The organism is Allobosea sp. 2KB_26, assembly GCF_052115715.1.
Taxonomy (GTDB): domain Bacteria; phylum Pseudomonadota; class Alphaproteobacteria; order Rhizobiales; family Beijerinckiaceae; genus Allobosea.
This window is the reverse complement of the sequence record NZ_JBFRHE010000007.1, coordinates 230,687-331,199: the sequence shown is the minus strand read 5'-3', so window position 1 is coordinate 331,199 and position 100,513 is coordinate 230,687. Positions and strand designations below refer to the sequence as shown.

Annotated in this window: 100 protein-coding genes, 2 tRNA genes and 2 pseudogenes (1 of these 104 only partly in view); 53 read left to right on the top strand and 51 right to left on the bottom strand. The window is 65.1% G+C overall.

Annotated elements, in window-relative coordinates; all coding sequences use genetic code 11:
- On the bottom strand, positions 1-290 hold a 290-nt coding region (locus AB4099_RS20670), incomplete at its 3' end, for a transporter substrate-binding domain-containing protein (protein WP_441479430.1).
- A 211-nt stretch (positions 291-501) separates the two neighbouring features.
- Here AB4099_RS20670 and AB4099_RS20665 point away from each other — a divergent pair.
- Together AB4099_RS20665 and AB4099_RS20660 are read left to right on the top strand one after the other, a co-directional pair.
- Positions 502-1,194, top strand: a complete 693-nt coding sequence (locus AB4099_RS20665) for a GntR family transcriptional regulator (protein WP_441479429.1) — start codon at positions 502-504, stop codon at positions 1,192-1,194.
- A gap of 171 nt (positions 1,195-1,365) precedes the next feature.
- Entirely contained in the window at positions 1,366-2,742 is a 1,377-nt protein-coding gene (locus AB4099_RS20660; RefSeq protein ID WP_441479428.1) for a M20/M25/M40 family metallo-hydrolase, read from the top strand.
- Between the two features lie 164 nt (positions 2,743-2,906).
- Here AB4099_RS20660 and AB4099_RS20655 read toward each other — a convergent pair whose 3' ends face one another.
- Together AB4099_RS20655 and AB4099_RS20650 are read right to left on the bottom strand one after the other, a co-directional pair.
- On the bottom strand, positions 2,907-4,406 hold the full coding sequence (locus AB4099_RS20655; protein WP_441479427.1) for a tripartite tricarboxylate transporter permease: 1,500 nt from the start codon (positions 4,404-4,406) through the stop codon (positions 2,907-2,909).
- Positions 4,407-4,416: 10 nt separating this feature from the next.
- Positions 4,417-4,872 (bottom strand): tripartite tricarboxylate transporter TctB family protein, encoded by a 456-nt coding sequence (locus AB4099_RS20650; RefSeq protein ID WP_441479426.1) that lies wholly within the window; start codon positions 4,870-4,872, stop codon positions 4,417-4,419.
- 180 nt (positions 4,873-5,052) lie between these two features.
- Between AB4099_RS20650 and AB4099_RS20645 the strand changes: the two genes are divergently transcribed.
- The 5 genes from AB4099_RS20645 to AB4099_RS20625 all read left to right on the top strand — a co-directional run bounded on the left by AB4099_RS20645 (position 5,053) and on the right by AB4099_RS20625 (position 10,409).
- A complete protein-coding gene (locus AB4099_RS20645) occupies positions 5,053-6,240 on the top strand; it encodes a CaiB/BaiF CoA transferase family protein (RefSeq protein ID WP_441479425.1) in 1,188 nt (395 codons plus the stop codon).
- 93 nt (positions 6,241-6,333) lie between these two features.
- Positions 6,334-7,068 carry a FadR/GntR family transcriptional regulator gene (locus AB4099_RS20640; RefSeq protein ID WP_441479424.1) on the top strand — a complete coding sequence of 245 codons (735 nt, stop codon included), beginning with the start codon at positions 6,334-6,336 and terminating at the stop codon, positions 7,066-7,068.
- Entirely contained in the window at positions 7,065-7,898 is an 834-nt protein-coding gene (locus AB4099_RS20635) for an enoyl-CoA hydratase (protein WP_441479423.1), read from the top strand. The genes AB4099_RS20640 and AB4099_RS20635 overlap by 4 nt, the downstream gene beginning before the upstream one ends.
- Before the next feature lie 27 nt (positions 7,899-7,925).
- Positions 7,926-8,903, top strand: a complete 978-nt coding sequence (locus tag AB4099_RS20630; RefSeq protein WP_441479422.1) for a Bug family tripartite tricarboxylate transporter substrate binding protein — start codon at positions 7,926-7,928, stop codon at positions 8,901-8,903.
- Between the two features lie 90 nt (positions 8,904-8,993).
- Positions 8,994-10,409 carry an FAD-binding oxidoreductase gene (locus AB4099_RS20625; RefSeq protein WP_441479421.1) on the top strand — a complete coding sequence of 472 codons (1,416 nt, stop codon included), beginning with the start codon at positions 8,994-8,996 and terminating at the stop codon, positions 10,407-10,409.
- A gap of 131 nt (positions 10,410-10,540) precedes the next feature.
- On the opposite strand, the gene ampC is transcribed toward AB4099_RS20625, so the two are convergent.
- Positions 10,541-11,662 carry a class C beta-lactamase gene (gene ampC / locus AB4099_RS20620; protein WP_441479440.1) on the bottom strand — a complete coding sequence of 374 codons (1,122 nt, stop codon included), beginning with the start codon at positions 11,660-11,662 and terminating at the stop codon, positions 10,541-10,543.
- Positions 11,663-11,812: 150 nt separating this feature from the next.
- On the opposite strand from ampC, the gene AB4099_RS20615 reads away from it, so the two are divergent.
- Complete coding sequence (locus AB4099_RS20615) at positions 11,813-12,700, top strand: LysR family transcriptional regulator (protein WP_441479420.1); 888 nt, start codon at positions 11,813-11,815, stop codon at positions 12,698-12,700.
- Between the two features lie 253 nt (positions 12,701-12,953).
- Here AB4099_RS20615 and AB4099_RS20610 read toward each other — a convergent pair whose 3' ends face one another.
- A complete protein-coding gene (locus AB4099_RS20610; RefSeq protein WP_441479419.1) occupies positions 12,954-13,136 on the bottom strand; it encodes a hypothetical protein in 183 nt (60 codons plus the stop codon).
- Positions 13,137-13,270: 134 nt separating this feature from the next.
- On the opposite strand from AB4099_RS20610, the pseudogene AB4099_RS20605 reads away from it, so the two are divergent.
- The 9 genes and pseudogenes from AB4099_RS20605 to AB4099_RS20565 all read left to right on the top strand — a co-directional run.
- Positions 13,271-13,636 (top strand): annotated as a pseudogene (locus tag AB4099_RS20605) (S8 family serine peptidase); the annotation flags it as partial.
- An 8-nt stretch (positions 13,637-13,644) separates the two neighbouring features.
- A pseudogene (locus AB4099_RS20600) lies at positions 13,645-14,478 on the top strand (S8 family serine peptidase); the annotation flags it as partial.
- 539 nt (positions 14,479-15,017) lie between these two features.
- Entirely contained in the window at positions 15,018-16,115 is a 1,098-nt protein-coding gene (locus AB4099_RS20595; RefSeq protein ID WP_441479418.1) for an autotransporter outer membrane beta-barrel domain-containing protein, read from the top strand.
- A gap of 90 nt (positions 16,116-16,205) precedes the next feature.
- On the top strand, positions 16,206-17,186 hold the full coding sequence (locus AB4099_RS20590; protein ID WP_441479417.1) for a Gfo/Idh/MocA family protein: 981 nt from the start codon (positions 16,206-16,208) through the stop codon (positions 17,184-17,186).
- A gap of 154 nt (positions 17,187-17,340) precedes the next feature.
- On the top strand, positions 17,341-18,552 hold the full coding sequence (locus AB4099_RS20585; RefSeq protein WP_441479416.1) for a GGDEF domain-containing protein: 1,212 nt from the start codon (positions 17,341-17,343) through the stop codon (positions 18,550-18,552).
- Positions 18,553-18,636: 84 nt separating this feature from the next.
- Entirely contained in the window at positions 18,637-18,936 is a 300-nt protein-coding gene (locus AB4099_RS20580) for a hypothetical protein (RefSeq protein ID WP_113519096.1), read from the top strand.
- A gap of 80 nt (positions 18,937-19,016) precedes the next feature.
- Positions 19,017-19,532, top strand: coding sequence for an ImmA/IrrE family metallo-endopeptidase (locus AB4099_RS20575; protein ID WP_113519097.1), 516 nt, complete (start codon positions 19,017-19,019; stop codon positions 19,530-19,532).
- 68 nt (positions 19,533-19,600) lie between these two features.
- Positions 19,601-19,876, top strand: coding sequence for a YARHG domain-containing protein (locus tag AB4099_RS20570; RefSeq protein ID WP_441479415.1), 276 nt, complete (start codon positions 19,601-19,603; stop codon positions 19,874-19,876).
- 116 nt (positions 19,877-19,992) lie between these two features.
- Positions 19,993-21,507 carry a helicase HerA domain-containing protein gene (locus tag AB4099_RS20565; protein WP_441479414.1) on the top strand — a complete coding sequence of 505 codons (1,515 nt, stop codon included), beginning with the start codon at positions 19,993-19,995 and terminating at the stop codon, positions 21,505-21,507.
- Positions 21,508-21,515: 8 nt separating this feature from the next.
- Here the strand turns inward: AB4099_RS20565 and AB4099_RS20560 are convergent, their stop codons facing one another.
- Complete coding sequence (locus AB4099_RS20560; protein WP_113519099.1) at positions 21,516-22,082, bottom strand: TIGR00645 family protein; 567 nt, start codon at positions 22,080-22,082, stop codon at positions 21,516-21,518.
- Between the two features lie 268 nt (positions 22,083-22,350).
- Between AB4099_RS20560 and AB4099_RS20555 the strand changes: the two genes are divergently transcribed.
- Together AB4099_RS20555 and xth are read left to right on the top strand one after the other, a co-directional pair.
- Entirely contained in the window at positions 22,351-22,800 is a 450-nt protein-coding gene (locus AB4099_RS20555) for a BA14K family protein (RefSeq protein WP_113519100.1), read from the top strand.
- 188 nt (positions 22,801-22,988) lie between these two features.
- Positions 22,989-23,774, top strand: coding sequence for an exodeoxyribonuclease III (gene xth, locus AB4099_RS20550; RefSeq protein ID WP_113519101.1), 786 nt, complete (start codon positions 22,989-22,991; stop codon positions 23,772-23,774).
- Between the two features lie 64 nt (positions 23,775-23,838).
- Here the strand turns inward: xth and AB4099_RS20545 are convergent, their stop codons facing one another.
- From AB4099_RS20545 to dps, 7 genes are all read right to left on the bottom strand, one after another.
- A complete protein-coding gene (locus tag AB4099_RS20545; protein WP_113519102.1) occupies positions 23,839-24,288 on the bottom strand; it encodes a hypothetical protein in 450 nt (149 codons plus the stop codon).
- A gap of 384 nt (positions 24,289-24,672) precedes the next feature.
- Positions 24,673-25,626 carry a tetratricopeptide repeat protein gene (locus AB4099_RS20540; protein WP_441479413.1) on the bottom strand — a complete coding sequence of 318 codons (954 nt, stop codon included), beginning with the start codon at positions 25,624-25,626 and terminating at the stop codon, positions 24,673-24,675.
- Positions 25,613-27,343: a dihydroxy-acid dehydratase gene (gene ilvD, locus AB4099_RS20535; RefSeq protein ID WP_113519104.1), complete on the bottom strand. Its 1,731-nt coding sequence runs from the start codon at positions 27,341-27,343 to the stop codon at positions 25,613-25,615. The genes AB4099_RS20540 and ilvD overlap by 14 nt, the downstream gene beginning before the upstream one ends.
- Before the next feature lie 279 nt (positions 27,344-27,622).
- Positions 27,623-28,204 carry a YqaA family protein gene (locus AB4099_RS20530; RefSeq protein WP_113519105.1) on the bottom strand — a complete coding sequence of 194 codons (582 nt, stop codon included), beginning with the start codon at positions 28,202-28,204 and terminating at the stop codon, positions 27,623-27,625.
- A 160-nt stretch (positions 28,205-28,364) separates the two neighbouring features.
- A complete protein-coding gene (locus tag AB4099_RS20525) occupies positions 28,365-29,993 on the bottom strand; it encodes an alkaline phosphatase D family protein (RefSeq protein WP_441479412.1) in 1,629 nt (542 codons plus the stop codon).
- A 71-nt stretch (positions 29,994-30,064) separates the two neighbouring features.
- Entirely contained in the window at positions 30,065-32,884 is a 2,820-nt protein-coding gene (locus AB4099_RS20520; protein ID WP_441479411.1) for a valine--tRNA ligase, read from the bottom strand.
- A gap of 119 nt (positions 32,885-33,003) precedes the next feature.
- Complete coding sequence (gene dps, locus AB4099_RS20515; protein ID WP_441479410.1) at positions 33,004-33,486, bottom strand: DNA starvation/stationary phase protection protein Dps; 483 nt, start codon at positions 33,484-33,486, stop codon at positions 33,004-33,006.
- A 210-nt stretch (positions 33,487-33,696) separates the two neighbouring features.
- On the opposite strand from dps, the gene AB4099_RS20510 reads away from it, so the two are divergent.
- Positions 33,697-33,924, top strand: a complete 228-nt coding sequence (locus tag AB4099_RS20510) for a hypothetical protein (RefSeq protein WP_113519109.1) — start codon at positions 33,697-33,699, stop codon at positions 33,922-33,924.
- A 126-nt stretch (positions 33,925-34,050) separates the two neighbouring features.
- Here AB4099_RS20510 and AB4099_RS20505 read toward each other — a convergent pair whose 3' ends face one another.
- The 4 genes from AB4099_RS20505 to AB4099_RS20490 form a co-directional block, all read right to left on the bottom strand.
- The gene (locus AB4099_RS20505; RefSeq protein WP_441479409.1) at positions 34,051-34,659 is read right to left on the bottom strand and encodes a PopZ family protein; all 609 of its coding nucleotides are present in this window, start codon (positions 34,657-34,659) and stop codon (positions 34,051-34,053) included.
- A 243-nt stretch (positions 34,660-34,902) separates the two neighbouring features.
- Positions 34,903-36,303, bottom strand: a complete 1,401-nt coding sequence (locus AB4099_RS20500; protein ID WP_441479408.1) for a TolC family outer membrane protein — start codon at positions 36,301-36,303, stop codon at positions 34,903-34,905.
- A 159-nt stretch (positions 36,304-36,462) separates the two neighbouring features.
- Positions 36,463-37,104: a protein-L-isoaspartate O-methyltransferase family protein gene (locus AB4099_RS20495; protein WP_441479407.1), complete on the bottom strand. Its 642-nt coding sequence runs from the start codon at positions 37,102-37,104 to the stop codon at positions 36,463-36,465.
- Positions 37,105-37,818: 714 nt separating this feature from the next.
- Positions 37,819-37,893: transfer RNA gene (locus AB4099_RS20490), tRNA-Asn, on the bottom strand.
- 193 nt (positions 37,894-38,086) lie between these two features.
- On the opposite strand from AB4099_RS20490, the gene AB4099_RS20485 reads away from it, so the two are divergent.
- The 3 genes from AB4099_RS20485 (at position 38,087) to AB4099_RS20475 (ending at position 40,191) form a co-directional block, all read left to right on the top strand.
- A tRNA-Cys gene (locus AB4099_RS20485) sits at positions 38,087-38,160 on the top strand.
- 155 nt (positions 38,161-38,315) lie between these two features.
- Positions 38,316-38,609: a hypothetical protein gene (locus AB4099_RS20480; protein WP_441479406.1), complete on the top strand. Its 294-nt coding sequence runs from the start codon at positions 38,316-38,318 to the stop codon at positions 38,607-38,609.
- A 127-nt stretch (positions 38,610-38,736) separates the two neighbouring features.
- The gene (locus AB4099_RS20475) at positions 38,737-40,191 is read left to right on the top strand and encodes a cryptochrome/photolyase family protein (protein WP_441479405.1); all 1,455 of its coding nucleotides are present in this window, start codon (positions 38,737-38,739) and stop codon (positions 40,189-40,191) included.
- A gap of 223 nt (positions 40,192-40,414) precedes the next feature.
- On the opposite strand, the gene AB4099_RS20470 is transcribed toward AB4099_RS20475, so the two are convergent.
- Both AB4099_RS20470 and AB4099_RS20465 read right to left on the bottom strand, forming a co-directional pair.
- On the bottom strand, positions 40,415-41,422 hold the full coding sequence (locus AB4099_RS20470; protein WP_441479404.1) for a DUF2891 domain-containing protein: 1,008 nt from the start codon (positions 41,420-41,422) through the stop codon (positions 40,415-40,417).
- Positions 41,409-42,386, bottom strand: coding sequence for a hypothetical protein (locus AB4099_RS20465; RefSeq protein ID WP_441479403.1), 978 nt, complete (start codon positions 42,384-42,386; stop codon positions 41,409-41,411). The genes AB4099_RS20470 and AB4099_RS20465 overlap by 14 nt, the downstream gene beginning before the upstream one ends.
- Before the next feature lie 89 nt (positions 42,387-42,475).
- Here AB4099_RS20465 and AB4099_RS20460 point away from each other — a divergent pair, with 89 nt between their 5' ends.
- On the top strand, positions 42,476-43,390 hold the full coding sequence (locus tag AB4099_RS20460) for a LysR family transcriptional regulator (RefSeq protein WP_441479402.1): 915 nt from the start codon (positions 42,476-42,478) through the stop codon (positions 43,388-43,390).
- 58 nt (positions 43,391-43,448) lie between these two features.
- The gene (aac(3), locus tag AB4099_RS20455) at positions 43,449-44,297 is read left to right on the top strand and encodes an aminoglycoside 3-N-acetyltransferase (RefSeq protein WP_441479401.1); all 849 of its coding nucleotides are present in this window, start codon (positions 43,449-43,451) and stop codon (positions 44,295-44,297) included.
- Here aac(3) and AB4099_RS20450 read toward each other — a convergent pair.
- Positions 44,266-45,063 (bottom strand): SDR family NAD(P)-dependent oxidoreductase, encoded by a 798-nt coding sequence (locus AB4099_RS20450; protein WP_441479400.1) that lies wholly within the window; start codon positions 45,061-45,063, stop codon positions 44,266-44,268. The two genes, aac(3) and AB4099_RS20450, sit on opposite strands and share 32 nt — an antisense overlap.
- Positions 45,064-45,262: 199 nt before the next feature.
- Between AB4099_RS20450 and AB4099_RS20445 the strand changes: the two genes are divergently transcribed.
- On the top strand, positions 45,263-45,979 hold the full coding sequence (locus AB4099_RS20445; protein WP_441479399.1) for an alanyl-tRNA editing protein: 717 nt from the start codon (positions 45,263-45,265) through the stop codon (positions 45,977-45,979).
- A gap of 39 nt (positions 45,980-46,018) precedes the next feature.
- Positions 46,019-46,876 (top strand): 3-mercaptopyruvate sulfurtransferase, encoded by an 858-nt coding sequence (gene sseA / locus AB4099_RS20440; protein WP_113519118.1) that lies wholly within the window; start codon positions 46,019-46,021, stop codon positions 46,874-46,876.
- Between the two features lie 121 nt (positions 46,877-46,997).
- Here sseA and AB4099_RS20435 read toward each other — a convergent pair whose 3' ends face one another.
- Both AB4099_RS20435 and AB4099_RS20430 read right to left on the bottom strand, forming a co-directional pair.
- A complete protein-coding gene (locus tag AB4099_RS20435; protein WP_113519119.1) occupies positions 46,998-47,777 on the bottom strand; it encodes an SDR family NAD(P)-dependent oxidoreductase in 780 nt (259 codons plus the stop codon).
- Entirely contained in the window at positions 47,777-48,475 is a 699-nt protein-coding gene (locus tag AB4099_RS20430) for a hypothetical protein (RefSeq protein ID WP_113519141.1), read from the bottom strand. Before AB4099_RS20430 ends, AB4099_RS20435 begins: the two co-directional genes overlap by 1 nt.
- 117 nt (positions 48,476-48,592) lie before the next feature.
- Here AB4099_RS20430 and AB4099_RS20425 point away from each other — a divergent pair, with 117 nt between their 5' ends.
- From AB4099_RS20425 to AB4099_RS20405, 5 genes are all read left to right on the top strand, one after another.
- Positions 48,593-49,444, top strand: a complete 852-nt coding sequence (locus AB4099_RS20425) for an IclR family transcriptional regulator (protein WP_441479398.1) — start codon at positions 48,593-48,595, stop codon at positions 49,442-49,444.
- Positions 49,441-50,265 carry an ABC transporter permease gene (locus AB4099_RS20420; RefSeq protein ID WP_084651665.1) on the top strand — a complete coding sequence of 275 codons (825 nt, stop codon included), beginning with the start codon at positions 49,441-49,443 and terminating at the stop codon, positions 50,263-50,265. Before AB4099_RS20425 ends, AB4099_RS20420 begins: the two co-directional genes overlap by 4 nt.
- Positions 50,266-50,333: 68 nt before the next feature.
- A complete protein-coding gene (locus AB4099_RS20415) occupies positions 50,334-51,326 on the top strand; it encodes an ABC transporter substrate-binding protein (RefSeq protein WP_069882686.1) in 993 nt (330 codons plus the stop codon).
- Between the two features lie 7 nt (positions 51,327-51,333).
- Positions 51,334-52,125: an ABC transporter ATP-binding protein gene (locus AB4099_RS20410; protein WP_441479397.1), complete on the top strand. Its 792-nt coding sequence runs from the start codon at positions 51,334-51,336 to the stop codon at positions 52,123-52,125.
- Between the two features lie 53 nt (positions 52,126-52,178).
- Entirely contained in the window at positions 52,179-52,697 is a 519-nt protein-coding gene (locus AB4099_RS20405; RefSeq protein WP_441479396.1) for a cupin domain-containing protein, read from the top strand.
- Here the strand turns inward: AB4099_RS20405 and tsaA are convergent.
- Both tsaA and AB4099_RS20395 read right to left on the bottom strand, forming a co-directional pair.
- The gene (tsaA, locus tag AB4099_RS20400; RefSeq protein ID WP_441479395.1) at positions 52,694-53,167 is read right to left on the bottom strand and encodes a tRNA (N6-threonylcarbamoyladenosine(37)-N6)-methyltransferase TrmO; all 474 of its coding nucleotides are present in this window, start codon (positions 53,165-53,167) and stop codon (positions 52,694-52,696) included. The two genes, AB4099_RS20405 and tsaA, sit on opposite strands and share 4 nt — an antisense overlap.
- Before the next feature lie 5 nt (positions 53,168-53,172).
- Positions 53,173-53,379 carry a TOBE domain-containing protein gene (locus AB4099_RS20395; RefSeq protein WP_441479394.1) on the bottom strand — a complete coding sequence of 69 codons (207 nt, stop codon included), beginning with the start codon at positions 53,377-53,379 and terminating at the stop codon, positions 53,173-53,175.
- Between the two features lie 128 nt (positions 53,380-53,507).
- Between AB4099_RS20395 and modA the strand changes: the two genes are divergently transcribed.
- The 4 genes from modA to AB4099_RS20375 all read left to right on the top strand — a co-directional run bounded on the left by modA (position 53,508) and on the right by AB4099_RS20375 (position 56,608).
- Positions 53,508-54,311 carry a molybdate ABC transporter substrate-binding protein gene (gene modA, locus AB4099_RS20390; protein WP_441479393.1) on the top strand — a complete coding sequence of 268 codons (804 nt, stop codon included), beginning with the start codon at positions 53,508-53,510 and terminating at the stop codon, positions 54,309-54,311.
- On the top strand, positions 54,308-55,006 hold the full coding sequence (modB, locus tag AB4099_RS20385; RefSeq protein WP_441479392.1) for a molybdate ABC transporter permease subunit: 699 nt from the start codon (positions 54,308-54,310) through the stop codon (positions 55,004-55,006). Before modA ends, modB begins: the two co-directional genes overlap by 4 nt.
- Positions 55,003-56,097 carry a molybdenum ABC transporter ATP-binding protein gene (gene modC, locus AB4099_RS20380; protein ID WP_441479391.1) on the top strand — a complete coding sequence of 365 codons (1,095 nt, stop codon included), beginning with the start codon at positions 55,003-55,005 and terminating at the stop codon, positions 56,095-56,097. The genes modB and modC overlap by 4 nt, the downstream gene beginning before the upstream one ends.
- A 133-nt stretch (positions 56,098-56,230) precedes the next feature.
- Positions 56,231-56,608, top strand: a complete 378-nt coding sequence (locus tag AB4099_RS20375; protein ID WP_441479390.1) for a winged helix-turn-helix domain-containing protein — start codon at positions 56,231-56,233, stop codon at positions 56,606-56,608.
- 57 nt (positions 56,609-56,665) lie between these two features.
- On the opposite strand, the gene AB4099_RS20370 is transcribed toward AB4099_RS20375, so the two are convergent.
- The 7 genes from AB4099_RS20370 to AB4099_RS20340 are packed head-to-tail and all read right to left on the bottom strand — an operon-like array spanning position 56,666 to position 63,324.
- Positions 56,666-57,718, bottom strand: a complete 1,053-nt coding sequence (locus AB4099_RS20370) for an ABC transporter substrate-binding protein (protein WP_441479389.1) — start codon at positions 57,716-57,718, stop codon at positions 56,666-56,668.
- The gene (locus tag AB4099_RS20365) at positions 57,715-58,911 is read right to left on the bottom strand and encodes an NAD(P)/FAD-dependent oxidoreductase (RefSeq protein ID WP_113519129.1); all 1,197 of its coding nucleotides are present in this window, start codon (positions 58,909-58,911) and stop codon (positions 57,715-57,717) included. The genes AB4099_RS20370 and AB4099_RS20365 overlap by 4 nt, the downstream gene beginning before the upstream one ends.
- The gene (locus AB4099_RS20360; protein ID WP_441479388.1) at positions 58,908-60,299 is read right to left on the bottom strand and encodes an FAD/NAD(P)-dependent oxidoreductase; all 1,392 of its coding nucleotides are present in this window, start codon (positions 60,297-60,299) and stop codon (positions 58,908-58,910) included. The genes AB4099_RS20365 and AB4099_RS20360 overlap by 4 nt, the downstream gene beginning before the upstream one ends.
- Complete coding sequence (locus AB4099_RS20355) at positions 60,296-60,586, bottom strand: (2Fe-2S)-binding protein (RefSeq protein WP_113519131.1); 291 nt, start codon at positions 60,584-60,586, stop codon at positions 60,296-60,298. The genes AB4099_RS20360 and AB4099_RS20355 overlap by 4 nt, the downstream gene beginning before the upstream one ends.
- Before the next feature lie 10 nt (positions 60,587-60,596).
- Positions 60,597-61,391: an ABC transporter permease gene (locus tag AB4099_RS20350; RefSeq protein ID WP_113519132.1), complete on the bottom strand. Its 795-nt coding sequence runs from the start codon at positions 61,389-61,391 to the stop codon at positions 60,597-60,599.
- 5 nt (positions 61,392-61,396) lie between these two features.
- On the bottom strand, positions 61,397-62,254 hold the full coding sequence (locus AB4099_RS20345) for an ABC transporter permease (protein WP_441479387.1): 858 nt from the start codon (positions 62,252-62,254) through the stop codon (positions 61,397-61,399).
- Positions 62,251-63,324 (bottom strand): ABC transporter ATP-binding protein, encoded by a 1,074-nt coding sequence (locus AB4099_RS20340; RefSeq protein WP_113519134.1) that lies wholly within the window; start codon positions 63,322-63,324, stop codon positions 62,251-62,253. The genes AB4099_RS20345 and AB4099_RS20340 overlap by 4 nt, the downstream gene beginning before the upstream one ends.
- Positions 63,325-63,507: 183 nt before the next feature.
- On the opposite strand from AB4099_RS20340, the gene AB4099_RS20335 reads away from it, so the two are divergent.
- The gene (locus AB4099_RS20335; protein WP_113519135.1) at positions 63,508-64,335 is read left to right on the top strand and encodes an IclR family transcriptional regulator; all 828 of its coding nucleotides are present in this window, start codon (positions 63,508-63,510) and stop codon (positions 64,333-64,335) included.
- Positions 64,336-64,360: 25 nt separating this feature from the next.
- On the opposite strand, the gene AB4099_RS20330 is transcribed toward AB4099_RS20335, so the two are convergent.
- The 6 genes from AB4099_RS20330 to AB4099_RS20305 are packed head-to-tail and all read right to left on the bottom strand — an operon-like array spanning position 64,361 to position 70,199.
- Positions 64,361-65,347, bottom strand: coding sequence for a TRAP transporter substrate-binding protein (locus AB4099_RS20330; protein WP_441479386.1), 987 nt, complete (start codon positions 65,345-65,347; stop codon positions 64,361-64,363).
- The gene (locus AB4099_RS20325) at positions 65,347-67,215 is read right to left on the bottom strand and encodes a TRAP transporter large permease (protein ID WP_441479385.1); all 1,869 of its coding nucleotides are present in this window, start codon (positions 67,213-67,215) and stop codon (positions 65,347-65,349) included. The genes AB4099_RS20330 and AB4099_RS20325 overlap by 1 nt, the downstream gene beginning before the upstream one ends.
- A gap of 18 nt (positions 67,216-67,233) precedes the next feature.
- On the bottom strand, positions 67,234-67,548 hold the full coding sequence (locus AB4099_RS20320) for an NIPSNAP family protein (RefSeq protein ID WP_113515931.1): 315 nt from the start codon (positions 67,546-67,548) through the stop codon (positions 67,234-67,236).
- A 3-nt stretch (positions 67,549-67,551) separates the two neighbouring features.
- Entirely contained in the window at positions 67,552-68,682 is a 1,131-nt protein-coding gene (locus AB4099_RS20315) for an LLM class flavin-dependent oxidoreductase (protein WP_441479384.1), read from the bottom strand.
- A 29-nt stretch (positions 68,683-68,711) separates the two neighbouring features.
- Positions 68,712-69,587 carry an ABC transporter substrate-binding protein gene (locus AB4099_RS20310; RefSeq protein ID WP_441479383.1) on the bottom strand — a complete coding sequence of 292 codons (876 nt, stop codon included), beginning with the start codon at positions 69,585-69,587 and terminating at the stop codon, positions 68,712-68,714.
- 9 nt (positions 69,588-69,596) lie between these two features.
- The gene (locus tag AB4099_RS20305) at positions 69,597-70,199 is read right to left on the bottom strand and encodes a nitroreductase family protein (RefSeq protein ID WP_441479382.1); all 603 of its coding nucleotides are present in this window, start codon (positions 70,197-70,199) and stop codon (positions 69,597-69,599) included.
- 490 nt (positions 70,200-70,689) lie between these two features.
- On the opposite strand from AB4099_RS20305, the gene AB4099_RS20300 reads away from it, so the two are divergent.
- The 5 genes from AB4099_RS20300 to AB4099_RS20280 all read left to right on the top strand — a co-directional run bounded on the left by AB4099_RS20300 (position 70,690) and on the right by AB4099_RS20280 (position 76,323).
- Positions 70,690-70,851: a hypothetical protein gene (locus AB4099_RS20300; protein ID WP_441479381.1), complete on the top strand. Its 162-nt coding sequence runs from the start codon at positions 70,690-70,692 to the stop codon at positions 70,849-70,851.
- A gap of 200 nt (positions 70,852-71,051) precedes the next feature.
- A complete protein-coding gene (locus AB4099_RS20295; protein ID WP_441479380.1) occupies positions 71,052-71,372 on the top strand; it encodes a hypothetical protein in 321 nt (106 codons plus the stop codon).
- Between the two features lie 94 nt (positions 71,373-71,466).
- Positions 71,467-71,958 (top strand): MarR family winged helix-turn-helix transcriptional regulator, encoded by a 492-nt coding sequence (locus AB4099_RS20290; protein WP_441479379.1) that lies wholly within the window; start codon positions 71,467-71,469, stop codon positions 71,956-71,958.
- A 19-nt stretch (positions 71,959-71,977) separates the two neighbouring features.
- Positions 71,978-73,186 carry an efflux RND transporter periplasmic adaptor subunit gene (locus AB4099_RS20285; RefSeq protein WP_441479378.1) on the top strand — a complete coding sequence of 403 codons (1,209 nt, stop codon included), beginning with the start codon at positions 71,978-71,980 and terminating at the stop codon, positions 73,184-73,186.
- Complete coding sequence (locus AB4099_RS20280; RefSeq protein WP_441479377.1) at positions 73,183-76,323, top strand: efflux RND transporter permease subunit; 3,141 nt, start codon at positions 73,183-73,185, stop codon at positions 76,321-76,323. The genes AB4099_RS20285 and AB4099_RS20280 overlap by 4 nt, the downstream gene beginning before the upstream one ends.
- Here the strand turns inward: AB4099_RS20280 and AB4099_RS20275 are convergent.
- The 12 genes from AB4099_RS20275 to AB4099_RS20220 form a co-directional block, all read right to left on the bottom strand.
- Positions 76,289-76,684, bottom strand: a complete 396-nt coding sequence (locus tag AB4099_RS20275) for a methylglyoxal synthase (protein ID WP_113515922.1) — start codon at positions 76,682-76,684, stop codon at positions 76,289-76,291. The genes AB4099_RS20280 and AB4099_RS20275 overlap by 35 nt on opposite strands.
- A 32-nt stretch (positions 76,685-76,716) precedes the next feature.
- Positions 76,717-77,682 carry a 2-hydroxyacid dehydrogenase gene (locus AB4099_RS20270; protein ID WP_441479376.1) on the bottom strand — a complete coding sequence of 322 codons (966 nt, stop codon included), beginning with the start codon at positions 77,680-77,682 and terminating at the stop codon, positions 76,717-76,719.
- 28 nt (positions 77,683-77,710) lie between these two features.
- Entirely contained in the window at positions 77,711-79,390 is a 1,680-nt protein-coding gene (gene ggt / locus AB4099_RS20265; RefSeq protein ID WP_441479375.1) for a gamma-glutamyltransferase, read from the bottom strand.
- 11 nt (positions 79,391-79,401) lie between these two features.
- Positions 79,402-80,079, bottom strand: coding sequence for an RraA family protein (locus AB4099_RS20260; RefSeq protein ID WP_113515920.1), 678 nt, complete (start codon positions 80,077-80,079; stop codon positions 79,402-79,404).
- 9 nt (positions 80,080-80,088) lie between these two features.
- Positions 80,089-80,877 carry an ABC transporter permease gene (locus tag AB4099_RS20255; RefSeq protein ID WP_113515919.1) on the bottom strand — a complete coding sequence of 263 codons (789 nt, stop codon included), beginning with the start codon at positions 80,875-80,877 and terminating at the stop codon, positions 80,089-80,091.
- Positions 80,874-81,716, bottom strand: a complete 843-nt coding sequence (locus tag AB4099_RS20250; RefSeq protein ID WP_113515918.1) for an ABC transporter permease — start codon at positions 81,714-81,716, stop codon at positions 80,874-80,876. The genes AB4099_RS20255 and AB4099_RS20250 overlap by 4 nt, the downstream gene beginning before the upstream one ends.
- On the bottom strand, positions 81,713-82,768 hold the full coding sequence (locus tag AB4099_RS20245) for an ABC transporter ATP-binding protein (protein ID WP_113515917.1): 1,056 nt from the start codon (positions 82,766-82,768) through the stop codon (positions 81,713-81,715). Before AB4099_RS20245 ends, AB4099_RS20250 begins: the two co-directional genes overlap by 4 nt.
- A gap of 19 nt (positions 82,769-82,787) precedes the next feature.
- Complete coding sequence (locus AB4099_RS20240) at positions 82,788-83,849, bottom strand: extracellular solute-binding protein (protein WP_069880399.1); 1,062 nt, start codon at positions 83,847-83,849, stop codon at positions 82,788-82,790.
- Positions 83,850-83,978: 129 nt separating this feature from the next.
- The gene (locus AB4099_RS20235; protein ID WP_113515915.1) at positions 83,979-84,803 is read right to left on the bottom strand and encodes a creatininase family protein; all 825 of its coding nucleotides are present in this window, start codon (positions 84,801-84,803) and stop codon (positions 83,979-83,981) included.
- Between the two features lie 63 nt (positions 84,804-84,866).
- Positions 84,867-85,670 carry an ABC transporter permease gene (locus AB4099_RS20230; protein WP_113515914.1) on the bottom strand — a complete coding sequence of 268 codons (804 nt, stop codon included), beginning with the start codon at positions 85,668-85,670 and terminating at the stop codon, positions 84,867-84,869.
- Positions 85,667-86,623, bottom strand: a complete 957-nt coding sequence (locus AB4099_RS20225) for an ABC transporter permease (protein WP_113515913.1) — start codon at positions 86,621-86,623, stop codon at positions 85,667-85,669. Before AB4099_RS20225 ends, AB4099_RS20230 begins: the two co-directional genes overlap by 4 nt.
- Entirely contained in the window at positions 86,620-88,137 is a 1,518-nt protein-coding gene (locus tag AB4099_RS20220; protein ID WP_441479374.1) for an ABC transporter substrate-binding protein, read from the bottom strand. Before AB4099_RS20220 ends, AB4099_RS20225 begins: the two co-directional genes overlap by 4 nt.
- A gap of 229 nt (positions 88,138-88,366) precedes the next feature.
- Here AB4099_RS20220 and AB4099_RS20215 point away from each other — a divergent pair, with 229 nt between their 5' ends.
- From AB4099_RS20215 to AB4099_RS20165, 11 genes are all read left to right on the top strand, one after another.
- A complete protein-coding gene (locus AB4099_RS20215) occupies positions 88,367-89,083 on the top strand; it encodes a FadR/GntR family transcriptional regulator (RefSeq protein ID WP_162768178.1) in 717 nt (238 codons plus the stop codon).
- A gap of 119 nt (positions 89,084-89,202) precedes the next feature.
- On the top strand, positions 89,203-90,189 hold the full coding sequence (locus AB4099_RS20210) for a LysR family transcriptional regulator (protein WP_113515910.1): 987 nt from the start codon (positions 89,203-89,205) through the stop codon (positions 90,187-90,189).
- Positions 90,186-91,655: an NAD(P)-binding domain-containing protein gene (locus AB4099_RS20205; protein ID WP_441479373.1), complete on the top strand. Its 1,470-nt coding sequence runs from the start codon at positions 90,186-90,188 to the stop codon at positions 91,653-91,655. The genes AB4099_RS20210 and AB4099_RS20205 overlap by 4 nt, the downstream gene beginning before the upstream one ends.
- On the top strand, positions 91,642-92,274 hold the full coding sequence (locus AB4099_RS20200; RefSeq protein WP_113515908.1) for a 2-hydroxychromene-2-carboxylate isomerase: 633 nt from the start codon (positions 91,642-91,644) through the stop codon (positions 92,272-92,274). Before AB4099_RS20205 ends, AB4099_RS20200 begins: the two co-directional genes overlap by 14 nt.
- Before the next feature lie 11 nt (positions 92,275-92,285).
- Entirely contained in the window at positions 92,286-93,254 is a 969-nt protein-coding gene (locus tag AB4099_RS20195; RefSeq protein WP_113515907.1) for a tripartite tricarboxylate transporter substrate binding protein, read from the top strand.
- Positions 93,245-93,742: a tripartite tricarboxylate transporter TctB family protein gene (locus AB4099_RS20190; protein ID WP_113515906.1), complete on the top strand. Its 498-nt coding sequence runs from the start codon at positions 93,245-93,247 to the stop codon at positions 93,740-93,742. Before AB4099_RS20195 ends, AB4099_RS20190 begins: the two co-directional genes overlap by 10 nt.
- Positions 93,739-95,256: a tripartite tricarboxylate transporter permease gene (locus AB4099_RS20185; RefSeq protein WP_441479372.1), complete on the top strand. Its 1,518-nt coding sequence runs from the start codon at positions 93,739-93,741 to the stop codon at positions 95,254-95,256. Before AB4099_RS20190 ends, AB4099_RS20185 begins: the two co-directional genes overlap by 4 nt.
- A 268-nt stretch (positions 95,257-95,524) precedes the next feature.
- Positions 95,525-96,013, top strand: a complete 489-nt coding sequence (lspA, locus tag AB4099_RS20180) for a signal peptidase II (protein WP_113515904.1) — start codon at positions 95,525-95,527, stop codon at positions 96,011-96,013.
- Positions 96,014-96,113: 100 nt separating this feature from the next.
- The gene (locus AB4099_RS20175) at positions 96,114-97,172 is read left to right on the top strand and encodes a L,D-transpeptidase family protein (RefSeq protein WP_441479371.1); all 1,059 of its coding nucleotides are present in this window, start codon (positions 96,114-96,116) and stop codon (positions 97,170-97,172) included.
- Between the two features lie 47 nt (positions 97,173-97,219).
- Positions 97,220-97,840 carry an SCO family protein gene (locus AB4099_RS20170; protein ID WP_441479370.1) on the top strand — a complete coding sequence of 207 codons (621 nt, stop codon included), beginning with the start codon at positions 97,220-97,222 and terminating at the stop codon, positions 97,838-97,840.
- A gap of 124 nt (positions 97,841-97,964) precedes the next feature.
- Complete coding sequence (locus AB4099_RS20165; RefSeq protein ID WP_441479369.1) at positions 97,965-98,687, top strand: GntR family transcriptional regulator; 723 nt, start codon at positions 97,965-97,967, stop codon at positions 98,685-98,687.
- A gap of 3 nt (positions 98,688-98,690) precedes the next feature.
- Here the strand turns inward: AB4099_RS20165 and AB4099_RS20160 are convergent, their stop codons facing one another.
- Together AB4099_RS20160 and AB4099_RS20155 are read right to left on the bottom strand one after the other, a co-directional pair.
- Complete coding sequence (locus tag AB4099_RS20160) at positions 98,691-100,205, bottom strand: tripartite tricarboxylate transporter permease (protein WP_441479368.1); 1,515 nt, start codon at positions 100,203-100,205, stop codon at positions 98,691-98,693.
- Positions 100,206-100,209: 4 nt separating this feature from the next.
- Positions 100,210-100,513: the 3' portion of a tripartite tricarboxylate transporter TctB family protein gene (locus tag AB4099_RS20155; protein ID WP_441479367.1), read on the bottom strand. Its footprint extends 191 nt past the window's final position; only the last 304 of its 495 coding nucleotides appear in the window; its start codon lies beyond the right edge, outside the window; it ends in the stop codon at positions 100,210-100,212.

Genomic DNA, 100,513 nt, shown 5'->3' with positions numbered 1-100,513 from the left:
GTCAGGGCGGGAATGCGGTTATTGACCTCGAGCGGAACGAACTCGACGGGGACCCCGAGCTCCTGGCCGAACAGCGCCGCGATATCGGCATCCAGCCCATCCTGCTTGCCGGCGCTGGTGACGAAACCCCAGGGCGGATTGTCGCCCTGAATGCCCACGACCAGCTTGCCTTTCGCCTTGATCTCCGCCGGCGTCACCGCCAGCGCAGGCCGCAGCAGCAGACTCGGCGCCGCAAGGCCGACCGCGCCTGCCAACAGAGCCTGACGGCGGTTCAATTTCGACTTGATCATTCTCGTTCCTCCCCGGGATGGCCGTTACGGCTCTGCCGCTATTGGGCGCCTCTCCGGCGACCTCGCGAGCACATTACATCTAGCGAAGCCATCATCAACTGATAATATAATAATCATCCGATGATATTGATTTCAGCCGTCACTCATTGTTTCTGGCGCGGAGGCTGCACGCGTCGTAGGACGGCCCTCTCGAAAAAGGTGCGCGCAGGCCATGGCAGACATCGTGACGGACTTTGCAGGCGACGACGTCGCGCCGATCTCGACCGGCGAACAAGCCTATGAGCGCATCCGCACGGACATTGTTTTCGGGCGTCTGCGCCCAGGCCAACGTCTGCCTTTGGAGAAATTGCGGACGGCCTATGGCGTCGGGATCGGCACCTTGCGCGAGATCTTCAGTCGGCTCACCCCGGAAGGGCTGGTCACGGCGGAGGGACAACGCGGTTTCCAGGTTGCGCCGTGCTCGGCCGAGGATCTGAAGGAGATCGCAGCGCTTCGGCTGCTCATCGAGAGGAGCGCCCTGGCGCAGTCATTCCAGTCCGGCGACATGGAATGGGAAGGCCGTGTCGTCGCCGCCCATCACAAGCTGGCACGGATGGAGGCGAGCCTGCTCGCGGGCGACCGCACGCAAGCAGAGCAATGGAAGCGCTACGACTGGGAATTCCACCAGGCCCTGGTCTCGGCCTGCGGCTCGAAGGCTCTGCTGAATGTCCATTCCGGCGTCTATGATCGCTATCTTCGGTACCAGATGGTGTTCGTGATCTTCCGCGGCTCCGTTGCAGCAGAAGAACACAAGGCGCTGCTGGGCTGCGCGCTGAGGCGGGACGCGGCGGAGGCTCAGGCCATTCTCGAGCAGCACATCCAGGGCTGCCTCGACTTCGCCTTCCACAATCGACTGATCACCTGATCCACCGCACGCCGTCACCTCGGCCGTCACAAGGCTGCAGGAGCGACGGCACCGGCATCCAGCGTCCAGAGATGGCGCGCATTCATGTCGCGCATGGACGGATTTACCGCGGCCATCGTAACCAGAATGGGTGCGACTTTGGCTCCCCTATCTCTGGCAGGTGCAAGACTTATGGCTTCCTCCGACTCGTTGGCCGCGGTTTTCGAGCATATCGAGGCGAACCGCGCGCCTTTCCTTGATCGTCTGATCGATTATCTGCGCCACCCGAGCATCAGCGCCGAGAATATCGGAATCGCCGAAGTCGGCGAACTGCTGGTCAAGATGCTGACGGATATCGGGCTCGAGACCCACTTGGTGCCCACCGAAGGGCATCCGATGGTCATCGCGCGCTGGGAAAAGGCGCCAGGCAAACCCACCGTGCTGCTCTACGGCCATTACGACGTGCAGCCGCCCGATCCGCTCGACAAATGGCTCTCGCCGCCCTTCGAGCCGACGATCCGCGACGGCCGGCTCTATGCGCGCGGGGTCGGCGACAACAAAGGCCAGCATTTCGCCCAGATGATGGCGATCGAATCGCATCTCAAGGTGCATGGCACGCTTCCCTGCAACGTCATTCTGCTGCTGGAAGGCGAAGAAGAGATCGGCAGCCCGCATATCGCCGACTTCGTACGAGCCAACAAGGACAAGCTGAAGGCCGATCTCGCCGTCACGGCCGATGGTCCGCGCCATGCCAGCGGAGCCGCTGCGATCAAGTTCGGCTCACGCGGCGTGATCTCCTTCGACCTGCGCTGTCGCCACGCCAATCGGGATGTGCATTCCGGCAATTTCGGTGGCGTAGTGCCCAATCCGATCTGGACGCTGGTGCACCTGCTGGGCACGATGAAGAATGCTGCGGGCGAGATTACCATCGCGGGCCTCCACGACGATATCGAGCCACCGACACCGGAGGAGCTTGCGGCGATCGAGCGCCTTCCCCGCGCCGCCGAAGCGGTGAAAGAGAGCCTGGGACTGGACCGTCTGGACGCGCCGGCCGACCGCCCCTTCTACGAGCGGCTCTGCTTCCGTCCGACGCTGACCATCAACGGCTTCCACGGGGGCTATGGCGGGCCCGGCACCAAGACCGTGCTGCCGAACGAAGCCTTCGTGAAATGCGATATCCGCCTGGTCGAGGCTCAGGACCCGGAGGACATTCTGCGCAAGGTCGCGGACCATGTGGCCAAGCATGCTCCGGAGGTCGAGTTCATCGCGCAGGACAGGGGCATGCAGCCCTCGAAGACGCCCATTGCCTCGCCCTATACGGCACCGTTGCGCCAGGCCTTCGTCAAGGCCCAGGGCGAGGAGCCGCTGCTGATCCCCGCAGGGTTCGGCAGCCTGCCGGGCTATGTCTTCACCAAGATCCTCGGCATTCCCGCCTTCGTGACGCCCTACGCGAACCCCGACGAGGCGAACCATGCGCCGAACGAGAACCTGACGCTCGACTGCTTCTACAGCGGAGTTCGGACCGGCGCGGCGCTCCTGCACGAACTCGGTGAGTTGCAGGCGCCCTGAAGAAGCCGGCGGGGCGGGCCATAGCCCGCCCCGCCCTCACCGGTGCCCCGCCGTAGCCGTCATTCGCCCTGGGCCCAAACCCAAGGGGCCGCGACGGAAACGGCAATGCCGGGCGCGATGCCTTCCCAAGGTGGCTTCTGGCCCTCGGCAACGGGCGTAACGAGCTATTCCTGGAAGATCTCCTCGCGCTTCCGCTTCAAGGCCGGCAGGGCGACCACGATGAGAAGGAAGACGGCCACCGCCAGCAAGGACGCCGAGACAGGACGGGTCAAAAACGTCGCTGCATCACCGCGCGCAAGCGACATGGCGCGCCGCAGGTTCTCCTCCATCATCGGGCCGAGAATGAAACCGAGGAGCAGCGGTGCTGGCTCGCAACCTAGCTTCATCAGCAGGAAGCCCAGAAGCCCGAAGGCGGCCGTCATCACGATATCGAAGGTTGACCCGTTCACCGAATAGATGCCGATCGCCGAGAACATCATGATCGCCGGAAACATGAAGCGGTACGGCGCCTTGAGCAGCTTGATCCAGATGCCGACGAGCGGCAGGTTCATGATCACGAGCATGACGTTGCCGATCCACATCGACACGATCAGCCCCCAGAACAGCTCCGGATTCTTGGTCATCACCTCCGGGCCCGGCTGGATGTTATGGATCGTCATCGCTCCGATCATCAGCGCCATGACGGCATTCGACGGGATGCCGAGCGTCAGCATCGGAATGAAGGACGTCTGGGAAGCTGCGTTGTTGGCCGCCTCCGGGGACGCAACGCCCTCGATCGCCCCCTTGCCGAAGCGCTCAGGATAATCCGCGATCTTCTTCTCCAGCGAATAGGCAGAGAAGGAAGCAAGCGACGTGCCCCCTCCGGGCAGAAGCCCCAGAACGGAGCCGAGAATCGTTCCGCGTAATGACGCCGGCAGCAGCCGGCGCCAGTCTTCGCGGGTCGGAAACAGGCTCGGCACGCCGTCCGTATAAACTTCGCGACGCTCTACACGCTGCAGGTTGCCGATGATCTCGGCCATGGCGATGATGCCCATGGCTATGATGATGAAGCCGATGCCATCGGCCAGTTGTGGAAAGCCGAGCGTGAAGCGCGCAACGCCAGAGTTAACGTCCGCACCGACCAGGCCGAGAATGAGCCCGAGCACGATCATGGCGATCGCCTTCAGGACCGAGCCGTGCGCCAGAACGACCGCACCGACGAGGCCGACGACCATCAGCGCGAAATACTCCCAGGGACCGAAGCGCAGCGCAACTTCGGCAAGCGGTGGCGCGAAGCCCGCAATGACGACGGTTGCCAGACAGCCGGCGATGAAGGAACTGACCGCGGCCGCAGTCAGCGCCGGCCCCGCGCGTCCACGGCGCGCCATCTGATATCCGTCGATCATGGTCACGACCGAGGACGATTCTCCTGGCAGGTTGACCAGGATGGCCGTGGTCGAGCCACCGTATTGGGCGCCGTAATAGATGCCGGCAAGCATGATCAGCGCCGTGACGGGTTCGAGCGCATAGGTTACGGGCAGCAGCAATGCGATTGTTGCGATCGGCCCGATGCCCGGCAACACACCGATCAGCGTTCCCAGCACCGTCCCCAGCAGGCAATAGGCCAGGGTCTTGAGGGTGAACGCAGCCTCAAAGCCGAGAGCGAGGTTGTTGAGCAGTTCCACGGTGACCGTCCTAGAGTCCGAGAATGGCGGGCCAGAGCGGGATCTGCAGCTTGAGCCCGACAATGAAGACAAGGGCCGCCATCACGGTCAGCGCGAGCGAGAGGACGAGTGTTTCGTGCCAGCGGAACTCGCGGCCCGCATAACTGGTGACGCCGATGAACAGGATATTGGCGAGCACGAAACCGAGCTCGGTCAGTGTCAGGCCGAAGAAGGCGAGCCCACCGAGCACAAAGGCCAGCGGCCGAATGCTGCCCCACTCGATCGGCGTGCCCACCCTGCCCCGTCGCCAGGCCTGTACGACCAACGCCACCCCGATGCCCGTCAGCAACAGGCCGAGCACCAGCGGGAAATATCCCGGCCCCATCCGGCGCATTGTCCCCAATGCGTAGCCCAGCGCCGAAAGGCTGGTGGCCGCTCCGATCAACATGAACAGGCCACCTGCCAATACATCCTGGTGTTTTGTCATTCTCAATTCCCCCCAATCCTCGCTGCCCCCCGCCCTTCCAGACGGCTCAAGGCGCTGCCCCCTCCTAGGACATTGTTGCCGCGCCTGAACGTCCCAACGTCGGAGGGCTTCCCAAGCTAACTCAGTTGATATAGGTTGTCCAACAACCAACATCATACTTCATTGGCGTAAGGCAGATTCATGACCGGCGCGACCTCCCGCCCCCTCGAACGGTTCACCGTCCTCGACATGACCCATGTGCGTTCGGGGCCAGCCGCCGTCCGGCAGCTCGCCGACTGGGGGGCTCGCGTCATCAAGATCGAGATGCCGATATCAACGAATGACGATCGGCCGGGCGGCCCGGCCCAGGTGGCCGATTACCAGAATACGCATCGCAGCAAGCGCAGCCTGACCTTGAACCTCAAGGAGCCGCGCGGCCTCGATGCGTTCATGGAGCTGGTACGCCAGGCCGACGTGGTCGTGGAAAACTACCGCCCTGACGTGAAATTCCGGCTTGGCATCGACTATGAGCGGCTGGCGACGGTGAACCCAGGTATCGTCTATGCCAGCATCTCCGGCTTCGGGCAGGACGGCCCCTATGCGATGCGTCCCGGTCTGGACCAGATCGCGCAGGGCATCAGCGGCCTGATGCAGGTCACCGGCGAGAAGGGCCGCGGCCCGATGCGCGCCGGCATTCCGATTGCCGATCTCAGCGCTGGCCTGTTCTGCGCAAATGGAATCCTGACGGCCCTGCTCGAGCGCGAAACATCAGGCCGTGGGCAGTGGGTGCAGACATCCCTGCTCCAGGCCCAGATCTACATGATGGACTTCCAGGCCATGCGCTGGCTCATGAATGCTGAAGTGCCGAACCAAAGCGGCAACGATCATCCGACCAGCAGTCCGACCGGCGTATTCGAAACGCGCGACAGCTACATGAACATCGCCGCCATGGGCAATACTCTGTTCGCCAAGCTGTGCGAGACCATCGGCGCTCCCGAACTCATTGGTGACCCGCGCTTCCAGAGTGTGCCTGATCGGGCAGCGAATCGCCCGGCCCTCAACGCAGCGATCAACACGTGCACGCGCACTCGCGATACTCTGGACTGGATCGCATGTCTCAACGACGCAGGCGTGCCCTGCGGGCCGATCCTCACCCTCGACCAGACTTTTGCCGACCCGCAAGTGCAGCATCTCGAGGCGGTGTGGGACCTGGAGCATCCGCAGCTTGGCATGATTTCGGTCCTGGGCCAGCCCTTCAAGCTGAGCAGAACACCCCCGGCTTCGCCGACGCCTGCTCCGGCCCGTGGCCAGCACAGCCGTGAAATCTTGAGTGAATTCGGGTTCTCTTCCACGGAGATCGCCGCATTGGCGAGCGCGGCTATCATCTGACAGCCGCCAACACCTCCGAAAGGCTTCGCAATGGCCAAGACGCCTCAGACGACCGCACCGCCGACCGGCACCGCCCCGATTGTGCAAGCAAGCTTGTTTCGCTCCATCGGCCGGTCGAAGACGCTCTCGGATGAGATCGCCTTCACTCTGCGCGAAAAAATTCGCTCGGGAGAGCTCCCTCCCGGCGCGCAATTTCCGACCGAGATGGTCATGGCAGAGGCATTCGGTGTCAGTCGAAATGTCATTCGTGAAGCCATCGCCCGCCTGAAGCTGGCGGGTTTCATCGAAACGACGCAGGGCGTTGGCAGTTTCGTCGCACAGGATGTCTCGCAACTCGTCTTCACGATCGAGGAGAGCGACCTTCTCGATCCGGTTCAGCTGCAACTCGTCTTCGCCTTGCGCATCGAGATCGAAACCGCAGCGGCCGGGCTTGCCGCGGCGAACCGCACCGAAGCCGACCTCGCGGTCCTGCGAGCCGCGCTGGCCGAAGCCAATCGCCGTGCGGCCGATCTGGACGCGGGCACTGCCGCCGCCATTGATTTCCACAGCGCCATCGGCAGCGCGACGAACAACCCCTATTTCGTCGATCTTATGCGCTATCTGCAGGGTCGGCTGCACGGCTCCATCCGCACCACGCGCCGCTCGGTCATCACCTCGCCGGCACTCCTGCAGGCCATCGAAGACGAGCACTGCGCCATCTACGAGGCGATCAGCCGGAGCGATGTCGAGCGCGCGCGATCAGCCATGCGTGACCATCTCAATGGCGTCATGCGGCGGCAGGGCCTTGCCGCGAAAGACGCTTCAATCTCGGAGCGGGAAGGGACATGAGTTTGAGCGAGGAAGTCGGGATCGTGCGCCTTCTGGAAGGTGCCATTACCAACAAGATTATCGCCGAGAAGCGCGGCAATGTCGGCTGGCTCACCTTCAACCAGCCAGAGAAGCGCAATGCCGTCTCGGTCGATATGTGGGAGGCGGTTCCTGTTGTCCTCGACGCCTTCGAGGGCGACCCCGATATCCGTGTGATCGCTCTCAAGGGCGCGGGAGAGCAGGCCTTTGTCAGCGGCGCCGACATCTCGCAGTTTGATCAGCATCGCGCCGAGCGCGGGGCCGTGAACTATTACGAGGAGATCGCCGAAGGCGCGCAGCTGCGCATCTACGCCTGTGACAAACCCACCATCGCAATGATCCGCGGCTATTGCCTCGGCGGCGGCGTCAACATCGCCCTGAGTTGCGATCTGCGCATCTCCGGCAGCAGCGGTCGCTTCGGCATCCCGGCCGCGCGCGTCGGGCTCGGCTATCGGCTGAGCGCAATGACGAATCTGGTCAACACCGTCGGCCACGCCAAGGCGCGCGAGATGTTCTTCACCGCACGCCAAATGCCCGCCGAAGCAGCATTGGACGCCAATCTCGTCCATGCCGTCGTACCGGACGCTGACCTTGCCGCTGCAGTTGCAGACCTTTGCGACACCATTGCCGCCAATGCGCCGCTCACGATCGCCGCCGGCAAGCGGATGATGCGCGAACTGCTGAAGCCCGGTGCAGAGGTCGATGTTGCGGCAAGCAAATCCTGGCTGCGCAGCTGCTTCGACAGCGAGGACTACATCGAGGGCCGTCGTGCCTTCATGGAGAAACGCAAGCCAGTCTTTCGAGGCCGGTAAGCCCACAATAACATCGAGGAAACGTCCATGATAACGAAACGCCATCTGCTGATTGGCGCGGCGTCGCTGACGCTTGTTGCCATCAGCCAGCCTCATGCCCAGGCCGACACTTATCCATCAAAACCCATCAAGCTCATGGTCGGTTACGCACCCGGCGGAACGACCGATATCCTCGCCCGCGCAGTCGCGCACAAACTGTCGGAGAAGCTGGGCCAGCCGGTCGTCGTCGATAATCGGCCGGGCGCCGCCGGCGGCATCGGTTCGGAGATAGCAGCAAGGTCAGCGCCCGACGGCTATACGCTGCTGATGGCGACCGCCAGCAGCCATGGCATCAACCCGGCAGTCTACAGCAAGCTCACCTACGATCCGGTAGCGGATTTCCAGCCGGTCGCCTTCATTGCCTCCGTGCCGCTCGTGCTCGCGGTCAATCCATCCGTTGGGGCTTCCGATACCAGGAAGCTGATCGAACTGATCAAAAGCAAGCCCGCAGCCATGGACTATGCGTCCAGCGGCAATGGCTCGCCGGGTCACCTTGCCGGCGAGATGTTCCGCCATATGGGGGGACTGAAAGTTCAGCATATTCCCTATCGCGGCGGAGCACCGTCGCTGACCGGTGTCATCGCCGGGGAGACCCAGTATACATTCGGAACGCTGCCCGCGACGCTGCCGCATGTGAAATCCGGCAAGCTCGTTGCGTTGGCTGTAACCACCGGCAAGCGCTCCTCGGTGCTTCCGGATACGCCGACCGTCGCCGAGACGCTTCCCGGTTACGAGGTCAACACCTGGAACGGCATCCTCGCGCCCAAGGGAACTCCGGCAGCGATCGTGATGAAGCTCAACGAAGCCGTCGCCGAGGTCATGAAGGCCGATGAGACGAAGGCTGCCTTCGCACGCGAGGGCGCCGAGCCGCAATCGATGACCCCCGCGCAGTTCGGGACCTATATCTCGAACGGGCTGGCAGGCTGGGCCCAACTGGTCAAGGAAACCGGAACGAAGATCGACTAGGCTCGACGAACATGATTGAACCGCCGCCTGCTTCATACGGGCGGCGGTTGCGTGCTCACGTTCACGCTCGCGGCCTTCCAGGAGAACGCAATGTCCACGCCCCCCCTGAACGAGCTCGAGCAGATCGTTGGAGCCGACCATGTCCTGACCGACGCTGCCGCCATCGCGCCGTTCTGCGAGGACTGGCGCGGCCGGCGGCACGGTCTTGCCCGCGCAGTGGTCCGGCCGGCCGACGTCCGGCAAGTCGCCGAGATCGCCGCCTGGAGCCAGCGCCACCGCGTGCCGCTGGTTCCGCAGGGCGGGAATACCGGCCTCGTCTTCGGCGGCATTCCCGATGACACCGGACAAGCGGTCGTCGTCCAGCTCGGGCGCATGAATCGGATCCGCGAGATCGATACCGTCAACGCCGTCGCTATCGTAGAGTCAGGCGTCATCCTGCAGACCTTGCAACAGCGAGCCCTTGACGCCGGCCTGTTCTTTCCCGTCAGCCTTGCCGCCGAGGGCAGTTGCCAGATTGGCGGCACGATCGCCACCAATGCTGGCGGAACGGCAGTTCTGCGCTACGGCAACATGCGCGACCAGGTGCTCGGGCTGGAAGTCGTGCTTTCCGACGGGCGGGTGTGGAATGGCCTGCGCGCGCTGCGCAAGGATAATACCGGTTATGATCTGAAGCATCTCTTCATCGGCTCGGAAGGAACGCTCGGCATCGTCACCGCCGCCGCGCTCAAATTGCACGCCGCCCCACAGGCGCGCGCGACGGCGCTGGCCAGCGTCCCGGATTTCGCGGCGGCCTTGCGCCTGTTCCAGCTTGCCCGTTCGCGCGCTGCCGATGTGTTGTCAGGCTGCGAGTGCTTTACCGAAGACTGCCGCGCCCTGGTCGAAACCCATGCTCCACATGTCGCCCAGCCGGCACTGCGCGGTGGCGTCTATGTGCTGCTGCAGCTCGATGCGGCGACGCCAGAAATTCCGCTCGAAGCGATCCTGGAGGGCGTTCTCTCCGAAGGTTTCGAGCAGGAGATCGTCGAAGACGCCGTCATCGCCCGCTCCTTGGCGCAGGCTGAGCAGCTCTGGGCGCTCCGCGAGAACATCACGGAAGCGCAGAAGCGCGCAGGCCCCAGCTTCAGCCACGACGTTTCCACGCCAATCAGCGCCATCCCGGCCTTTGTCGACCGCTGCCTGACGGCGTTGAATGCAATCGACGCCCGCCTGCGCCCGATCGTTTTCGGCCATATCGGCGACGGCAATCTGCATTTCAATCTGTTGGCGCCGCCCGGAGCCGACGCCACGGAACGCCAAAGCCTGCACAAAAAGGTCGAGACGGCGCTCTATGATCTCGTCGAGGCTTTCGACGGCAGCATCAGCGCCGAGCATGGCCTGGGCGAACTCAAGCGCGACCTCATCGAAATCTACAAGTCGCCATTCGACCTGGAACTGATGCGAGGCGTCAAGCGCCAGTTCGACCCCTCCAACCTGATGAATCCTGGCAAGGCGGTGCGGCTGGTCTGACGCGGCCATTCGCTTCGTACCCGCACATTACGTCATCACGGCACAATCGGAGCGGTAGCCGCAGGGCGCGTGGTCCCTGCACCGCAGCCTGCTCCGATTATCCGTCGTCAGGCGAATGCAACCAGCCAGACTTACTCGGCAAGCCGCGACAACACCTGATGCGCAGCCTTCACCCGCGCATCATTGGGGTAGTTCTTGTTTGCGAGCATGACGATCCCGATCTTCTTCGCGGGGACATAGGCGACATAGCCGCCAAAGCCGTTGGTCGACCCGGTCTTGTTGAGGATCACGTCGCTCCGCGGCGCCATCGGCGGCTCGATCGCGACCGCCGGGATGCCGTTCAGGATCATCTTGGCCGAGTTGCCAGCGACGAGTTTGTCCAGCTCGACCGGATAGGGATATTGCTCCCAGATCAGATCCTGGATGAGCTCGCCCGCGCGGAAATACCCGGTATGGGTCGCCCTCGCAGCGATGGCCGCCTTCCCCTGCGTGGTGCCGATGCCCATGTTCACCTCGAGGAAGCGGATCATGTCGACGGCGTTGGATTTGATTCCGTAGGCTTCGGTCGCGAGCGGGCCCGGGGAGACCCGGATCGGCTTATCCTCTCGATTATAGCCCCACGCGTACGACTTCATCTCGGCCGCAGGGACGGTGATATAGGTCCGTCGTAACCCGAGGTCCGGGAACAACCGCCGCTCCATCAGCGTCTCGAAGCTTGCTCCCATCGCCTTCGCGGTGACGACGCCGAGAAGCCCGATGCTCGGGTTCGCGTAATTGCGGTATGTGCCGGGAGTGAACCGCGGCTTCCAGGCGCGATAATAGGCCATGAGCTGCTTCTGATCCTTGACGTCGTCAGGAACCTGAAGCGGAAAGCCGCCAGCCGTATGCGTGCCGAGATCCAGCAATCGCACATCGTCCAGGGCACTGCCCTTCAACTCGGGCATGTGTTGGCTGACGCTGTCGTTCAGCGACAGCTTACCCTCGATTTCGGCAAAGGTCGCAAGCGTCGCCGTAAAGGTCTTGCTGATCGACCCCAGCTCGAAGAGCGTGTCACGCGTGACCGGAACCCTGGGTTCCTTCGAGGCCAGGCCGTACTCGATGAAGTAGCGTTTTCCGTCGATCGTCACGGCAACAGCCAGGCCCGGGATCCCGTGCTGCTCGATCACCGGCTTCATCGCTTCGTCGACGGCCTGGCGCACGCGGGCGTCCTGGTCGGGGCCTGCGCCGTGGGCGCTGGACAGGCTGCCCAGCATGCCGGCGAGAACGCTGGCTGCCAGACCGGTATAAAGTCGTTTGGACAAGAGCATCTCCTTCCAATTCGGAATGAACGCCGTTTATGACCCCTTCGAACTCCGGGCAAACGATGATAAGTCGGATCAGCCATAAGTTAAATTTGGGCATCCATGGTTCGACCCTTTCTGCCACTCAACGCGCTGCGGGCCTTCGAGGCATCGGCCCGGCATCTCAGCTTCACGCGGGCCGGCATCGAACTCGCCGTGACGCAAGCCGCCGTGAGCCAGCAGGTTCGCTCTCTCGAGCAGAGATTGAGCGTTCAGTTGTTCCGCAGGCTCCCGCGCGGCCTCAGGATCACGGCAGAAGGCGAAGCCCTCCTCCCCACCGTGAGCGATGCGTTCGATCGCCTGGCCACGACGCTCGACAGGGTTGGGTCGGGAAAGGTCCGAGAGCTGCTTGTGGTCGGAGCGGTGGGCACCTTCGCGGTCGGCTGGCTGTTGCCCCGGCTCGAAGACTTCAGGCGCGCCCATCCCTTTGTCGAGCTGAGGCTCTCCACGAACAACAATCGCGTCGATCTGGCCGCCGAAGGGTTGGACTTCTCCATTCGTTTCGGCAACGGCGCCTGGCATGGGCTCGATGCGACGGAGCTGTTCGAGGCGCCCCTGACGCCGCTTTGCACGCCCGAATTGGCCGCCGCGCTCCATACGCCGCAGGACCTGGGCGCACTCACTCTGTTGCGCAGCTACCGCATGGACGAGTGGAGCCGTTGGTTTGCTGCCACTGGAGCGGACATGCCGCCCAATATTGCAGGCGCCATCGTCTTCGACTCATCGCTCGCGATGATGGACGCCGCCGAACAAGGGGTTGGAGTTGCCCTGGCCCCGGCCCTCATGTTCTCGCGCCAATTGCGCAACGGTTCGATCCGGCGCCCGTTCCCAGCCTCGATTTCGCTCGGAAGTTATTGGCTGACCAAGCTCAAATCGCGGAAGCCGACGGCTGCGATGCGGGCATTCGCTGACTGGATCGCGGCCCAGGAGCCGGATTCTCGGAACGAGTAGTTTGGCAATATGCGCCGGCAGCATTCTGGCCGCGGCGCGTATGTCGAGTGCGATATTCAGAGGTGCGGGCGGAGACCGGGCCATCGCACATCGCTCTGGAATGCGATACGCAAATGGCGATCGGCCAGGCGGGCAGGACGGGCGAGATCGCCCATTGCGGACACCAGACCTCGAGCCGACCGCAGGCCCTCGTCCTGGGTTTTGAGGCCCAGGACGAAGCCGGGAAAATGCAGCGCGAACCTGGCGTCCGCGCTCAGTAGGGATGCCGATCCTGCTTCTTCATCCGGGCCTCGTAGGCCTTGAGATCGGTTTCGCGCTCGAAATTCTCGGTCACCGCTATGCGGCGCGCAGTCCAGGGCTTGGCGAAATCCTCGTACTGGAAGGCGTCGTCAAAGCCGATCGCGCTGGCATCCTTGGATACATCCCAGCCAATCACCCCGACTGTCCGAACCCGTTTGCCCCACCTTCACCATACGAAATCTGCCGTATTGACGATGGCGAGATGCACCGGCAAGCCCTTGGGTCGACGACATCAACCCGGACCACCTGATTCCTGCCTTTGAGGCCTGCGTGACGTCCTTGCCTAAAATTGCCGCCGCTACGCTCCTGCTGACGACGGCCCTGACGGGCGCAGCTTCAGCGCAGTCGGGCGGCCTCGTCACCGATCCCAATACGTGGCGAACTCCGGAGTACAAGGCCCAGTGGGGGCTCGATTACATCAATGCCGCAAACGCCTATGCGCGAGGCGTCGACGGAAGGGGCATCCTGGTCGGCGTCGTGGATAGCGGATTGTTCACCGGACATTCCGAGTTCGTGGGCCGCTTTGGAGGTGGTTACGACCATATCGCGAACACACCGTTTGTGACCGATCCTCAAGGTCACGGCACTGGCGTTGCTTCCGTGATCGCAGCCAACCGCGACGGCATGGGCATGCATGGCGTGGCGTGGCGCCGGGAGCCACGATCGTCGCGGCGCGTGTCTTTGATCAGGATGGAGTGCCGGGGGGTACTCCCACTTTCATGGCAGCTATTGACGGGCTTGTTGCACGCGGGGTCCGCATCATCAACAACAGTTGGGGCAGCATCGACCCCATTACCGCATGGACGCCGAGCGGGCCCGTACAAGCGCCGGGGCTCCCGGCTTACCGACGCGCGGTCGCCAGCGGCGCTCTCTTGATCTGGAATGCCGGTAATGAAGGGCAAATCCAGCCGAGCATTGAAGCCGGCCTGCCCTATCATTTCCCCGAACTGGAACGCGGCTGGCTGGCCGTGGTAGCCTACGGACCTGGCTACGAGCCGTTGTACACGAACCGCTGTGGCGTGGCCAAAAACTGGTGCCTGACGGCGCCCGGCGGCGGGGATTGGTGGGGCGAATTCCCGGACGACCCCATCGTCGTCGCCGACAAGAACGGCGGCTACACCAAGGTCCACGGTACCTCCTTCGCCGCCCCCCATGTCTCCGGCGCAGCCGCGCTCGTCTGGCAGATGTTCCCATTCTTCACAGCCGACCAGGTGCGCCAGACGCTGCTCGGCACGGCCCGGGACATTGGCGCTCCCGGCGTCGACGACATATTCGGCTACGGCCTGCTCGATGTCGGCAAGGCGGTGCTCGGACCCGGCCGTTTCGATTGGGGCGATTTCGTCGTCGAGCAGCCCGGCGGCCTCGCCGTCTTCGGGAACGACATCGTCGGCGCCGGCGGCCTCGTCAAGCGTGGCGCCGGCGAACTCGTGCTCCCGGGCCACAGTTCCTATGCGGGTGCGACGCGCGTCGATGGCGGCTTCCTCTCGATCATGGGCAGCATCGCCTCGCTGACCAGCATCGGTACGGCGGGCACGCTCGCCGGCACCGGCCTGATCACCGGCTCCGTCACCAACGCTGGCACACTCTGGGCCGGCGACAGCCGCGGCATCGGCACGCTGACCATCAGCGGCAATTACGTGCAGCAGGCCGGTGGCGTTCTGGTTCAGCAGGTCAGCCCAATCGGTGGGCTGAACCACCTTGCCGTCACCGGCACCGCCAGCCTTTCCGGCCTCGTCGCCATGGCAGGCCGGGCGCAACTCCTGCCGCGCTTCCTGACCATGCCGGTGCTCAGCGCTGGACAGGGCCTCATTGGCCGCTTCGACGGCATCGAGGGCCGACGGGCAACGGTTCGGCGCCCTTCATCGAGGCGAGCCTGCGCTACCAGCCGAGCTCGGCGCATCTCGATATCCGCACCCTGCCCTTCGATACCCCAGGCGTCTGCGCTTCGGCCAACCAATGCGCCGCCGGCGCCGCGCTCGAACGCGGCCTTGCCGGCGCGGATCAGGATCTGCGCGACATGGCCGGATTGCTGCAGGCCGCCGGCACGCGGGATGGCGCACGGCAGGCCCTTGCCGGCCTCTCCGGCGAGGCGCATGCCAGCCTTGGTACTCTCGCCCTCGGCGGCTTTGCTCCCTTCGGCATCATGATCTCCCAACGCCTCGGCGATCTGCGCTCCGGCCAGGACGAGCCCACCACAGGTGGCGCAATGGCCTATACCTCGAGTGCCCAGACGAACCCGACCGCGGCTCTGCCGACGCGCCTGCCGTCCGAACCGGCGGCGGCCGGGAACAATGCCTGGGCGCGCGGCTATGGCCTCATCGGCAGGCTCGGCGGCGATGCCAATGCCGGCGGGGTCGATTATCGCGGCGGCGGTATGATCGGCGGTTTTGACCGGCAAGTCACTCCCGATTTTCTGGCCGGGTTCAGTGCTGGCTACTCCAGCACCGACGCCGAATTCCGCAACTTCTCCGGCAAGGGCAGCATCAAGGCCTATGATGGCGCGCTCTATGGCAGCTACACCCGCGGCCCGCTGCGTCTTGACGGCACTCTCGGTTATACCCGTCTCGACTTCGAATCTGAGCGCAGCATCAGCTTCGGTGGCCTCTCCCGCCAGGCAAGGGCCGATTACGGTGGCGATCGCTTCACCGGCGCGTTCGAAGCCGGCTACGCCATTGAACTCGGCTGGTCGAAGCTCGAGCCGCTGGCGGCGCTGCGCTACACCTATCTGCAGCAGGACGGCTTCAGTGAGACCGGCGCTGGCAGCGTTGGCCTGACAGCCGGCGGGCAATCCGCAGAGAGCCTCCTTGGCAGCCTGGGCCTGCGCCTGGCGAAGGATTTCGATCTCGCCTCCAGCCGCGTCGCTGTCGAGCTGCGTGGCCGCTGGCAGCACGAGTTCCTCGATGATGCGATCGTGCTCGATACCGCCTTCATCGGCGCGCCGACGGCAGCCTTCCCGGTCCAGGGCGCGAGGGTGGCGCGCGACAGTGCCATTCTCGGCCTTGGCCTGTCGGCACGCGCCGGCCGCTACGCCACACTGTTCGCCGGCTATGATGTCCGGCTCAATGCCGACGCCACCGCCCATGCGTTCACTGCGGGGTTGCGCGCCACGTGGTAGGGCGGCCCAATTGCGGCCACTCGCCCGCTCGTGGGGCTTACGGAATCCTGCTATCGCGCTTCTCGGCTCAGAGCAGGGATTCTCAAGGCGATGCAGAACGGCACTCTCTCGATCGGGATCATTGGCGCAGGTATCATGGGCGAGCGGCTGCTGCGCGCCATTCTCGACCAGTCGCGGGAACTGGTGAAGGTCAGCGGCATCTGGGATCCGGCGCCCTCGGCAATGGAGCGGATGGCCACAACCTTCCCGCACGTTCCACGGCTCGCCGATGCGGCTGCGATCGTCGCCGCCAGCGACTGCGTCTATATCGCCTCTCCTCCAGCCTCCCATCTCGCGCACGCCCGCGCCGCCATCAGCGCGGGCAAAAGCGTCTTTTGCGAGAAACCGCTGGCGGTCGACGTCGCCGATGCGCGCGCCTTTGTTGCCGAAGCCGGCGACAGAGGCGCGGTCAATTTCCCCTTCGCGTCCTCGCTTGCCGTGGCGACATTGATGGACTGGATCGCGCAGGGCGCGGTCGGCACAGTGTCCCGCGTCTCGATCGAAGTCGCCTTCGCGACCTGGCCGCGCCCCTGGCAGGCCGATGCCGCGGCCTGGCTGGACAGAACAGAACAGGGCGGTTTCACCCGCGAGGTCGTGTCGCATTTCCTCTTTCTGAGCCGCAGGCTGGTCGGCCCCCTGCATGGGCTCACGGCGAGCGCAGCGTTCCCGGAAGCGGGCAAATCCGAGCGCCGGATCGAGGCCAGGCTGCTGGCCGGTGACATCCCCGTCGCGCTCAAGGGCAGTGTCGGCACCACTGCCAAGGACGACCACAATATCTGGATGCTCGAAGGCGATAAGGGCGCGGTCCGGCTTTGCGACTGGTCGATCGCCGAACGTCGCCTGCCCGATGGCAGCTGGGAACGCGCTGCCGACGCGTTGTCTCAAGCGGATGCACGTCCCGTCGCGCTCACGCGCCAGCTCGAGGGTGTCGTCCGTCTCACGCAGGGCGAGCCGCATCATCTCGCGACGCTGCCTGAAGCCTTGAACGTTCAGGAGATCGTCGAGGCGATCCTGGCCAGCGAGCATAGCTAGGGGTGGCGCCACCGCGGGGGCCGCCCGGCTTCCCTCGCATTCTCATCACCGGCGCAAGGCTTCCGAAACCGTCCCCGCGCACACCGGCAGCGATTGCGACGCAGTGCCCCTCTCCCCAACGGAGTGTTAGGCACTCCGCTCGCAGGCTTGTGCGGTGAGTGCTTTGGAACAGGTCATAGACGCCGCGGAAAACGCGCCCCCGGCGCCTGCGCGCGACAGTTCCTATGCTGGGCAGCGCGCGCGCGGCTTTAAGCGCCTGCGCTTCGTCTTGGGGCTGGAGGACGAATACCGCCGCTATATGCGCGTCGAACAGCGCATGAGCACGCTGGTCTGCGCGCTGACCGCACTCGGCATCTGGTTGGTCTTCATCGCGCTCGACATCTCACGGCTCGACCCGCTGACGGAGTATCGGGCCCAGCGCTACGACGCCCTGGCCGCAACCGCTCTGCGCTGGATCACGCTCGCCGTCTTGCTTTTCCTGATCTCCGTCCTCGTCGGCAAGCGCCTGCCCAGAGCCTATAACCGGCTGAGCTTCCTGGTCCTCGTCCTGATCGGAACGACGAGCTCGGTCAGTGCCAATGTCTTCAAGCTGCGCGACCTCGCCCAGGCGGACCTGGCCGGCTTCGTCATCATCATGGCGGTGTTCCTGCCGGTCGGCCTGACCTTCCATCAAAGCGTCGCTGCGGCGATTCTGATTGCTGTCCTGAATGCGCTGCTCGGGTTCGTGATGCTCGATCCCGGCCATATCCATGAGCATATCCGGATCTCGATCCTGATGTTCTTTGCCGTCTTCGTCGGCGCGGTCGGCGCCTATCTGCGCGAATACACCCAGCGCGATCACTTCCTGCTGCGTCGGATGCTGCACAACCGTGCCATGTCCGACGCACTGACCGGCATCGGCAATCGGCGCTTATTCGAGGAGCACGCCGCAACGGCATTGCGTCAGGCCAGACGCGAGCGCACCGGTCTCGTCTTCGCCATTCTCGATGTCGATCACTTCAAGAAGTACAACGACCGCTACGGACATCAGGCCGGCGATCTGGCACTGCGCAGCCTGGCCCGCGCGCTCGAAGCGAGATTGCGGCGGCCGATGGACATGGTAGGGCGTCTGGGAGGCGAGGAATTTGGCCTGATCCTCTATGGGGTCAGGCCTGATACGGCACGCACGATGCTTGAGAATCTCGTCCACGCGGTCTCCTCGCTCGACATTCCCCATGACGCTTCGGACACCGCCCCTCACCTGACTGTCAGCGCCGGCGCGGCCCTCTTCGACGGCCTTGAAACTCTGGAGCAAATCTACAGGCGCGCGGACGGCTTGCTTTACGAAAGCAAGGCGAAGGGCCGAAACCGGTTTACGCTTGGCTAGCGGCTGTGCAGGCGACGCGCTATGCTGGATCAGGCCCGGTTTGAACGCGCAGGACGCGCGGGGCGACCTTTCGGAGGTTACGCCATGATCAGCGCAGCCCTTCTCTCACTTTCACTATCAACCGGCCTCTTCTTTCCCGTTGCCGACGGGCCGCCGCGCTTCGATGTCGTCAACACCTGCCGCGATGTCGGCCGCTCCAGCATGGGGGTCGGGCGCACATCCCAGGCCTGCCAGGACGATGAAAACCAGGCGCGCGCGACGTTAGAAAAGCGCTGGTCGGCTTATCCGGCGCAGAGCCGCAACACCTGCGTCGAGAGTGCACAACTCGGCGGCCCGCCCAGCTATGTCCAGGTTCTGACCTGCCTCGAGATGGCCCCGCGCTAGCTGCGCAGGCCTGATGATCCTGGATTGAGCATTGGCAAAGAGCGCGCTAGGCTGCCCCCGCTCCGTCACGGGAGGCTGTCATGAAGCCCGCATTCCTGACCGATGCCCAGATCGATGCCCGCGCCCTGAGCCATCGCCGCGAACTCGGCTTCCGGGACGAGCAAGGCATTGATTTCATGATCCTGATGGCGCGGCTGAAGGCTCGCTATCCCAATTTTGCCTATGAGCGTGTACCGGACGGCCAACTCGCCGACACCGAAGCGCAATGGGATTCCGAGACCAAGCGCCTTCGGATCCCGGAACTGGTGTTTCTCGCGGCCCTGCGCGGCGAAAGCCGGGCGCTGATGACCATTGCCCATGAGGTCGGTCATGCTCTGCTCGGCCATGAAGGAATCCTGCATCGCGCCCCCGCCGGCTCGCAGGCCGAGCGTCTCTCGGCCAAGGTCCGGGCCATGGAGTATCAGGCCCGGCGCTATGCCGCCGCCTTGCTGATCCCGAATATCGAGGCGATCCGCCACATGAGTGCGGGCGAGATGAGCGAACATTTCGGAGTCAGCATGAGCGCTGCCATGCTGCGCAAGAGCGAGTTGAAATAACCCCGCTTGCCCGGGTTTGCCCGGCGGCCCAATCTTGCATCGAACCGACTCGATTCAAGAAATGAGCCATGCCGCACAAGACATTGATGATCATGGCATTCCTGATTTTGACAGGAATGCCTGTGCCGGCTCTCGCGCGGCAAACCTGCGATGAGCTCTGGTATGCCCGCAACGAGATCTACAAGGCGCAGGGCTACTGCTTCCGCACCCAGCGCGGTATCGCGGCCTTTGGCAATGCCGGGTGCCAACACGACAATGCCGAGGATCTGCCGCTGTCGAACACCCAGCGCCGTATGATCGCCGATATCCAGCGTGAAGAACGCGCGCGGCGCTGCCCGCGCTGATCTGCCGGGGCCGATAGTTGTGGAAGGCCGGCCCATATCCGGCCATCGGTCAGCTCCAGTGTGTTAGAAGCGCCGGTCCGGGAACAGGGCGGCAGACGGAGCAGCAAGACCAGAGCATGACGACGGGCATCGACATGGGCTTGACCCAGGGTGGACAACCCGCGCTGCTTGATCTCGCCGAATTGCTGGCGACGCGCCTGCTGGTCCAAGGCAATTCCGGCTCCGGAAAGTCGCATCTGCTGCGCCGGCTGCTGGAGCAGAGCGCACCGCTGGTCCAGCAGGCCGTGATTGATCCGGAGGGCGATTTCGTCTCGCTGGCCGGTCAGTTCGGCCATGTCGTGGTCGATGCCGCCTGCGGCGAGGCCGAGTTGCAGCGTATCGCCGTCCGCGTCCGTCAGCATCGTGTCTCGATCGTGCTCAATCTCGAAAATCTCGATGCCGACGAGCAGTTGCGCGCGACGGCCGCCTTCCTCGGCGGGCTGTTCGACGTCGATCGCAGCATGTGGTTTCCGATCCTGGTCGTCGTCGACGAGGCGCAACTCTTCGCCCCTGTCATGGCCGGCGAAGCGTCAGACGAAGCGCGTCGCCTTTCGCTCGGCGCCATGACCAATCTGATGTGCCGCGGCCGCAAGCGCGGCCTCGCCGGCGTGATCGCGACCCAGCGTCTCGCCAAGCTTGCCAAGAACGTCGCGGCCGAGGCCTCGAACTTCCTGATGGGCCGCACCTTCCTCGATATCGACATGCAGCGCGCCTCCGATCTGCTCGGCATGGATCGGCGCCAGGCCGAAATGTTCCGCGACCTCGAGCGTGGCCAGTTCGTCGCATTGGGCCCCGCCTTGTCGAAACGCCCCTTGCCGCTCAGGATCGGCGCCGTGTCCTCGGTCGATCGCGGCAGTGCGCCCGGCCTGATGCCCTTGCCCGAACAGGCCCCGGAGGATGCGAGCAAGCTGATCTTCGAAGCGGGCGAGAACGAACCTCCCGTCACCACCTGGGTCCCGCGTCCCACTCCACGGCCGCGCCCGGCGGCCAATGAAGTGCTCCGCCAGATCGAGAGCTATCGCCCTGCCCCCGCCGTCGAGCCGGAGCCCGAGATTCCGATGGAGCCGGAAGAGCGCGAGGCGATCATGACCGAGATCCTGCGCGATCTGATGGAGGATCCGGAAACGCGAAGCCGCCAGGTCGCCGTGGTCTATCAGGACTTTACGGTGCGCTGCCGCATGCGCCGCGTCGGTCAATCATCGCTCAGCCTCGATGACTTCCGCCGGCGGCTCGCCGTAGCGCGCGCAGGGGCGAGTGAGGACATCACGGCGTCCCATGCCTGGCAGGTCTCGCTCGACGCCGCAGCTACCCTGCCGGACGACCTCCAGAGCCTGTTTCTCTACATTGCCCGTACCGCGATCGAGGGCGCTCCCGCTCCGACCGATGCCGAGCTCGCCGAGGTCTATGGCAGCCATTCGCCGGGCCGCGCGCGCCGTGTTCTGGGTTATATCGAGGAGCGTGGGCTCCTCGTCTGCCATGTCGATTTTCGCGGCCAACGCACGCTGGCGTTGCCGACGATCGGCGTCGAGACTGCGCCGGGCCTGGCACAGCCGCGCAGCACCAAGGGGATGCCGCGCGGCCTCAGGGCCTGACCCGTGGCTTAGTGGCCCTTACCGGCCGGCAGTGTGATCTTGTCGACCCAGGCGATGCCCATGGCCGAGAAGATGAAGACGACATGGATCACCGTCTGCAGGATGACTCCAGTCTCGGTGTAGTTCGTCACCCGGCCCGTATTGCCGATATTGCCGGCCTCGATGAAGGTCCTGAGCAGGTGGATCGACGAGATGCCGATGATCGCCATCGCGAGCTTGATCTTCAGGACGCTTGCGTTGACATGGCTCAGCCATTCCGGCTGATCGGGGTGGCCATGGAGCTTCAGGCGCGAAACGAATGTCTCGTAGCCGCCGACGATCACCATGATCAGCAGGTTGGAGATCATTACCACGTCGATCAGCCCGAGCACGACCAGCATGATCTGCTGCTCGCCGAACTCCGTCGCATGCGTGACGAGGTGGACCAGTTCCTTCAGGAACAGGAAGACATAGACGCACTGCGCGACGATAAGGCCGAGATAGAGCGGCACCTGCAGCCAGCGCGAGCCGAAAATGATCCTCGGCAACGGCTTCATCGCCTCGGCAGGGGGCGGCGTCGGATTCTGATGCAGCATAGAGTGGTTCCGGATGCGGGAAGGGATCGTGTTGCGAAGCAACATCACGCCGTCGCTAGATGGTGCGGAAGCGCCTGCGAGACAAGCGCTAATCCTGAGTCGAACTTCGCATCGATATGCTGAAATGCGATGACGAAGCGCCGCAAGGATGAAATTTCACGGATCTTGACGGCCGGGGCTTTCACGCCGTTGCCTTGCACTATAAAATTGCCACGGATTGGAGGAACACTCGCGTTCCTCTCATGTTGGAGAGGAAAGGAGTTTCGTCATGATCAAGACCCTCGCCATCGCCGCCGCTGTGTTAGGAGGCGTCGTTTTGGCTGTCCCGGCGAGTGCCGCGCCGCTGAGCGCGACGACTGGCTCAGCCGGGGCCGTAGCTGAATCCGGCAAGGATCTGGTTCAGAACGTGCAGTATCGGAGATATTATGGCCCCGGCTACGGCTACCGCGGCGGCTATTATCGCGGCGGACGCGGTGCGGCCGTCGGTGCCGGCATTGCAGCGGGCGCCATCGGCGCGCTGGCAGCCGGCGCATTGCTTGCGCCCGGTCCGGTCTACGCCGCTCCGGCCCCTGTCTATGGCGGCCCCGTCTATGGTGGGCCGGTTTATGCCTCGCCTGATGCCGATGCGGTCGCCTATTGCGCGCGCCGGTTCCGCAGCTACGACCCCGAGACCGGGACCTATATCGGCGCGGGCGGCGTAGTGCGCGCCTGTCCCTGACCGCTGACGCGAATTCAGCGCCGCGATATCGGCCTCTCCATGGCGACATGGGGAGGTTTTTTGATGGGGAGATGTGCAGCGCAGGCACGCGTGCTGACGCCATTTGGCATGACTGGCACGACTGCAGGGTTGTCAGCGGACGATCTCTGACGCTTATTCAGCCCTCGATCTGACTCGGAGCCAGCCCGTTGCGCATTGCCACCTGGAACGTCAATTCGGTCCGCCAGCGGCTTGGCCATCTGCTCGACTTCCTCAGGGAATCGGAGCCCGACGCCCTATGCCTGCAGGAGCTGAAATGCGTCGACGGGGATTTCCCGCGGCGCGAAATCGAGGAGGCCGGCTGGCAGGTCGAGACCCATGGCCAGAAGACCTTCAACGGCGTCGCGATTCTCAGCCGCGCCAAACTCGAGGATGTTCGCCGCGGCCTGCCCGGCGACGATGCCGACGAGCAGGCGCGCTATCTCGAAGGCGTGCTGCCCTATGCCGACGGCGTGGTCCGCATCGCCTCGATCTACCTGCCGAATGGCAACCCGCCCAATACCGAAAAATATCCCTATAAGCTCGGCTGGATGCGCCGCCTGACCGCCCATGCGCAAATGCTGCTCGCCCAGGAAGAACCGCTCGTGCTGGCCGGCGATTACAACGTCATCCCCGAGCCGCGTGATGCGCGCGACCCCGCGGCCTGGGTCGATGATGCGCTGTTCCTCCCGCAGACCCGGGGCGCCTTCCGCGGGCTCGTCAATCTCGGCTTCACCGAAGCGCTGCGCTCGACCACGGATTCCGGCGGGCTTTACACCTTCTGGGATTATCAGGCTGGCGCCTGGCAGCGGAACAACGGCATCCGGATCGACCATCTGCTGCTCTCCCCGCACGCTGCAGACAGGCTTGCCGCTGTCTCGATCGCCAAACATGTCCGCGGCTGGGACAAGCCGTCGGATCATGTGCCGGTCATCGTGGAGTTGATGGCAGCGTGATCACTGCGTCCTTGCGCGGCTATTGCCCAGACCACGCGTCGTCCGCGTCGCATGGAACGGCTTGTCAGTAACAGACCAAGACGCGGCGAGCGACAGCGTAACCCCACTGGTCGTAGTGCTGCTGCCACGCATAGTAGCAGCCGTCATTGTAATAGGTGTTGTAGTAATAGGGCGCGCCGACGGCGAATGCGAAGGCCGGGCCGACGAAGAACCGGTTATGGTTGAACCGCTGTTGGTGGAAGAAAACCGGTCGACCGGCAAAGGCTGGGTGGGCAAAACCGGGATGGGCGAAACCGCCGCCTCCGAAGCCACCCATTCGGGCGCCACCGCCGTGGAAGGCCATGCCGCCACTGTGGAAGCCTCCGCCACCGCCATGGAAGCCTCCACCACCCTGGAAGCCGCCGCCGCCGCCGAACCGCGCCTCGGCTGGCGCCGACCATGCGATGACACCGACTGCCATGACCGCGGCGAAGGCAGCGGCAGTCGTCTTGGTGATGCTGAGCATTGAGGTCATGACGAATCTCCCATCAAGTGAGCCTCGCCTTACAATGAATGTCCGCCTTACTGCATGAACATACGATGAACATTGACCCGTGTTCAGGCCTCGAACAAGCCGGCGCCATCACATCTCGGTGTGCGCCCGTTTCGCACCGGCGTGGCCCGCTTCCAGGGTTGTGCGGCCGCCGACGAGCAGACGGCGCGTGCCAGAAAATCGGCGCGTTTCGCGGCAGTTCCGACCGGCAACATCAGGAGCCGAAACGCGAGCAATGATTTTTCCTCGCAATGACAAGGCGAGGATGCATGCAGGGCTGAAGGAGAGAACGATGCGGTGGGGACGACAGGGCGACCTTGCCTACACCGCCTCGTGGGGCGGTGGTCAGAGACGTCGGTGTGGCTTTCAGCGTTCGCTGGAGCGGCCTGCAACCTGCTGGCGCTCAACCAGCGATAGCGCCGCGTTGCGGTCACTCACGGAAGCCGCAGCGAAGGCCGCGTCATAGCGCTCGAAGATCCAGGCTTCACGCGCCGGATCGGCGGCATCGCGTGCCAGAGCCAGCCACATCAGCCCCTGTGAGACCTGACGCGGAACGCCGTCGCTGCCACGAACCAGCATGTCGCCAAAAACGGCACGCGCCGGCACATGCCCCTTCTCGGCTGCGAGCTTCATCCAGCGCGCCGCCTGCCGCTGGTCGCGGCCGGTGCCCTGCCCGTTCATGTAGAGCCGGGCAAGATTGTACTGCCCGTCGGGATCGCCGAAATAGGATGCGGCATAGTGGAACATATCGAAGGCCCGGTCGATATTGGCCTTCACATAGGAGCCCTTGATGCCGTCCATGAAATAGCTGCCGAGCGCCACGAAGGCGCTGCCGACGATACGCCCGTCGGCTGTGCCGGGAATCGCATCGGCATTCTCGTCCGCAATCTTCGAGAAATACTCGAAGGCCTTCAGATCATTGCTGGGAACGCCTTCGCCACCGGCATACATCCGGCCGAGCTTGTACTGGGCCGTGAGGTGGCCGTGAGCCGCGGCGTATTCGAGCGCGCGCACGGCGCCGGCCTGATCACCAGCCGTGGAATCGCGCATCCAGGCTTTCAGCGCATCGCGCGCGCTGGCGAAGGGTGCCAGCGGCAGCGCAGCATGCGCTGCCGGAGCATTCGGCGCAGGCGCCAGCACGCGGCCGTTGGGCAGAGCCTGCAGGCCCGCGGGAGGCGGCCCTTCGGGCTCCGGCAGCGGAGCGCCCGGAATCGAGCGCGGCGGGATCGGCGCCCGGCCCATGACATCCTGCGACCAGGCTACCGACTGGCAGCCCAGGATCAGGAATGTTCCAGCTATGATGGCCTCAGATATCCGCATAGCAATGGGTTTCTGCCGCCCCTCCTGGGTGGGTCACGGCCCCGCCCTTGGCGGAGCCGACCGTTTGCGCGTATTTCCACAGCGCGCCCGAATTGTAGTCGGTCTTGCGCGGTTTCCAGACCTTACGACGCTCCTCAAGTTCGGCATCAGAAAGGCGGCACGCGAGCTTTCCTGTGATGGCATCGAGCTCGATAATGTCACCATCGCGGATGAGGCCAATCGGCCCGCCCACAGCGGCTTCGGGCCCCACATGGCCAACGCAGAAACCGCGCGTCGCGCCGGAGAATCGCCCGTCCGTGATCAGCGCGACCTTGTCGCCCATGCCCTGGCCGTAGAGGGCCGCGGTCGTCGACAGCATCTCGCGCATGCCGGGGCCGCCTTTGGGGCCCTCGTAGCGGATGACCAGCACGTCGCCGACCTTGTACTCACGATTGGTGACGGCCCTGAAGGCGTCCTCCTCGCAGTCGAAGCAGCGGGCCGGCCCGGTGAAGACCAGGCTCTCGGCCGGCATGCCCGCGATCTTCACGATCGCGCCCTCAGGGGCGAGATTGCCCTGCAAACCGACGACGCCGCCATTGTCGGACAGCGGCTTGTTGGCGGGGCGGATCACGTCCTGCTCATCGTTCCATTTCACCGAAGCGAGGTTTTCCGCAATCGTACGGCCCGTCACAGTCATGCAGTCGCCATGCAGGTAGCCATGGTCGAGCAGGGTCTTCATCAGCAGCGGAATACCGCCGACTTCGAACATGTCCTTGGCGACGTATTTCCCACCTGGCTTCAGGTCGGCGATGTAGGGGGTCTTCTTGAAGATCTCGGCGACGGCGAAGAGATCGAAATCGATGCCGCATTCATGTGCGATCGCCGGCAGGTGCAGCGCGCCATTGGTCGAGCCGCCCGAGGCCGCCACGACCATGGCCGCATTCTCCAACGCCTTGCGGGTGACGATGTCGCGCGGGCGGATGTTCCTGGCGATCAGCTCCATCACCATCTCACCGGCGGTGTAGCAGAAGGTGTCGCGCACATCGTAGGGCGCGGGCGCGCCACAGGAATAGGGCAGCGCAAGACCGATCGCCTCGGCAACCGTCGCCATGGTGTTGGCGGTGAACTGGGCGCCACAGGAGCCCGAGGACGGGCAGGCCGCCTCCTCTAGTTCCTTCAGGTCCTCGTCCGACATGGCGCCGACGGAATGTTTGCCGACGGCCTCGAATACGTCCTGGACGGTGACCGGCTTGCCCTTGAAGGTGCCAGGCAGGATCGAACCGCCATAGATGAAGATCGACGGCACGTTCAGGCGAACCATCGCCATCATCATGCCCGGAAGCGACTTGTCGCAGCCGGCAAGGCCGACCAGCGCGTCATAGCAATGGCCGCGCATGGTGAGCTCGACCGAGTCGGCGATGCACTCGCGCGAGGCCAACGACGACTTCATGCCCTGGTGGCCCATGGCGATGCCGTCGGTCACCGTGATGGTGCAGAACTCGCGTGGCGTGCCCGCGGCCGAAGCAACGCCCTTCTTGACGGCCTGGGCCTGGCGCATCAGCGAAATGTTGCAGGGAGCCGCCTCGTTCCAGCAGGACGCAACACCGACGAAGGGCTGCGCGATCTGCTTCGAGGTCATCCCCATCGCGTAGTAGTAGGAGCGATGCGGAGCGCGCGCCGGCCCGACGCTGACATGCCGGCTGGGTAGCTTCGACTTATCGAAAACGCGCGCGTCCATTCTACCTGTCCTCGTTCCACCCTGCGCTTGCAGTGCGCGGCAGATGTGCCACGCAGCCCGCGCCAGGCGCAACGTTCAGTCTCTTTACAGGCCCGGGAAGGACATAATCTTCCAACCGGACAAACCCGACTTTAAATCATCTAAATCTCAGTGACTTAACGTCCCTCTTTGCTGGGGGCGCTTTGTGGCGGCATCGCGGCATCTGATCCAGCTCAGGGACAGCGCGCATGCGATGCCTCAGCGGTGTGGCCACGATGTCACAATTCGAGGAGCCGCAGCTCAGAGAACCATGGGCAGGACGAAGAACCCGCCAACGACCACCACGAGCAGAAGCGTCACGCTGAGCGGCAGGTGCTTCTCGATGAAGATACGGATGTTGTCGCCGTAGAAGCGTAGCGCGAGCGCAATCATGGCGAAGAAGGTGACCCGTGAAATCACCATGCCGATGGTGAACTTCCAGATGTCGAAATGCAGAAAGCCCGACATGATCGTGACGATCTTGAACGGGATCGGCGTCAGCCCCTTGGTGACGAGCACCCAGAACCAGAAATCCTGCGAGCTCGAGATCAGATGGGCAGCCTTGTCCTGAAGCCCGTAGATGCTGATCAGCCAGACGCCGACGGATTCATACAGGAAGGCGCCGATCGCATAGCCGAGATAGCCCCCCGTCACCGCGCCGAGCGAGCAGATCCCGGCATAGAACCAGGCCCGATCCGGCCGCGCGATGCACATCGGCAGCAGCAGCGGAATCGGAGGCAACGGGCTGACCGAGCTCTCGACAAAAGTCAGGGCGAAGAGCAGCCACGGCGCGGCGGGGTGGGATGCGTAGGAAACGCACCAATCATAAGCTCGCTTGAGCATGCGTCGGTTCAGTGTCTCGTGCAGTGGATCGAACGGCGCATGGCAGACTTGCACCCCGCGCGCATCTAATCGTGTCCCCGGGAATATGCCAGAGGTCTCTTAGTTCAAGGTCAATTTGGCGACCGATTCATGTCCTGACGCGGGCAGCGCAGACAGCGGTTCATTTCGGCGACATCCCCGGTTTTCCGGCCTCGACGACGAAGCTGGCGCGGGTGGAGACCGCGGCCCCGGCAGTGGTAACCCGCTCCAGCACGCGGTAATCGGCCTGCCAGCCGCCTTGCGAAAGGGTATGGCGCATGTAGCCGCGCTGATTGTTGAAGAACCCGATATACGGGTTCTTCTGCAGGATCACCTGCCCTGCCCTGGTCGTATCGGCTCCGTCGCCGCCCGAGGTGATCGAGGTCGCGACGAACTCGACACCAAGTGTCCTCGACTTGGGATCGTCGAAATTGGCCTTGAGTTCGCCCGCCCAGTTCTGGTGGATGTCTCCGGTCAGCACGATGGCGTTGCTCGTGCGGGCGCTCTCCAGCGTGTCGAACAGTCGCTGGCGTGCCGCGACGGCACCGTCCCATTTGTCCATGCTGTAGCTGGTCTTCTTGGGATCAGGATCGCGATCATGACGCATCACCATGACCTGCTGAGCCAGCACGTTCCATCGCGCGCTTGAACTGCGCAGGCCATCGGCGAGCCAGGCCTCCTGCTTCTCGCCAAGCATCGTGTTTTCGGGCTTCAGGGCGTCAGCGCAGGCCGCATGCGCACCATCCCCACAAGGCTGGTCGGAGCGAAACTGACGAGTGTCGAGCACATCGATCTGGGCCAGATCGCCATAGAGGAAGCGCCGATAGGCCTGGATAGACGGACCATTCGGGATCGACGTGCGACGCAGCGGCATATGCTCATACCAGGCCTGGAATCCGGCAGCGCGGCGCAGCGCGAAGATCTCCGGCGGAATATTCTGCTCGGAGACCAGGCCTGCAAAATTGTTGTCGACCTCATGATCGTCGAACGAGACCAGCCACGGTGCCGAGGCATGGGCCAGTTGCAGGTCGGGATCGGATTTGTAGATCGCATAACGATGCCGATAATCGGCGAGCGAATAGATCTCGTCGGGATCTCCTGGCATGACGCGCGCGACGGGCAATGGCCGCTCGTTCGGCCGCACCATGCGATACTCGTAGATGTAATCGCCATAGTGGTAGATGAAATCGAAGTGCTCATCCGCCACATGGCGAAAAGCGGTGAAATAGCCGTCCTCGTAGCGTTGGCAGCCGAGCACACCGAAATGGGCCCGCTCGATCGACGCATTCGCCATGGGGAAGGTACGGGCGCGGCCGGTCATGGAGCGCTCGCCGCCGCAGGAGAAGCGGTAGAAATAGTCGCGGTGGGACTCCAGTCCGGAAACTTCGACATGGACGGCATGGCCGAGCTCGGGCCGGGCCAGGGCCGAGCCGCGCTGCACGACCTGGCGCATATTCGCCTCGGTACCGATTTCGTAGGTGACCTCGACTGCCTTCATGGGCATGCCGCCATTGCGCGCAAGCGGCAGGGGCGCGAGCTTGGTCCAGATCACGAAGCCATCGGCGGACGGATCGCCCGAAGCGATACCGAGCCCGAAAGGATAGGCGGCGAAGACCGGATTGGCCCAGACCCGCTGGTCGAGCACGCCGCCGCCGGTCAGCAACAGGCCCGAGGCTGCAAGCCCCTGCAGGAAGCGCCGACGCGAGGGCGTGCCCGCTTCGGTCAGGAACTCATCGAGAATGAACCGACCGAAGACATCGCGGCGAAACATGGCAGGGCTCCTGCAAGCATGTTTGGAACCCTACCAGTCTTTGCATAACGCAGGAGTGACGCGCTACCGGGCTATTGTAGCCGCAGCAGCGCTTCCCCGATCTTGACCTTCCGTGCCTCCGCTTGCGTCTTGCGCTCGCGATTTTCCTCGACGACCTCTTCCGGCGCACGAGCGACGAAATCCGGATTGCCGAGCTTGCGCTCGACCGCGAGAATATCCTGGTCGAGCTTGCCGAGCTCCTTGGTCAGGCGCGCCCGTTCGGCGTCCAGATCGATGATGCCGGCGAGCGGCAGCGCCGCCACTTCGCCGCGCACGATGATCTGGGCGGATTGCGGCGGGGCGACCTCGGCGAAGCTGATCGCGGAGACACGCGCGAGCCGCTCGATCATCGGCGCCCAGGCTTCGATTGTCGCCCTGGTTGCAGCACTCGCCTTGACCAGGACCAGAGGCGCTTGCGCGCCGGCCGGCACATTGGTCTCGGAGCGGACCGAACGGATATCGGAGATCAGATCGACGACGAAGCCGATCTCTGCCTCGGCCGCCTCATTCGCCAGGCCGGCAAGCTCGGGCCAGCGCGTCAGGCAGACCAGCGCGGCATCGCCCTTGGCAAGCTTGCGCGGAGCCCCCTCTCCCGCCTTCACGGCCCAGAGTTCCTCGGTGAGGAACGGCATGAAGGGGTGGAGAAGCTGGCAGATCAGGTCGATGACATGGGCAACGGTCGCCTGTGTCTCAGCCCGCTCCTCTGTGGTGGCGCCGTCTCCCTGCAGAACGGGTTTCGCTAGCTCGAGATACCAGTCGCAGAACTCGTTCCAGACGAAGCGATAGGCGGCGCCTGCCGCTTCGTTGAACTTGAAACTGGCAATGCCGGCCGCGATCTCGTCGGCGGCGCGAGCCGCCTCGCTGAGGATCCAGCGATTGAGCTGCTGCTTGACCAGGGCGGGATCAAAACCCTGGAGGCGCTGGCAGCCATTCATCTCGGCAAAGCGCGAGGCGTTCCAGATCTTCGTCGCGAAGTTGCGATAACCCTCGACACGCGAGGTCGCGAGCTTGATGTCACGCCCCTGCGCCGCCATGGCAGAGAGCGTGAAGCGCAGGGCATCGGCACCATACTTGTCGACGAGCGTCAGCGGATCGATGACGTTGCCCTTCGACTTCGACATCTTCGCGCCCTTCTCGTCGCGAACGATGGCGTGGATATAGACGTCCTTGAATGGCACCTCGTCCATGAAGTTGAGGCCCATCATCATCATCCGGGCGACCCAGAAGAAGATGATGTCGAAGGCTGTGACGAGCGTCGCCGTCGGGTAATAGCGCTTGAGCTCCGGCGTATCCTCCGGCCAGCCCAGCGTCGAGAACGGCCAGAGCGCCGACGAGAACCAGGTGTCGAGCACGTCCTCGTCGCGCGTCAGCGCAACCGGGCCGCCGTAATGGCCGACCGCCAGCGCCTGCGCAGCGGTCTCGGATTCGGCGACGAAGCACTCGCCATCCGGTCCGTACCAGGCCGGAATCTGGTGCCCCCACCACAACTGGCGCGAGACGCACCAGGGCTCGATGTTCTCGAGCCAGTCATTATAGGTCTTGGTCCAGCTATCGGGCGTGATCTTGGTGCGCCCGTCCTTCACGGCCTTGAGCGCGCGTTCCGCCAGCGGCTTGACGTCGACATACCACTGATCGGTCAGCCAGGGTTCGATCACGACATCGGAGCGATCGCCATGCGGCACGGTATGCGCATGCGGTTCGATCTTCACGAGCAAGCCGCGCTCGGCCATCAGCGCGACGACGAGACGGCGGGCAGCGAAGCGGTCGAGGCCGTGCAGAGCCTGCACCGCCCGCTCAGGCTTGGCGCCGGCCAGGAAGTCCTCGTTCCCTTCGAGAAGCATGCGCGCTTCGCCGTCGAGGATATTGATGACCGCAAGCTTGTGGCGCTTGCCGACCTCGAAATCGTTGAAGTCATGCGCTGGCGTGATCTTGACCGCGCCTGTGCCCTTCTCGGGGTCGGCATAGTCGTCGCCAAAGATCGGGATGACGCGCGCAACCAGCGGCAGGATCGCGTTCCTGCCGATCAGGCCCTTCAGCCGCTCGTTCTCGGGGTGCACGGCGACGCCGGTATCGCCCAGCATGGTTTCCGGCCGGGTCGTCGCAACCGTAATGAAGGTCGAAGCGTCGTCGGGGTCGTAGACCACGCCTTCGAGCGGATAGTTGAAATAATAGAGATGCCCGCTCGGATCGCGGTTCAGCGCCTTGTCGAGCTTGGCAGAGTCGAATTCCTCCTCCCCGCCGCGCTGCCATTTGTACGAGCCGGTCTTCTCGACCTGCAGGACCTCGAGGTCGGAAATGGCGGTCTGGAATTTCGGATCCCAGTTCACGAGCCGCTTGGCGCGGTAGATCAGCCCCTGCTTGTGCAGGGAGACGAAGACCTTGAGCACGGCTGCGCTCAGCCCCTCGTCCATGGTGAAGCGCTCGCGCGACCAGTCGCAGGAGGCGCCGAGCCGCTTCAGCTGGTTGACGATGGTGCCGCCGGACTCCGCCTTCCAGCGCCAGACCTCCTCGAGGAAGGCCTCGCGGCCCATGGTCCTGCGGTTGGTCTTGTTCTCGGCTGCAAGCTTGCGCTCGACCACCATCTGGGTCGCGATGCCGGCATGGTCGGTGCCCGGCTGCCAGAGCACGTCCTTGCCGCGCATACGTTCGAAGCGGCAGAGCACATCCTGCAGCGTGTTGTTGAGCGCATGGCCCATATGCAGGGAGCCGGTCACGTTCGGCGGCGGAATGACGATGCAATAGGGCTCAGCGCCCGGCTCGGCGCCACGCCCCGCCCGGAAGGCCTCGGCCTCTTCCCAGGCCTTGCTGATGCGCGCCTCGACGGTGGCGGGCTCGAATGTCTTGTCCATCATTGCTTCGCTCGAACGCAAAATGGCCGGGGGAAAGCCCCGGCCGAAGGTCAGGCCAAAAGGTCGTTGGTCTTAAGAGCCCATGCGTGGGCGTCCCGTCAACGCTTTCGACAATGCGGAAGTCAGGCCGCCGCGCTCGACTCCAGGAACCAGAGTGCCTTGTCGAGCGCCCGGGAATAGCCGGTCAGGATATCGGCCGTGTCGGCATCACCAGCCTCAGCCGCGGTGTCGATCGCGGTGCGGACGGTCTTGGCGGTCTCGGCATAGCGCTCGATCAGCTCCGCCAGGTGATCCTTCACTGCGACGATCTCTGTCGGATAGGGCTTCAGCGTTGTGCCGGATGCGACATTCTGGGTTGTGCCCAGCGCAATCCCGCCAAGCTGTGCCACGCGCTCTGCGACCGTATCGACATGGGTGTCGAGCTCGGCGCGGAAGCCATCGAGCATCTCGTGGATAGCGATGAATCCCGGCCCCTTCAGGTTCCAATGGGCCTGCTTGGTGACCAGCGCAAGATCGATGCCGTCCGCCAGGCGGGCATTGAGCAGGCTGATCATTGCAATCTTGGTGTTGGACTTCAGATCGATGCGTGACGTGGGCTTCTTCATGGTCAGTCCTCGCGTTGAGATCGCTGAAGGTGGCGTTGGGCTCGCGAAACAGTCTGCCCCCGGGGACGGCTTCGCACTCCTTCGGACACGAATCAGGCACGCCACGGCGCAGTCGTCAAACGACGGGGATAGGGAACCGCATCCTGTCTTGGTGGTTAGGCTTTCATCGAACAGATTGTCCCCGTCCCTCAAGCACAGCAGGATGACCGGATGAAGCTCCTCGTTCATAGTCTCGGAGCATGGCTCGCCGTCGAAGCGGCTTCGGGACGTTTTTCACGCCCTGTTGCGGTCGGCCTCGCGATGCTGGTCTCACGACTGGGCGGGCCAACCGCCGCCTTGACCCTCGCCGGCTTCGCCATCAAGCAGTTGCACGATGCCGGCGCGTTTGATGACATCAGAGTGCCACAACGGGCCCAGCGACGGCTGCGCGGGCGCTAGACTATCGGACCGGATGTCGTCTCCGATCGGATGAACCAAGTTTCTGTGGCCGCAGCGAAACCGCAATTCACCTTTCGGGCCGATACCTCAGCCGGGCCGATTTCGTCCTGGCGAACCGGAAATGCCTCAGTGCCGGTTGCCGCGGGCGACGCGTTCGATCTCGGCGCGCACCAGACGTTCCACCATGGTCGGTAGATTGTCATCGAGCCAGGTCTTGAGCATCGGCTTCAGCATATCCTTGACCAGATCCTCGAGCGTTCTAGCGTTGTTGGTCAGGACCGTGTGGGCGAGCGCACCGAAGGCGTTGTTCACGGCGGAGCCGGCCTGCTCGGAGATCAGAGCGGCCATATCGAGAGATGGCGGCGCGGACTGAGCCGGAACGAAGGCTGGCGGCACGAACATCTGCGCTGGCAGCTCCGGCTGCGGCTCCGGCTTGAACTCGGGCTCGGCCGCTTCGATGAAATCGACATCCAGGCTGGGCTGCATCGCCACTGCCGAAGGCTCGGGCTCAGCCATCGCAGGTGATGCGACCAGGCTCGCCTCGGCTCCGAGATCGAGCACGTCGTCATCGATCTCCTCGACGAGCTGCAACTGGGGTGCCGCGGGAGGCGGTTCGGGCGCCGGCGCAGGTGCGCTCGCCTCGGCGGGCTTGACCTCGTCATCCGCGATGATCCGGCGGATGGAGGCGAGAATCTCCTCCATCGACGGTTCGTTGGGCTTGGGTTGCGCGCTCATGCTGGGTCCGACCACTCGACACCGGGCGCGCGAATCGAATCAAACGCAGCCCCAACGGTGAGTATTCCACGCAAAGAGCGCCAAGCAAGGCAGGTGCCAGCCCACCCACAGGAGAAATCCGGGCTGTTGCCGGAATGTCTCCCACCGATCAAAGGGCAGCCGGGCCGCGCGGTAGCGCGGTAGCGCGGGCAATCCAAACAGAAACGGGGGCCTCAGCCCCCGTCGTCAATCTTCAAAGCGGTCTCAGCGACCGTCAGGAACCTGGGTGCCCCAGAGCAGACCCTTGACCTGATCGTAATGCTTGCGGGAGTCGTAGACCGCAGTCTTGAGCTTCAGCGTCTCAGCTGAAAGCCGGCCGACGGCCGAGAGCACGGCATAGGATGCGACGACCCGGTCGCGCTGCGCCGTCACCAGCGTCGAGCGGGCAATCACCAGTTCCTGCTGCGCATTGAGCACGTCGAGCGTGGTACGCTGACCGACCTTGGCTTCCTCGCGGACGCCTGCAAGCGCGGTTTCAGCCGCCTGAACCTGTGCTTGAGCCGCAATGATCTGCGCCTTGGCCGCATCAAGGGCGCCCCAGGCTGAGACGACGGCAGCACGCACGGTGTCGCGCTGCGTGTCGACGTCGATCCGGCGCTGGCCGGCCGTCTCCTTGGCCTGCCGGGTCCGCGAATAGACCTGGCCGCCTTCGTAGATCGGGATCGTCAGCGTCGCCACAGCGCTCGCCGAGAAGCGATTGTCACCAAAAAGCTGGCTGTCATAGCGCTGCGCAACCAAGCCGCGCACACCCACAGTCGGATAGAGATCCGCTTCCGTGACCTTCACCTGCAACTCCGCCGCATCGACGCCGTGCAGAGCCGCGATGACCGCAGGATGCCCGACTAACGCGACATCAAGCGCGGCCGGCAGCGACTTCGGCAGCAGGTTCTCGATGGGCCGTCCGGGCGCGAGCTGCTTTGGTTCCACGCCGACATTCTGGCGAAAGCGCGCGATGCTGGTCTTGAGGTTCGATTCCGCCAGAATCTCCGCGGATTGCGCCTGCGACAGCCGGGCTTCCGCCTGCGCCACGTCGGTCCGGGTTACTTCGCCGACCTGAAATCGGTCACGCGTCTGACGCAGCTGCTCCTCGAGAACCTCGACGTTGTTGCGGTTCAGATTGAGAATCGCCGTGTCGCGCAGCACGTTCATGTAGGACGTCGCGGCATCGAGCAGCACGTTCTGCTCGGTATTGCGCAGGGTCGCCCGCGCACCCAGCACCTGCGATTCCGCCTGGCTGACGGAGCTGCGGGTCTTGCCGCCGTCGAAGATGTTCTGGTCGATCTGGACGCCTGCGCCACGCGGCGCCAGGCGGGACGTGCTGTTGCCCTGTCCGGGCTGATTGGCGTCAAGCAGGCTCGCGCCGATATCCGCCGAGGCGGTGATACGCGGCCGGTAGCCGGACAGTGCCTGGGGCACATTCTCGTTGGTCGCACGCACCGCAGCACGCTGCGAATTCAGCGTCGGGTTACCATTATAGGCCCGCGCCAGCGATGCATCCATCGTCTGCGCAGAAGCCGTCGTGATCTGGCTGGCGGCCAAAACGGTGGCCAGAACCGCAGCGAGACCGTATCCGGCCGACTTCCGCCTAATTTCTTTTTCGTTCACGTGGACGCCTCTTGTGCGGACTCAAGTCTCGCCCAGGCATCGCCCCAGCCTCGGCATAGTGCAGTGATTCATACCCGGAGCCGAGGCCCGCGCCAATCTCACCGAGGCGCCAACAATCGTTTCCATGGCGCAGTGCCGCATAAATGCGACACTCCCGAATCAAAATACAAAACTCGGAACGCGGCGAAATTCTTCCAGAACAGGCGCGGCAGCATCAAAAACCGGCCTCGCCGACATGGTTTGCGCGCTCCTTTGATAAAGCTGCACCCGTGCGGCTCGCCCCTGCCCCTCGACCAGGATCAGCCGGCCGTTATCGTTGACGAGACCAAAAAGACTCTCCGGAACGATCTCACAGGCGCCGCTGACGAGAATCGCATCGAAATGAGATTCGGCAGGCCGCGTTGCGCTGAGCGTGACGCCAACAGCACCAGCCAGCGCAAGCGCACCACGGGCCTGATCGAGGGCGCCAGCGTCAGGCTCCCAAAGCGTGGCGACCGCGCCCATATCCGCCATCAACGCAGCGCCGTATCCCGTGCCGCCGCCATATTCGAGCACACGCTCGCCAGGTTGAACGCCTAGCGCCTGGATCATCCGCACGATCACCATCGGCGTCATCAGGGCCCGACTCGTGCCCGGCAGCGCAACAGATTGGTCGAGATAGGCAAGATGGGAGAGTTCGGCGGGAACAAAAGCTTCGCGCGGAACGCGGTCGGCAGCCGTGAGAACCGCACGGTCCGTCACGTCATAGGTCCGCAACTGGCAATCGACCATCATCCGGCGCAGCTCGGTGAAGCTGTCCATATCCTCAATCTCCGTCTGCGCGGCGCGTGTTCGCCGTCCTCAGCTTTTGTTCGAGGCGGTCGCAAAAGGCAAGATGGCGGCAGCAGGGCGCCGGTTCAGTTGCAGCGCGCTCTTGCCTCTGAGGAGCAAATGCGCGGCAGATCGACAGACGGCCTCATGACGTCGTCGCAATGCAATCCGGCCAAGATTCGACCGGCACGATTCCGCGGGCCCCATCTCGATCGATCTGCGATCGCTGCTTCTGAATCAGGTCGATCTGGACACGAGCATTCCATCCGGCAGCGACCCCGCCATCCCCGCTCCTCGCCATGACGGGGAGCTGGCCCTCCTGCCCTCTCCAGGCCGTTGCGCACCTGAGGCAGGTGGCGTGTTCGACAACTTGGCGCACCAACCGATCTCGCGACGCAGCCGCCAGAACCTGCCGGGTCAAGGCCTCGCTGTCATCGTGCCCCTGATTGCAGCGGTATGATCGGCGATCGCGCGGGGACCTGCGGCGTTGACCGTCCCCGTGACCGCGCGCCTGATCCGGCGGCGTCGCAACCGAAGCTGGCCTCGGCGGATTGTGGTGAAGTGATCGCGCAATGGCGGACACACAGCCCCTCGCGGAACTCAGTTCAGCAAGTGCGCGTAAGATTCTGAAATCGCAAGCCAACATCCGGCCGCCCCTCGTTGAGGGCGGAACGCAGGCATCAATTTCATGGATGTAAGAAGTGTTGGCTCCCGGAGCAGGATTCGAACCTGCGACCAATCGATTAACAGTCGATTGCTCTACCGCTGAGCTATCCGGGACCGATGGCCGGGGTAATAGCGACGCCTTTGTCCGGGCGCAAGCCCCTTGCGACACTTCGAGGGCAGGAATCCTGTTCATCCACAGATGACCATAGGTCATCACGGGGATTGCTGCTGTTCCCGGTTGCGGCCCGGCGCGCCATGTGGTTATAGGCGGCCCTAGGACATCACCGCAGCGTGACTGTCCCCGGATGGCCTCGTGGCGGAGTGGTTACGCAGAGGACTGCAAATCCTTGCACCCCGGTTCGATTCCGGGCGAGGCCTCCACCTCCTTCAATCAATACCCAGACTGCCCTGACCTTCGCGAATGCGGGGGCATCAGTGCTTTGCGCGACATGAACGGTTCCGGACAATCCCGTTCATCAGGGGTTCCAGCCCGATCGGCTTCCATGCCGTCGATCCGATTCACCTGGAGACGAATCATGCGAAACTTTTTCCTCGCCTCGGCTGTGATGCTGGGCCTGACGGGTGCCCAGCCCGCAGCCGCGCTCGCAGCGCCGCCGACCACAGCTGCCGACCAGCTGAGCGGGACGTCCGACATTCAGCAGGTTCAGTATCGCGACTGGCGCCATGGCCGCGGACACTATTCCCCCGGTTATCGCTACGGCCCTCCGCGTGGCTATTACGGCCGACGCCATTACGGCCCGCCGCCCTATGGCTATGCGCGCGGGCACTGGCGCCATCGCCAGTATTACGGCCGGCCCTATTACCGCTGATAGCGCCGCATTCCGGCCCGGAGGTCGATTCTCCCGCCCGGAAGCAATGCCAGGATCGGCGCCTTGACGGCGCCGATTTCGCGCGAGCCGCTGGTGCAGGCTACCGGGAGGCACGCTATCACGAGGGATGAGCGCCTCCTCCCTGTTCTGGTTTCGCGACGATCTGCGCCTCGCCGACAATCCGGCTCTTTGCGCAGCTGCGGCGCATGGCCCCGTCCTTTGCCTCTACATCCTCGACGAATCGCCGGAACGGCGCGTCCTGGGCGGCGCAGCGCGCTGGTGGCTGTCACGCTCGCTTGCCGCGCTCGCTGAAGACCTGGGCGCGCGCGGCTGCAGGCTCATCCTGATGCGGGGAGACCCTGCCGCGCTGATTCCCATGGTCGTGGCCGCGACAGGCGTCGACCTCGTCACCTGGAATCGTCGCTATGAGGCCGCCGCCATTGCGCTTGATTCGGAGCTGAAGCGTGAACTGACCCAGGCTGGCACCGCTGTCGCGAGCTACAATGCAAGCCTGCTCAACGAGCCCTGGCAGGTCTCAACGGGCTCCGGCACGCCCTTCAAGGTCTTCACGCCCTATTGGCGCGCAGTCCGGGCCCGCGGCGAACCGGCAGCTCCAGCGCTAGCCCCCACTCAGCTGAGACCGCTGCCTCTCCCCGAATCGCTGAAAGCGCTTGCCCTCGATCATGAGAGGCTGATGCTGGAACCGACCGCCCCCGATTGGGCTGGAGACATGCGCAAGGCATGGATACCGGGCGAGCCCGGTGCCAGGGACGCCCTCACCTCGTTCCTCGGCGAAGCGATCGCCGGGTATGGCGAGGGGCGCAACCGCCCCGACAAGATCTCGACCTCGCGTCTCTCTCCGTATCTGCGCTTCGGTGAAATCGGGCCCCGCCAGATCTGGCACGCGACGCTGGCAGCCCGGCATGCAGGAGAAATCCCGGGCAGCCCCGACGATGTAGAAAAATTTCTCTCGGAGATCGGCTGGCGTGAATTCTCCTACCACCTGCTCTTCCATCACCCCGACCTGGCGACGCAGAACTTCAACTCCCGCTTCGACGCCTTTCCATGGCGACAGGACGACGCCGCGCTGCACGCATGGCAACGCGGGCTGACAGGCTATCCGATCGTCGATGCCGGCATGCGCGAACTCTGGACGACCGGCTGGATGCATAACCGCGTGCGGATGATCGTCGCGTCCTTCCTGATCAAGCACCTGCTCATCGACTGGCGCGAGGGCGAGCGCTGGTTCTGGGACACTCTCGTTGACGCCGACCCCGCCAATAATCCCGCGAGTTGGCAATGGATTGCGGGATCGGGCGCCGATGCCGCTCCCTATTTCCGCATCTTCAACCCAGTGACGCAGGGCGAGAAATTCGACCCCCGCGGCGCCTATGTCCGACGCTGGATCCCGGAGCTCGGTCAGCTTCAGGACTCGGAGATCCATAGCCCCTGGACGGTTCCGACCGGTAAGCTCGCAGCCGTTGGCGTCCGGCTCGGAGAAACCTATCCGCACCCGATCGTCGATCTCGGTTTTGGTCGGCAACGGGCGCTCGCCGCCCTTGCGTCGTTGGGGCGCGAATAAACGTGCGGCATGAGCGCTGGCGTTGCGACCACCGCATTTCCGGGTGGCAGCTGGAGCTGATCGTCGCCAGTATGCGAGCCTTGCGCCCGCTGCGTCGATGCTCGCTTCCGCGTCCGCAGCGACCTCCGCACCGATTCTATGGAGATGTGTCAGATCGCGTTTGCGAAAACCACCGGACGGCGCCGGCGGAAGCAGCCGGCGCGAGCCTGAGTGATGCGGGCCCTCACCCTTCGAGCGCGAGCACAGCAAAACTCGCGAGCCAGTGCTCGCCCATATAGTCGCCGGCGATATGGGGAAGCCCGGCCGTCAGGTGCCGTGCGGCGGCGTCCTCTACCAAGGCCCGGCGCGAATCGCCGGGCGGCAGCGCCGCGGAGAGCGAGCGCCAGCACCATGCCCGGCTGAGGTTCAGACCATCGAGATGGGCGATCTTGCCATCCGTGCGATCGCTGACAGTCGCCGGCCGGAACAGGGTTTCCGGTGCGCTGTCGGCAAGCCTGGGCAGAAAGCGGTCGAACCAGGGCAGGAACTCATCCCCCGACAGGAGGCGCCTCATGCATTCCGCCTCGATCAGCGCGGAGGACAGGAAGTCGTCGCCGCTCGGCTCGCCCCAGGCCGGGCAATCCGTATCCCCGCCGTACCAGCGTCTGCCGGTGTCGCGCAGCAGCGCCATCAAGGCGTCGTCCCGCGTCACCGCGGCATAGTCAGCCGCCATCCTGAGGCCGAAGGCCGTATTGAAATGCGTGCCCACGCGGACCGGATAGGTCGCAAGCGGGAGGAAGTCGCGGAAGCGCTGAGCGAAAGCGTCCGCCAGTGGCGTGAGCACCTGCGACCGGCGCTGGTCGTCATGCAGGTGCAGTTCTTCGGCCAGTTTCAGAAGCCATGCCCAGCCATAGGGCCGCTTGAAGCCGCGCGCCCTCGGTGAGGCAAGATAGGCGCACTCGACCGCGATCTTGTCGGCGACGAACTGCTCGTCGAACAGCGCGCGAATATCCGCGGCATGCGGAAGGCTCGGGAAGCGGCGCAGCAGGCGTGCCAGCATCCAGTAGCTGTGAACGCAGGAATGCCAGTCATAGCTGCCGTAGAAGACCGGATGGAGATCACGCGGCGTCCGGGCGTCCTCGGGACCGGCCAGGACATGGTCAGGCTTGTTGGGATATTCGCGCCGGACGTGCCCCAGCGCAATGGCGGCAAAACGTGCAGCCAGTTCAGGCGTAAGATCAGATCGTGTCATCGGCATTCCCTTCGATTGTCACGGCGCGGCCGGAGACACCGGTGACCGGACGATCCTTGCGTGATCGTGCGAGCAGCGCCTCGAGCAGGCGCGGCATGATGTAGATCGGCAGCTGAACCGCCGCGAAGTAAAGCGCCATCCGCGGGGTTGCTGCCGCACCGAGCGCCGACCAGACCAGACCGACATTGCGGTTTCCGAGAATCAGGCCGACGGCCAGACGTTCGCGCAGGCCCCCCGGCAGCACCAGGGCCCCGCCGAGCTGCATGCCGAGATTGCAGGCGAAGGCAAGCGCCAGGCAGATGATGGCCACCTGCGGATCACTCTCGATCTGGCTGCGCATGCCGGCCATGGTCGCCAGAGCGAAGACCAGCAACGCTGCGACAGTGATGCCGTCCACCACGGCGCCATGGACCGCCAGCGCGGCCGCGGCGTACCGCCTCAGGATGAGCGCGACGCCTTCAGCCCCTCCGATCAGCAGCGCAAGCCTCAGCGCGAGGTCGAGAGGCGCGACGGAGAGTCCGCCGAACCAGCTTGCCAGCAGTGGTATGGTGATAGGCGCCAACGCCATGGACAGGAGAGTGACGACCAGCGGCACCGCCCCATCCAGCCCCAGCATTCTCGCGACCGCCGCGGTGCCGCTCGACGGTGGCGCGGATACGGCCAGAACCAGCGCCAATGCCAGTTCCGGGGCAAGGCCGGTCAGGTGCGCGGCGATGCCGGCGAGGATCGGGCATGCGATCATCACGACGCAGGGCAGGAAGACCGACAGCGAGGGACGTCGGATCACGGCGAACACTGCGATCATGTCGATCCGCAGCAGCGTCCCGAGCACGATCAGGAAGATCGCCGCCGGCATCAGCGGGCGCGCCAGCTCGGCCAGCGCGGGAAAGATCAGCCCGAGCATGACGCCCAGCGCCAGCAATGTCGGCCCGCGCGGGATCAGGCGCGGAAGATTGGATGGCATGAGGCACGCCCGTTTGCTTTGGACGCAAACGATAAGCAAGCCCATACCCATCTTGGAAATCGATTATTGCCATGACCATAATCGCCACCATGAATTTAGCTTCGATCGATCTCAATCTCCTCGTCGCCTTCGAGGCTCTGATGGAGGAGCGCCATGTGACCCGTGCCGGGCAGCGCATCGGGTTGGCGCAGCCCTCGATGAGCAGCGCGTTAGCCCGCCTGCGGGCCCTGTTCGCCGATGACCTGCTCGTTCGGACGGCCGAAGGCATGCAGCCGACGGCCAGGGCGCTTGCCCTGGCCAGGCCGATCGGTGAGGCGCTGGAACAGATTCGCCGAACGCTGGATTCCGGGCCGGGCTTCGATCCACGCTCGGCGAGGCGGCATTTCACCATCGCGGTGACGGATTACGGCGACCTCGTCATCGTGCCGGCCCTTGTCGAAGCACTGCGGCGCGACGCGCCGGGGGTCGATCTCACCGTGCGTCCGATCACCGATGCAGTCGAAAGCCTGGCGCGGCTGGAACGCGGCGAGGTCGATGCCCTGATCGGCGGCCATCTGCCCGTCTCCTCCCGCACAACCCGGCAGTTCCTGCTGATGGAGCGCTTCACCTGCGTTCGCGATGCATCCCGCGCCGCTCCCGGCATCTCGCTCGACCGTGCTGATTTCGTGCGCCTGCCCCATGTCCTGTTCTCGTCGACGGGAGGCGATGGCTCACCGAGTGCCGTCGATGCCATTCTGTCGGAACATGGACACAAGCGCAGGGTCGCGGTCACGCTTCCGCATGTCGTGGCGGTGCCCTTTGTACTGGCAGGGACTGATCTCGTGGCGACCATGGCGGAGCGAATCGCCCGGCGCTTTGCCGACGTGGCAGGCGTGGCGATCCTTCCCCTTCCCTACGAGGTTCCGGCTTTCGCGATCGATCTCGTGCATGGACTGCGCGCGACTTCGAATCCGGCGATGCAATGGTTCGTCGATCTTATCGTCAAAACCTGCCGGACGATCTGAAACGCGCCACAATCCTCGGCCACGGCCATGACGTTGAGTCAGCGCCGGATCATTTCGCATGTCGGATACATTCCCCGCCCTCCTCACCCGCACAGCCCTGCGGGCGGACCTCGAGCGCCTCGGCCTGCAGCCCGGCGACAGCGTGATGGTCCATGCCGCGATGAGCCGCGTCGGGCAATTGCTGAACGGTCCCGATGCCTTGATCGGCGCCCTGCTCGACACAATCGGCGCTCAGGGGACGCTGCTGGCCTATACCGACTGGGACGGCGCCTATGACGACCTGCTCGACGATGAGGGCCGCGTTCCCGAAACCTGGCGCGCGCATCTCCCGCCCTTCGATCCGGCTTCGTCACGCGCCATTCGCGACAACGGCGTGCTGCCGGAATTCCTGCGCACCACCCCCGGTGCGAAGCGCAGTGGCAATCCCGGTGCTTCGGTTGCAGCACTCGGTGCCAGGGCGGACTGGATCACGCAGGATCACCCGCTCGACTATGGCTACGGCGAAGGTTCTCCGCTGGCGAAGCTCGTCTCCATCGGCGGCAAGGTTCTCATGGTCGGCGTGCCCCGCGATACGCTGACCTTGCTGCATCACGCCGAACACCTCGCGCAGATCCCGGGCAAGCGCATCCTGCGCCGGGAAGTCCCGTTCGCGACCGCATCCGGCACGCTGTGGCGCATGATCGAGGAATTCGACACGGGCGATCCCATCGTCGCCGGACTCGATGAAGATTACTTTGCCGAGATCGTCAGTGCATTCCTCGCCTCCGGAGAAGGCCGGCAGGGACAGATCGGCGCCGCAGCAAGCATCCTCGTGGACGCTGCCGCAATCACAGGTTTCGGCGTCGCCTGGCTGGAAGACCGCTTCGGCGGGCAGCCTACGCCTGCTCTCGCTTCGCCCGGCCGGTAAACCACCCGATCGCCCGGAAATAGACCGGGTACGGCAACAGGTTGATCAGCTTCACCGCCCATGACAGCCGGCGCGGAAAACTGATCTCGAAGCCGCCGCGCGCGAAGCCGTCGACGATGCGCCTTGCTGCAACGGCCTCGGTCATCAGGAACGGCATCGAGAAATCGTGCCCGCGCGTCAGCGGGGTATCGACGAAGCCCGGATTGACGACCTGAAGACGAATGCCGAGCCGGTCGCAGTCGAATTTCAGCGCCTCGCACAGGTAGATCGTCGCAGCCTTGGAAGCACCATAGGCGGCCGCTCTCGGCAGGCCGCCGAAACCGGCGATCGAGGCGTTGACCGCAATCTGGCCACGCCCCCGCGGCTTCATCCGTTCCAGCACAGCGGCCAGCCCCTTGGCTGCCCCAAGGGTGTTGACCGCCAGGGCAGCCTCGAGAGCGGCGATATCAAACACGCCGGGTCGGGTGGCAGGCGCGATGCCGGCATTCAGGAAGGCCAGCGCGATCGGCCCATGCACGCTTTCGATGGCATCGACCACCACGCGCATGGCAGCGGCATCCGTCACGTCGCCTGCATGGGCAACGATGCGGCCGGGCAATCCGGTGGCGCGTCGTGCGAGATCCTCGAGTTGTTCCAGCCGTCGCGCTGTGATCGCCACCGTCCAGCCGCGAGCGGCCAGTTCGAGTGCGACGGCCTCGCCGATGCCGGAACTCGCGCCGGTGACCCAGGCGACGCCGTCCTGCGGCTGCATGCGCGGCAATGACATGGTTTCTCCGGACGAGAGGCCCCCCGGACATACAGCCCCGCAAGTGATCGGCGCAACCTTGCCGCCCTGTCCGTCCCGCTTCTGCAGCGCCTCGATCGCTGCAATCCCCACACGGCGTCATGGCATGTGGCGCACGCCACGCAATCGGTGCAGTCTGCCGGCCGCAGCGCCAGCCGCCGATGAATCAGGACCACGACCGATGCCGACAGAATTGCTCTTCCGCCAGGACGCCTACCTGACCGAGACCCCGGCCAAGGTGGAAGCACTGAACGAGCGCGGCGGCATCGTTCTCGATCGCACGGTGTTTTACGCCACCGGCGGCGGCCAGCCGGGCGATGCCGGGCGGATCCGCCTCGCCGACGGCAGCGAGATCGCCATCGGCACCACGATCTACGACCCCGAGGACAAGAGCCGCGTCATCCATGTGCCGCTCGAAGGCCAGGCTGCTCCTCAGCCCGGCGACACCGTCACCCTGTTGCTCGACTGGGAGCGCCGCCTGAAGCGCATGCGCATCCACACGGCGCTGCACCTGCTCAGCGTCGTGCTGCCCTTCCCCGTCACCGGCGGCTCGATCGGCGATGGCGACGGCCGTCTCGATTTCGACATTCCGGAAGGCGGGCTCGACAAGGCGGAGATCGGCGAGAAGCTGAACGCGCTGATCGCCCGCAATGCCGCCGTCAGCGAGCGCTGGATTACCGACGAGGAGCTCGACGCCAATCCCGGCCTGGTCAAGACCATGTCGGTGAAGCCGCCGCGTGGATCCGGGCGTGTGCGGCTGGTCTCGATCGAGGGCATCGATCTCCAGCCCTGTGGCGGAACCCATGTCCGCAACACCTCCGAGATCGGTGTTGTCGCGATCACCGATATCGAGAAGAAGGGCAAGCAGAACAGGCGCGTGCGCATCGCGCTTGCCTGAACCCACCAGACTTCGCCTCATCAGCAGGAATTGCCAACCATGGCCAGCAACGATGTTTTCGTCTCCACCGAATGGCTCGCCGAGCGCCTGAACGCGCCCGATATCGTGGTGGTCGACGGCTCCTGGTATCTCCCCGTGCATGCCCGCGATCCCGCCGCCGAATATGCCGCACGGCGCATTCCAGGCGCGGTGCGCTTCGACATCGATACGGTGAAGGACGCCAAGTCCGATCTGCCGCATATGCTCCCGCGGCCGGATGCCTTCGCGGCCACCGTCGGCGCCATGGGCATCGGCGACGGCATGCGCATTGTCGTCTATGACGGGCTCGGCCTGTTCTCGGCCGCGCGCGTGCGTTGGACCTTCAAGACCTTCGGGGCGAAGGACGTCGTCATCCTCGAAGGCGGCTTCCCGAAATGGCAGGCCGAAGGCCGCCCGATCGAGGAAGGCCCGCCGCGTGCCCGCGCCGCCCGCACCTTCACTGCGCGGCTCGACCACTCCGCCGTGGCCGATGCCGGCGATGTCGAGCGTGCGTTGAATGGCGCTGCGATCCAGGTCGTCGACGCCCGTCCGGCCGACCGCTTCCGCGGCGAGGCGCCAGAGCCGCGCGCCGGCGTGCGCTCGGGCCATATGCCGGGTTCGCTCAACCTGCCTTTCCCGGCGATCATCGCCGAGGGCAGGCTCCGTTCGCCGGAGGCCATCGCCGCCGCCTTCACCGAGGCTGGCGTCGATCTCGACAAGCCGATGATCACCAGCTGCGGCTCCGGCGTCTCGGCCGCAATCCTCTCGACCGCGCTCGAGACCATCGGCAAGCCGGCGCGCGCCATCTATGACGGGTCCTGGGCTGAATGGGGCGCGAGCGACCGCCCGATCGCAACCGGGCCGGCCAGGAAGGGCTAACGCATCGGCCGGAAAACTGGATTGCGGTTTTCTGGGAAAGCCGGCGCAAACGCAGAAGGCTGGATCATCGGACCGGACACGAGATCTGATCCGATGATCTGAGAAAACGCTGGAGCTTGACTCAGTAAGTCGCTCTGCCGCCTGACAGATCGAAAATGCCACCGGTCGAGAAGGAGCATTCGTCGGAGGAGAGCCAGAGCACCATTCTGGCCACCTCCTCGATCTCGACGAAGCGGCCCATCGGGATACGGCCGAGGATGTCGGCGCGGCGCTCGGCCGAGATTTCCTTGGCCATCGCGGTCTCGGCAGCGGCCGGCGTGAGCGCAGTCACGATGATGCCGTCGCGTGCGGTTTCCTTGGCGACGCTCTTGGTCAGCGCGATCAACCCGGCTTTGGAGGCGCTGTAGGCGGCCGCCATCGCCATGCCTTCCTTGCCTTGGATCGAAGCAATGTTGACGACATGGCCACGCAGCGGATGCGGGTTCTGCGCGGTGTGGCGCGCTGCTTGTGCCCGCATCCGCCCAACGACCGCCCGGGTCACGAGATAGGCGCCGAACAGGTTCACCTGCAGCACGCGCTGAAAATTCTCCGGCGAGGTTTCCCAGACCGGTTTGACCTCGCCGAGCACACCGGCATTGTTGACGAGGATATCGACCCGGCCGCCGGAAAAGACGGTATCGGCGGCATGTTCGACCGCCGCCACATTCGTGATGTCGACCTCACGGACGCTGACAGTTGGGCCGAGTTCCGACCTTGCCTGCGCCAGCGCCGATGCGCTCATGTCCCAGAGTTCGACCTCGGCGCCGGCATCCATCAGCGCCTTGGCCATGCCACGCCCGAGCCCACCAGCCCCACCGGTGATGATCGCGCGGCGCCCGCCGAAGTCGTAGGTCGCAGTCATTAGCCCGCACTCCAGGCAGTCTTGGTTCGGGTGATCTGGTGACGATAGAGCCCTAGATCGAATGGCCCCTCGCCGCCAAGCGCCGTGAGTTTCTCAGCTGCCAGCTCAGCCTTGGCCAGGCTAACGAACTCCGCCTCGTCTCCCCAGCCTTCGAGCAGCAGCACCCAGCGTGGGACGGCATTGGCGACGCCGCGTGCCTTCTGCTCGGCGGTGGCGACGCCGCTCGCCTCGGCATCGGCGGTGAGCACATGCACGCCGGCGACGCCTGGTCGCGACAGCAGATCGGGAACGAACTGCCGAAGCAAGGCTGCCTTGTGCTCTGCCGCCTGGGCCTCCGGCACATCATAGCGCAGCGTCGCGATCAGCCCACCCTGCGCCGGCCCGGCGCTATGCGCCACCCGGCAGATCGAGCGGGCGACCGAGCGGAAATGCTTCACCGCGGCAAGGGTCCAGGGCGTCGGCGCATTCACGCGTGCCGTATAATCCTGTCCCTTCAGGACCTCGACGCTGAGCGCCTCGTAAAGATTGAAGAATTCGAGACCGGCCTCGATCGCGGCATAACGCCGGCCGCGCAGGAATCCCGGAATGCCGACGCGTTCCGGCATATGCTCCTGGCCATGCCAGGCATAGAAGACCTCGCGCCCTTCCGGGGCGATGTCGTGCCAGATCGCGACCGCCCCTTCTCCCGCCAAACTCATGATCGCTCCCTCGCCAGCCATCGCAGGGCCCGTTGACTCGGCCTGTCCCGGCTCATATACGAAATCAAATTCCGAAATGGAATGCTATTCCAAAAAGAAGAAATTAAGGGTGGAACGGTGACGATCGCAGCGGTGGACCGCGCGCTGAAGATGCTGGAAATGCTGTCGGGAGAACCCGCCGGCATCGATCTCGGCGCGCTTGCCGAGCGGCTCGACCTGCCGGCGAGCGCAACCCACCGTCTGCTGACGACCTTCGCCGAGCGCGGCTTTGTCGCGCAGGATCCGGCAAGTGGCGCCTACGCGCTGACCCTGAAGCTCTCGCTCCTCGCCTTCCGCAATCTCGACCTTCGCCACCTGCCCGATGCCGGTCAGATCGTGCTCGACCGGCTCGCCCAGGCGACAGGTGAGTATTGCCGCCTGGCCGTGGTCGAAGGGGAGAATCTGGTCTGGATCGCCCGTTCGCAGGGCGCGACCGCCGGCCTGCGCTACGAGCCGCCAATGGGCTCGGAGATCGTCCTGCATGCCACGGCGACCGGTAAAGCCTGGCTCGCCTCCCTGCCCGAAGACGAGGCGCTTCGCATCGTTTGCGCGCGCGGCTTTCAGGCCGAGGGCCGCACCGGACCGAACGCCGTCACCGGCGTCGAAGCCTTGCGCAGCCATCTCGCCGAGACGCGCCGGCGCGGCTTTGCGCTCGCCGTGGAGGAAGGCGAAATCGGCACGGTGGCGATGGCGACGACCTTCCGCTCCGGGCCAGGCACAGAGGCGCCGATCGCCGGCACATTGAGCGTCGCCGGCCCCGCAGCCCGGATGCAGGCCGAGCGCCACGGTGCGATTGCCGACGCCCTAGAGAGGGCCGCGGCCGAGATGGCGGAGATCTGGCCGCTGCGCCGTCGCCAGAGCTCCTCACTGCATAACCCTTCGCTGAATGGGCGGCCCAATCCCCTTCTCCAGACAGGAGCCCAGGCATGAGCAACGACGGCGCCATCGCGCCTGCCGCGGCGTCCTCCGCGACATCTGTTCCGGCCACCGGACATGCGCGTGCCTGGGTTTCCGCCATCGCCTGGCCCCTCGCCAGCTTTGCCGTGCTGCTGCTCGCCTGGCAGTGGTTCGTGCCGATGGCCGGCATCCCGGAATACATCCTGCCGGTGCCGAGCGCCTTCTTCGAGCGGCTCTGGATCGACCGGGCCCTGATCGCCCAGCACACGCTGGTGACCGCCAACGAGATCGTGCTCGGCTTCCTGATGGCGGCGGTGATCTCGATCCCGCTCGGCTACATCATCGTCTCCGTGAAGATCCTGGAGAAGGCGATCTACCCGGTCATCGTCTTCTTCCAGCTTGTGCCGAAGATCGCGATCGCGCCGCTTTTCGTCGTCTGGTTCGGCTTCGGCCTGTTCCCGAAGGTGCTGCTGACCTTCCTGCTCTGCTTCTTCCCGACACTGGTCGCCAGCATGACCGGCTTCAGGGCGCTCGACGAGCGGGTGCTCTACCTGACCCGCTCGATGGGCGCCTCGGCCTGGCAGACCTTCCGCTATGTCCGGGTGCCGGCAGCGCTGACCTATATCTTCTCCGGCCTGAAGGTCTCTGCCGTCTTCGCCGCAACCGGCGCCATCGTCGGCGAGTTCGTCGGCGCCAATGCCGGCCTCGGCTATCTGCTGCTGCGCGGCACCAGCTTCCTCGACATGCCGCTGATCTTCGCCTGCCTCGTTGCGCTCAGCCTCGTCGGCATTGTCTTCAGCTATCTCGTCGACGGGCTCGAAGTGCTGCTGATGCCCTGGCAGCGAAAGGGCTGACCTATCCAAGACCAAGAAATGCCCGGCTCCAACCAGGGCACCGGACAATGATCATGGGAGGAACCAACATGAACCGCCGCAGTCTCATCGCCGCCGCAACACTGATCGCGCTCAGCACAACGACGGCCTTCGCCCAAAGCGCGGGAAAGCCGATGAAGATCACGCTCAATTTCCTTGCCGCAGCGCCCAATGCCGGCTTCATGATGGCCAAGCAGCTCGGTCTCTACGAGAAGGCCGGCATCAACCTGACCATCGAGGAAGGCAAGGGCTCGGGCACCACGGCGCAGATGGTTGCAACCGGCCAGACCGATATCGGCTTCGCCGACGCGCCGGCCGCGATGCAGCTGCGCACCAAGGGCGCACCGGTGAAGATCATCGCCCCGGTGCTGCAGACCAACGGCTTTGCCATCATCTCGCTCGAGGAGAGCAATATCGCCTCGCCCAAGGATCTGATCGGCAAGAAGGTCGCGGTCCAGCCCGGCACCGCCCAGACGACGCTGCTCGATGCGATCCTGGCCAGCAACCAGATCGACAAGACCAAGCTCGACATCATCAACATCGATCCTGGCGCCTTTGTCGGGGCGCTGCTGGAAAAGAAGGTCGACGCCATCCTCGGCGGGGCCGATTTCCATTCGATCCAGATTCGCGAGCGCGGCTTCAAGGTGCGCGACATCTTCTATCGCGATGTCGGCGTGCCGACCGTCGGCCTCTCGATGATCGCGCGCGACGACCGGATCAAGGCCGATGCCGATCTGTTCAAGAAATTCGTCGAGGCGAGCCTTCAGGGCTGGGACGCCGCCCGCAAGAACCCCGACGCTGCGGCCGATGCCGTGGTGGCGCAATTCCCTTCGGTGAAGAAGGCGCAGGTGCTCGCGCAGTTCGACGTCGTCAACAAGCTGCTCTGCGCACCGGGAGCGACGTCGCTCGGCAAGGTGCCGGAGAAGAACTGGACCGTCAGCTTCGACCTGCTGACGCAATATCTCGGCCTGCCCAAGGACAAGCCGATCACCGACTATTACTCGACCGAGCTGCTGCCGGCCTCGGCACCGGCCTGTTCCTGAGGTCTCCATGAGCCTCGCGACCCAGTGCTCGGGTTCCGGCGCCGCCTCCATCCAGGGGCGCGGCGTCATCAAGACCTTCGGCGGCTTCACCGCCGTCGACGGTCTCACCCTCGATATCCGGAGCGGCGAATTCGTCAGCCTGATCGGCCCTTCCGGCTGCGGCAAGAGCACGTTCATGCTCATGGCGGCCGGCCTGATGCAGGTCAGCGCAGGCGAATTGCTGGTCGACGGTCGGACACTGACCGAGCCACTCACCGATATCGGCATCGTCTTCCAGGACCACCTGCTGCTGGAGTTCCGGACCGCTCTGGAGAACGTCATGCTCCAGGCCGAGATCCGCGGCCTGCCGCTGGCGCCGGCACGCGAGCGTGCACTCGATCTCTTCGCCAAGCTCGGCATCTCGCATGCGGTCGATCGCTATCCGAAACAGCTCTCCGGCGGCATGCGCCAACGCGTCTCGATCGCCCGGGCGCTGATCCACAATCCCTCGGTGCTGATGATGGATGAGCCCTTTGGCGCGCTGGACGCCATCACCCGCACGCAGATCCGGCACGACCTCGAAATGCTCTGGCTGGAAACCGGCAAGACGGTCGTGTTCATCACCCACAGCATCGACGAGGCGATCGGCCTTTCCGACCGCGTGCTGGTGATGTCGCCGACGCCCGGGCGCATCGTCGATGAGATCGCAATCGAGCTGCCGCGGCCACGCCCCGCCCATCTCGGCGACTACCCGAGCTTCAACGCCTATGCCGACCGCATCCACGACGCCTTCAGGCGTTTTGGCGTGATTAAGTATTGAGGCTTGCCAGCGACGCCCATCGGACTAGCCTCCCGGAGGGAAGGAGCCTTCCGATGGCCGAACACGATCACCCGCATTCGCACGACCATGACGAGCCGCGCTGGAAACATGACGGCGTGCGCGTCATCACCGGCGACAAGCTCGATCCCAACACCGCCCAGACGCCTGGCATGTTCCGTCAGGCTGCGATCAACCACGCCCGGGTCGGCGCGCAGAAGATCTGGGCCGGCACGGTCTCGATCCAACCCAATGCCAAGACCGGCGTGCATCATCATGGCGCACTGGAAAGCGTGATCTATGTCGTGCGCGGCAAGGCCCGCATGCGCTGGGGCGAGCGGCTCGAATTCGTGGCGGAGGCCGGGCCGGGCGATTTCATCTATGTGCCGCCCTTCGTGCCGCACCAGGAGATCAACGCCAATCCGGACGAGCCGCTCGAATGCGTGCTGGTGCGCTCCGACAACGAGGCCGTGGTGGTCAACATCACCGATGTCGACCCGGTCGAGGCGCCGGAAGAGGTCTACTGGATCGACCCGATCCACAAGCACCCACCGGGCGGCAGCTCCCGAGACTAACAGCCGACCTCGAAATCGCCGGGCTGAGCGGGCGCGATCGGCGTGAACAGCGTGCGGTCGGGCTTCAGGTCGAGCAGCGGCGTCCCGTCGAGACAATCGAGCCCACGGACCAGCAGTACCGCCCCCTCCCGGGCCGCCAGCGTGACGATCGAGGTGCCGATCGGATTGGGCCTGACGGGCGAGCGCAGCGCGAAAGTGCCGTGGGTCTGCCCGTCGCTTGCTGGGCTCTGGAGCACCAGGTCGCGCCGGGACTGGTGCAGCCAGTACAGCACCTCCAGGCGCTCGAAGCGCTCGATACCGGCAAGCGCCGCATCCCAGGGCTCGAACAGCTCGATCCGGCAGAGCGGCCCATCGGCCCGCCCCTGGCGCGGGCAGGTCAACCGGGACGTCCACGGCGTGCGGAGGCGGCCGATGAAGACCAGCCCGGCATCGCTCGCCACGGGCGGCGCGACCTCGTTCTCGCGCACCATCGCGATCAGTCGATCGCGACCATCACGTCGGAGGCCTTCACCACGGCATAGGCCTGCTGCCCGACCGTGAGCTTGAGTTCGTCGACCGCTGCGTTGGTGATGGCCGAGGTCACGATCGCTCCGCCGATGTCGATGCGCACATGGGCGGTCGTCGCGCCCTTCGTGATCTCGACGATCTTTCCCTTGAGCTGATTACGGGCGCTGATCTTCACGAGCTTTCTCCTCAGCAGGTCCGAAGGGCCATCCCCTCAGGCATGGTGATTGACACGGCTCTCGACGCCACGCAACGATCGCTATATTCCACGATGCACAGCGATTGCGATTTCGAGGGGACGCGACCATGACAACCCGCCGCCACGTACTCGGCCTTGCCGCAGCCTTCCTTTTCGGAATGGCCACTGTCTCCGGACCGGCCCAGGCACAGGGCAAGGAGCTCGTCATTTTCGCGGCCGCGAGCCTCAAGAATGCGCTCGACGAGGCCGCGGCGAACTGGGTCAAGGAAAGCGGCAAGCCCGCGCCAAAGATCTCCTATGCCGCGAGCAACGCGCTCGCCAAGCAGATCGAACAGGGGGCGCCGGCCGATATCTTCATGTCGGCGGATCTCGACTGGATGGATTACGCGGCCTCGAAGAACCTGATCAAGCCTGACACCCGCGTCAGCCTGCTGGCCAACCGGATCGCGCTCATCGCCGCCAAGGATTCGGCTACCAAGGTCGAGCTGAGGCCTGGCGTCGATCTGGCGACCGTGCTCGGCTCCGGCCGGCTCGCCATGGGCAATGTCGATTCCGTGCCTGCTGGCAAATACGGCAAGGCTGCGCTCGAGAAGCTCGGCGGCTGGGACAAGATCAAGGACAAGGTGGCACAGGCCGACAACGTTCGTGCCGCCCTGCTGCTGGTCTCACGCGGCGAGGCACCGCTCGGCATCGTCTACACCACCGACGCCGCCGCCGACCCGCAGGTCAAGGTTGTCGCCACCTTCCCCGAGGACTCGCACCCGCCGATCATCTATCCGGTCGCGGTGACGAAGGACTCGGTCAATGCTGACGCCCAATCCTTCCTGACCTATCTGCGCGGCTCCGCGGCAAAGGGCTCCTTCGAGAAGCAGGGCTTCACGGTGCTGAACAAGGCTGCCAGCTCTTCGTGAGCGACTGGCTGTCCCCCGAGGAGTGGACGGCGGTCAGGCTCAGCCTGCTTGTCGCAACGACGGCCACGATCGCGAGCCTGCCGATCGGCATCGCGATCGCGTTCCTGCTGGCGCGAGGCCGTTTCTGGGGTAAGTCGCTCCTGGACGCCCTCGTGCATCTGCCGCTGATCATGCCGCCCGTCGTGACCGGCTACCTGCTGCTGATCGGGTTCGGACGGCGCGGCCCGATCGGGCAGTTCCTCTATGACTGGTTCGGCATCGTCCTTTCCTTCCGCTGGACCGGTGCCGCGCTTGCCGCCGCCGTGATGGGCTTTCCGCTGATGGTGCGCGCGATCCGGCTCTCGATCGAGGCCGTCGATCATAAGCTGGAGGATGCCGCCGGCACCCTTGGCGCCAGTCCGCTCTGGGTCTTCCTCGCCGTGACCTTGCCGCTGTGCCTGCCCGGCATCGTCGTCGGCATGATCCTGAGCTTCGCCAAGGCGATGGGAGAGTTCGGCGCAACCATCACCTTCGTCTCGAACATCCCCGGCGAGACCCAGACCCTGCCCTCGGCGATCTACACTTTCACGCAGGTGCCGGGAGGCGAGGCCGGAGCCATGCGGCTGACGCTGATCTCGATTGCCATATCCGTCATCGCACTGTTTGCCTCCGAGGCGATGGCGCGTTTTGTCGGGCGCCGGATCGCGATCGAATGACACCGGCTCTCGATATCGCGGTCGAGCATCGGCTCGGGAACTTCCTGCTCGACGCCCGCTTCACTGCGGATGGCGGACTGACGGCTCTCTTCGGGCGCTCCGGCTCGGGCAAGACCTCTCTGGTCAATGTCATCGGCGGCCTGATCCGCCCGACACGTGGCCGGGTCGTCGTCGCCGGCGAAACCCTGGTCAATACCGACCGCGGCATCTTCGTCCCCAAACATCGCCGCCGGATCGGCTATGTCTTCCAGGAAGCGCGGCTGTTCCCGCATCTCACCGTCCACCAGAACCTGCTCTTCGGCCGCTGGTTCGCCCGGCACCAGGGCCATGACGGCACCGAGATTGCGAACGTGCTCGAACTGCTCGGCATTGGCCATTTGCTGGAGCGCCGCCCCGCGGGGCTCTCCGGCGGCGAGAAGCAGCGTGTGGCGATCGGCCGAGCCCTGCTGGCAAGGCCGCGCCTGCTCCTGATGGACGAGCCGCTCGCTTCGCTCGACGAAGCGCGCAAGGCCGAGATTCTGCCCTATATCGAGCGGTTGCGTGACGAGATGGGCCTGCCGATCGTCTATGTCTCGCATTCGGCAGCCGAAGTCGCACGCCTTGCGACGAACCTGGTCATCGTCGACCAGGGCCTGGTCAAAGCGTCGGGTCCGACGGCAGAGGTGATGTCGCGGCTCGATGTCGCAATGTTGCCTGGAGCGCCGGAGGCGAGCGCCGTTCTCGACGCCGAGGTCACGGCTCTCGACCCTGTCCATCACCTGGCAACGCTGTCGACCCAGGCAGGCCGCCTCTTTGTCTCACGCCCCGGCCTGCGCGCGGGAGCGCGGCTGCGCGTCCGCATTCTCGCCAGCGACGTGCTGCTCAGCCTCAAGCCGCTGGAAGGCATCAGTGCGCTCAATGTGCTCCATGGTACCATTGTCGAGATTGGCATGGAGCGCGGAACGGACGGAGCTGCCATCGACCTGCGCATCGATTGCAATGGCGTCATGCTCGTTGCCCGGCTGACCACGAAATCGGTGACCCAACTTGGCCTGAAGCCGGGCAGCCCGATCTTTGCGGTCATCAAGAGCGTCTCGGTCGACGCACCCTGACAATGTCCAGCTGCACGCCAGAGGCTGGCAGTGCCATTGCGCTATAGTTCGGCATATATGGCTGCGCGGCGGGAAACGACGATGCAGGCCTGACCGAAGCCGGCTAGACTGGTCGCGCAACAAGGACGCCTGAATGCCCGAGACGCCGCTGCCCCCCTCCGTCGAACTCAGCCTCAGGCTCGACTTCTCGCCCGGAGGCCGGCTCGGTCCGGGCAAGGTCGAGTTGCTGGAAGCTGTCGAGCAGACGGGCTCGATTTCTGCCGCGGGACGGGCGATGACCATGTCCTACCGCCGCGCCTGGCTGCTGGTGGACGAACTCAACAGAATGTTCCGGCAACCGCTGGTGGAAGCCCAGCCCGGTGGCAGCAAGGGCGGCGGAGCGCATTTGACGCCTCTTGGCCGCGAAGTCGTGGCGCATTACCGCGCTGTCGAGAGCAAGGCGCTGAAGGCGGGCAATCTTCATATCGAAGCCTTGCGCGGGCTCATCGACGAGCGGGGCGGCACGTCTTGAAGCGAGAACGGCGCACGGTCGAACTGACCGCGCGCCGTGGAAAGCAGGCCTCAGGGCTCAGCGTTCGATCATCTTGTTCCAGCGGCTGTTCCATTCCGGGCGCTTGGCATTGATCGCATCCCAGTCCAGCGTCACCGCGGTCTTCATGTTGGCGTGGAAGGCCTTGAGCTTCTCCTCTGCCTCCGGTGTCGTGGCCTTTGCCTTGGTGTTGGACGGCACGACGTTGCCGGCCGCAAGCGCCTTGCTCTGCGCATCGGCAGAAAGCAGATAGGCCGCCAGCTTCTGTGCCAGCTCCGGCTCGGAGTTGTTGGCGATGACGCATTGCGCCACCATCAGCACGACGGACCCTTCCTTCGGCTGGGCGTATTCCGCCGCAATGCCCTTTTCCTTGAGGGTCGCGACCGCCGTCGGCGTCAGCGGGAAGATCGCAGCTTCGCCGGTCTGGACCATTTCCGAGATCTTGGCCGAGCTCGGGATGAACTCGAGCACGTTCTTGCCGATCAGTTCGCGGAACTTGTTGAAGCCCGGCTCGACATTGGTCTCGTTGCCGCCCTGGATCCGGTTGAACATCAGGAAAGCGTGCAGACCGAAGGAGGACGCCGAGGCCGACTGGAACACGACCTTGCCCTTGAACTTCGGGTCGGCGAGATCCATCCACGAGGTCGGCGCAGCCCAGCCCTTCTCGTCGAACATCTTCTTGTTATAGGCGAGCCCGGTCATGCCGAGGTCGATGCCGACCGCCATGTCGTCCTTCATCCGGGTGCCCTGAGCAAGCTCGGCCAGCTCCGGACCGGGCTTCAGCTTTTCGCAGAGGCCGGCGCCGATCGCGCGCACCATGACGCCGTCATCGAGGAACATCACATGCATCTGCGGCTTGTCCTTGGCCGCAGTCGCCTTGGCCAGGATGTCCGAGGAGGTGCCGGGCACGACGACGATCTTGACGTCGTTCGCTTTCTCGAACTCGGGGAAGACGGCCTGCGTGAAGGTGCGTTCGAAATTGCCGCCATTCATGCCGACATAGAGCGTCTTGGACTGCGCCAAGGCGGCGCCGGAGGCGACGACGGCGAAGGCGGCGACAGTGCTCGCCAAAGCGGTGCGGCGGTTGATCATGAACGTGTCTCCCTTGGGTGTTGTGGCTCTGATGCTTCTCCCGCACCCGAGCCTCGGTCTGTGCGGGTCGAAATCGGAACGGGCGCGAAGCGTCCGATCGTGAAGGCGTCGATGGGCGTCGTGCTGCGCCCGTCGCGAACGAGTTCGGCGAGGACCTCGCCGACGCCGGGTGCGATCTGAAAGCCGGCCCCGGTGAAGCCGAAGGCGTGGATCAGGCCGGGTGTCGTCAGGCTCAGCCCGATCACCGGGTTGTGGTCAGGTATCGCTCCCTCGGTGCCGCTCCAGAAGCGGATGGCATGAGCGTGGCGCAGGCCCGGGAAGAGTTCGGCCGCCCGGTTCATGATGGCAAGCGCTCCCTCGCCGCGTGGGCGCGAGAAATCGGGATCGTCCAGGGGCAAGGCGCGTTCGCCGCCGACGACGCAATTGCCGCGCTCGACCTGCCGGGCATAGATGCCGCCGCCCTCCATGCCGATATTGGCGGTCATGATCGCCTCGAGCGGCTCGGTGACCACCATCGAGGGATAGATGCGCGCAAGCGGCACGCTCTCGCCAAAGGCCGCAGCGAAGCTGTCCGCCCAGGCGCCCGCGCTGTTGATGACGAAACGCGCGCTCAGCGAAAGATCATCGCCCGCTTCCAGCGCGAAACCCGCACCGTTGCGCGTTACGCCCTTCACCGGCGTGTTCTCCAGCACATGGACACCGGCACGGCGCGCTGCGCTGGCAAAGCCGGTCGAGACCAGTCGCGGATTGGCATGGCCGTCGCCGGCGCAGAAGGAGGCGCCGACCACGTCGCCGCCGACCCAGCCGAAGCGCTCGCGCAGGCCGTTATGGCCAATCAGCTCGAGGCCGAGCCCCTGTCCGGCAACCACCTCGGCATAGGCTTCAAGTGCAGCCATGTCGGCCTCGTCGCGCGCGAGCTTGAGGTGGCCGGAGCGCAGGAACTCGCCATCGATGCCGATCAACGCCTGCAGCCGCGGCCAGATGGCATGCGCGCGCTGAGAAAGCGGCAATTGCTCGAGCGGCCGTCCCTGGCGACGCACGCCGCCATAGTTTACGCCGCTCGCCTGCGCGCCACAAAAGCCCTTGTCGAGCAGCGCCACCGACATGCCCATGCCGCGCAGCGCGAGAGCCGCCGAACTGCCGACCAGGCCACCGCCGATGATGGCGACATCGACATCAAGACGCCGGCTCATTCCGCGGCCTCCGCACCACCGGTTGCGGCCATCGTCAGCGCGAGGGGGATCGGCTTGACCGGCGCCTGGCTCCGCAGCCGGCCGACGGCGTCGATTCCCCGGCCGGTCTCTCCGGCTAGAATCTCGGCCGCCACGCTGCCGCAGATCCGTCCCTGGCAACGGCCCATGCCAATCCGGCTAACGGCCTTCAGCCGGTTGAGTTCGCTGATCTCGAAATTGCCGACGGCGCGGCGAACCTCGCCAGCGCTGATCTCTTCGCAGCGGCAGACGGGGGTCTCGTCGGCAATGTCCTTCGCCCAATGCGCCGGGAACGGGAACGCGGATTCGAGGACATTGCGGAAGCGGCCGATGCGGGACAGCGCGCGCTCGATCGCCACGGCGCGCTCAGGGGCATGCGCCAAGCCGCGATCCTCGAGCAGGGCTAGCCCGGCGCGCTCGCCCGCAAGCTCCGCAGCATCTGCCCCTGCAATGGCGGCTCCGTCACCCGCGAGATAGACCCCTGGCACGCTGCCACGACCGCCCGCATCGCTTTCGGGGAGCCAGGCACGGTCACGCTGGTCGAACCGGAAGCGGCAACCGGCGAGATCGGCGAGCTGGGTTTCCGAGCGCAGCGCCAGGCCGTAGCCGATGCCATCGCAGGAGAGCGTCCGCGAGCGCGAGCCCTGGCGCCACATGATCGCCTCGACGCGCCTGTCCCCTTCGACCCGGACATCCTCCACGCCATAATGCAGCGCGACGCCGCGCAGCCTGAGTTCGGCCGTCATCCGCATGCCGCGCAAGATGACCGCAGGTTCGAGCGTAAGGCCGCGCAGCAGGTTGAACTTCGCGTTGAAAGGAGCGGTATCCAGCACCGCGGCGACGTCGACGCCAGCCTTCAAATACTGCCAGGCGACGAGATAGAGCAGCGGCCCGGAGCCGAGGAAGACGACGCGCGAGCCAATCGCGCAGCCTTGCCCCTTCAGTGCGATCTGGGCACCACCGAGGGTGAAGACGCCCGGCAGGGTCCAGCCCGGCATCGGCAGGATGCGATCGGTCGCGCCGGTCGCCAGGATCAACCCGTCATAGGCGATCTTCCTGCTGGTTCCGGCGACCGCGACATCGGCCTTGCCGTCCCGCAGGTTCCAGAGCAGCGCCTGCGGCCAGTAATCGAGCCGCCCGGCAAGGGCGGCGAAATCGCGGTGGAGCGTCTCGGCCTTCGACGCTTCGGAGCCATAGAGCGCCGTGCTGCTGCGTTCGTCGGCAACCAGCCTCTGGCGATAGATCTGGCCGCCGCTGGCAGGCGCCTCGTCGACCACGAGCGGACGCAGGCCGGCCTTGACCAGTGTCTCGGCGGCCCGGACGCCGGCGGGCCCGGCGCCAACGATTAGCGGTTGCGCAGGCGCCGTCACGCCGCCCTCCCCTTGGCTGTCACGATCCGCATGCCGGCGGCGAGCGCCGTGGTGCAGGCGCGCAGGCGTTCTCCGCCTTCGAGACGGACCCAGCAATCCTGGCAGGCGCCCATCTGGCAGAAGCCGGCGCGCGGCGAGGCCGAGAACTCGCTCACCCGCAGCACCTCGCTGCGATTGAGGATGGCGGTCAGCACGGTGTCTCCGGCCCGCCCCTCGCAAGGCTCGCCGTCGAGAATGAAGGCGATGACCGGGTGGCTCTTGCGTGCGATGCGGTGAAGCAGTGGCATCGGTCCGCGCTCACTTCTGTCCGACGAGGATCTTGTCGAGCCCGAACGCGCGGTCGAGCACCAGCATCGCGCCGGCCGTCAGCGCGATCATCAGCGCCGAGACCGCCGCCATCATCGGGTCGATGGATTCGGTCGCGTACATGTACATCCGGACCGGCAAGGTCACGGTCGCCGGCGAGGTGACGAAGATCGACATGGTCAGCTCGTCGAAGCTGTTGATGAAGGCGAGCAGCCAGCCGCCGGTGATGCCCGGCAGGATCATCGGCGCGGTGACGCGGCGGAACACCGTCCAGTGCGAGGCGCCGAGCGTCATCGCCGCCTGCTCGGCGCTGCGATCCATGCCCGAGAGCGCCGCAAGGACTAGCCGCAGCACGTAGGGCGTGACGATGATGACATGGCTGACCACCAGCCAGGTGAAGCTTCCGGTCGCGCCGATCAGGGCGAAGAGCCGCAGGAACGCCACGCCCAGCACGAGATGCGGGATGATCAGCGGCGATAGGAAGAGCGCGTTCAGCCCATCGCGGCCGGGGAAGTCGTAGCGGTCGATGGCGAGCCCGGCCGGCACGGCCAGTGCGATCGCGATCGTCGCCGACAGTGTCGCCAGCCACAGGCTGTTGACGAAGGAGGCGACGAAATCCGGGTGCACGAAGATCTCGCGGAACCAACGCAGCGAGAAGCTGGTGGTCGGGATCGAGAGCGTGTTCTCGGGCGTGAAAGCGACGAGGCAGATGACCAGCAGCGGCGCCAGCACGAAGGCGACGACGAGCGTGTGGAAGGCAAGCGCGATCGGACCATTCTTCTGCATGGCGCTTATCCCAGGGTCCGGCGGGCGCGGGCTTCGACCATGCGGTTATAGGCCAGCATGATGACGAGGTTCGCGACGAGCACGATGATCGCGATCGTGGCTCCGAGCGGCCAGTTCAGCTCATGCATGAACTCGTCATAGACGAGCGTCGCCGCCATCTTGAGCCGGCGGCCGCCAAGCAGGCCAGGGATGGCGAAGGCGCTGGCCGAGAGCCCGAAGACGATCAGGCTGCCAGACAGCATGCCCATGCTGACCTGCGGCATCACCACACGGCGCAGTGCCGTGAAACGCGAGGCGCCAAGTGTCCAGGCGGCTGCCTCGACTGCGGGATCGAGCTTCTGCAGCGATGTCCAGACCGGGATGACCATGAAGGGCAGCATCACGTGGACAAGCGCGATCACGATCGCCGTCTCGGTGTAGAGCAGCTTCACCGTGCCAAACCCGAGCGCCTGGAGCGCCTGGTTCACCAGGCCGGTCGAGCCAAGCAGCATGCTCCAGCCAAAGGCGCGAACGACGACGGAGACGAGCAGCGGGCCGATGATCACGAGCAGGAAAACGGAGCGCCAAGGGTCGCGCATCCGCGCCAGGATATAGGCCTCCGGCACACCGATCAGCGCGCAGAGCAGTGTCGTCAGCGCAGCCACGCGCAACGTCCGCCAGAAGATACCGAGATAATAATCGTCGGTGACCACTGCGAGGTAGTGGGCAAGCGTGAACTCGTTCTTGATGCCCGTGCCGTGGTCATAGACGTGGAATGACAGGATCACCGTCAGCACCAGCGGGACGATGACCAGAGCCAGGAATAGCAGCGCGCCGGGCGAGACCAGCAGCCAGGGCGTCAGCGCCGAGCGGGCCCGGCTCATGCCGCGGCTCCGGCCGTGGCGGTAATGGCCTCGACCCTGAGGCTCGCTGGCGTCCAGTCCAGTGCAACCGCATCGCCCTCGCCCGCCGGCTCCTCGCCATGATTGGGAACCGAGACGGAGAGCGCTCCAACCGGCGTTTCGACGGTGAACAGCCAGTAGCTGCCAAGAAAGAAGCGATTGACGATGGTACCGTCGACCCGGCCCTGGCCATGCGCCCGCAGCAGGATCTTTTCAGGACGCAGCGAGAGCGCGACCGTCTGGCCGTCCGGAAAGCTCGCCTGCTCGCAAGGCAGGGACACGCCGTTGATCTGCGCTGTTCCGGAAGGGCCCTGCCCTCGCCAGACGCCGTCCAGCCGGTTCATCTTTCCGACGAAGGAGGAGATGAAAGCCGTGGCCGGGTGCTCATAGAGCCGGTAAGGCGCATCGATCTGGGTCATCCGACCCTGCTCCATCACGACCACCCGATCGCTGATCGACAAGGCTTCGGCCTGGTCATGCGTGACCATGATCGTCGTCGTGCCGACGCTCTGCTGGATCCGGCGCAGTTCGAACTGCATTTCCTCGCGCAGCTTGGCGTCGAGATTGGAAAGCGGCTCGTCGAGCAGCAGCACCGGCGGCACGATCACCAATGCACGCGCGATCGCGACGCGCTGGCGCTGACCGCCCGAAAGCTGGCGCGGATAGCGGTCCGCGAGCTGGGCCAGATGCACCAGCCCGAGCATCGTCTTGACGCGCTTGTCACGCTCGGCACGGGCGACCTTGCGCATTTCCAGGCCGAAGGCGACGTTCTGCGCCACAGTCATGTGCGGAAACAGCGCATAGCTCTGGAAGACGATGCCGAGCCCGCGCGTGTTCGGCTTCTCATGCGTGATGTCGCGCCCGTCGAGCGTGATCGTTCCACGCGTCGGTTCGACGAGGCCGGCGATCATCTGAAGCGTCGTGGTCTTGCCGCAGCCGGATGGACCGAGCAGCGAAACGAACTCGCCCTTGGCGACGCTGAGGTCGACATCGCGCACCGCGGCGTGATCGCCATAGACCTTGCTCAGCGACGCCAGCGTCAGGAAGCCCATCTCCACCTCGCCTGGTAGACACCCCGCGAGCATCGAACGGGGCGCCGATCTGCAACGGCGCAAGGAGGCGGCAGGGGCGGGAATTCGTCAATTCATAATTCCATAGAAGCGAATTTTATTTGACATAATTTCGACATATGGAATTTTCTAAAGGTCTATCGAAAACCAAATTCGGACAGCCGAATGAACGATTCAGCCGAAGCGACATCAAGCCTGCGCCGGGCGCTCGGCCTGCTGCGTATTCTGGCGGCAGCGGACCCTGGCGGCATCCGCCTGAAGGACCTCTCCGAGGCCGCGGGCTGCAGCCAGCCGACGGCGCACCGCGCCTTGCAGGACCTGATGGCCGAGGGATTTGCCGAGCAGGTCGCCGGAGGGAAACGTTACCGGCTGGCTCTCGACTTCTTCGTACTGGCTGCCCGCGCCGGCCAGGCCAGCGGATTGCGCGATCTTGCACGGCCGGTGCTGCTGCGCCTCTCCGCGACGCTGCACGACACGATCTTCCTGCTGGTCCGTAATGGCTATGATGCTGTCTGCCTCGATCGAGTCGAAGGCCCATTCCCGATCCGCTCTTTCACGGGCGATATCGGCGGCAAGGTGCCGCTCGGCATTGGACAGGGCAGTCTCGCCATCCTCGCGCATCTGCCCGAAGACGAGCGCGAGGCCGTGATCCGCTTCAATATCCCGCGCCTGCTCGATCGCGGTTTTCTTGACGAGGCCGGCCTGCGCATCGCGCTGGCCGAGGCACGCGAGCTGGGCTGGGTCAGCCTCAATACCGGGCTGATCCCGGGCATGGCCGGTCTCGGCGTGCCGGTCTTCGATGCAGAAGGCCGCGCCGTCGCGGCGCTCAGCATCGGAACCCTGGCCGAGCGCCTCAGCGACGAGCGGGGCCCCAATGTCGCGCGTATCCTGCAGCGGGAGGCCGCGACGCTCGGCGCGAGCCTCAATCCGTTCGATATCTCGCTGCGCTATCCCTCACGCAGCCTCAGCAGCACGGCGCGCCAGTCTCCCTGAGAAAGCGACGCGGACGCGGACGCGATCACTCCACCTTGGAGATCGCCTCGATCCTCTCGATGCCGCCAAGCTTCGGGGCGAATGAGATCCAGACCTTGCGGGCACCGGCCTCCCAGCCTGGACGATCCTCCGGCTGGACGAGCTTGCCCCCCTCGGATTGCGCCTTGGCCATCGATGCCTCCTCGTCGGTAAGGATGAGGTCGTCGAAATAGGATGTCCCTTCGGCTGCCGCCTCGGACAGCGCCTTGCGATCATCCGCCGTAAGCCCCTTCCAGAAAGGCGCGGAGACATAGACGACGCCGCTCGCCCAGATATGCCCGGTCTCGATCAGATAGGGCACGACCTCATGCAACTTGAAGCCGACATAGGCCGATTTGGTGAGGTCCATGGCATCGACGACGCCGGTCTTCAGCGCGTTATAGGTTTCGGGGATCGGAATGGGCGTCGGATAGGCGCCGAGTCCCGACCAGAGCTCGGTATGAAGCGGGCTCTGGATCACGCGGATGCGCTTGCCCTTGACCGATTCAGGCGTGGTCAACGGCTCCTTCGCCAACAGGTGGCGCGCGCCGTAATTGATGAAGCCGAGCACGACAAAACCCTGTGCCTCGTATTTCGCCTTGAGTTCGGTGCCAAGCGCACCATGGAGCACACGCTTGAGATGGCCACGATCGCGGAACAGGAAAGGCAGATCGAGGATCTGGCCGTCCGGCACCCAGGAGGAGAGCGCCGAGATCGTCGAGAGCGAGGCCTGGACCGAACCGAGCCTGATCCCTTCCGCGACCTCCTTCTCGCCGCCGAGTGCCGCGTTGCCGACGATGCGCAGATCGAAGCGGCCGGGCGCGGTCCTGTTCAGCGCCTCCGCGATCCTGCGCCAGATCTTCGTCTCGGGCTTGTCCTCGCCGAAGAGCGAGGCGACGGTCACCGGCCGGCCAGCGGCATGGACCGCACGAGTCGAGAGGAGTGCCGGCGCGGCAAGCAGGCCTGCGGCGACTTGGCGGCGGGTCAACGACATCAGAAGAACTCCTTGATGGAAGGCGGGAGCGACGGCCAGACGGCTGCACCGAGCGAGAGAACGGCGAGCGCCGCCAGCAGCGAGCCGAGCAAAGGCAGCACGGCGCGGAAGACCGAGCCCGCGGGAATGCGCAAGATACCGCTGACGACATAGACGAGGATGCCGAGAGGCGGCGTCAGCCCATGGATCATCAGGTTGACGACGAGGATGACGCCGAACTGGATCGGGTCCAGTCCGGCCGCGACGGCAACCGGCAACAGCAGCGGACCAAGCAGCAGGATCGCAGCGCCGATATCGAGGAAGAGCCCCGCCACCAGCAGCACGAGATTGGCGAGCAGGATCACCGCATAGGGACCGGCGCCGAAAGCGGTCACCAGTGCTGCCATCTGGTCCGAGACCCGGTCGACCGCGAGCATGAAGGCAAACGGCGCGGAGGCTCCGATGAGCAGGCCGACGGCGGCTGCCTCCGTCGCCGATTTCCGCAAGGCGGCGACGACGGCGCGGCCGTTCAGGCTGCGCAGCGCGAGGCAGGTCACCAGCGAATACGCCACAGCCAGCGCAGACGCTTCCGTCACGGTCACCACGCCGAAGCGGATGCCGACCACCACGACGATCCCGAGTCCGATCGCGGGCAACGCCCCGACAAAACTCCGCACGCGCTCGACACCGGTCGCCTTCGGCGCAGCGTCGACGACATTGCGCACGCTGAGATGAATGCCGATGGCGAGCGCCAGCGCCAACACCCCACCAGCGACAAATCCGCCGACCAGGAGCGAGCCGACCGAGAGATTTGTCGCAGTCGCCAGCAGCAGGAAGGCGATCGAGGGCGGGATGATGTTGTCCAGCATCGAGACGCCGGCGACGATCGCGCCCGCCTGCGCCGGCGGATAACCACGGGCGATCAGCGTCGGCGCCATCACCTTGGCCCCGAAGGCGGCATTCGCCACCGAGGAGCCGGACGCCCCCGAGAACAGCACGCTCGCGACGAGCGCCGTCTGGGCGAGGCCCGCCCGCAGATGTCCGACAAGCGCGCCGGCAAAGCGCACGAGCCGTTCGGCAAGCCCTCCCTCGGTCAGCAACTCGCCGGCCAACAGGAAGAATGGAACGGCCAGCAGCAGGAACTTGCTGATCCCGGAAACCGTGTTCTGCACGATCGCAGGCTCCGGAAGCAGTCCGCCAAAGGCGCCTGTCAGCGAGACGCCGGCGAGCAGCGCGAATGGCAGCGGCGCGCCAAGGATCAGGCCAAGTCCGGCAAATCCGGCAGCGATGAGACTCGGCGGCTCGACGAAGAGCCCGGTGACCTGCTGCGCCAGCAGATAGGAGCCGGTCCCGACGGCGAGCGAAAGCGCCGCCGAGAGCCAGGAGCGATCGAGTGCGGCGCGCGCCAGAACGACCAGCAGCGTCAGCCCGCCCCCGATTGCGAAGACGCCGAAGCGCAGCGACTCCGGCAAGCCCAGCACGGTCGAGACGCCGCCGACCTGCGCCGCGACCCCGGCGCCGCCAAGCGCGAGCACGAGTGAGCCATGCACGGCAAAACCATCAGCAAGGATCGCCGACACACGCTGTCCCGAGGCCGGCAGCAGCCTGACGATGACGTCGAGCCGCATGGCTAGCGCGCTGGTCGCGGCAAGTGGCGCTCCGATGGCGATCAGCGCTGCATGAAGCCAGATCGCCAACTCGTCCGACCAGACGAAGCCGCCGCCGAAGACGTATCGACGAATGACAGCCGCAATGACCACGCTGAACAGGATCGCGAGCAGCGCCGCGCCTGCAATCTCAAGGGTCGCGACGAGCCGAGACAAGGCGCGCTCGGCAGGCCGGCGCAAGAGCCCGGGCGTTTCCGCCCTCAGATCAGCCAGAGTTGTCATCACGCGTTCGCCAGGAGCCTAGCGCAAGGGCGAAAAGGCGGTCGGCCGCAGGATACGGCTTCGCATCTCGAGAACATGGGGCGCGGCCTTGGCGCGAAAGGCCTGCCAGGCAGGGTCAGCTTCCATTGCGGCACGCCGGCGTTCGCGGTCGCCCGCATCCTCGAAGCGCCACATATGGACGACCTCGTTGACCACGCCGGTATCGGTGGTGAACCAGCCGATCAGATGGCCGAGATGCGAGACCTGCAGTTCCATGCCTTCGCGGACATAGAGGTCGAGATAATCGCGCACATGGGCGGGCATGATGGCGTAGGTACGTTCGTCGAGGATCATGACTTAGCCTGCGGCTTTCGCTGAGAGGTCGCGGTCGAACAGGTTGGACCAGGTGAAGGCCGATCCCGCCCGCGGTGCTCTTGCCACGTCGAGATGCGGCAAGACCAGTTCGGCGAAGCGGTAGGCTTCCTCGAGTAGCGGCATGCCGGACAGAATGAAGGTCTCGATGCCCGCCGCCTGATAGGCGCGCAACGTCCGGATCACAGTCTCGGGCGAACCGACGATTGCGGTACCGGGCCCAGGACGCACGAGACCGAGCCCCGCCCAAAGTCCTGGCGCAATCTCGAGGTCACGCGCGAATTTGGGCTTCAACCCGCCATGCAGCGCTGTCATCTTCTGCTGCCCGACGGAATCCGTGCCGGCAACGAAGCGGGCATTGGCGGCGATGGCGGCATCGTCCATCTGATCGTGGAGATCCTGGGCCGCCGCCCAGGCCTCCTCGTCGGTCTCGCGGACGACCACATAGAGCCGGATGCCATACCCGAGCTTGCGGCCATGGGCGTTAGCGCGTGCCCGCACGCGGCCGACCTTTGCAGCCATCTCGTCCGGGGTTTCGCCCCAGGAGAGATAGGTATCGACATGCTTGGCCGCGACCTCGATCGCAGCTTGGGAAGAGCCCCCGAACCACAGCTCGGGCTGCACGACCGGGGTATCGCCGGAAAGCGCGAGCTTGGCCTCGATCGTCTCGACATGGCGTCCCTTGAAGGTCACCGTCTCGCCGGCGAGGATGCGTCGGAAAACAGTGAGATATTCGTCGGCCATCACGTAGCGCTCGTCATGGGGCAGCGTCATGCCATAGGCGCCGAGCATTTTGGCGTCGCCCGAGACGATGTTGAGCAGCAACCGCCCCTTGGAGAAATCCTGGAAGGTCGCGGCCATCTTGGCCAGCAGCACCGGCGGGATCAGCCCGGGGTGGATCGCCGTCAGGAAGCGCATTCGCTCGGTGAAGGGCAGCAGCGATGCGCCGAGAACCCAGACGTCATGCGCACCCGTCGCCAGCAGCGCGCCAGTGAAGCCGAGATGATCATAGGCCCGCGCCAATTGCTGCAGATAGGCATGATCCATCTTGCGGGCGCCGTCCTTCTTCCAGGGATAGCGGCCGTCAGGGGCGGTCAGATACCAGAGCACATTCATAGGCTTTGTCTCATGATTTGCAGTGATGCCTAAGCCGAAGCGGCGGCGTCTTCGAACCGGGAGAGGCCGAGCGCTCGCCGAAGAATGCCATGGCGGACGAGGCAGGCGGCCTCCTGCTCCTGTTCGGCCAGAACGGCGGCGTCGATCGCAGCGATGCGCCAATCGCGTGACCGCAGAACGGCGAGCCATTGCGCTTCACCGACATCCCCCGATGCCGAGAGCCGGCGAGCGGCCTCTTCTGCATGGTCCTCGACGAAGCTCGCGATGCGCGCGACGAGCTTGCGGAAGGCGGCGATCTGGTTCGCCCGTCGATCGAGGACCGGACGATGCGTCCAGAACAGAGAGCGATTGGGGATGACGCCTCGCGTATCCGCCATAGCGACCAGCCCGCCTCGATCCAACTCCACAGGCAGATGAGGATCCATCGCGATCCAGGCCGCGACCTCGCCCTGCCGCAGAGCCCTTGCCGAAGCTGCTGGCGAAAGATCGATGCGGTTGAAGTCCGCGAGACCCAGGCCAGCCCGTTCGGCGAGATGCGCCAGCAGATAGGTATGGAACGAGCCCTCGACGAGCGCGATCCGGCAGCCTTTGAGGCCTGCCAATGCGACCTCAGCCTCGCCCTTCCGCCTCAGGATGGCCCCGTTGGCCGGGCGCGGTTGAGAGGCCGCGAGATAGACTACATCGAGCCCCAGATTCTGCGCGGTCAGCGGGGGCGTCGAGCCGGTGCCGCCGAGTTCGATCTCGCCGCCGGCGAGCAGTTCTCCGGTCGCGCGGCCATCGGGATAGTCGACGAAGGTCCAGCGCTGGTCGCCCTCCCTCTCCGCGAGCAGCCGCGCGAGGCGCAGATGCAGGTTGTTGGCATGGACTCCGATGCGAAGGCGGTCGGGCGAATGAAGGCCGCTCATCTCATTCCCTCAGCCAGCCGGGAAGGCGCCTTCGAAGACACTTGCCGCAAGCGGATTGCGTTGGCTCGGAACCTCGCGGGCCTGCAGCGCCTCAGGCAATTGCGCCTTGTCACCGACCTTGCCGATGGCGACGGCCGCCTCGACCCGGTAGTCGCCGGGAACATTCAACTCCACGATAGCCCGCTCAAGATCGAGCCCCGCCATGCCATGCGCCTGCCAACCCGACCGGGTCGCCTGCAATGCGAGATGGGCCCAGGCCGCACCGGCATCGAAGGAATGAGTGTGGGAGGCGATTTCCTCGGCCTTGCCGGGAACAACAAGTGTCGATTTCGAGACGATCACGACGAGCGCAGCCGAGTCCTTGGCCCATGACGCGTTGAACGCATTCAGCAAGCCTAGCAGTCGCTGCCAATGCGCGGTGCGACGCCGGGCATAGATGAAACGCCAGGGCTGGGAATTGTACGAGGATGGCGCCCAGCGCGCGGCTTCGAACAAGGAGAGCAACTCGGCTTCGCTGATCTCATCGTCACTGAATGCACGAGGTGACCAGCGTTCGAGAAAGAGCGGGTCGATCGCATGGTCTGCGGCGCGGTCATTGGCAGTCGTCGGCATGGTCCGGGTGTCCGTGAGACAGTATTGGGAAGTATGGAGCCAAAGCACTGCGGCAGGTTCGCCTCGAAATTGCGAACGCTCGAGCAGGGCACGACCGCGGGAATGCTCTTACGACTGGTCGAGCGAGCCTTCACCACATACGAAGTCCGCCTGAGATCGCGCAGAAAGCATCGGACTTACGCCGGTTCCGGTCAATAGAATTGTCTGTTTAAACGAACGATCGATTTGGAAGATTCTTTACGAACAGCTTCCAGATACGAGCAGCCAATTCCCAATTGAGGTCTTCCGTTGGGGAACGCAGTCCAAAATCCCAAATCAACCGCGCGATCACCACACAAGAATCCGCCATGCCGAACGAACACGAACTTGCCCTTCCCTCCTCTGACGCTCCGCCCGGGTTCTTCTCCGGCCGCCCCGAAAAAAATTCCGAGGCCAGACGGAACCTTTGCTTCGCTGCGGCGTTTGCGGCGAAATGCGGGAGGTTGCGGTCATGAATGGCGTGGTGTTCGCCTCGGCAGTCGTCCTTTGCGGAGGCATCGTTTCGGTTCTCACCGGGAGTATTCCCACCCACGGATTTTTTGCTGAGTTTGTCTGGTCAGGGCTAGCCTTGGCTGGGCTGATCACCATCGCAGGCATCGAAGCCTCGAGCTGAATTCTCATCTCCTCTTTGGTGTGAAAGGCGCCCTTCGTTGCGAAGGCTCGCGCTGCATCCTGCTTGCTGCTTCGCCCCGGCCAGAGTTGAGCGTAGGATTGTCTGCGCTATCCGAGCGCCGGGCATACGGCGGATTTTGACCGACTTGAGGTGGCGGCCGCCGCCGGCCTAGCAGCCCACGGTCCAGATGGGAGTTCGCGATGAACACAGCCAACCTGCAGCTAGAAGGCCTGCTTGTCGCCGTAGCCGAACTCACGCGCCTGCTGGTTCGCAAAGGACTGGTCGAGGAAGCCGAGGTCGAGTGGGCGCTGGACCGTGCGGAAACGAGTCTCCGCTCCGACCACCGACGCATGGGCCAACTCCGGGAGAGCAATGCCGACGCCGTCACATTCCCCGTGCGCTTTCTGAGCGCCGCCTTGAGGAATACCGGGGACACCCCGCTCTCCTTTTCGGAACTGGCGTGTCATGTCGGGCAGTCGAAGCCGGCCCGGGTGCCGCAGCCTCCTCACCCTGCATCCTGACATCGGCCTCGACTTCAAATCTCCACCACCGCAACTCCGAAATGCCGCAATCGCCTCCATATCATGAGCTAGCTTATGATATGGAGGCCTGAACATGCGGCGCCCACTCAAGCGCGAACTCGTTTTCCAGCTTCTCGAGACTTCCCGGCAACTGCGCAGCTATGTCGACCAGCGCGCACGGGAAAATGGCACGACCCGCGCGCAATGGAGCGTGCTGGCTCGTCTGCGCCGCGCGGAAGGTCTCAATCAGGCCACGCTCGCCGAGATGCTCGAGCTGCAACCGATCTCGTTGACGCGCCTGATTGACCGGCTCGAAAGCCAGGAACTCGTCGAGCGCCGCCTTGATCCCCAGGACCGGCGCGCACGGCTCCTGCACCTGACCTCTGCGGGTCGAAAGCTCGTCGACGATCTCGATGCGCTGCGCGCAGAGATCGCCGGCGACGTGCTCGACAGTATCGACGAAACGTCTCTCTCGACGACCCTGGCGACACTCGCATCTGTCCGGGATAGGCTGAGGCACGGAGTCCCGGAGCGCGCCGAGGCGAGGCCGGCCGCGCGTCGCGTGCCTGCTGGCAGCGCCCTTTGAGTTGCGCGGAGTTGGCTCGATGAAAGGCTCAAAATCACTCTGGGTGATCGCCATTCTGGCCATGGGCGCCGTTGGCGCCGGCCTATGGCTGAAGCTCCCCAGCGCAAACCAGGGCAAGGACGGCGCCTCTCGCGCCACCACGACGCGCAGCGAAGCACCCGTTTCGGTCGTGACCGCCAAAGCGACAACGGACGATGTCCCCGTGCATAAGCGGGCCATCGGTTTCGTCGAATCCCCGGCGATCGTCACCGTCAAATCGCGACTCGATAGCCAGATCACCGAGCAGCACGTCAAGGATGGGCAATTCGTTAGGGCAGGCGACCTGCTCTTCACCCTCGACGACCGCGATCTGCGCACTCAGATTGCCAGGGATCAGGCCGCGCTCGCCCGCGACCAGGCGACCCATGACCGTGCCCAGGCCGACCTCGCCCGCTTCCAGCAATTGCTGGCCAAGAACGCCGGCACGCAGCAATCCGTGGACCAGGGTATTGCCGATGAGAAGACGGCAGCCGCGACGATCCTGGCGGACAAGGCAGCGCTTGAGTCAGACATGCTCAAGCTGAGCTATACCAAGATCACCTCACCGATCGATGGACGAGCGGGCGCCGTGCTGGTCACGCCGGGCAATCTCGTCAGCGCCAACAGCGCGGGCCCGGGCCTCGTCACGATCACGCAGGTCAAGCCGATCCGCGTCGCCTTCACCTTGCCCGAACGCGAGGTACCGATGTTGCAAGCGGCGCTCACGGCCGGCAAGGTTCTCAAGGTCACCGCGAAACCCGCCGACTCGCCGCGCCCGCCGGCAGAAGGAACCCTCACCTTCGTCGATTCCAGTGTGGACATCGCTTCCGGCACCATCGCGGCCAAGGCTGCTTTCGCCAATGCCGGCCTCTCGCTCTGGCCCGGCCAGTATGTCGATGTCACAGTCGAGGCCGACAGGCTCGACAATGCCACGATCATTCCGACGGTCGCCGTGCAGGTGGGGCAGAAGGGCTCCTATGTCTATGTCATCAAGCCGGACGACACGACCGACCTGAGGCAGGTCACCATCGCCCTCGTCGATGGCGACAGGACGGTGATCACGGACGGTGTTGCGGCAGGCGAGCGCGTGGTCGTCGACGGCCAGATGCGGCTCAAGCCGGGAGCCCGCGTCCGCGAACGCACTCCCCCCGGAGCGGATACCAAGCCCGCGGCAGGCAAGGAGACCATCGCCGACGGAGGCCGGCCATGAGCATCTCTGGCTTCTGCATCCGCCACCCCGTGGCGACCATTCTGATGTCGGTCTCGCTGGTCCTGGCAGGGCTCTTCGCCTATCGCTTCCTGCCGGTCGCGGCCCTGCCCCGCGCCGAATTCCCGGTTGTGAACGTCTCGGCGCAACTGCCCGGCGCCTCTCCCGACACCATGGCGACCTCAGTCGCGACGCCCTTGATCAAGCAATTCGCCACGATCGCGGGCATCGACAGCATCGCGACGACGAATTCCCAGGGCGCAACCTCGATCGCCATCCAGTTCGTGCTCAATCGCAACATCGACGCTGCCGCCGCCGATGTGCAGGCGGCGATTGCGCGCGCCCAGAAGCAGCTGCCGATCGAGATGACCGCGCCGCCGAGCTATCGCAAGGTGAACCCGGCAGATGCGCCGATCATCCTCCTCGCACTGAAGAGCGACATCATCCCGCTCTCGCAGCTCGATGCCTTCGCACAGCAGGTGATCTCGCCGGCCCTGTCGACCGTCGACGGGGTTGCGCAGGTTCTGATCTTCGGCACCCAGAAATACGCGGTGCGCATCCGCATCGACCCGACCGCGCTGGCGGCCCGCGGCATCGGCGTCGACACCTTGCAGAATGCGATCACCTCCGCCAACGACAATTCTCCGGTCGGCACGGTGCAGAACGACCGGCAGCAGCTGACGATCCAGGCCAGCACACAGCTCGCAAATGCAGCCCAGTTCGCCGATGTCATCATCGCCACGCGCAACGGCAAGCCGGTCCGCCTCGGCGATGTCGCGAAGGTGATCGACTCGGTCGAGAATACGCAGACAGCCAGCACCTATGACGGTATGCCGGCCGTCGTGCTCGCGGTGCAACGGCAGCCCGATGCCAACACCGTCGACGTCGTCGACAGGGTCAAGGCCATGCTGCCGGCGTTCCGCGAGCAATTGCCGGCGGCAGCGCAACTGGCGCAGCTCAATGACCGCTCAACCTCGATCCGCGCCGCGGTCGAGGATGTCCAGTTCACGCTGGGGCTGACCATCGTTCTGGTCATCATGGTGATCTTCGTCTTCCTGAGAAGGCTCACCGCGACCCTCATCCCGGCAGTTGCCGTACCGATCTCGATCATCTCGACGCTCGCGGCGATGTATGTGCTCGGCTTCTCCATCGACAACATCTCGCTGCTCGGCCTGACGCTCTCGGTCGGCCTCGTCGTCGACGACGCCATCGTCATGCTCGAGAACATCGTCCGGCACATGGAAGAGGATGGGCTCTCAGCCTTTGACGCCGCTCTCAAGGGCTCGCGCGAAATCGGCTTCACCATCATCTCGATCTCGCTCTCGCTTGTCGCGGTCTTCATCCCCGTGCTGTTGATGGGCGGCGTCATCGGGCGGATCTTCAACGAGTTCGCGGTCGTCGTCACCGTTGCGATCCTCGCCTCGGCCTTCGTGTCCCTGACACTGACGCCGATGCTCTGCTCGCGGCTCTTGACCAACGCCGATCAGCACGCTCCCGAGCACGGCCTCGGCCATATTCTCGAACGCGGCTTTGAGGGCATCCTGCGCGGCTATGACCGCGCGCTGACGCTCTGCCTGCGCGTGCAGCCACTGATGCTGGCCGCCTTCTTCGCAACTGTGATCGGCACGGTCTGGCTCTTCCAGACCGCGCCCAAGGGCTTCTTTCCGCAAGAGGATATCGGCCAGCTCCAGGTCGCGACCGAGGCGAGGCAGGATATCTCATTCACAGCGATGCAAAGGCTGCAGAAGGAGGTTGCCGACGTCTTCCGCAACTCGCCCTATGTCAGCCATGTCGCATCCTCTGTCGGCGGCGGAGGCGGAGGTGGCGGCAGCGGCGCGCTCAATGCCGGGCGCCTCTTCGTCGAGTTGAAGCCGAGAACCGAACGTCCTGCTCTGCAGACCGTGCTCTCCGACCTGCGCAGGCAGCTCGCACAGGTCGCCGGCATCAACGCCTTCATGACACCGGTTCAGAACCTCAATATCGGCGCTCGCGCCTCCAAGAGCCAATATCAGCTCGTGGTGCAAGGCCTCGACCAGGCGCAGATGAACGATTGGGCGCTGAAGCTCGCCGATGCGATGGGCCAGGATCGCGCGACCTTCACCGATGTCACGACCGATCTCCAGAACAACGCCCTGCAGGCGACCCTGGTCATCGACCGCGACAAGGCAAACTCGCTGCAGATCGGCGCCGACACCCTGCGCTCGACGCTCTATTCCGGCTTCGGCGTTCGTCAGGTCTCGACGATTTTCACCACCGGGGACAGCTACGAGGTGGTTGTCGAGTTCGACCCGGCCCTCGGCTGGACAGCCGACAAGCTCGACGCGATCCGCGTACGCGCCAGCAACGGCCTGCTCGTGCCGCTCGGAGCCTTCGCCCGCGTCGAGCGGACCGCCGGGCAGTTGACGGTAAACCAGCTCGGCCAGCTTCCGGCAGTGACCATTTCCTACAACCTGCCCGCAGGCGTCGCGCTCGGCGACAGCGTAACCAGGATCAACACGATCAAGACCGAGCTTGGGTTACCCACAACGCTCTCGACGACCCTTGCCGGCACCGCCAAGACCTTCCAGGATTCGCTCGCCAACCAGGGCCTGCTGATCGCCGGTGCGATCCTCACGATCTATATCGTGCTCGGCATCCTCTATGAGAGCTTCATTCATCCGCTGACGATCCTGACCGGCCTGCCCTCGGCGGCCATCGGCGCCCTGGCCGCGCTGCGCCTCTTCGGCCTCGATCTATCGGTGATCGCGATCATCGGCATGCTGATGCTGATCGGCATCGTCAAGAAGAACGCCATCATGATGATCGATGTTGCGCTCGTGCTGCAACGCGAGGGCGTGCCCTCTCAGGAGGCGATCCACCGCGCCTGCCTGATGCGTTTCCGCCCGATCCTGATGACGACGCTGGCGGCGCTGATGGGCACCTTGCCGATCGCACTCGGCGCCGGCGCCAGCGCCGAGCTGCGTCAGCCGCTCGGCATCGCGGTGGTCGGCGGACTGCTGATCTCGCAGGTGCTGACGCTCTTCATCACGCCGGTGCTGTTTCTCTACATGGAGCGGGTGTCGAAGGCCCTGACCATCGCGAAATGGGCGTATCCCAAGCCCACTATCACTTCCGTGCAGGATAGAACACGTCGGACATGATGAGCGCATCCGCCGTGCTCGGGCTGAACGCGGCCGGGATATCGTAGACCAGGACAAGTCGAAGCAGCGCCTTGACGTCGACGTCATGGGGCATGGCGGCAAGCGGATCGGGGAAGAAGATCAGCACATCGATCGTGCCCTCGGCGATCATCGCTCCGATCTGCTGATCGCCGCCGAGCGGGCCACTCTTCACCGTCTCGACGCTGACATCAGGGTGGCCCTGCTTCAGCACGGAGCCGGTCGTTGCCGTAGCGACAAGGCGATGCGCACTCAGCACATGGATGTTGCGCATCACCCAGGCCGCAAGATCGGGCTTCTTGCGGTCGTGGGCGATCAGGCCGATGCCGAGCCGTTTCGTCATGGCGGCCTTCCCTGTTCCAGTCCTGCTCGGGCTCAGACGACGCTGTCGCGCTCCGGCACGGGCTCGCCGCGCGAGACGCGAGCGATGTTGTCGAACATCCGCTTCACCGTCGGGGCGAAATTGTCGGACGCGATCGCCGCCAGATGCGGTGTCACAACAAGATTGTCGAGCCCGAGCAGCGGGCTGTCAGCCGGCAGCGGCTCGATCTCGAACACGTCCATCGCGGCGCCGGCGATCTCCTTGGCGCGCAAAGCCTCAATCAGGTCGTTCTCGGCGACGACACCACCGCGCGCCACGTTGATGAGCACCGCCGTCTTCTTCATCGCAGCGAAGGCGGACTTGTCGATCATGTTCGCCGTCTCCGGCGTCAGGGGGCAATGCAGCGAGACCACGTCGGACTTCGCCAGCAGTTCTGCCAGCGAAGCGTGTTTCACGCCAAGCTCGGCTTCCTCGGCTGCAGAGAGCGGCTGGCGCTTCGAATACAGGATGATGCAGCCGAAGCCCTTCAGCAATTTGGCGACATTCTGGCCGATGGCGCCGAAGCCGACGATCCCGACCGTCTTGCCGGACAGCGTGAAAGTGTCGCCCGGCAGGCGCCCGCCACGCCAGTCACCCTTCTTGAGTTCGGCATGGCCGAAGGAAATGTGACGCAGGGCCGAAAGCATCAGCCCGAGCGTGAACTCGGCAACCGGCACGGCATTGCTGCCCGTGGTGCGAGCGACCTTGATGCCGAGCTCCTGTGCGGCCCGAGTGTCGAGATTATCGACCCCGACGCCCCATTTGTGCAGCAGCTTGAGCTTCTTTGCCGCTTTCAACACCTCGGCATTAACGCCGACCTGTCCCGCAATCGCGTATTCCGCTTCGGCGATGATCTCCTTCATGTGATCGTCGCCGCGCGCCGTGCCGTGCGTCAGGACGAAGCCCGGCGGCAGCAACGCCCTGAGCTTGTCGGCCCGCTCGGGAGCCATGGGATCAAGGACGACGATGGTTTCTGACATGATGATAGTCCGATTGGCTTGAAAGAAATCAGGCAATGGTGAAGCGGACGCCGGCGCGTGCCAGTCCGCCGGAGATCGCGACGGGCGTTCCATCGGCACGCCAGCAGGCGGCGCCGGTGAGCGTTCCGTCGGAATTGAAGCCGATGGCATTCATGCCGCCGGCGACTCGCTGCACGCGAGCGATCTGGTGGCCGCGCGCAGTCAGTTCGCTGGCGACAGAATCCGGAATGGCGCTCTCGAGCTCGAGCGCCCCACCCTCCGTCCAGACACGCGGCGCCTCGACGGCTTCCTGCAGGCTCATGCCGTGGTCGATCAGGTTGACGATCGCCTGCAATGCCGAGGGGAAGATGCGCAGGCCGCCAGGCAGCCCGAGCGCGAAGGCAAGCTTGCCATCGCGCAGGACCATCATCGGCGCCATCGAGGTGAAGACCCGCTTGCCTGGCGCGATCGAGAGTGCGCGGCCGGGATGCGGATCGAAATTATACATATAGTTGTTGGTCAGCATCCCGGTGCCGGGAATCTGGGTGCAGGCGCCGAACAGGCCGTTGATCGTCTGGGTGGTCGCAACCACGTTGCCGGCCGCATCCGCAACCGTGACATGGGTGGTGTTGGCGGACTCGCCAGCGCTGAGACCGGCCGCCCAGGCCTTGGTATGGGTCATGTCGATATCGGCGCGGCGCTCATCGGCATAGGCCTTGGCCGTCAGACGCTCGACCGGCACCTTGACGAAGGCCGGGTCTGCGGTCGCCACCGCCCGGTCAGCGAAGGCGATCTTCAGGGCCTCGGCGACGAGATGCACGGCATCGCTCGAGCCGAATCCGAGCGCACCGATATCGTAGCCCTCGAGGATGTTCAGCATCTGCACGATATGGACGCCGGACGAGGATGGCGGCGGCGGACCGAGGATCTCGAAGCCGCGATAGCGACCACGCACCGGCTCACGCTCGATCACCTTGAAGGCGGCGAGGTCTGCCTGGTCGATCAACCCGCCACTGGCTGCCATGAAGGAGGTCAGCGCCGCGCCGAGCGGGCCGTCATAGAGCGCGGAGGGGCCGGTCTCGGCGATCAGCCGCAGGCTTGCGGCATAATCGCCCTGAACCAGCCGTTCATCCGCCGGCAGGGCCTTCCCGCCGGGCAGGAACAGTTCTGCGAGGCCCGGATCGCGTGCGAGATCCGGCGCGCAATCCGCGATGCAATCGGAGAGATAGGGGCTGACCACGAACCCGCGTTCGGCCAGCCGGATCGCGGGTTGCAGCACATCAGCGAGCGGCAGCGTGCCGAAGCGCGCCAGTGCCTCGCACCAGCCGGCGAGCGCACCGGGAACCGCGACGGCCTTGGGGCCGACGAGGTTCTCGCGGTCGCGCGTATCGCGCGCCTTGCCGACCTCGTGCGACAGCGCCTCATACATGTCGGCACTGGCCTTGCCCGGCGCGGTCGACAAACCGTCGAGCACGAGATGACGACCGTCAGCCAGCCGGATATGGGCAACACCGCCGCCGAGCACGCCGACCATCATCGGTTCGACGACGGTGAGCGCGAACAGCGAGGCGATGGCCGCATCGATGGCATTGCCGCCCGCGAGCAGCATGTGCGATCCCGCGGCCGAGGCGAGCGGATGATTGGTGACGACCATGCCGCGCGAGCCGGTGGCCGACAGCTTCTCGCAGGTGAAATTGGCGACGCGCGGGCCGCGCAGCTGGGCGTTCATCGTGTCTGTCCTCAGCCGTTCTGCTTCAGCGCCTCGAGCACCATCTTGGTGGCGCCGGAGATGTCGCCAAGCTTCTCGCCGGCCTTGACGCGCCCCTGAGTGCGTTCGCCACGCTCCTGCCGGGCCAGCGCCGCATCGGCAATCGCTTCAGCCTCATTTGCCGGCAGCACCAGCACGCCGGACTCGTCCGCGAGGATGATGTCCCCGGCCTTCACCGCAACATTGCCGCAGGAGATCGGCAGGTTCAGCGTGCCGCCGAGATTGTAGAGCCGGGTCGTGATCGGCGACATGCCGCGGCACCACATCGGGAAATCGCTGTCTTCGATCTCGGTCAGATCCGTGCAGGGCCCGTCGACGATGCCGCCGATCGCGCCGGCCGCCTTGGCCGCCACGGTGACGCCACCGCCCCAGCAGGCATGCTTGTCATCGCCGAGCCGATCGACCACGAGGATGTCGCCGGGGCGCAGCAGCCCGAGCGCGTGGTGCAGAAGCGTCGAATCCTGCCCGGGAATGGCGAGCGTCACGGCTGCGCCGGCGATACGCTTGTTGCGCAGCAAGGGCTGGATGCCGCGGTCCATGAACCCCCAGTGCTGGGAATGGCCGATGGTGGCGGTTTCAACGCGGCTGAGCTTCTCGGCAAGGGCCGGCGAGATCTGCTGCGGCATAGCTTCGATGCGGTAGTCGGGCATGGTTTTCTCCTATTGGCCGACGGCGCGCGCGACGCCGACGAGACGTTCGACCAGAACGACGATGATGAGGGTTGCGACGATCAGGATCACCGACAGGGCCGCGACGAGCGGATCGGTGCGTCCTTCGACATAGCGCACCATCTCGACCGGCAGCGTCGAAGCGCGCGGACCGGAGAGGAAGAGCGAGATCACGGTCTCGTCGAAGGACAGCAGGAAGGACAGGGCGCCGCAGGCAATCAGGCCGGGCGTGGCGAGCGGCAGCGTCACACGCCAGATCACCCGCCAGGGCTTTGCCCCCAGCGTCGAGGCAGCCGCTTCGATATCATCCGGCAGCGTCGAGAACGCTGTCGTCATCATCCGGATCACGAAAGGCAGCGTCACGGTCATGTGGCCGAGCACAAGCCCGGGCAAGGTCGCAGTCAGCCTGAGCGGGGTGAAGAACAACAGAAGCGCAAGGCCCACAATCAAGGTGGGCAACAGCAACGGCGCGAGAAAGAAGTTCTTCAGCGCCTCCTGGCCGCGAAACCGCCCCTTGTCCAGCGCCAGCGCCGCCGGCACACCGAGCAGCAGCGACAGCGCCGTGACCAGACAGGCGATCTGAGCGCTGAGGACGACGGCGTTCAGCAGTGGTGTGTTGCCGGCGAGTTGCTGGAACCAGCGCAGTGAATAGCCGGACGGCGGGAACAGGATGAAATTGTCCGCCGAGAAGGCGAGTGCCACGACGACGACGATCGGCGCCAGGATCAGGGCGTAGACGATACCTGCGAGCGTCGAGAGGACGGGTCCGGCGCCGTTCATCGTTGCAGCCTCCGCGCCGCGACATTGGAGAACATGAGCAGCGCCAGCAGCAGCACGAGCGTGTAGATCGCCAGTACGGCGGCGACCGGCCAGTTGGTGTTCGTCGTCGCCTGCTCGAAGATCTCCGTCGCCAGCACGAAGACCCGACCGCCGCCGAGCAGCTTGGGCGTGATATAGGCCGACATCGAGAGCACGAAGCCCAGGCCAGCCGCGAGCGCGAGCGCCGGCAGGCTCAGCGGCAAGGTCACCCGCAGGAACGTGCGCAGCGGCGTGCAGCCCAGGCTGCGCGCCGCCTCCTCCAGCGTGCGGTCGAGCCGGCCGAAACCGGCGAGCAGCGCGAGGATCATATAGGGCATGATGCTCTCGGCGAGGCCGATGGTGACGCCCGTCCAGTTGAAGACCAGACGCATCGGCGTCGAGATCAGCCCTAGCCACTGAGCAAGGGAATTGACGAGCCCGCGATCCCCCAGGATGGCGAGCCAGCCGAAAACGCGTACCACGCCGGAGACCAGCATCGGCATGATCGCGATCACGGCCAGCAGGCCGCGAAAGCGCGACTGCGTCCGGAACAGGAACAGCGAGACCGGATAGGCCATGCACAGCGCGATCAGTGTCGCGCTCAGCGAGAGCCAGAGCGAGTTGAGCGTCAGCTCGATCGTGAAGGAATCAGCGAGGACTTCGCCGGTCGTCTTGAGCGACCAGGCCTCGATCATCGCCCCCGTTGGCCCGACCTCGTTGAAGGCGGTGCGAAACAGCCCGAGGGTCGGCCAAACATAGACGGCGAGAAGAAGGAGCGCCGCCGGGACGACCAGCCAAGGCAGGCGCGAGCCGGCAGTCATGTTGCCTCGCGTGGGAAGAGCAGCGTGTCTCCGGCCTGCCAGAGTACGGCGACCTCGGTCCCGGCCGCTGGCGGCTTCGTGCCGGATTGCATCTCGACGCTGAGCTGCCCCCCTGCCCCCTCGACGATGACCTCGACATGATCTCCGACGAAGACGCTGCGCAGAACCCGCCCGGTCAGCTGGACCATGCCCTCGCCCGACGGCTCGCCGGATGCGGCGAGCCGGATGCGCTGCGGCCGCACGAAGACGTCGACCTCGCCGTCGGCTGGAGCGGTGGCCGGCAAGGTCACTCCCCAGACGCTGATGGCGCCTGCCCCGTTCCGCATGGCCGGCAGCACATTGGCGCGCCCGACGAAATCGGCGACGAAGCGGGTCGCAGGTCGCTCGTAGATATCCTCCGGCGTGCCGATCTGTTCGATCCGCCCGCGCTTCATCACCGCGATCCGATCGCACATCGTCAGCGCCTCGACCTGATCGTGAGTGACGAAGAGCGTGGTGATGCCAAGCGAGCGCTGGATGTCGCGGATCTCGTGGCGCATCGCGTCACGCAGCTTGGCGTCGAGATTGGACAGGGATTCGTCGAGCAGCAGCACGGACGGGCGAATGACGAGCGCCCGCGCCAGCGCCACGCGCTGCTGTTGACCGCCTGACAATTCGCGGGGGCGCCTGCCCTCGAGGCCGGAAAGGCGCACCATGCCGAGCGCCTCTTCAACGCGCCGCGCCGTCTCAGGGCGCGGCACCCGCCTTTCCTCGAGACCGAAGCCCACATTGCGGGCAACGCTCAGATGCGGAAACAGCGCATAAGACTGGAAGACATAGCCCATATTGCGCTTATGGGCCGGCTGGCGCGTGATCTCGGCACCGTCGAGGCGGATCGAGCCCGCGTCGGGATCGATCAGGCCGGCAAGCATGCGCAGCGTCGTGGTCTTGCCGCAGCCGGAGGGGCCGAGGAGAGCGACGGCCTCGCCCTTCTCGACCGAAAGCGCGACGTCATCGACGGCGACGGAATCGCGATAGCGCTTCTGCAGGCCGGCGAGTTCGAGATAGCTCATGGCAGGCTGCGATCCCGGCTCAGCGACCTGCCGCAGCGATGACTTCGCGCCGCCAGCGATTGTTCCACTGATCGCGCATCTTCAGGACCTCGTTCCAGTCGACGCCGATCATCCGGCCCCGGCTTTCCGGGGCTGCAGCGGTGCGTGCCAGCGCCTTGGCGTCGATCGCTGCCTTGGCGTTTGTCGGCGCATAGAACATCCGCTCGGTGAACGCCTTCTGAGCAGCTTGCGCCAGCGCAAAATTGACGAAGGCGATCGCGGCGGCCCGGTTCTTCGAGCCGGCAGTCAGGTTGATGGTGTTGATCTGGAAGACCGATCCTTCGGGTGGCAGCAGCGCGGCGATCTTGCCGCCGGTCTGGTCGCCATAGAGCTGCGCACGGGCGTTCCAGCCGGTCGCGACTTTCACCACTCCGTTCAGGATCAGCGAATAGCCATCGGGGTTGGGCTCGAACGTATTCACCGAAGGGGCGAGAGCGCGCAGCTTCTTGATCGCCGCATCGATCGACTTGCGGTAGTCGCCGCCCTCCATCTTCTCGACCATGGCGGTGAGCGCAAGTCCCTGGATGTTCGGCGGCGCCGCAAGTGCGACCTGACCCTTGAGATCCGGACGCCAGAGGTCGGCGAGCTTTTCGATGGGCGGCTTCAGATTCTGCGTGTCATAAACGAGCACGAGATGGTCGAAGGTCACGGCCGGGCCGTAATCGCCTCCGGCCGCGCGGGCCTCCGGATGGAGTTCGTTCAGCGACGGAACTTCTGCGGGCGTCAGCTTCTCGAACAGTCCTTCGATATTGCCGATGCTGGAGGTGGTGACATCCATGATCGCCACATCGACCTGCGGATCAGCCTTCTGGGCTCGGACGCTGCCGACCATCTGGGCCGAGGTACCGCCCGGCACGTAGTTCACCTTCACGCCGGGAAAGGCCTGCTGGAACGGTTCGACCACCGCCTTGACGTAGTTGTCCTGGAAGATCCCGGAATAGGACATCAGCGTGATCGAGCCGCTGAGCCCCTGGGCCCTGACGAGAGCCGGGGCAGCGATCGTCGCAAGCCCGGTCTGAAGAACAAGACGACGTGTCGGCATGGAAGCTTCCCCTCTTGTCATGGCCACATGCGAGGCGGCCGCAATGTCGTAGCCAGCGCCCGCTGACTTGTCATGGCGCGGCGGCGCTGGAGACCCATGCGCCGCCGTACGGATATCAGCGGGTCAGGCTCAGCCGTCGACCTTGCTGGCGAAATGGGCCACGAAACGGGCGCAGATCTCGGTGAGCTTCTCGGAGAGCGCAGCCCCCGTTTCGGCCGAGCACAGCTTCGGATCCCCCTTGGCGACGCCAAGATTGTAGACCTCGTCATACTCGTTGGGCATCGCCACCTCGGCGCCCTCGAAGCTCGCCGTGCCAAGCCCGGTGAACTGCAGGTCGAGCACGGGATCGCGCTTCAGCGGCTGGCCGGCCGGGATCAGGTCCTTGCGCATCAACTCCGGGAACAGGTGCAGCCCGAGGCTGGTCAGCGGGTCGGCACCATGACCGGCCACGGCAGCCGCCTTCTCCGCGCCGAGAATGCCCGGCAGCAGCCCGTAGGCGATGCGCCAGAGATACAGGCTCGGCAGGACGATCTGCTCGCGCTGGTAAAGCTCGCGCGCCACATCGGAGATCGGACCGACATTGCCGCCATGGCCGTTGATCACGATGATGCGGGTCAGGCCATTGCGATGCAGCGAATCGACCATCTCGGCGATCACGGCCGTCAAGGTCGACTGCGAGATGGCAATGCCACCGACCATCGGACCGAACCAGTCGGCGCCGCCGAAGGGCAGGACGGGAGCGACCAGCGTTCGCACGCCCCGCTCCGAGGCGCGGATCGCCGCGAGCTCGGCAATCTTCTCAGCGAGGAGATAGTCGCCCATCGGAGCGTGCGGGCCCTGGTCCTCATGACTGCCCATCGGCAGCAGGATGACGGGGTTTTCTTCGAGGATCTCGCGCGCCTCTCCGCCGGTGATCGTACCCATGTGAACGAGAGGAGTTGTCTTGGTGGCCATTGGCTTCATCCTGGATATGCGAGGAAGTTCGCGGTGAGGATCGTGATGGGAAGGCTCTGCATCTCAGCGGTCGGCGGTTCGGGGATCGACGGCGTCGCGCAGGGCATCGCAGAGCAGATTGATGGCGAGGATGGTCAGCGTCAGCGCCGCGCAAGGCCAAAGCAGCAGCAGCGGCGCCTGCTCCATCGTGGCGCGCGCTCCCCTGATCATCAGCCCCCAGGAGGGCGCCGGCGGAACGACGCCAAGTCCGAGGAAGGACAGGCCGCTTTCGATGACGACGGCAGCCGCTACCGTCAGCGACAGCTGCACCAGGAGCGGACCGGCAATATTAGGAAGCACGGTGCGGAGCAGGATGCGTCGGGGCGTGGCGCCGAACGCCCGCGCGGCCTCGACATATTCGCGCGACCGCACCGCGAGCACTTCCGCATAAGCGACGCGCGCAAATCCCGGCAGATAGAGAACCGACAGGACGAGGACCAGTGTCGCCGCGCCCGGCCCGAGCAGAGTGACGACCAGCAGGGCGAGCAGCACCGGCGGAAAGCACATGATGATCTCGACGCTGCGCACCGTCAGGAACGCGCCGAGCCCCTTGCCCCAGCCCCCGATCAGGCCGATCGCGGTGCCGACTGTTCCCGCAACCAAGGCAGCGACGAAGGCGACGCCCAGACTTGTGCGCGCGCCCCAGATCAAGCGCGACAGCACATCGCGGCCGAACTCGTCACGGCCGAGCCAGGACCCTGCGTTCGGCGCAGCGAGCCGCCGGGCAATGTCCTGCCGGACCGGATCCGGCAAGCCGAGAAACGGGGCGGCGAGAGCGATCAGGATGATCAGGGCGACAAGGGCGCCGGGAAACCAGAGCCGTTTCATCCCGCCTGCACCCTCGGATCAACGATCGCGTGAAGAATCTCGACCAAAAGGTTGATCAGCAGGAACAACACCGAGATGGTGAGAATGATTCCGACCACCATCGGATAGTCGCGCGCCTCGACGGCCCGCAGCAGCGGCGTCGACAGGCCCGGCCAGTTGAACACGTATTCGACGAGTACGGTGCCGCCCAGCAAGGTTCCCATTTGCAGGCCGAGCACGGTCAGGACCGGGTTGAGCGCATTGCGCAGCACGTGGACGACCAGGATGCGCGCCTGCGACAGTCCCTTTGCGCGGGCAGTGCGGACATAGTCATTGGCCAGAGCATCCAGCATCGAAGCACGCGTCATGCGGAACAGGATGGCGGCCAGGCCCTTGCCGACCGCGATGGCCGGCAGCGTGAGCAGTTTGAGATGCTGGGCCGGGTCCTGGGTGAAGGGCACGAACCCGCCGGCCGGCATCAGCCGCAGGGTCTGCGCCATCAGCAGCACGAGCAATGTTCCCACCACGAAAACCGGCACGGCCAGCAGAAGCGCCGTGACGCCCGAAGCGATGCGATCGAAGCGCCCGCCCCGATGAAGAGCCGCATAGACGCCGGAGGGCACGCCGACGGCGATGCCGATCAAGGTGCCGGCGAGAATGAGCTCCAGCGTGCGCGGCAGGCGCAGGGCGATCTCGCTCAGCACCGGATAATCATCGACCAGGGAATGCCCGAGATTGCCTTGCATGAGGCCGGCGAGGAAGGCGCCGTACTGCGCCAGCAACGGCCGCTCCAGCCCAAGCTTTTCACGCAACTCCGCGACAGCCGCTGGATCGGGCGAGATACCTCCCGTCGAAAGCAGCAATTCGGCGGGGTCGCCTGGCACCATGTGCAGGGCGAGAAAGACGATCGTTGCAACGACCCAGGCCAGGCCGAGCGAAACCGCGAGGCGGCGCGCGAACCAGGTCGCGCTCATCCGAAATAAGTCTCTTCGAGCGTCGCTCCCGACGACGTGGTGAGCGCGCCGGGCAGGTTGGTGAAGCCCATCACGCCCTTGTCCATGCCATAGCCTTGCGAGCGCCAGGCGAGGCCGACAAGGGGCACCTCCTCGAGCGCCGCGCGCTGCATCTCCTTGTAGATCTCGACCCGTTTGGCCTGGTCGAACTCGGAACGCCCCTTGGCGAGCGCCGCAATCGTGCGCGGTGCATCGACCTTGAAGGAGCGGCCATGGGTCGGCGATAACGAGGTGTCGAGCACCACCGTAAGACCGTCAGGATCGTTGTTGTCCGACGAGACGCCGTGGATCGCCATGTCGTACTGGCCCCGCGTGCCGCGGCTCACCCGGGTCGACCAGTCCGGCAGCTGCAGCTCGCACTGGATGCCGACGGCGGCGAGATGCTGCTGCACCACCTCGGCCGTGTCCTTGTGCATGCCGAACTGCGAGGTCGCGAGCAGCGTCGACTGGAAGCCATTGGCGAACCCCGCCTCGGCGAGCAGCGCCTTGGCCCGGGCCGGATCATAGTTCCAGCCATGCGCCAGTTCCTTGTCGTACCAGGGCGTGCCCTCGACGATCGGCAGGCCCTCTAGCGGCTTGCCGCGCCCGAAAAAGGCGGCCTTGACGATATCGTCGCGCTTCACGGCATGGGCGATGGCCCGGCGCACACGGGGATCGTTGAACGGCGGCTTGGTGCCGTTGAAGAGGATGTCCATGAACGGCCCCTCGACCGAATCCAGCTTCAGCCTGGGGTCGGCCTCGACCGCGGACATCGACTGCCACGGCACATACTCGATCATGTCGACATCGCCGGACTGCAGCGCGGCGAAGCGCAGGTTCTCGTCGGCATAGACGACGAACTTGATGCCCTTCACCTTCGGAAAACCGGGCTTGTAGAACTTGTCGAAAGCGATGAGATCGAGCGAGGTCCCGCGCTCCTGTCCGACCAGTTTGAAGGGGCCTGCTCCGACCGGCTCGTTCGGCGCCGATTTCCGCCAGATCACGAAAGTGTTGTAGTTGCCGAACCAGCTCGGCAACGTCGCCTGCGGCAGCGCGGTGACAAGCCGGATGGTCTTCGGGTCGGGAATCTCAACGCGCTCGATCCCCTGGAACTGGGTGCGCATATAGGCGGTCGACTTCTCGCCGGCGATCTGCTCGATCGACCACTTGACGTCCTCGGCCGTGACCGGTTCGCCATTATGAAAGACGCAGCCCTGCCGCAGCTTGAAGACCCAGGCGCCATCGCTGTCGCGCGACCAGGACTCGGCCAACTCGCCTCGCAACTCGCCCTTGCTGTCATAGGAGACGAGGCTGCGATGCGTGAGCATCTTCACCGTGCCGGCCGAGGCTCCGGTGCTGACCCAGGGCTGCAGATTGGGCGGAAAGGCGGAAAGCCCGTAGCGCAGGATACCGCTCGCACGCTGCGCGCGCCCCGGCATCGACATGAACGGCAGGGCAAGCCCGGCCTGGAGGATGGCACGACGCGTCGTGGTCATGAAACGATCTCCCCGCACCGGGCCACGAAGGTCGCCGGTCCTTTACAAGTAGCGAGTTGAAAACTTGTCTGTCAACGCGCGCCCTGCGTGATTATGCGCCCTTGCACGCTCAAAAATAGCGCGATCCGATAGTCGTAGAGCCAAGTCGCTTTGCAGGTGCAGCAAAGTATGTAAATCTGTTTACAAGTGAACTTGCCAAGTTCGTGATGACCTGGAACAGAAGGCGCCCGTGTCTCAACGCCCGAAACTGAGCGACGTACTCTATGCGGACATGCTTGAGCGCCTCCGGCGCGGCGAAGTCTTCGCCGATGGCAAGCTGCCCTCCGAGAACGAACTGAGCCAGGAGTTTGGCGTCTCGCGGCCGACGGTGCGCGAGGCATTGCGGCGCCTGCGCGATGATGGCCTGATCCATTCCCGGCAAGGCGCCGGAAGCTTCATCGCGGCAGTGCAACCGCAGTTGGCTGCGCCGCCGCCCCGCGCTCCCGTGAGCAAGGACGAAGGCATTCGCACGATCTCGAATGTCAGACGCGTCTATCAGTTCCGGATCGCGCTCGAAGGCGAGGTTGCCTATGCGGCCGCGCTGCATCGCAGCGAGGCCGATATCGCCGCGATCCAGAAGGAACTCGACGCGATCCACCTCGCGATCAAGACGGGCCGGATCGGCGTCCAGCAGGACAGCGATTTTCACGCAGCGATCGCGCGAGCAACCCAGAACCCCTATTTCGAGGCCGCTCTGGCCGCTGTGAGGCCTCAGGTCGATTTCGTAATCGACCTCGCGCGCAGCTTCTCCGTCCTGCAATCGGCCGAGCATCTCGCCATGGTTCAGCGCGAGCATGCGGCTGTCTTCGAAGCCATCCGCGACGGCGACGGCGTCAGGGCGCGCGAGGCGATGCAGGCCCATATCCGCAATGCCCAGGAACGGGTCTTCGACGGCATCCATTTCTGAAGATCCACCGGCCGGAGCCTCCGGCTTGCTCAAGCTGGGGATCGCATTCTCATGTCCGCTTTCATGCTTGACGCGCATCATGACATGGTTAGCATTCAAAATGGGAATGGTACCGTCCGATGGATCTGCGCCAGCTTGAAGCGTTCGCCGCCGTCATATCCGCCGGGAGCATCACCGGCGCAGCGCGGTTGCTCGGCCGCTCGCAACCAGCCCTGACCCGCCTGATCCAGGAGCTCGAGGAGACGCTGGGTTTCAGCGTGCTTCACCGCAGCGGCCCGCGCGTCACCCCCACCGAGCGCGGACTGCGCTTTCACCAGGAAGTCGAGCCCGTCATCACCTGGCTTCGGCAGCTGCGCGAGCGTGCGGAGGCCATCGCCGCCGACAAGCCGCGCTCGCTCGAGATCGCGGCGATCGCCTCCTTCGCCGCCGGCATGTTGCCCGCAGCCCTGGCGCGGCTCGGCCAGGATGCCTTGCCGGAACAGGTCCATATTCGTGCAGCATTGGCCGAACAGGTCGTCCAGTCGGTCGCGACCCATGTCGCCGAAATCGGCGTGACCAGCCTGCCGGTCGATCATCCCGCCCTCGAAATCCACTGGATCGGCGAAGCGCCCTGCGTAGCCGCTATCCGCGCCGACGACCCTCTGGCCGGTTCCGACACGGTTCCGCTGGCCTCGATAGAAGGGCGTCGCCTGATCACGATGGCCAACCCCTTCCGCTGGCGTAGGCGCGTCGACATCGCCCTCGAGCAGGTTGGCGTCAGGCCGGCCTCGGTCCTCGATGCCAACACCTCCAACACGGCGCTGATGGCCGCGCGCGCCGGCCTCGGCATCGCGATCCTCGAACCGGTGATCGCCTATGGCATGCCGCTCGAGGGCGTCGCGATCCGCAAGCTCGACGTGCCCATCTCCTTCTTCTGGGGCGTGGTCACGCCTTATGGCCGGCCGCTGACGCCTCTCGTCGAAGGGCTGGTCGGCGCGCTGGAGGCTCTCGCTCGCGAGACGCTGCCCGGCTTCGTCAAACACCCTCCCACGGCGCGTGATCGCCTGCTGGCCGATATCTTCGGCCCGGCCCCGGTCGCCGCCAGAACGATCGGAAGAACGGCATGAATGCCGCCTTGCCAGCCCCGATGGGCCTCTCCGCATTGGAGCAACGCCTCCGTCAGGACCTTGAATGGCTGGAATGGCCGGCGAAGGACTGGGTGCCGCCGCGCGAGTTCGATGGCCAGCGTGTTCGTGACGTCGTGGTGATCGGCGCAGGCATGTGCGGGCTGGCAGCCTCAGCCGCACTCAAGGGGCTCGGCCTCTCCAACATGACCGCTCTCGACCGCGCTCCCACCGGCCAGGAAGGCCCGTGGGTGACCTATGCGCGCATGGAAACCCTGCGTTCGCCCAAGCAGCTCACCGGCCCCGCACTCGGCCTGCCCGCATTGACCTTCCGCGCCTGGTATGAGGCGCAGTTCGGCCGCGCGTCCTGGGACGCCCTCGGCAAGATCCCGCGCGGCATGTGGATGGACTATCTGGTCTGGTATCGGCGCGTGCTGAGCCTCCCGATCGCGAACGGAACCTCGCTCGACGCGGTGACGCCGCTGGCCGACGACATCCTGGCCCTCGACATCTCGGATGTTGAGGGAAGACGCACCATCTTCACGCGGCATCTGGTGCTTGCCACCGGCCGCGATGGGCTGGGCGGCCCCTGGGTGCCACCGATCGCGCATCGCATGGACCGCAAGTTCTGGGCCCATAGCGCGGACGATATCGACTTTGCGGCATTGAAGGGCCTGCGGGTCGGCGTGATCGGTGCCGGCGCCTCGGCCATGGACAATGCTGCGACGGCGCTGGAGCATGGCGTCGCCAGTCTCGATCTCATCGTGCGTCGCAAGGATCTGCCGCGGATCAACAAATTCACCGGCATCGGCAGCCAGGGCGTGGTACACGGCTTCGCGGGGCTGCCCGACGACTGGAAATGGCGCTTCCTCGACTGCGCGCTGAAGGCACAGACTCCACCGCCGCGTGACAGCACCTTGCGGGTCTCGCGCCATGCCAATTCACGCTTCCATCTCGGCAGCCCGTTGCTCGATCTCGTGGAGCAGGCTGGCCATCTCGTGCTGACCACGCCGAAGGGCGTGCATCATCTCGACTTCCTGATTTTCGCAACCGGCTTCTCGGTTGATCCCGCGCAGCGTCCGGAACTCGCAGCGGTCGCGCCCTTCATCCGCCTCTGGAAGGACCGCTATACGCCACCGCCAGGAAACGACAGCGCTGAGCTGCTGCACGCGCCCGATCTCGGCTCCGCCTTCGAATTCCAGGAGAAAGCACCGGGCACCTGCGCCGCTCTCTCCCGCATACACTGCTTCAACTATCCTGCGATGCTGAGCCACGGAAAGCTCTCGGGTGACATTCCGGCGGTCAGCGACGGCGCCGAGAGACTGGCTCGCGGCATCGCCCGCGCACTCTTCGTCGCCGATCGCGAGACACATTACCGGGCCTTGATGGCTTACGACACGCCCGAACTGCTTGGCGATGAGTGGCAGGATGCGGACTCCGAACTGGAGGGCAGCCATGCCGGCAGGTGAGCGCCCGCTGGTCGAGGCCTTCTACGGCATCTCCTCGCCCTGGGCCTATTTCGGCGCGCCCAGGCTTTACGACATCGTCGAACGCACAGGCGCGTATCTCCGCCTACGGCCGATCCGGATCATCGAAGCGAATGGCGGCATTCCGCTTAGGACCCGCCCCGATCCACGTCAGGACTATCATGCGGTCGAACTCGATCGCTGGCGCCGCCATCTCGGCATGGACCTCAACCTGAAGCCGCGCTTCTACCCGTGCCGGACGATCGAACCGGCGGCACAGGCCGTGATCGCCATCGACCGTGCCGGCCTCGATGCGCGCAGCTTCTCTCTTGCCGTCCAGCGCGCGCTCTGGGCGCAAGACCGAGACATTGCCGATCTCGATGCCCTGAAGGCGATCGCCCGCGAAACCCTTGGCGAAGACGCGGTAGCGCTCGTCGCCAATCCCCAGCAGCCGGCGATTGTCGCGGCCTGGAACGACAACCTCACTGAAGCCGAGCATCTCGGCATCTTCGGCACCCCTACCTACGTCGTGAACGGCGAACTGTTCTGGGGCCAGGACAGGCTCGATTTCGTCGAACGCGCATTGCTGACCACCTCTCCAACACCCGCCCCAGCCCCCTGAAGGAGTCGACCATGAAGCCGTTGTCGATCGTTGCCGCCCTAGGAACCGCGCTCCTCCTCACCGCAGCGGGCGCTCCGGCCCGTGCCGACTACCCGGACAAGCCGATCGAGATGATCGTCGCCTTCGCACCCGGCGGCGGCACAGACGTCGCCGCCCGCTCGATCGCCCGCTACATGGAGAAATATCTCGGCCCGGGCGCCCGTATCGGCGTCGTCAACAAGCCCGGTGCCGGCGGTGAGATCGGATGGACCTCGGTCGCCCAGGGCAAGGCCGACGGCTACACCATCGGCTTCATCAACGCGCCGGCGATCAACGCCCTCGTGGTCGAGGGCAAGACGAAATTCAAGATGAGCGACTTCCAGCCCGTCGCCAATCTCGTCTACGATCCCGGTGTCCTTGTCGTTCCCAAGAACAGCCCCTATTCCTCGCTGAAGGACCTGGTCGACGCAGCCAAGAAGGCTTCGGGCGCCGTCGTCATCGGCACCTCAGGCGCCAGCGGCTCCTCGGAGCATATCGCGCTCCTGAACTTCCAGCGCCTGGCCGATACCAAATTCACACCCGCCTTCTTTGGTGGCACGGCACCGGTGCGCCAAGCCGTGCTCGGCGGCCATGTCCCGGCCGCGACGATGAATCTCAGCGAGGCCCTGCAGATCGCACGCGAAGGCACCATCAAGGTCATCGGCGTGATGAGCGCCGAGCGCTCGTCCTATTTGCCTGACGCACCGACTTTCCGCGAAGGCGGCTATGACGTCGTCGTCGGCGCGTCGCGCGGCATCGCGGCGCCGAAGGGCATCCCGGCCGATGTCATCGCCAAGCTGGAAAAGGCGATCGACCAGGCGCTGAAGGACCCCGAATATCTCGATGCCGCCAAGAAGGCCGAGATTCCGCTGCAATATCTCGCCTCGTCAGACTTCAAAACCTTCCTCGACCGCGCCTCGACCGATCTCCAAGCCACCTGGAAGGCAACCCCATGGAAGTGACGCCCGAGGCATCTACCCCACAGGGGCGGTCGCGAAGCCTCGCGGAAATCGGATTCGCCACCCTTCTGGTGGCGACCTCCGTCGCGGTCATCGCCACAGCCTCGACCTACCCTGCCGAGAGCGCTGCCTATCCGGTTGCCATCGGCATAGGTATGGCCGTGATCGGCTGCTGGATCGCGTTGCGCGAAATCCTGCGGCGGCAGCGGGGCAATCCGATGCAAGGCCGTTTCGCCGAGCACGCCCCTCGCCTCGCCATCGGTGTCGCAGCGCTTGTCGTCTATTTCGCGGCGGTCAGCCTCATCGGCTTCATCCTGCCGAGCCTCGCGCTCTGTGTTCTGCTGCCGGCCGCCGTCGGTTTCCAGCGCTGGCGCCTCTCGGCCATCGTCGCCGTGGTCTGTGTGGTCTCGATCCTGGCGATCTTCGTCTATGCGCTTGAACGTCCGATCCCGCCGGATGTCCTTTCCCCGTTTCTGGGACGGCTGAGATGATCGACGCGCTCCTCCACGCCCTTCCGCTTGTCTTCGCACCGATGAACATCCTTGCGATGTTCATCGGCCTGATCGCCGGTCTGATCGTCGGCTGCCTGCCGGGCCTGACCGTGGTGACCGGCCTTGCCGTGCTGATCCCGCTCACCTTCGGGCTGGATCCGATGTTTGCACTCGGCATGATGGCCGGCATGTACAATGGCGGTTCCTATGGCGGCGCCATTCCGGCCATCCTGATGCGGGTGCCGGGCACGCCGGCTTCGGTCGCGACCGTGCTCGACGGCTACAAGATGACCCAGAAGGGTCAGGCAGCCTATGCGCTTCAGGTGGCGCTCCTGTCCGGCGTCATCGGCAGTGTCCTGTCCTCGATCTCGCTCATCCTGCTTTCGCCGCCGCTGGTTTCCTTCAGCCTGATGTTCGGGCCGATCGAGTATTTCTGGCTCGGCATTCTTGGTCTTGCGACAGTCTCTTCGCTGCTCGGCGACGATCTGCCAAAGGGGCTTATCGCCTGCGGCATCGGCCTGCTGATCGGCGCCGTCGGCCAGGATATCTCGAACGGCACCGAACGTTTCACCTTCGGCCAGCTCGACCTGCTCGACGGCTTCAGCGCCATCGTGCTGCTCACGGGCCTCTTCGCCGTCCCCCCTGTTCTGCAGATCATCGAGGAGGCGGTGAAGACCGGCATGAGCGGCGACAAGCTCAAGCTGCACCGCCAGGGTTCGGCGCTCAGCCAATGGCGCTTCTTCACACCGGTCTGGATCCGCAGCTCGATCATCGGCATCATCATCGGCATCCTGCCGGGCGCGGGCGGCAGCATGTCGTCCTTCCTCGCCTATAACGAGGCCAAGCGCGTCGCCCGCAATCCGGAAACCTTTGGCCATGGCAATCCGGAAGGCGTCGCAGCCTCCGAATGCGGCAATGGCGCTGATAACGCCGCCTCATTGATCCCGGCGCTGGCGCTCGGCATCCCGGGCTCGGGCGTCGCCGCCGTCATCCTCGGCGGGCTGCTCGTGCACGGCCTCAGGCCCGGCCCGCAGCTCTTCCGCGAGCATCCGGACATCGTCTACGGCTTCATGTTGCAATTCCTGGTGACGTCGTTCCTGCTCGCCATCGTCGGCGGCCTGGCCGCAACGCGGATCTTCGGCCAGGTGCTGCGGTTGCCGCGCATCGTGCTCGCGCCGGTGATCCTGCTTTTCGTCACCGTCGGCGTCTATTCGGTCAACAACTCGCTGTTCGATCTCTGGGTGCTGCTCGGCGTCGGGCTGATCGGCTATGTGCTGGAGCGGCTGGACTATCCGAGCGCCCCGATCGTGCTCGGCCTGCTGCTCGGCCCGATGATCGAGAGCCAGCTCCGGCTCGCCTTGACCATCTCCGGCGGCAAGACGACGGCGCTGCTCTCGACCCCGATCGCCGTGACGCTCGCCCTGCTGAGCGCCGCCATCCTACTGGCTCCGGCTTGGCGGATGTGGCGCGAGCGCGGCAAGACGCCCGTCATCGAGGGGGCCGAAAGCCGCTAGGCGCTATTTCGGCGCCAAGGTTCATGAGTTCTTGCGAGCCCGGTTCAGGTTATATCCTGAGCCGGGCTCGCTTGTTCGCGGATGGCGCCGCGCTGAGAAGGCCCTGCATGAATCTCCTGATCGCCAGGCAGTTTCCGGGCCGATTGAGATTATCCGCTTGAACCTGAGGCCACTGCAGGTTCTACAAGCCCTGTCTCTGATGCAGCCAGCCGGAGACGAAGGTGATCCCATCCAGACAAATCCACGTCCCGAGAGTGGAGCATCCGTGATGCGTCGTCATTTCGAACGAGCCCTGCTTTGGGCGGCCCTCGCCTTCGCTCTCGATCAGGTCACGAAATGGCTGATCCTCGATGTCGTCATGGTGCCGCCACGCCTGATCGAGATCGCGCCGTTCCTGAATCTGCGCCTCGGCTTCAATTACGGCGTCAGCTTCGGGCTGTTCCGCGACACGCTCGAGGCCTGGCCGGAATTGCTGGCCGCATTCAAGCTCATCGTCGCGATCGGGCTCCTCTTCTGGGCGGCACGCTGCGACGACGGGCGGGAGCGTGTCGGCCTTGGCCTGATCGCCGGAGGCGCACTCGGCAATGCCCTCGATCGCTGGCGGCAGGGCGCGGTCACGGATTTCATCGACCTGCACTACCAGGGCTGGCACTGGCCGACCTTCAACGGAGCCGACATCGCCATTTCGGCGGGGGTCGGACTGATGCTGCTTGCCGCCCTTCCCAGCGCCCAGCCTGCGCCGAAACCGCGCACGTAAGCGTGATCGGGGCTTGATCCTGCTCCGGGGTCAGCCTGTAGGAAAGCGTTAACCTCGCTTCTTCACCTCCTGTCAGCCTTGATCATCCACGCTTCTCCATATGTCCGCACGTCAACCTCGCCCGTTCCTCGGTCTCGCCCTCGCATTGGCGCTCGGTGCCGCTGCGCTGAGCGGCTGTGTCAGCGGCGAAGGCGACACGCGCCATCTCCAGCCCCTGCCGGCCCGTCTCGTGGCCGAGATGTCGGGCAAGGGCATGACGCAGGCCGACCCGATCCTGGTGCGCCTCTTCAAGCAGGAAAGCGAACTCGAAGTCTGGAAGCGGGATCGCAGTGGCCAGTACGCATTGCTCAAGACCTATCCGATGTGCCGCTGGTCAGGGCAGCTCGGTCCCAAGAAGCGCGAGGGCGACCGGCAGGCTCCGGAAGGGTTCTACACCGTCACCGCGGACCTGATGAATCCGCGCTCGCAGTTCTACCTGTCCTTCAATCTCGGCTACCCCAATGCTCTCGAGCAGGCGCAGGGCTATACCGGCTCGGCCCTGATGGTGCATGGCGCCTGCACCTCGGCCGGCTGCTACGCGATGACGGATGAGGGCGTCACGGAGATCTACAGCCTGGCGCGCGAGGCCTTTGCAGGCGGACAGCGCAACTTCCAGGTCCAGGCACTACCCTTTCGCATGACGCCGCAGAACATGGCCCGCCATCGCAGCAACCCGAACATCGCCTTCTGGCGCAATCTCAAGGAAGGGTCCGACCATTTCGAGGCGACGCGGCAGCCGCCCGCGCTCGCCGCCTGTGGCCGGCGCTATGTCTTCAATCCCAGCGCGGGCTCCGGCCCCTTCAGCCCCGATGCACCCTGCCCTGCCTATGAGGTCGAGCCGACCATCGCCGCGGTCGTGGCGCAGCGCCAGTCCCGCGACGAGCAGCGCTTTGCCGAACTGGTCGGCCGTGGCGTCCCGGCGATGAGCTACGCCTATCTCGATGGCGGCATGCACAAGAGCTTTCGCGGCCTCCTGCAGAAACTTGGGCCGGAACGGATGCAGACCATGGTCGCCGGCAAGATCGAGATCAGCCGGCCTGAAGCAGCGCTGGCCGATCCGTTCAACGGTGGTGATGAAGCCGCCGAGGTCGAGACCACGGCCTCTCTCGCCAAGCGATAACTTGCCAGACAATAACTTGGCGAACACCGACGAGCCCGACATCACGCATGCAAGCCCTCAAATTCATTCGCTATGGCGCCTGGCTCCTGGTCGGCGTCATCAGCTTCGTCAGCGCTGCGATCCTGCTTGGCTGGTGGCAGGTCGACGGTCCCGGGCGTCCATCCGCGGCAACGACGACAGCCCAGGGCATCGCTCAGGTCGGCGGCCCGTTCACGCTGGTCGACCATAAGGGGAAGGCCGTCACCGACGCCGATTTCCGTGGCAAGCCCATGGCGGTGTTCTTCGGCTTCACCCACTGCCCGGAGGTCTGCCCGACGACGCTGCTCGATATGAGCAACTGGCTTTCCAGGCTTGGCCCCGACGCGGACAGACTGCAGATCCTGTTCATCACGGTCGATCCCGAACGCGACACACCGGAGCAGATGGCGCTCTACCTGCAGTCCTTCGATCCCCGGATCGTCGGTCTCTCCGGCAGTCGCGAGCAGGTCGATGCTGCGATCGGCGCTTACAAAGTCTATGCCAAGCGCATCCCGACCGAGAGCAGCTACACCATGGACCACACCGCGTCAGTCTACCTGATGGACACGCAAGGCCGGTTCAAGACCATGATCGACTATCACGAGGACGAAGCCACCTCGCTCGCCAAGATCAGCCGAGTACTCGACTAGCCCATCTCCCGACAGTTCCGCGCGGGCGTGAAAGGCGTGTGGTCGAAAGCCGGATCATCAAGGCAAATTCAGCCCCCTTGCGCTATGCTGCCATCGTTCCGATTCCAGGAAAGCGCAAGCGACCATGCCAGACAGCGACAGCCAGGACAGCGTCATCACGACGGGCCTGACCGTCCGGCTTTACGATGCGCTTTCGCAGGCCATCGTCGCCGGTGAACTTGCGCCCGGCGAGAAACTGAGCGAGCCCGTCATCGCGCGGCGCTATGGCGCCAGCCGGGCGCCTGTGCGCGAGGCCATCCGCCGCCTCCAGGAGCGCGGCCTCGTCACCTATGTCGCCAATCAGGGCGTGCGCGTCGCCGAGCCCAGCGCCGCAGAGTTCCTGGCGCTGCTCGATGTGCGCGAAGCCACCGAGGGTATGGCCGCCCGCCTCGCCGCCGAGAATATGAGCGATGCGGAGATCCGGGCGCTCGAAGATCTCGTGGCCGGCCACCGCGACGAGATCGAGCGCAATCCGCTCGGTGCCTATCTGCAGGACGAGCCGGAGGCGGATTTCCATCGGCGCATCGCCAATGGCAGCGGCAATCCGATCCTCGCCGAATTGCTCTGCGAGCAATTCTATCCGCGTCTGCGCCTGTGCCGGCGCCTGCATTCGACCGTTCGGGGACGCGGGCGCGAGGCCTGGCGCGAACATGTGCGCATCACGGAAGCAATCAGCCATCGCGACGGCGAGCTGGCGGAGATCCTGATGCGGCGTCACATCCGCGCCGCCAGGACCGCCCTGCAGGCGGCGCTGTCCGCGGCCGAGGCGATCCGGCCGGCAAAGCGCCGCGCCGGGGCCAGTGACTAGCGCTCAGCCGGTGGAAATGGCGGGCTCCGTCTTCGGCCGCGACCGAAGCCGGGCCAGGATCGGCGGTACGACCAGCACGACAAGCGCTATGGAGAGCAGCGTCGTGGCGATTGGCGTGCTGACCAGCACGCCCCAATCACCCTGGCTGACCGCAAGCGCACGCCGAAGCTGGATTTCGGCCTGCGGCCCGAGGATCAGGCCGATCAGCACGGGCGCGATCGGGAAATCATAGACCCGCGCCACATAGCCGATGAGACCGAGGCCGCACATCAGCAGCAGGTCCATCCAGGACGTCGACAGCCCCCAGACGCCGACCAGCGCAAAGACGACGATGCCGCCATAGATATAGTGCCGCGGGATCAGCAGTAAGCGCACCCAGATGCCAACGAGCGGCAGGTTGAGCACAAGCAGGATCAGATTGCCGATATAGAGCGAAGCAATCAGGCCCCAGAGCAGGTCAGGATTGGTCGCAAACAGCATCGGCCCGGGCTGCAGCCCGTAATTCTGGAAAGCGGCGAGCAGCACCGCGGCCGTCGCCGTCGAAGGCAGGCCGAGCGTCAGCAATGGCACCAGAATGCCGGCTGCGGCCGCGTTATTGGCGGCTTCCGGGCCGGCGACTCCTTCGATCGCACCATGTCCGAACTCCTTAGGATGCTTGCTCAGGCGGCGCTCCAACGCATAGGACAGGAAGGTCGGGATTTCAGTGCCGCCTGCCGGCAATGCGCCGATCGGAAAGCCGATGACGCTGCCCCGCAGCCACGGCTTCCAGGAACGCGCCCAGTCCTGCCGGGTCATCCAGCTCCCGCCCGATAGCGGGTTGATCGCCGCCGGCACCGTGCCGCTGCGGCTTGCGACATAGAGCGCTTCGCCGATCGCAAAGAGCGAGACCAGCACGACGGTGAAGGAGACGCCATCGAGCAGTTCGAGCGTTCCGAAGACCATGCGGGTCTGTCCAGTCTGGGTGTCGATGCCGATCGTGCCCAGCGCCAGGCCGAAGAACAGAGCGGTGAAGCCGCGCACCATCGATCGGCCCATCACGACCGCCACGGAGGTGAAGGACAAGACCATCAGGGCGAAATAGTCCTCCGGCCCGAAGACGAAGGCGAGCTCCGCGATCGCCGGCGCAAGAAAGGTCAGGGCCAGCGTGCCGATCGTGCCCGCGACGAAGGAGCCGATCGCCGCCGTCGCCAGCGCAGCCGCACCGCGCCCGTTGCGCGCCATGCGGTTGCCCTCGAGTGCGGTCATTACCGCCCCGCTCTCGCCGGGCGTGTTGAGCAGGATCGAGGTCGTGGAACCGCCATAGAGGGCGCCGTAGAGAATCCCGGCGAACATGATGAAGGCCGAGGCAGGCGCCACCTGGGCCGTGATCGGCATCAGCAGCGCGATGGTCAGTGCCGGCCCGATCCCCGGGAGCACGCCGACGGCGGTGCCGAGCGCACAACCGATCAGCGCCCAGAACAGGTTCATCGGCTGCAACGCGACTGCAAATCCGCCGATCAGCTGGCTCAGGATGTCCATGACTTCACCCAATCAGAGGCAGGAATGGACCAAGGCTGATGCCGAGGCGGGAGAAGCCCAACCACGCGACGCTGCCGAGCACCGCTCCGACCACGAGGTCGAGCCCGGTCCGGCGCGAGCCGAAGGCATGGGTCACCAGCGTGAAGGCGAGCATCGCGGTCAACGGGAAGCCAAGCCAGCGGATTGTCAGGAGCGGGATGCTCACACCGGCCAGCGCAAGCAGGAAGGCCGAACGCGATGGGGGCGCTTCCTCTTCCCCCTCCGGCGACGCGACGAGTTCTCCACGCATCGCCTGGGTGATCAGGATA

What these genes read in the sequence shown, in the direction of transcription:
- AB4099_RS20665 (WP_441479429.1), top strand. Translation starts at nt 502, where the DNA reads ATGGCAGACATCGTGACGGACTTTGCAGGCGACGACGTCGCGCCGATC.
- AB4099_RS20660 (WP_441479428.1), top strand. Translation starts at nt 1,366, where the DNA reads ATGGCTTCCTCCGACTCGTTGGCCGCGGTTTTCGAGCATATCGAGGCG.
- AB4099_RS20650 (WP_441479426.1), bottom strand. Translation starts at nt 4,872, where the DNA reads ATGACAAAACACCAGGATGTATTGGCAGGTGGCCTGTTCATGTTGATC.
- AB4099_RS20645 (WP_441479425.1), top strand. Translation starts at nt 5,053, where the DNA reads ATGACCGGCGCGACCTCCCGCCCCCTCGAACGGTTCACCGTCCTCGAC.
- AB4099_RS20635 (WP_441479423.1), top strand. Translation starts at nt 7,065, where the DNA reads ATGAGTTTGAGCGAGGAAGTCGGGATCGTGCGCCTTCTGGAAGGTGCC.
- AB4099_RS20630 (WP_441479422.1), top strand. Translation starts at nt 7,926, where the DNA reads ATGATAACGAAACGCCATCTGCTGATTGGCGCGGCGTCGCTGACGCTT.
- AB4099_RS20625 (WP_441479421.1), top strand. Translation starts at nt 8,994, where the DNA reads ATGTCCACGCCCCCCCTGAACGAGCTCGAGCAGATCGTTGGAGCCGAC.
- ampC (WP_441479440.1), bottom strand. Translation starts at nt 11,662, where the DNA reads ATGCTGGGCAGCCTGTCCAGCGCCCACGGCGCAGGCCCCGACCAGGAC.
- AB4099_RS20615 (WP_441479420.1), top strand. Translation starts at nt 11,813, where the DNA reads ATGGTTCGACCCTTTCTGCCACTCAACGCGCTGCGGGCCTTCGAGGCA.
- AB4099_RS20595 (WP_441479418.1), top strand. Translation starts at nt 15,018, where the DNA reads ATGGCCGGATTGCTGCAGGCCGCCGGCACGCGGGATGGCGCACGGCAG.
- AB4099_RS20590 (WP_441479417.1), top strand. Translation starts at nt 16,206, where the DNA reads ATGCAGAACGGCACTCTCTCGATCGGGATCATTGGCGCAGGTATCATG.
- AB4099_RS20580 (WP_113519096.1), top strand. Translation starts at nt 18,637, where the DNA reads ATGATCAGCGCAGCCCTTCTCTCACTTTCACTATCAACCGGCCTCTTC.
- AB4099_RS20575 (WP_113519097.1), top strand. Translation starts at nt 19,017, where the DNA reads ATGAAGCCCGCATTCCTGACCGATGCCCAGATCGATGCCCGCGCCCTG.
- AB4099_RS20570 (WP_441479415.1), top strand. Translation starts at nt 19,601, where the DNA reads ATGCCGCACAAGACATTGATGATCATGGCATTCCTGATTTTGACAGGA.
- AB4099_RS20565 (WP_441479414.1), top strand. Translation starts at nt 19,993, where the DNA reads ATGACGACGGGCATCGACATGGGCTTGACCCAGGGTGGACAACCCGCG.
- AB4099_RS20560 (WP_113519099.1), bottom strand. Translation starts at nt 22,082, where the DNA reads ATGCTGCATCAGAATCCGACGCCGCCCCCTGCCGAGGCGATGAAGCCG.
- AB4099_RS20555 (WP_113519100.1), top strand. Translation starts at nt 22,351, where the DNA reads ATGATCAAGACCCTCGCCATCGCCGCCGCTGTGTTAGGAGGCGTCGTT.
- AB4099_RS20545 (WP_113519102.1), bottom strand. Translation starts at nt 24,288, where the DNA reads ATGACCTCAATGCTCAGCATCACCAAGACGACTGCCGCTGCCTTCGCC.
- AB4099_RS20540 (WP_441479413.1), bottom strand. Translation starts at nt 25,626, where the DNA reads ATGCGGATATCTGAGGCCATCATAGCTGGAACATTCCTGATCCTGGGC.
- ilvD (WP_113519104.1), bottom strand. Translation starts at nt 27,343, where the DNA reads ATGGACGCGCGCGTTTTCGATAAGTCGAAGCTACCCAGCCGGCATGTC.
- AB4099_RS20530 (WP_113519105.1), bottom strand. Translation starts at nt 28,204, where the DNA reads ATGCTCAAGCGAGCTTATGATTGGTGCGTTTCCTACGCATCCCACCCC.
- AB4099_RS20525 (WP_441479412.1), bottom strand. Translation starts at nt 29,993, where the DNA reads ATGTTTCGCCGCGATGTCTTCGGTCGGTTCATTCTCGATGAGTTCCTG.
- AB4099_RS20520 (WP_441479411.1), bottom strand. Translation starts at nt 32,884, where the DNA reads ATGATGGACAAGACATTCGAGCCCGCCACCGTCGAGGCGCGCATCAGC.
- dps (WP_441479410.1), bottom strand. Translation starts at nt 33,486, where the DNA reads ATGAAGAAGCCCACGTCACGCATCGATCTGAAGTCCAACACCAAGATT.
- AB4099_RS20510 (WP_113519109.1), top strand. Translation starts at nt 33,697, where the DNA reads ATGAAGCTCCTCGTTCATAGTCTCGGAGCATGGCTCGCCGTCGAAGCG.
- AB4099_RS20505 (WP_441479409.1), bottom strand. Translation starts at nt 34,659, where the DNA reads ATGAGCGCGCAACCCAAGCCCAACGAACCGTCGATGGAGGAGATTCTC.
- AB4099_RS20495 (WP_441479407.1), bottom strand. Translation starts at nt 37,104, where the DNA reads ATGGACAGCTTCACCGAGCTGCGCCGGATGATGGTCGATTGCCAGTTG.
- AB4099_RS20480 (WP_441479406.1), top strand. Translation starts at nt 38,316, where the DNA reads ATGCGAAACTTTTTCCTCGCCTCGGCTGTGATGCTGGGCCTGACGGGT.
- AB4099_RS20475 (WP_441479405.1), top strand. Translation starts at nt 38,737, where the DNA reads ATGAGCGCCTCCTCCCTGTTCTGGTTTCGCGACGATCTGCGCCTCGCC.
- AB4099_RS20470 (WP_441479404.1), bottom strand. Translation starts at nt 41,422, where the DNA reads ATGACACGATCTGATCTTACGCCTGAACTGGCTGCACGTTTTGCCGCC.
- AB4099_RS20465 (WP_441479403.1), bottom strand. Translation starts at nt 42,386, where the DNA reads ATGCCATCCAATCTTCCGCGCCTGATCCCGCGCGGGCCGACATTGCTG.
- AB4099_RS20460 (WP_441479402.1), top strand. Translation starts at nt 42,476, where the DNA reads ATGAATTTAGCTTCGATCGATCTCAATCTCCTCGTCGCCTTCGAGGCT.
- AB4099_RS20450 (WP_441479400.1), bottom strand. Translation starts at nt 45,063, where the DNA reads ATGTCATTGCCGCGCATGCAGCCGCAGGACGGCGTCGCCTGGGTCACC.
- AB4099_RS20445 (WP_441479399.1), top strand. Translation starts at nt 45,263, where the DNA reads ATGCCGACAGAATTGCTCTTCCGCCAGGACGCCTACCTGACCGAGACC.
- sseA (WP_113519118.1), top strand. Translation starts at nt 46,019, where the DNA reads ATGGCCAGCAACGATGTTTTCGTCTCCACCGAATGGCTCGCCGAGCGC.
- AB4099_RS20435 (WP_113519119.1), bottom strand. Translation starts at nt 47,777, where the DNA reads ATGACTGCGACCTACGACTTCGGCGGGCGCCGCGCGATCATCACCGGT.
- AB4099_RS20430 (WP_113519141.1), bottom strand. Translation starts at nt 48,475, where the DNA reads ATGAGTTTGGCGGGAGAAGGGGCGGTCGCGATCTGGCACGACATCGCC.
- AB4099_RS20420 (WP_084651665.1), top strand. Translation starts at nt 49,441, where the DNA reads ATGAGCAACGACGGCGCCATCGCGCCTGCCGCGGCGTCCTCCGCGACA.
- AB4099_RS20415 (WP_069882686.1), top strand. Translation starts at nt 50,334, where the DNA reads ATGAACCGCCGCAGTCTCATCGCCGCCGCAACACTGATCGCGCTCAGC.
- AB4099_RS20410 (WP_441479397.1), top strand. Translation starts at nt 51,334, where the DNA reads ATGAGCCTCGCGACCCAGTGCTCGGGTTCCGGCGCCGCCTCCATCCAG.
- AB4099_RS20405 (WP_441479396.1), top strand. Translation starts at nt 52,179, where the DNA reads ATGGCCGAACACGATCACCCGCATTCGCACGACCATGACGAGCCGCGC.
- tsaA (WP_441479395.1), bottom strand. Translation starts at nt 53,167, where the DNA reads ATGGTGCGCGAGAACGAGGTCGCGCCGCCCGTGGCGAGCGATGCCGGG.
- modA (WP_441479393.1), top strand. Translation starts at nt 53,508, where the DNA reads ATGACAACCCGCCGCCACGTACTCGGCCTTGCCGCAGCCTTCCTTTTC.
- modC (WP_441479391.1), top strand. Translation starts at nt 55,003, where the DNA reads ATGACACCGGCTCTCGATATCGCGGTCGAGCATCGGCTCGGGAACTTC.
- AB4099_RS20375 (WP_441479390.1), top strand. Translation starts at nt 56,231, where the DNA reads ATGCCCGAGACGCCGCTGCCCCCCTCCGTCGAACTCAGCCTCAGGCTC.
- AB4099_RS20370 (WP_441479389.1), bottom strand. Translation starts at nt 57,718, where the DNA reads ATGATCAACCGCCGCACCGCTTTGGCGAGCACTGTCGCCGCCTTCGCC.
- AB4099_RS20365 (WP_113519129.1), bottom strand. Translation starts at nt 58,911, where the DNA reads ATGAGCCGGCGTCTTGATGTCGATGTCGCCATCATCGGCGGTGGCCTG.
- AB4099_RS20355 (WP_113519131.1), bottom strand. Translation starts at nt 60,586, where the DNA reads ATGCCACTGCTTCACCGCATCGCACGCAAGAGCCACCCGGTCATCGCC.
- AB4099_RS20350 (WP_113519132.1), bottom strand. Translation starts at nt 61,391, where the DNA reads ATGCAGAAGAATGGTCCGATCGCGCTTGCCTTCCACACGCTCGTCGTC.
- AB4099_RS20345 (WP_441479387.1), bottom strand. Translation starts at nt 62,254, where the DNA reads ATGAGCCGGGCCCGCTCGGCGCTGACGCCCTGGCTGCTGGTCTCGCCC.
- AB4099_RS20340 (WP_113519134.1), bottom strand. Translation starts at nt 63,324, where the DNA reads ATGGGCTTCCTGACGCTGGCGTCGCTGAGCAAGGTCTATGGCGATCAC.
- AB4099_RS20335 (WP_113519135.1), top strand. Translation starts at nt 63,508, where the DNA reads ATGAACGATTCAGCCGAAGCGACATCAAGCCTGCGCCGGGCGCTCGGC.
- AB4099_RS20330 (WP_441479386.1), bottom strand. Translation starts at nt 65,347, where the DNA reads ATGTCGTTGACCCGCCGCCAAGTCGCCGCAGGCCTGCTTGCCGCGCCG.
- AB4099_RS20325 (WP_441479385.1), bottom strand. Translation starts at nt 67,215, where the DNA reads ATGACAACTCTGGCTGATCTGAGGGCGGAAACGCCCGGGCTCTTGCGC.
- AB4099_RS20320 (WP_113515931.1), bottom strand. Translation starts at nt 67,548, where the DNA reads ATGATCCTCGACGAACGTACCTACGCCATCATGCCCGCCCATGTGCGC.
- AB4099_RS20315 (WP_441479384.1), bottom strand. Translation starts at nt 68,682, where the DNA reads ATGAATGTGCTCTGGTATCTGACCGCCCCTGACGGCCGCTATCCCTGG.
- AB4099_RS20310 (WP_441479383.1), bottom strand. Translation starts at nt 69,587, where the DNA reads ATGAGCGGCCTTCATTCGCCCGACCGCCTTCGCATCGGAGTCCATGCC.
- AB4099_RS20305 (WP_441479382.1), bottom strand. Translation starts at nt 70,199, where the DNA reads ATGCCGACGACTGCCAATGACCGCGCCGCAGACCATGCGATCGACCCG.
- AB4099_RS20300 (WP_441479381.1), top strand. Translation starts at nt 70,690, where the DNA reads ATGAATGGCGTGGTGTTCGCCTCGGCAGTCGTCCTTTGCGGAGGCATC.
- AB4099_RS20295 (WP_441479380.1), top strand. Translation starts at nt 71,052, where the DNA reads ATGAACACAGCCAACCTGCAGCTAGAAGGCCTGCTTGTCGCCGTAGCC.
- AB4099_RS20290 (WP_441479379.1), top strand. Translation starts at nt 71,467, where the DNA reads ATGCGGCGCCCACTCAAGCGCGAACTCGTTTTCCAGCTTCTCGAGACT.
- AB4099_RS20285 (WP_441479378.1), top strand. Translation starts at nt 71,978, where the DNA reads ATGAAAGGCTCAAAATCACTCTGGGTGATCGCCATTCTGGCCATGGGC.
- AB4099_RS20280 (WP_441479377.1), top strand. Translation starts at nt 73,183, where the DNA reads ATGAGCATCTCTGGCTTCTGCATCCGCCACCCCGTGGCGACCATTCTG.
- AB4099_RS20275 (WP_113515922.1), bottom strand. Translation starts at nt 76,684, where the DNA reads ATGACGAAACGGCTCGGCATCGGCCTGATCGCCCACGACCGCAAGAAG.
- AB4099_RS20270 (WP_441479376.1), bottom strand. Translation starts at nt 77,682, where the DNA reads ATGTCAGAAACCATCGTCGTCCTTGATCCCATGGCTCCCGAGCGGGCC.
- ggt (WP_441479375.1), bottom strand. Translation starts at nt 79,390, where the DNA reads ATGAACGCCCAGCTGCGCGGCCCGCGCGTCGCCAATTTCACCTGCGAG.
- AB4099_RS20260 (WP_113515920.1), bottom strand. Translation starts at nt 80,079, where the DNA reads ATGCCCGACTACCGCATCGAAGCTATGCCGCAGCAGATCTCGCCGGCC.
- AB4099_RS20255 (WP_113515919.1), bottom strand. Translation starts at nt 80,877, where the DNA reads ATGAACGGCGCCGGACCCGTCCTCTCGACGCTCGCAGGTATCGTCTAC.
- AB4099_RS20250 (WP_113515918.1), bottom strand. Translation starts at nt 81,716, where the DNA reads ATGACTGCCGGCTCGCGCCTGCCTTGGCTGGTCGTCCCGGCGGCGCTC.
- AB4099_RS20245 (WP_113515917.1), bottom strand. Translation starts at nt 82,768, where the DNA reads ATGAGCTATCTCGAACTCGCCGGCCTGCAGAAGCGCTATCGCGATTCC.
- AB4099_RS20240 (WP_069880399.1), bottom strand. Translation starts at nt 83,849, where the DNA reads ATGCCGACACGTCGTCTTGTTCTTCAGACCGGGCTTGCGACGATCGCT.
- AB4099_RS20235 (WP_113515915.1), bottom strand. Translation starts at nt 84,803, where the DNA reads ATGGCCACCAAGACAACTCCTCTCGTTCACATGGGTACGATCACCGGC.
- AB4099_RS20230 (WP_113515914.1), bottom strand. Translation starts at nt 85,670, where the DNA reads ATGAAACGGCTCTGGTTTCCCGGCGCCCTTGTCGCCCTGATCATCCTG.
- AB4099_RS20225 (WP_113515913.1), bottom strand. Translation starts at nt 86,623, where the DNA reads ATGAGCGCGACCTGGTTCGCGCGCCGCCTCGCGGTTTCGCTCGGCCTG.
- AB4099_RS20220 (WP_441479374.1), bottom strand. Translation starts at nt 88,137, where the DNA reads ATGACCACGACGCGTCGTGCCATCCTCCAGGCCGGGCTTGCCCTGCCG.
- AB4099_RS20210 (WP_113515910.1), top strand. Translation starts at nt 89,203, where the DNA reads ATGGATCTGCGCCAGCTTGAAGCGTTCGCCGCCGTCATATCCGCCGGG.
- AB4099_RS20205 (WP_441479373.1), top strand. Translation starts at nt 90,186, where the DNA reads ATGAATGCCGCCTTGCCAGCCCCGATGGGCCTCTCCGCATTGGAGCAA.
- AB4099_RS20200 (WP_113515908.1), top strand. Translation starts at nt 91,642, where the DNA reads ATGCCGGCAGGTGAGCGCCCGCTGGTCGAGGCCTTCTACGGCATCTCC.
- AB4099_RS20195 (WP_113515907.1), top strand. Translation starts at nt 92,286, where the DNA reads ATGAAGCCGTTGTCGATCGTTGCCGCCCTAGGAACCGCGCTCCTCCTC.
- AB4099_RS20190 (WP_113515906.1), top strand. Translation starts at nt 93,245, where the DNA reads ATGGAAGTGACGCCCGAGGCATCTACCCCACAGGGGCGGTCGCGAAGC.
- AB4099_RS20185 (WP_441479372.1), top strand. Translation starts at nt 93,739, where the DNA reads ATGATCGACGCGCTCCTCCACGCCCTTCCGCTTGTCTTCGCACCGATG.
- lspA (WP_113515904.1), top strand. Translation starts at nt 95,525, where the DNA reads ATGCGTCGTCATTTCGAACGAGCCCTGCTTTGGGCGGCCCTCGCCTTC.
- AB4099_RS20175 (WP_441479371.1), top strand. Translation starts at nt 96,114, where the DNA reads ATGTCCGCACGTCAACCTCGCCCGTTCCTCGGTCTCGCCCTCGCATTG.
- AB4099_RS20170 (WP_441479370.1), top strand. Translation starts at nt 97,220, where the DNA reads ATGCAAGCCCTCAAATTCATTCGCTATGGCGCCTGGCTCCTGGTCGGC.
- AB4099_RS20165 (WP_441479369.1), top strand. Translation starts at nt 97,965, where the DNA reads ATGCCAGACAGCGACAGCCAGGACAGCGTCATCACGACGGGCCTGACC.
- AB4099_RS20160 (WP_441479368.1), bottom strand. Translation starts at nt 100,205, where the DNA reads ATGGACATCCTGAGCCAGCTGATCGGCGGATTTGCAGTCGCGTTGCAG.